Raw genomic sequence first — 115343 nt, 5'->3', positions numbered from 1 at the left:
TCATTCACTAAATGATTTCAGTTATCATTTGCTCGGCCGATCCGGCGGAGCTGTTAACGGTCAAAGCAAACATTACCAAAACGATCGGGGTTGTTCATGAGATAATTGCTTTTGACAATCGCGATGCCAGTAAGGGAATCTGTGAACGCTACAACGAGGGTGTACGCCGCGCGCAATACGACATACTGTGCCTGATGCACGAGGACATCGAAATGCAGACTATCGGCTGGGGGGAGAAGGTGATCGAGATATTTGAAAAGAATCCGGCGATGGCGCTCCTCGGAATTGCCGGGGGAGGATATAAATCCTTGACACCGTCTAGCTGGTATAATTATCATTTACAGGAGAACGGCGGTTTTTACTGTAACCTCATACAGGGCTACAAGCACACCGGGCGGGACGATATGGCGGATTATCGAAATCCACGTAATGAACTGCTTTCACGGGTCGCCTGCGTGGACGGCTGTTGGTTTTGTGTGCGCAGGAGTGCTGCTTTAAAATATCCTTTTGATGAAAAACTTCTGAAAGGATTTCATGGATATGACCTCGATTTTTCGATTGCAATTAATCAGGAATTTGAAGTTGCCGTCACATTCGAAATCCTGCTGAAACATTTTTCAGAGGGTAATTTCAACAGAAAGTGGCTGGATGAGATTTGCAAAGTCCATAAAAAATGGAGTGCGGCATTACCCCTTAATATCGATAACATTCCTGAAAACCATCTGAAAAGGATCGAACGGCACGCCTATGAAGTTTTTCTTCAGGAACAGGTAGATCACGAAAGCTATTCGAAATGGTATTTGATCAAACTCATATGGAGTACAAGACGCTCGCGGATTGCCACAATTTCATTTCCCTATAAATTGATGATCAGGTTATTTGAAATGAAAAAAACGGAAACATAGTTCTTCATTCAGTTGATCAGATCATCATCATTTTTGGAAATATTCAAGCCTGAATTGCCAGTATCTTTTCAGGGCATAACCTTACTTGATCTTCCGAAGCTCCTTATTGAATTTTCTTACTCTGTTTAAATACGAAAAATAGCTTCTACCTTCCCATTTATACTCATAGTAAAACCGCTCTCTGCTCGTCAGTTTCAGTTGTTCTGTGGTACTTTTGGTTTTTAGCGTACGGCTCTCGAGGTGGTCCACAACAGATGACGTGACAAGCGCGTGTTTGATGTGGTATTTCTGAAGGGTATTTCCATAATCGTTGTCCGCAAACCAGAACTTGAAAGCGGGATCGAGTTTGCCGGTTTTTTTTAGAATCTCTCTTTTGAAGAAAATACACCATCCTACGAGCTCTTTCCTGACTTCGTAGCCATAATGCAATCCATTATTCAGGGCGATGCCGTGTTCCGGGTGGTGAATGCTGCATGCCGGGCAGGCGCTACCCAGTTCGGGGTCTTTGTCGAAAGATCGTAATATTTCACTTGCCCAACCTTCGTGAAAAATAAGATCGTTATTACAAATGCAGATATATTTACTTCGGGTCATACCTATGCCGATATTCATATAGCGATGATAGCCGAAACTCTGCCAGGGATAAATCGTTTTTGTATGGGGGTATTGATAAGGTTTCATTTCCTTATTCGATTCAATTACCACAATATTAAATCTAATGTTTTGTGGATTTTCTGAACGAATCAGGCTATCGATGCCATCCGAGGTGATCTTTTTTAGCTCTTCACTACTCGCATAGCTCAGGATAATAATATCTATTTCAATGGGTAACATACTATCTCTTTTTTTTGAACAGAGCCTTTCTCTTAAAGTTGACCGCTTTAAAATAATAGGAAATAAAAGTCTTCCTGTCTACCAGCCCCCGAAGGATTTTTAATTGCCGGGGGCTTGCCAGGTTGGCATGATACATCATGTATTTATACAGTTTCTGCGTGCTTGCCGCATTGCGGGTCAGCAGGCTCTCTTTTTCAGTCGGGCTTAGCAATGTGGATGAACTTACCTCTTTTGCAATGCGCTTTCTGAATTGCAGTTCTCCGGCCTGCATGACCTGTATATTCTTGCTTGTATTTCTGTGATGGATCCGTATCAAAGTAATCGCCTCCCGATCGTCCAGAAAGCAGTAATGTGCGCCGTGGATCGCGCAAAGGAACCAAAACTCCCAGTCCTCGGTGTAGTTACTGGCTTCCGGAAAACCGTTAACCTGTTCGACAATACCTCTCCTCAGAACCGGGCTGCTTACAACCGCGATATTGGAGTATACCAGGATGTTAACTGCCTCGAACCCTTTGGCGTCAATTTTGGGCAACCAATTGTGATGGTTCATCTCATAGTCCGGATAGAATACGTCCGGTTTATCTGCTTCGAAATAGAGATGATCGGTATAGGCAATGTCTACATGAGGATGTTGTTCCAGAAATGCGATCTGTAACGTCAGCTTTTCCTTACTCAACAAATCATCTGCATCCAGAAACTGAATGTACTGGCCTTTTGAATCTCTAAAACCGCGATTTCGCGCAACGGAGACACCGCTGTTTTCCTGGAAAATATACCGGATGCGGCTATCGAGCGAGACATATTTTGCTACCACCTCTTTGGTATGATCCGTTGACCCGTCGTCGACCACGATGGCTTCCCATTCCTGATATGATTGTTCCAGAAGGTTCTTGAGGGTTTCCTCAATAATGAAACCGTAGTTATAGGACGGGATAATGATGCTTACCGTTGTGTTCATACCAGTTTTTTTGCCTTGCTGCCCCAGATTTTTCGGATTGTATAAAAAAATTTGCTGGTGTCTGATTTGCGCAGCAGGCTCAGCAAGGGTTCTTTATTTTGCCAGATCACCAGCCCATAGGCAAGGCTTGCAAATGAAACGTTTCTTTTAACACTAAGTCTGTGCAATCGGACAATGAGATCGCGGGATTTTTCGCTCGCTTTTTCCGCGCAGCACAGCAGCCATTCACTTTCCCTGTAAAGCTGTTGCACTGTATGATGCTGACGCCTGGGCACATTTTTCAGGGCGAGCATGTCGGTGTTATTGTTGCTGTGCTGCCTGTAAGAAACGAGCGGCTGGTCCAGATATTCGATAGAGCCCAGGTCCGTAGCAACAAAGGCGAGCCATTGGTCATAGTGAAAGTTTGGCGGAAAAGGCAGGGCTCTGGCCAGGACTTCCCTCTTCATCAGAATACTATGTCCCGATACGCAGTTCAGGTACAGAAAGGCAGTTGGATCGGCTCCGCGGTAAAACCTGAAACGATCGGATACTTTGATATTCATCGGCCTGTCGTCCTGATCAATAAACTCGGAATCATGATAGATTAACTGATTCTGGCCAATGTTCTGCATTTGCATCAGAAGCTTGTCCGGATGCCAGATGTCGTCCTGATCACAGATGGCAATATACTCACTGCTGCAAAGTCGAAGTGCCTTTTCAAAATTCAGGTTATAGCCCAGATTCCTTTCGTTCCTGTAAATCCGTATCCGCGAATCCCTGGCGGCGTAGCTTTCAAGAATATGCCAGGTTTGATCCGACGAACAATCATCGACAATGATCATTTCCCACGTGGAGACATGTTGGCCGATCACGGAATCCAGTTGCTTTCGTAGGAAAGGCGAGCCATTGTAAGTACACATGGCAATGGATATTGTCGGGTTACCTGCCATTTTATGCTTCTGTAAACGTCTGCATATCGATCAGGCGCTTGTACAGCCCGTTACGGCCGATCAGTTCCTGGTGGTTGCCTTGCTCCACAACCCTTCCTTCTTCCAGCACCAGGATTGAATCCGCGCTCTGAATGGTACTCAGCCGGTGCGCAATAACCAGCGAAGTCCTGTTTTTCATCAGGTTGTTCAACGCCTCCTGCACGAGCTTTTCTGATTCGGTATCCAGCGCCGAGGTGGCTTCATCCAAAAGCATGATAGGCGGGTTCTTCAACACGGCCCTGGCAATGCAGATCCGTTGTTTCTGCCCACCCGAAAGTTTCATTCCGCGGTCGCCGATGTTGCTGTCGTATCCATGCTCGGTATCCATGATAAATTCGTGGGCATTGGCTACGCGCGCCGCGGCCTCGACCTGCTCCATGGTAGCATCCGGGCTGCCGAATGCGATGTTGGAGAAAATAGTATCGTTGAAAAGCATAGACTCCTGGTTCACCAGTCCGAACAGCGACCAGAGCGACTCCTGTTTAACCTGCTTCACGTCGATGTTGTCGATAAGTACGCGGCCTTCTTCTGCATCGATGAACCTGGGAAGTAAATCCATGAATGTCGACTTGCCGCCTCCCGACGGACCAACCAGCGCGACGGTCTTTCCTTTCGGGATCGAGACGTTGATGTTTTTGAGCACCGGCCGGGCCGGGTAGGAGAACGATACATTTTCGAGTTTGATCGAATCTTTGAACTCTTTGAGGTCGACGGCATCCGGTGCATCCTGGATCTCCGGTTTCTCGTCAATCATTTCGAGTACGCGCTCGCCGGCCGCGATTCCCGCGTGAATGGTGCTGAAAGAGTCGGTCAGTGCCTTAGCAGGACGCATTACCTGTGAGAAAATGGCGATATAACCCACGAATTTGGAAACTGTGAGCTCCGACTGGTTGTCCAGGATAAGGGATCCGCCGTATAAAACAATGATCGCGACCATCGTGACACCCAGGAATTCCGAAACCGGAGAACTCAGTTGCTGCCGTCTGGCCATTTTGCGGCCCAGGTCCGAGTAACGTATGTTCTCCTGGTGAAATTTGTTTTTGATGTCTTCCGTAGCATTGAAAGCCTTGATGATCTTGACGCCAGTCAGCGCTTCGTCGAGGTAGCTGATCATCAGGCCGAAATAATGCTGAGCCAGCGCTGCCTGCTCTTTCAGTCTTTTGACGATTTTCGAAATCAGAAAAGCAGAAACGGGGATGACGAGGATTGCAAAGAGCGTCAGCTTAACCGATGTCGCAAACAGCATGAATACATAAGCGATCAATTGAAGCGGCTCTTTGAACACCACCTGCAATGTACCGGTAACCGAAAATTGCACGACCTGTACATCCGAAGCGATTTTTGCTATGATATCCCCCTTTCTCTGATTGTTAAAATAACCTACATGCAGGCTCATTACGCTGTCAAAAACAGTTTTACGAAGTTTTAAAAGCGTATGGATCCGGAGGTTTTCCATGATCCGTTGCGAGAAATATTTAAACACATTGGAGAGCAATACCGAAAGCACGATCACACCGCACACAATTTGTAAAGCTCCGTGAGGTCCGTAGGTTAGATTGGCCTGCTGGGCATAATAGTTGAGCTGATTGGGTATATCAAAAGCATTCTCAGGTTTTTCGATCAAAACGCCTCCTTCGCGGTTGTTGAATAATGTGCTAAGCAGCGGGACCAGAAGAGCCAGGTTCAATGTATTGAAAATTACTCCCAGGACAGTACAAATAATATAGGGAAGGGCAAATCTGGCAATCGGTTGAGCAAAAGATAATAATCTGAAGTATGTTTTCATTCTTAAAAAGTGGCACGCTAATATGCCCGAAGGTAAAATGGCCGGAAATAGGATTATTCCGGATCGATGCGCAAATTAATGCTTATCTGGCGAAACTGCTGCCCAGGAAGCCAATTAATTCCCGGCAGAGCACTAAGCCCATGACGCCCCGGTGAAGGGATTGGTTGGAAGCTGGTAGGCAGAAATATGAAAATAACGGACAGTGGCCCAGGAATTTCCGCCGCTGCCAACATAAAACAGGATATTTCAAACAAACATTGCAAAACAGCATCAAAAATCCTGATCTATACCAGTACTGCATGATTGGAAAGGCAAATTGAGGCTCGCACCCCAACTTTTTACCGCGACTCGTTGTTCAGCTTAAAGACCGGAACACGTCCAAAGATCGTTACCCGGAAAGTATCTGTATAATGTGTTAACCCATGATCGCTAATTCCGATTTATCACCCGCCGAAACGGGCGAAACAGTACCTGTAACCACCTATAAGGCAGCCCGTTCGGTCGCGGGACTGGTGGCGAGTCACTTCGAACGTCATCACGTCGCGGCGGCCAAGTTCTATGAACAGGAACTGGCACCGAAACCGGACCCTAAAATCATCGAAACAATTATCGACATTACTTTCTGGGCAAGTCTTCGCCGGGAAGAAGGGCGGTCCCCGAAAGTATCGATTGCATACCTTCCTCCCGAAGCGGCGGAACATCCGCTCGTATTTGCAGAGACGCTTGCGCTCAGCGCCAACACATTGGCCAAGTTGGCTCCTGCCGTAGAACGTTCCGGTATCCATCTGGGCGTGTGGATGGAGCATGGCGAACTACGGATCTGGGGAACGACCCGTGTAATACCTGGGCTTTGTTTTGTGCTGGAAGTGATAGAGCCTGGCATGCTGGTGATCAAGCACCGCAGACTGGAAGGCTTTGGTAAGTTTGTCAATGTAGCTGTTTTAAAGGGTGACCAGGTTAAGATTGTCAATGAAGAAAGCCGTAAAATGCGGGACTGCCCGTCGGTCATCAATTCACTGATGGGTTTCACTTCTTCGCGGCTGTGGAGCGATTATCCGAACCTGCTTGTTCAGCTGTCGGCTTCGATGAGGAGCCATGAGCGGGGAGGCATTCTGCTGGTGGTACCCAAAGGTAAGACCCGGTGGCGCGAATCGATCATTCATCCGATCACCTACGATGTTCAGCCGGCATTCTCGGAGCTGGCAGAACTGCACCGGAAGTATGTGGAGGATCCCAACCCGATTACCTGGCAAAATCAGTTCAGTTCGGCAGTGCACAATATGGCCGGGCTGACCGCCGTGGATGGTGCCACGATTATCAACGACAGCTACGAACTCCTGGCATTCGGAGCAAAAATAGGCCGGGCGCCGGGCGGGAAGCCTGTGGAAGAAATGTTCGTTACGGAGCCGGTCATCGGAAATGTGGGCATGGTAGTACACCCGGTCCAGAATGGCGGGACACGGCATTTGTCGGCGGCACAGTTTGTGCACGACCAGCGCGACGCAATTGCTCTGGTGGCATCTCAGGATGGCAGGTTTACGATATTTTCCTGGTCTGGCTGTGAGAATATGGTGCAGGCACACCGGGTGGACGCCCTCTTGCTATGACCCGAACGGAAAGAGTTCCAACTGCTCGGGATCTTTGTACTTTCGGGATTTGATTTCCGGTTCATGAAAGTTGGACAGGGAAATGCCGAGCAGCCTGACCGGTTTTTCCTGCATATCGAGCTTTACGAGAAGCTGCCTGGCGGTTTCGGTGATGGTATCCAGGTCGGCTACCGGAGCCGCGAATGAATGGTTACGGGTGATTTGTGTAAAATCGCTGTACTTCACCTTTAATGTGACCGTCCTGCCTTTTAACTGGTTCTTTTCGAGCCGGTTCGCTACGATGACCCCAATGCGGTCCAGCTCTTTGTACATTTCATCCAGCGTCGTAAGATCGTAGGTAAATGTATCCTCCGCTCCAAGCGATTTGGTTTCGCGGTGCGTTTGTACCTCCCGGTTATCGAGCCCTCTGACAATTTTATAAAAGAAATGGCCTGTTTTTCCAAAGCGGCTCACCAGCTCGTCTTCCGACAGTTTTTTAAGGTCTGAGCCCGTAAAAAGCTGCATGCTCTTCATTTTGTCGGCGGTGACTTTGCCTACGCCGTGAAATTTTTCAACCGGAAGCTCGTCCATGAACCGTTCGATCTTTGAAGGACCGATGAACGTCAGGCCATCGGGTTTGTTCAGATCCGAGGCGATTTTGGCGACAAATTTGTTGATCGATACCCCGGCGGAGGCGGTCAGATTCAGTTCCCGTTTAATGGAATCCTTGATCTGCCGGGCTATCTCCATCGCCGATCCGATACCCATTTTGTCCTCCGTCACATCCAGGTAAGCCTCATCGAGCGAAAGCGGTTCGATCAGGTTGGTGTAGCGGGAAAATATTTCCCTGATGCTACGGGAAACAGCTTTGTAAACTTCAAACCGCGGATGAACAAATATGATCTGCGGGCAAAGCTGAATAGCTTGCCGGGACGGCATAGCCGACCGGACGCCGAACTTACGGGCTTCGTAGCTGGCGGTGGCCACCACGCCCCGGCCGGTGGGGGAACCGCCTACCGCAAGCGGTTTTCCCCGGTACTCAGGGAAGTCGCGCTGCTCCACCGATGCATAGAACGCATCCATGTCGATATGGATGATTTTACGAAAAGTGTTGGAATTTTGCGCTTCTTGCATGGAAAAAACGTGTCTCGTGTTAGTACTCGCGGTTTCTGCCTATTAAAAACAAATTAAATAATATTCGATTCGCATCAGACGGCACTTTTTTTTCGTAGTAGGAGAATAAACCGGCTTCCCGTCTGTAATTAGCAAAAAAATCACTTTACCCAGTTCCCGAATCTTCCCGATGCGACATACTATACCTCTGTTCAAAGTCTTGACTTTCCTGTTTTTTACCGTTATGGTAGCGCCTGTCGATGCACAGGATCGTTGCGGTACAATGGAACTACTTCAAAAAAGGTTCACGGATCAGCCCGCCCTTAAAATCATGTTCGACCAGCGCGAGCTGCGGTTGAAACAGGTCATACGGGAGCGGGCGTTGTCCGGGAAAACACTCAAAGCGAATGCCGAGGTGACGATCCCGGTCGTTTTTCACATCGTGCTCAACCGGCAATCGATGGTGACCGACGCGCAGATCATGGCGCAGCTCGATACGATTAACAAAGATTATGCAGGCAGGAATGCTGGTGCCGAAAAGATTCCCTCCCATTTCAGATCGCTGTTCGGCCAGTCCGGCATTCAGTTCTGTCTGGCTCAGCGTACCCCGCAGGATGCGCCCTCGACCGGTATCGTTCGCTACACGACGACCCGGAATTCCTTTGATTACACTACCAATGAGGTTAAACACGCCGAGTCGGGCGGAGCCGATGCCTGGGATACCGACAAGTATCTGAACATCTGGATCTGCGACCTCTCGGGAGGTACGCTCGGTTATGCGACCTTCCCGGATGACGGTGTTAAGGATGAGCAGGGCGTGGCGGTTGATTACGCTTCGCTGCCGGGCGGAAGCGCCACGGGTTTCAACCAGGGAAAAACACTTACCCATGAAATAGGGCACTATTTTAACCTTTTTCACATCTGGGGCGATGATAACGGCGCTTGCAGTGGTACCGACGAAGTGGACGATACGCCTAATCAGAGCGACCGCACCACAACCTGCCAGACGGGAATCGTCACGGACAGATGTACACAATCTTCTCCCGGTATCATGTACCAGAATTACATGGATTACACGCCGGATGCCTGCTTGTACATGTTTACCAAATTGCAGGTAGCCCGCATGGAAGCCGCATTCACGACCTATCGCTCGCTATTGAGCCTTTCCAATGGCTGTACGCCGGTGGATGTAAAGACCAAGGATGCGTCGCTGAAGGCAATCCGCCAACCTGCCCAGCGTATCTGCGTCGGTTCTCTTACACCGCAGGTGACCCTGGTGAACAAGGGTAGTCAGACACTCACCTCGGTAACGATTCACGCCGTGATCGACAATGGGACTGTGCAGCATTATAGCTGGACGGGCTCTCTGGCGACCTTTGCCGAGACGACGGTCACTTTGCCCGTGCTGACGACGGCAGAGGGGAACCATGTTTTGAGCATATATACTTCCAATCCCAATGGAGCGGCCGACGAAGATACATCCAATGATTCGTTGAGCCTCGATTTCATTTATTACGAACCGTTCAGCGCACCGGTGAAAGAGGGTTTCGAAGGATTGTTCCCGCCACAGGGATGGGATATAGTCAATGAAGACGGCGGATCGACCTGGGAGAAAACATCCACCGCGGCGAAAACAGGTAGCTCGTCGGTCAAAATCGGTAATTTTGATAACCAGGTAGTTGGGCAGCGTGATTATCTGCGGTCGCCGACGGTGAATATAGCAGGCGTGGATTCGGCATTTGTGTCATTCCAGGTCGCTGCGGCCACTTACACCAATGCCTCGGCGATAGGGAACGTCTGGGATACATTGCAGGTGCTGATCAGTACGGATTGCGGACAAACTTATACAACCGTCTACAAAAAATGGGGCTCTTCGCTCATTACCAGAAGCGCTGCCACCAGGACCGCATTTACACCGGGCGTCAATGAATGGAGGAGCGAGGAGATCAATATCGGCAGCTTCATCGGCCAGGGCGAAATACTGGTAGCATTCCTGAATACCAACGGCAATGAGAACGACATTTACCTCGACGACATCAATATCCGGACCGTTACCGTTAATCCGAACCTGAAAGAAGCAGGGTTCCTGGTAACACCCAATCCAACCGGCGGTCTTGTTTCAGTGCAGTTTTACCCGCATCCTGAAAAACTGAAATCGGTATCGATTTATAACGTTTCCGGCCAGAAAATCATGGAGACTGTCATTACAGGGGAGGTCAGTACCAATGTTTATAATTTCGACCTGACCAGGTACGCATCGGGTTTGTATGTGGTGAAAGCTGAATTCGAGGATCGCGTATTGACGAAGAAGATTGTGAAAAACTAATCACGCTGATGGGTGAATAAAAATCCCCGCCTGATTTCAGACGGGGATTTTTGTCTTAATATATCCTTTTGACGATCACTTTACTATTGGTCTGAGAAACCGCAAACTCTTTGGCGTTCTCGTTGGGCGGCGCAATGAAAAGCTGTCTCTTCTTCTTCCCGTCGGTATTTACCCAGTTTGCAGAGTAGATTTCGGGTAGCTGTCCGGCGTAAATGGGATGGTGGTCCGAATGCATAAAAACCTCTTCCTGTTCATAAGCCGATTCCAGATCGCTTCCCTCGATGACGTCACAGATGATCTTCAACCCGCCTGAGTCATCATCGACCAAACCTTTGATCCGGGCTTTCCCGTAAAAAGGGTCCTCTTCAAAATCCCAGCGGATGTAGTATTCTATTACATTTCCGATCTGGGATTCAATGTAGTCGGCTGTTAGCAGTTGTTCTTCCTGGCGCATGGTCGAAGTTGGTTTTTTACACTCCTTTAAACTAAGCAAAATTCAATCCCGTAACGTGCGGGCATTTTGACAAATGTAATCGTAACCGGGATGTTTCCAAAAATAATAGGTTCTGTTTCTTGGATAATTGAAAAATTAGATAGAAGAGTTCGGAGACCGGGTTCGGATGCCCCGAAGGATCAGGCATATAGTTGTGGGAGTTAGCCGTGAAACGCAGGAAAGAAGCGTGAGGGGTATCCGCAGGCCACCACGCTACGAGTGTCCGTTTTATAACTTGCGGGAACATATCGGTATGGTTTTTGTCTGTGATGGCTGAATAAAGTTTTCCGGGACCTCGTCCCGTCACCTAGCCAGAAAGAACATGAGAAAAACTCAACGAGCATGCGAGCCCCCAACCAGTCCGGGCACGCTCATTTTTCTGAGAACCGGTTTTGTGCTGTTACTGTTGATACTAAGTCACATTCATCCCGTAGCCGCCCAGCAGACAGTGCCTGACTCGACGCGAAAGCCGAAACCAGACACACTCGCCACACCGGTTCCCAAACCCGCGCCACCCCGCCCAGCCCCCGATACCCTCCCCAAGACACAATCAACTTCCGACTCTGCGAATAAATCCTCGAATTCACCCCTGGTGAAACCCTCGCAGAACTTCGATCCGCTGCAAAAGCCCGCTTCTCAAAAAGATTCGTTAAGTAAAGATTCGCTCAACAAAGCAGGCGCCGCTACAACTCCGGCCGTTAAGCCCGATAGCGCTCGACCTGCCCAGCAAGGGAATGCCGCTCAGACGCAGCCAGCAGCCCAGCAGCCCGACTCGGCAGCAACCCGCGCCATGCAGGGTACTGCCGACGCCGGCCCGAATGCACGGGCGATCAAGGGTGTCGTAAAGGATGAAAAAGGTGCTGGAATGCCTGGCGTAGCCGTTTTGGTCAAAGGCACTGATATACAGGCCACCACCGAGCCGGATGGCTCTTTTCAAATGAAGGTACCTGAGAAAGGCGGCACGCTGGTGTATAGCTTCGTTGGTTTTACAACTCGTGAAGTGCCTGTGACGCAGCAAACCCAATACGATATACAGCTCGTTCCCGAAGCAAAGGCACTCAAAGAGGTGGTCGTAGTCGGGTATGGTGCGCAAAGCAAGCGTGATCTGGCCAGTTCGACGTCCCGGGTAGCTTCCCAGGAATACAAATCCGCCGTGATCAATACCATCGATCAGGCCATTCAAGGGCGTGCGACCGGCGTGCAGGTGGTGGAAAACTCGGGTGAGCCGGGTGCCGCCGCAGTAGTGCGGATCCGTGGAAACAACTCGCTGAGCGGTAACAACGAGCCTCTGTACGTGATCGACGGGTTTCCGATGCCACCCTATCGCGAAGCCGGGGCCAATTTCTATGGCGCATCCAGCCAGAATGGCCTTTACGGCATCAACCCGAATGATATCGAGAGCATGGAAATCCTTAAAGATGCGTCGGCAACCGCCATTTACGGTTCGCGTGGTGCAAACGGGGTTATTCTGATCACCACGAAGTCGGGCAGGAGAGGGGAAGGGCGTGTAGAACTGATCAATAAGACGTCATTCGGCAGTATTTCCAATCCGATCCGGATGATGAACTCCCGGCAGTATGCGGAGGTGATCAATGAGAGCTTTCGCGTATCCGACCGGAACCCGCCGTTTGAGAATCTGGACAGCACCATGACGAACACCGACTGGGTGAATGCCATTACACAGCCCAGTTTTCGGCAGGATATCACATTAAGCCTTTCGGGAGGCAGTCCGAAATCGTCCTATTATATCTCCGGTAACTATCTGAAAGACAAAGGGACTATCATTAATTCCGACAATAACCGGGCGAGTCTGCGGGTGAATCTCAACAACGAGATCAACGACTGGTATACTGTCAAAGGGCAGCTTTCATTTACCAGACAGAAAACCAACCGGGCCGTGACCGCCTCACGCGCATGGCCGAGCTCGGGCGGACTCATGGACGGGCTGCGCGCCGCGCCTACGCTGGAAATCGATTATCTGGGTAACAACAGCTTAGGTATTCCCAACTACCAGGGTTACTACTTTTCCAATCCTTACAATGAACTGATGGCGAAGACCGATGTCACCCAGAGCGATTACTCGATCCTGAACATCGAGAACTACTTCAAGATCGCGAATGGCCTGCAACTGGTGGTAAGTTTAGCCGGAAACCAGAACCTCACACGCCGGAAAGTTTTCCTGCCGCCATCCACCGGGGAAGGTAATCAGGTTAACGGAAAAGGGAGTAACACTTCGGCCAATACGTACAGCTACAACTTCAACACCTACCTGCAGTACGAAAAGACTTTCAGAAAAAACCATTACCTGAATACCACGCTGGGTGTGGAATATAACGACCAGACTGTTGAATTCCTCACCACCAATTCGTCAGGCTTCGCTGTACCTTTTTTCGGGGTCGATAACATCGGCACGGCGCAGTCGCAGGTGATCGGGTCTTTCAAGGAAAAGCGCATTCTGCAATCGGGCTTCGTACGTGCCAACTATTCGTTCAAGGGAAGGTATGTGCTCAATGCTTCAGTTCGTGCGGATGGCGCGTCCGCATTCGCGGAGAACAAAAAGTACGGCATTTTCCCCGCCGTGGCCGTTGCCTGGAACCTGGATCAGGAAGAGTTTATGAAAGGAGTGACCTTTATTTCAAACACCAAATTCCGTGCATCCTATGGTGAAACGGGAAGCCAGGCTATTTCGCCCTACTCTTCGCTATCACTTTACAGCGCCGGTTTCTATGAAATGGGACCCGGTGGAGATGGTTCGGTTATCAACACAGGTGTTTTCCCTAACACCATTGCCAATCCGAACTTATCCTGGGAACGAACCAGACAGTTCAATGCCGGAGTGGACTTCAATACGGCCAAAGACCGGATCGTGCTGAGTTTCGACTATTACAACAAGGTGACCTCCGACCTGCTGCAGCCGCGGAAAGTCCCCACACAATCCGGTGTGGGAACCATTATCGATAATTACGGCACGATGCGTAACCGCGGGGTCGAGTTAAGCATTCAGGGCAATATCATCCAGAAAAAGAATGTGACGTTCTCCACCCGGGTGAATATCTCAAGAAACCTTAATAAGTTGATCGATCTCGGTGATCGAACTCAGCCGGATTATGTCAGCATCAATGGAAACCTGCTTGGCGGCGTGTCGGGTATTCTGGTTCCCGGCCAGGAGGTAGGCCGGTTTTTTGGTTACCGGGTTGCCGGATTGAGCCAGCAGGGCGATTTTGATGCCGATGGGAATCCAAAGTTCGCAACCTTCGAGGGGCCGCGCCCACCCGGCTTTAAGGGTACACCGCTTTATGGCGCCTGGATCTATGCCGATACGAATAGCGATGGCATTATCACCGCCGATGACCGTGTAGTACTGGGTAAGTCGACCCCCGATTTTACTTTCGGATGGAGTAATGATCTCACCTGGAAAAACTTCTCCGTGAATGCATTGTTTACCGGTTCGGTTGGAAACGATGTCCTGAATTTGACGCGGTTTTATGTCAGCAATGGGGTGGTGGACTATGGTGGGGTAGGATTCAACCAGGCGGAAGAATGGTACCGCAACCGCTATACCGATGCCAATCCCCATAATAACCCCAAATATCCGGGCGTGCAGCGCGGGATTGCCTCAGGCGATATCAATTCCACCATGCTGGAAGATGGTAGTTTTGCACGTTTGAAAATGCTGACGCTATCCTACACATTCCCGAGGCTAGGCCCGGTCCAGAACCCGCGGCTGTTTGTAACGGGTACCAATCTCTGGACCTGGACCAAATATTCCGGCTTTGATCCCGAAGTGAGCTCCTATGGACAGTCGCTGCTGCAACAGGGCATTGACTACGGTGCTTATCCGGCGCAGCGCTCGTATACCATCGGGTTTTCCTGCAATTTCTAATGTTGACCAACGCATTCAACGAACATGAAGATTCATATCAAGATAACCGTAATGCTGCTGGCCATGCTGGGCATTACTTCCTGCAAAGACAATCTGGAAGAGGCACCGTACTCTTCTTTGAGCAAAGACGTGGCATTCAAAGATGAGGATGGCCTGAACCAGGCGACGATAGGCGTGTACCAGGCCTGGACCGCGCCCGACTATGGCGACATTTACAACCGTTTTATCCTGGCAGAATCGGGGCACCGCTATGCTACCGCGGGGATTCTCGGATCGGGCGCTGATCCTTATTATCGTTTTGGGCACACACCCACCTCCGGCGCATTCGAGTCGGTTTGGGCACGGTTTTACAAAATCATCTACCGGGCCAATACGGTCATCGCCAATGCAAAAATGGCAGTTCCCGGCGAGGAGGAAGAAGCCGACCCCTACATTGCAGAAGCGCGTGTGTTGCGTGCATATGCGTATTTCAACCTCGTGAGGCTGTTCGGAGGCGTCCCATTGATATTGAACGAGATCAAATCGTTTGACGACCGTGATCTGATCTTCGCTGCGCGAGCTACGGACTCGGAGGTATATGAGGCTATCCTGGCTGATCTGGCATTTGCCGAAACGATCCTGCCCGATTCCAGAGGGGGGGGCGAGCTGGGGCGCGTATCCGCAGGTACGGTGAAGGCATTGATGGGCAAGGTGTACCTGACTATGGCGGGTAAACCATTGAACAGGACAGAAAGTTATCAAAAGGCCGTGGAAAAGCTGAGTGAACTTGAAGGGGCTGTCAATGAGGAAAAGTACGACATGGAACTGCTGCCCGACTTTACCGATGTGTTTGCGTTAGCCAATGAGCGCAACCGTGAAATTGTGTTATCCTTCGGGTATTTTGTCAACTCCTCCAATCAGAATGGTAATATCCTGCCATTCAATCTGTTCCCGTCGGGGCTGGTGAATGGGGACGAGCAGACTAACTACGGGCTGACCTATGCGTTTTACAACCTGTTTGAAAAGACGGATACCCGCCGGGATTTTACACTGGTATCCAGGTATAAGTTCACGGGCGGAGCGCGGGCGGGTGCTCAGGAGGGTGATAGCATTATTTACAATCCAACCATTGCGAACTATATCAACAAGCGGACGAATGAGTCGTTTGGTCACGACGATTTCAAATATGGCATAGCGTTTGGAAAAATGGCACGCGAAGCACGTCCTGCGGGCGCACCGATACAAGGTTATAGCGCCGACCTGATTGAAATGCGGTTTTCGGATGTACTCCTGATGCTGGCTGAGGCATTGGTCGAGACCGGTAAGACGGCCGAGGCTTTGCCATTGCTTAACCGCGTACGTGCTCGGGCAAAAGCCTTGCCTTCCAAAGCCACTGCCGTGCCTGCATTGCGCGCAGCGATCAGGGCGGAACGCAGGCTCGAGTTGAGTGGAGAGTTCAATACGGTATTTGATATACGGCGATGGGGGACGTTGAAGGAGGAGATCGATGCGATGTCCGATAGTCAGATCGTGGATAATGTGCTGATTCCCTATTCACCCCGACTTGAATTATATCCCCTTCCCCAGTCACAGTTGGACGCAAACCCGAATCTTCGGCAGAATGACGGATGGTAGCAGGAAATCCGGAGTTTCGCACGTAATTTTAGGGCTCTAAAACTACGTTATGAAAACTCTTGTCAGGCCGGTTTACAGTATCTTGTTGTTTGCCGGCATCAGCCTGATGGCATCCTGCCGGAAACAACTTACGGTCACCAAAAGCGAATACAAACAGTACGGCATCGACCAGCAGGTCGGTGCCGATTCTGTTATATTGCGGTACTACGAACCGTATAAGAAGAAAATGCAGGCGGAAATGAACCGGGTGATCGGTCAGACGGACCAGGCATTGACCAAACCCGGCGATCCCGAAACGCTTATGGGCAATTTCTTCGCCGAAGCGATGCTGAAAGAAGGGTTTAAAAAAGACCCTACGATCCAGTTTACGCTCGCCACCAAAGGCGGTCTCCGCACGACTTTCCCAAAAGGAGATATTACGGTTTCACAGGTTTACGAGTTGATGCCATTCGAAAATGAAATGGTGGTGCTGAAACTGTCCGGCCCCAATGTGCAGAAGGTCATTGATTTTATAGCCAAAAAGGATGGAGAACCGGTTGCCGGTATCCGGATGAAGATCAGGAACAATGCCGCCTACGACGTCACGATTGGCGGGCAGCCTTTTGACATCAATAAAACCTACAACCTGCTGACGTACGACTACCTGGCCGATGGTGGTGACGACCTCGAATGCTTGCGGAATCCGCTCGAACGCCGGGAGATCAACCAGAAAGTGCGTGAAGCATTGCTTGAAAACATCAACGACCTGACGCGTCAGGGAAAAAAAATAACCGCTCAACTCGATGGAAGAATTGTTTCAGATAAATAGCAGAAGGGATTTCCTTAAAACCGGTGCGAAAGCCGCGGCATGGATGGGGCTGGGAGCATTTCCGCTTTCGGCGATGGCGAAAGACGCCACGGTTCAGCTCACAATCCTGCATACCAACGACGTCCATAGCCGCATTGACCCGTTCCCCATGGACGGTTCCCGCAACCAGGGGCTTGGTGGGGTAGCCCGGCGCGCGGCATTGGTCAAAAAGATACGGCAAGAACAGCCCAATGTGCTGCTGCTCGACGCGGGAGACATTTTTCAGGGAACGCCTTACTTCAATCTGTACGGCGGCGAACTGGAATTTACGATCATGAGCCAGATGGGCTATGATGCTTCGACCATGGGCAACCACGATTTCGACAACAGCATTGCAGGTTTTGTCAAACAATTGCCGCATGCCAACTTTCCGTTCCTGGTCAGCAACTATAATTTTGACAATACCGAGCTGAAAGGCAAGACGCAGCTGTACAGGATTTTCAAAAAGCAGGGGGTGAAAATCGGAGTGTTTGGAGTCTGCATTGAGCTGGAAGGTTTGGTCAATAAAAAGAACTATCTCGAAACCGTTTACCTCGATCCCATCGCCAGAGCCAATGAAACGGCATCCCTGCTTAAAAATGACCATCATTGCGATATGGTGATCTGCCTTTCGCATTTAGGGTATAAATACAAAGAAAACAAGGTTTCCGATCAGATCCTGGCCAAATCAACGCGGAACATTGACCTCATCATCGGCGGACACACGCATACATTCATGAAGGAGCCTGAAAACATCCTGAATCTCGATGGGAAGGTCACGACCATTAATCAAGTCGGGTTTGCAGGTATTAACCTCGGCCGCCTCGACTATTTCTTCAACCGGGAGACCGGCAAAAAGCAGATGGTTTCAGCGGTGCTGCCGGTGCGTGAAATGCTTTTGGGATAAAATAGTCGGGTCCGGCGGCTATTCCATATGCAGGAATTGTTGCCGGACTTTCTCTTCTTCCAGGTCCAGCTGTGCCAGATGCTGACGGATTACCTCTTCCTCGTAGGCTTCCTTTTTATTGAACTGGTGGAGAATATGCCGCTTGTGTTCCAGCAATTCCTTGGTAATAGCCTGATAGCGGGTCACAAATGGCAGCCCGGAGTCCATGGCTTCCGAATCGCGGGCGTGATCCAGAAATCCGATGTCGCTTTCCAGCTTGAATTTCAGGCTTTGCAATAATTCGTTTTCGGGTATTTCGGACGCATATTTGCTGTTGAGCATATCGAGCGAAGCTTTGGCGAGCTTCCGGCGTATCACCACATCCTGCTCATGTGAGGACACCGAATAGTCCTTTTCTTCGATGTTCATCCAGCGGACGATCAGTGGTAAGGTAAGCCCCTGGAAAACGAGCGTTACCAGTATCACTACAAAAGTGATAAACAACACCATATTCCGCTGCGGGAATGGCTGTCCGCTATCCAGCAGCAACGGAATGGACAATGCTGATGCCAGTGAAACCACGCCGCGCATCCCCGCCCAGCCAAACACAAATGGCATGCGCAACCCCGGACTGGGATCAGCGGTGGTGATGAAACGGCTGATAATAACCGTAAAATAGGACGAACCAATGGTGCTGGCAATGCGGGTTATGATCACCACGAGTGAAATGATCAGCCCGTACTTGATGGCTTCAAAAAGAGAAGCGTCGCCCAATCCCTGTACGATCACCGGCAGTTCGAGCCCGATGAGCATAAAAACCAGACCATTCAGTACAAACCCCACGGTCGACCACACATTGATACCCTGTATCCGGCTCAAATGAGTGAGAATGCTATGCTGGTTTCTCGAAAGGAAGAGCCCGCCGGTCACGACGGCAATGACACCTGAAAAATGGAATTCTTCTGCCGCGATGTACATTGCATAAGGAGCTACGAAAGTCAGAATGGTGTCGATGCTGGGTGTGGTGGGCAGCCACCGGTGAATGGCGTAGAAAATCAGCGCAACGCCCATCCCGACGGCAAATCCCATGATAATGACAATGAAAAAGCTGGAAACCGCTTCCGTAAGTACAAAGGTGCCGGATGCCACAGCCACCAGTGCAAATCTGAAGACGATCAGTGACGATGCATCGTTCAGTAAACTTTCGCCTTCGGCAATGGTGATCAGGCGCTTGGGGACTTTTATATTCTGAAGTATGGAAGTGGTCGCTACCGCATCGGGCGGTGAGATAATGCCGCCCAGCAGGAAGCCCAGTGCCAGTGTAAATCCGGGAATGACCGCCTGCGAAACATAGGCGATCACGCAGGAAGTAAAGATGACGATGATGAATGCAAAGGATCCGATGACCCGCCGCCATTTCCAGAAGTCCTTCCAGGAAGTCTGCCAGGCTGCTTCATAAAGCAATGGCGGCAGGAAAATGAGGAAGATCAGCTGCGGGTCTATTTCCACCGTCGGTAGGCCGGGGACCAGGCTGAGGGCCAATCCGCCGAGGACCAGCACAATAGGGTAAGCAATTTTGATTCGCCTCGCGAGCATGACCAGTAACATGATGATCATCACCAGCGAGAGGTACAGTATAATGGATTCGTGCATAGGGGTTCGTTCAGTATCGGCTTTTATCGCAAGTTCAATTTAATACCATTTGTGGATTTCAATACAATCTGGGGATGCATACCCACGGTAAAGCCCGGCTCGCGACCGAACGTAAACCGCTTGATCAATGCGGACAGTAACAGCTGCATTTCCATTAATGCAAACTGCTGACCGATGCATATCCGCGGTCCGGCACCGAAAGGCAGGTAGTTGAATTTGGCGCGATTCTTCACGGCTTCGGCATTGAAATGGTCGGGATTGAATGTCCCAGGATTATCCCAAAGGCTTGGATTCCGGTGCAGCTCAAAAATAGACATGAATACCGAGCTGCCTTTTGGAACCGGGTAGCCCTCAATTTCCTGATCGACGGTGCTTTCGCGCGTCATCGTCCAGGCGGGCGGGTACAGGCGCAGGCCTTCTTCCACCACCTGGCGGGTGTAGGGCATTTGAATGAGTTGTTCGAAACCGGGTACTGTTTCAAATATCTCACATTCTTTCCTGATCCGTTTCACGATCTCCGGTTGAGCCGAAAGCTCCCATAACAGCCAGCTCAGCCCTGTGGCCGAGGTTTCGTGACCGGCGGCGAACATGGTAATAGCCTCGTCACGGATCTGCTCATCGTTCATTTGCTCGCCGGTTTCCTCATCCGTGCTGTCGAGCAGCAGTTGGAGGAGGTCATTGGGCATCTCGCCGGATAATCTCCGCTTGCTGATAAAGTCGAAAACCAACCTGTTGAAATACGCCAGGTCCGATTTGAAGCGCCGATCTTCGCCATTGACGGCCATGAGCGGCAAACGGTAAGGCTTGCGTACCCGTGTCACGAGATAGGTTTGAGTTCGGCTTACCTGCCTGTAAATCTGCTCCTTATCTTCGTTATTCATGTTCCCGAAGAGGGTTTTCAATGCGATATCCGAGGTAATGCCCATCATTTTGGCATCGATATCGACGGTGCCCTTGTTCCGCAGTAGTTCCAGCTCGTCGAGGAATGCGGTGGTGAGCTCGCCCATGGTCAAAAACAGGTCGTTTAGTCGTTCGCGGTGGAAAGCGGGTTGCACCAACCTTCTTTGGCGCAGCCAGAAATCTCCATCGCTGATCACCAGTCCGTTGCCTAATACCGGCCGCAGCATTTTTACCGAATTCCCTTTTTTGAACTGCTTGTGATGCTGTTGCAGCACGTGCCTGAAAAAAGCGGGGTCACGCGTGACGATAAATTCTTTGAACAGGCGGATTTTGTAGGTATCCCCACAGGTATCGAACCCCTGCCGCAGAAAATGCAGCGGATCACGGGCAAAACGAACGGGGGCTAACAGCCGGATCGGGCCGATTTTGAACTCGGGAATGGAACGCATACCGTATAAATGATGGGAATCCATGCAAATAAACCATTCCGGCGTAATAATGGGCGTGGGGCGGTAATAAAAATATGACCGGGCAGGCATGTAAAAAGGTGCACGACGCCCGGCCACGCACCTTTTTAAAATAGCAATAACCTTATTTCTTGCCCGCAAACGACCGCAGCATCCAGGTATTTTTTTCCTTGAACTGCATGAAACGGTTCACCATGTCATTGGTACCGTCGTCGCCAGCCTGGGCCGTGGCTTCGAGGAGTTCCCTTTCCAGGCTGATCAGCTTGCTGAAATCGTCGAGTACGGCATCCACCATGTCCAGATCTTTCATACCGATCGTATTAATCTCCTTGATCGAGGATTCGCTGATGTAATCGGCAAAACGGCTGTGCGGCGGCTTGCCCAGCGTGAGTACGCGCTCGGCGATCTCGTCGATCGTCAGTTGCGCATTGGTATACAACTCCTCGAATTTGACGTGCAGCGTGAAAAAGTTCTGTCCCTTGATATTCCAGTGGCAGCCCCTCAATTTTTGGTAATGAATGTGGTAGTTGGCCAGATAGTCGTTCAGTAAATCCACAACCGGTTTGACATCGGTTTCACTCAGGCTGATTGTTTTGGCATCCATGATATTGAAGATTGGGTTGACATTGTTTCATGAAATTCTGTCATCAAAACCATACCAGAAAATCAGAAAAGGGCATTTGTTGCGTTAATTGTTCCTGACGGCCGCAAACGGGCGGTCAAATACAGGTTTCTGTTGCCGGAAAGCGGTTTTCCGTTCCGGCAGGCATGATACTTGAAGTATTCAGTTTATACCCATTAATCCCAATAAACTATGTTCCTCGAAAATTTGAAAACAATGAAAGTCAACGGGCTGCTGTGGTTGGGCCTGGCCTTTTCGGTCCCGTCTTTGGCCCAGAATAAGGAAGAAGATAAAGTGAAGGCTGCCGCGGCGGTTCTCGACGATTTCAACGGAATGCAGCAGCAGATCCCTGCGCAACTTCTCGAAGCATCGAAAGGCATTATCATCGTACCCAGGATGATCAATGCCGGATTGGTAGTGGGAGGGAAGCACGGGAAGGGTCTTGCGATGATCAAACATGAAGATGGTAAATGGAGCGATCCGGTATTTGTGACGATCACGGGTGGTAGCGTAGGCGCGCAGATCGGCGTGCAGGCTGTGGACCTGGTGTTAGTTTTTAAAAGCGAAAAGTCGTTGATGAATATTGAAAAGGGCGACTATACGCTGGGCTCCGACCTGTCGGTAGCGGCAGGGCCGGTGAGTAAAAATGCTTCTGCCACAACGGATTACAAACTCGAAGCGGAAGTTTACTCCTATTCGAGGGCCAAGGGACTGTTTGCCGGTGTGACGGTGAATGGTGCAATGCTCGCGGTCGATACCCGAGCCAATACAGGTATGTATGGCAGCAAGGCCGATGTGAAAACCATTTTTAACGAATCAAACATTTCATCCAAAGCTGTCGAGGAGCTGCGCGAGAAGCTGGATGATTTTAACTGAAAAGCAGTATGCCATCTTCGGTCGTTTCCAAAATGATTTACAACGAGGAGACGCAGACATTACGGATCGTATATGTTTCGGGGATGGTATATGACTATAAAAAAGTCCCTTCGGAGGTGTATCAGGCCATGACGGCTGCCCGCTCCAAAGGGACTTTTTTGAATAGATACATCAAAGGCAATTTCCAATTTGAAAAAGTAGGGGACTGAATATTACTCAGGCTGGTTCGCAGTTTTTTTCACTGCAGAATTTCACCTCGCCCGAAACCAGATTCCGGCATTTAATCTTTCCGGTGATCTTCGTTACCGATCCTTTCTGAATTGATTCATGGTTGAGGATCACCCACACATCGGGCTTGCCCTTCATTCTCACTTTTGCCCCGTTTGGGAATTTTTGTTCGTGCGCCATTCATTTTAATAGTAAGGTAGCAAAGATAGCATTTTAGGGGCGGATATGTCCGCCAGGCTTTTCCTGGTGTTTTTATTTTGTCGTATATTCCTGCCCCGAACGCGGCTGTGGTCCCCAATCGGGCTTTTTTTTGAATATCGATATCTCCACTTGGCTATAACGATGGGTTGGTGTTAAAAAAATGAAAAGAATTTTTACTATCCTTTTTTCCGTGGTTTCCTGCATTGCCCAGGCGCAGAATCAGACCGATACTTTAAAAGTCAGAGCGCTGGACGAGGTAGTCGTGACGGCCTCCCGCGTGACGGAAAGCATCCTGGTATCGCCGGTCAGCATACAGAAAGTAAGCAGTAAAACCATTGCATTATCTCCCGCGTTGTCGTTTTTTGATGCGCTTGAAAACGTTCAGGGCGTGCATATGATCACCCCCTCGCTGGGGTTTAAAGTCTTGAACGCTAGGGGTTTTTCGAATACGGCCAATGTTCGTTTCGCACAGTTGACAGATGGGATGGATGTACAGTCACCACATATCGGCGGCGCGATTGGGAACTCCCTCGGCCCGACCGACCTGGATATCGATAACATTGAAATCCTTCCAGGTACAGCATCCGCATTGTACGGGATGAATACCGTGAATGGGCTCGCTAATTTTTTTACCAAGAACCCATTCACCTCGGAAGGGCTTTCCATCCAGCAGAAAACCGCTATCAATCACCTGAACGACAGCCGGAGCAAAGCCAGGCCGTTTACCGAAACAACCCTTCGTTTTGCCAAAATCATTGCACCGAAATGGGCATTCAAGGTGAACGGGGAATTTACCAAAGGTTATGACTGGATCGCTTCCGACCAGACCGAGCTGAATGCGAATGCCAACAGCAGTACCCAGCTTTTCGGAAACGATAATCCTGCCAGTGATCCGGTTAACAACTATGGCAACGAGAGTTCCGACCGTAAAACGATCACTCTGGGCGGGAAGAAATATGTGGTGAGCCGTACAGGTTACCAGGAGGCCAATGTAGTCGATTATAACTTACAGAATATCAAGGGTGATGTGGGGGTCTATCATAAAATCGCCCCCGGTGCGATGCTAACCTACACCTATCATTTTGGTCTGCTCGATCATGTTTATCAGCGGGCCAACCGTTTCCGGCTTGAAAACTATTTTGTGCAACAACACGGCATTCAATATCAGTCGATATCTGTGCAGGCCAAACTATATGTCAATTCTGAAAATACCGGCAAGTCGTATAACCTGCGTTCGATGGCCGAAAACTTGGACCGCAGCTACAAGTCTGACAATGTCTGGTATACCGATTTCACCAAGGGCTTCAATCAGGCGGTCACGGGCGGTGCAACTGTCGCAGATGCCATGCGGCAGGCGAGGACGCTCGCCGATGAGGGCCGCTACCTGCCCGGCACCGAACGGTTTAATGTCCAGCTGAGTAAATTGCAGGATATCAACAACTGGGACGTGGGCGCGGCGCTGCGCGTGAAGGCAGATTTCGTCCATGCCGAAGCGCAAGTGAACCTGACAGAAAAATACCTCCACCCGCTGAAAGAAAAACATGGGCTGGATCTGCTCGTGGGAGTTGACCACCGCACTTATCTCATCGCACCCGACGGCAATTATTTCGTGAATCCCGAGGCGGGAAAGGAGAGCAAGACCATCGCATACAGCAAAACGGGTGGGTTCGTGTCCGTTAACAAGAGTTTGATCAACAACAGGTTGAAACTGGGTGTCATCCTTCGCGCCGACAAGAGCGATTACTTCGATGCTACATTCAACCCGCGCATTTCAGCAGTTTACAGCCCCGTTCACAGCCAGAACCTGAGAGCGTCGTTCCAGAGCGGTTACCGGTTTCCGAGCATTTTTGAGGCGTATAGCAATGTCAACAGCGGCGGAGTGAAGCGGGTTGGCGGCCTGCCGGTAATGTCGAGCGGGATTTTCGAGAATGCATGGCTCGCCAACTCGGGTACAAACTTCCAGCAGGTGGTTTTAAATGATATCAACACGAATGGCCTGTCTCAGGACGCTGCCATCGAAAAGAACAAGGGCTTACTGAAAAAGAACCCCTACACCTACGTCAAGCCCGAGCATACGCAGACCTGGGAGTTTGGTTACCGGGGGGTGTTTTTTGATAACAACTTGTTCGCGAATGCAGATCTGTATTTCAACCGGTACAGCAACTTCATTGCCCAGGCCAACATGAATGTCCCGGTGTCGGGCGACGCGGCTGCCATCCCGTACGACCTCTACGACAAAGCGAAACAGGCTCAATACCGGATGTACACCAATTCGCAGTCCGTTATTTACAACTACGGTTTCAGTACAGGTCTCAGCTATCAATTGAAAAAGGAGTGGATTTTTGCAGTGAACACCACTTTTGCAAAACTTAGAAATACCGAAAAGCAGGACGGACTTGAAGACGGTTTCAACACGCCGAAATGGATGTGGAACGGCTCAGTATCCAAACAGGGGCTGGCTACCAATCTCGACGCGACGATATCTTATAAATGGCAATCGGGCTACTATTCCCAGACCTTCCTCGTCAACGGCAATGTCCCCGCATACGGCAGTCTCGACGCGCAACTAACTTACCACGTCTCTGCGATCAAAACACACATCAAAGCCGGTGCCGGCAACCTGCTCAACAAGTACTATGTTTCCTTCCTGGGAGGACCGGCGGTCGGCGCGATGTACTACGTTACTTTGGTTTTTCAATGAAGTAAATTGAATCATTCGCTCGCTCAAAATTCCTTCTTCCGCATCTGCCCCACTGCATAATCCACGGCCCGTGCCGTGAGTGCCATATAGGTGAGCGATGGGTTTTGAGTGGCGGTGGAGGTCATGGAGGCACCGTCGGTGACGAAGACGTTCGGGACCTGGTGCATCTGGTTCCATTTATTGAGGATCGAGGTTTTGGGGTCTTTACCCATTCTGGCGCCCCCCATTTCGTGGTTTTCGCTGCCCGGGTTACGCTGGGTGTCGGAAGTTTTGATGTTGGTAAAACCAGCCTTGTGCAGCATTTCACTCAACTCGGTATAAAAATCCTGCACCATTTTCATGTCATTGTCATCGAATGCAACATTCATCCGTAGTTGCGGGATGCCCCAGGCGTCTTTCAGGTTGGGATCGAGGCTTATGAAGTTGGATTCTTTGGTTAACGTTTCGCCCATCATCTGCGCGCCCAGCGACCAGCCGCCTTCCTCCGGCGCGAACAGGCTTTCTTTCAGCGACTCGCCCAGGCCCGTATTGGGATTGCCGACTTTGGAAGCTGAAAAAGAGGTCGCATACCCGCGCAGGAAGTCGGTTTCCTGCTTGAAAACGTTACGGAACCTCGGGATGTAGGCCCCATTGGGCCGCCGGCCGTCGGTGGTACGGTCGTGGAAGCCGTCGAAATCTGCCGATACGCGGCCACGGTAGTTGTGGAAGCCGATGAATTTGCCCAGCATACCGCTATCGTTACCCAGTCCGTTAGGGAAGCGTGCCGACCTGGAATTAAGCAAAATCAGGTTGGAATTGATGGCCGATGCATTGATGAAAATCACTTTGGCGTAGTACTCGGTCATTTCCTTCGTGAGCGCATCCACCACACGTACACCCGTGGCACGTTTCTTCTGCTCGTCGTAGATCACCGAATGCACCACCGAATGTGGCCTCAATGTAAGATTCCCTGTTTTTTCCGCCCAGGGCAGAGTCGCCGCATTGGTGCTGAAATACCCGCCAAACGGGCACCCCCGCTGACACATGTTACGGTGCTGGCATTTGGCCCGCCCCTGCTGGGTATGAATAGGCTGAGGGGCGGTGATATGCGCCGCACGACCGATGATGACCGGGCGGGTCCCCTTGTAATTTTTGGCAGTTTGGTCGCTGAAATGCTTTTCGACACAACTCATTTCATGTGGCGGGAGAAATTCACCGTCCGGAAGCTGCGGCAAACCGTCTTTGTTACCGGAAATGCCTGCAAATTTCTCCACATAGCTGTACCAGGGCGCAATGTCCTTATAACGGATGGGCCAGTCGGTAGCGAAGCCATCGCGGGCCGGACCTTCGAAGTCGTAATCCGACCAGCGTTGCGTCTGTCTCGCCCAGAGCAGCGAGCGGCCGCCTACCTGGTAGCCGCGCATCCAGCTGAACGGTTTGTCCTGAACATAGGGATGCTCGTAGTCTTTGACCACAAAATGCATGGCATCCTCGCGGAAGATATAATGCTTGCTTGCCATCGGGCTGGCTTCACGAACTGCCAGCGGCGGTAATCCGCGGTGCTCGAATTCCCACGGCATCATGTTGGTAGTGGGGTAATCTACAATGTGCCTGACGTCGCGGCCACGTTCAAGTACCAAGGTTTTGAGGCCTTTTTCGGTCAGTTCCTTGGCTGCCCAGCCGCCGCTGATCCCGGTACCCACGACGATCGCGTCGAATGTCTGTGCGTTTACTGCGTCAATATTGAAATAGCTCATGTGAAATGTTTTGTAATGCAAAAAGGGTCAGGTGTTGTTTAGAGTCAGGTGTTGTTGGAGGGCGGATATTGTTCAGGGTATTATTTCCGAAAAAGGTTGGGTAACAACTTATCGTGCAACAGCAACCGCCAGGTGCCCCAATCGTGCGCGCCGGCTCCGCCGATGAAATAGTCATGTTTTACACCGGCTTTTTCCAGAGCGGCATGCGTGGCAGCGGATCTTTTACCTACAAAATCCTGTTCGCCGCTGCCCAGCCCGACCAGCAGGTAGCCTACTTTATCTTTGATTTTAGGATCGCTGAAAAACGCCGGGTTCAGCTTTTCCGGTTCCAGGTCGCCCGCGCTTAATATGCCAAATGAACTGAACAGGTCTATCGCGTTGAAGCCCACGGCCTCGGTGTGGCGCCCGCCCATGGAAAGTCCGGATATCGCCCGGCCTTTGCGGTCTTTGACCGTGCTGTAACGCGCATCCACGAAGGGCACGATCTGCTTCCTGATTTCTTCTTCAAACAGTTTGTAGGTCTTGTCAAGATGGTTGGGATCATTCCGGTGAATAACCTGATTATTGGGCATGGCGATGATCATCGGTACGATTTTTCCCTCCGCCAGTAGGTTATCGGCGATGAAGTTGGCCCGGCCGTCCAGTGTCCAGCCGGAGGCCAGCTCGCCGCTTCCTCCAAGCAGGTAAAGCACGGGGTATTTCTTTTTGGGATCATAGCCCGGCGGTGTATACACGAACATTTCCCGCTCGCCATCAAGTACATTGGAATGATAAATATGCCTTGCAATGCTCCCGTGCGGCACATTACGCGCGTCATAATAGGCGGGCCCGTTCCCGTGTACGACCAGGTTGCTGTACCCCGGCTGGTTGGACGTGCCGGTCAGCGTGTTGTTCGGGTCGGCAACGGCGACGCCGTCGAGCAGGAAGCGGTACACGTAAATGTTGGGTTCCACGGGTCCCACAATCAGCGTCCAGACGCCATCGCTGCCCTTCACAAATGGAACATTGTCCTTGCTTTTGAGCGCCAGCAGGATCGGTCCGCCGGTGAGCTCCACTTTTTGTGCATCAGGCGCTTTCAGGCGAAAGGTAACCGTGTGGTCGTCTTTCACTTCCGGTGAAATGACATTGCCGCCATAGGGTACCAGCTGTTGCGTGTTTTTTTGCGGAGCCCAATCGAGATTGACGTTCGCCTGCTGGGCCATGGAAAGCGACGTGGCGGCCAGCAGCGCGGGGATGGCGATGTATTTTTTTAAGGGTTTCATCAGAATATCCGTTTCACAGAGAAAGACGAGGAAACGGCAGGGATACCTGTCAGAGAGATTGAAATAAATGCACAATGTTTTACATGATCTGGCTGGATCCGCGTATCACCATCGAACTTTCCAGCACCACCCGTTCGAATGCAAAACGGGTGCTGTTAAGTTCCTTGAAAACCAGCTCCATCGCCTTCACGCCCATCTCAAAGGCTGGCTGGGACACTGAGCTGAGCGGCGGATCCAGTAGCTCATTGGTAGGTTCGTTGTAAAAGCCGATAATGGCCAGTTCCTGTGGAATGCGGATGCCGCGCTGCTTCGCGAGTACGAGGGCCCATTGCGCGATCTGGTCACTATATGCAAGAATAGCGTCGTGCTGTGCGCCGGAATCAAACAGCTCGTTGATGGCGGCGATCATCGAATCTTTCTCCTGCTCCGCGATCTTGATAATGCGCTCGTCGATGGGGATACCGTGGTCCGACAGTGCCTGGGTATAGCCTTCCAGCCGCTTCTGACTGATCTGCAACTGCTTCGGCCCGCGGAAGAATGCAATGCGCCGCCGACCCTGAGCGATCAGCAGTGCCGTTGCTTCATAGGCTGCCTGGTGATTGTCGATCAGCACCTTGGAGCAGATAATTTCCTCGCAATCACGGTTGAATAGAACCAGCGGCACATTCTTACGCTGGATTTTGTGCAAATGGTCGTAGTTGGTGGTGTTGGCGGACATCGAAAGTACTACGCCGGAAGTCCGTGAGCTGAGCAGACTCTGGATCTGCCGCACTTCCTTTTCGTAGCTGTCGTCCGTCTGGCAGATAAGTAGCTGATAGCCATGTTTTTCGGCCACCTCGGCCATGCCCGGAATGGCTTGCAGGTATAATGCATAGCTGATTTTGGGTACCACCACGCCGATCGTTTTGCTGCGCCGGTTGAGCAGCTGGAAGGCAAGCTGGTTGGGTTCATAGTCGAGCTCCTCGGCCAGTTCGTACACTGCTTTCCGTGTCGATTCCCTGATATCGGGATGATTTTTCAATGCCCTCGAAACCGTGGAAATAGAAATGCCCAGCTTCGTGGCGATGGTTTTAAGGGTAATATCTTCCATGGTCGTGTTGAGTCGTTTACTTGAAAAAATCTAAAAGCGATTCTTCCTTAAAAGAGCAGAAGAAAAGCTTCTGAACCAAAACATTACAGGCGCGATTGCTACTGAATTTTTCTGCAAAGGTTTGCGGAAAGGTTTGCGGAAATTTTTTAAGGGTTTTGTTTGCAGCGACTTAAAGAAATTTTCTTCTTACCCTTAGATAGTGTTTTTGTGACACAATTATGAAATTGTGAATCATGGTAAAATACAACTATTCCTAACCCTAACCCAGTTTCTTAAAACCGTTTCATTTCCTAACCCGGGTCTACGCTGCCGCGGAAAGCCCTATCCCGTTTAACAAGCTATGAGAAAAAACTACAAACTGACGGGCCGGCTCTGGCTTTGCCTGTTGCTCAACTGCCTGCTCTGGCATTCGTTCGCTGTCTCCGCCGCCGCTGCACCGGTCCGTGGCCGGGTTACTTCGGAAAAAAATGAACCGCTGATCGGCGTGAATGTGATCATCAAAGGCACTTCCACCGGCACCAGTACCGATGCCGAGGGCCGTTTTTCGCTCAATGCGCCCGATGGCGGCGGCACACTCATCTTTTCATTTATAGGATATGTTTCAAAGGAAATTGAAATCGGAAACCAGAGCGAAATACATGTGCAGCTCGCGGCAGATACCAAGATCCTGAACGAAGTCGTGGTAGTAGGTTATGGTACCCAGCGCAAAAGCGATGTGACCGGCTCGCTTACCTCCATTTCGGCAGACCAGTTTAAGGAACAGCCCGTGAACCGCCTCGACCAGATCCTGCAAGGCCGGGCGTCGGGCGTGCAGGTCACCAACGCATCGGGCTCACCGGGTGGAGATGTGCGTATCCGGATCAGGGGCGCTAACTCTATCAATAGCGACAATAGTCCGCTCTATGTCGTAGATGGCTTTGTGGGCGCGGATTTCAACAACATCAATCCCGAAGATATCGCTTCTCTGGAAGTGCTGAAAGATGCTTCTGCCACAGCGATTTACGGCAGCCGCGGATCCAACGGGGTCATTATCATCACCACCAAAACCGGCAAGAAAGGAGGCATGCAGGTCAACTTCGGAGCGCGGTTCTCTTCTGCCGAGGTTTTGAAGAGAATGGATCTCCTTCATGCATTCGATTATGCCGAAACTGTAAACGCACGGGCCGCAGCTACGAATTCGAACCCGGTTTTCACCCAGGCTCAGATCGACCAGTTCCGGCAGAATGGCGGCACCGACTGGCAGGACCAGATCCTGCGTCGTGCGGGGGGGCAGGAATACCAGCTCGGGATTTCGGGCGGGAACGATAAAACCACTTACCTGATATCCGCCAACTACCTCAAACAGAACGGGATCATCAATAACTCGGATTACCGTCGCTTCACGGTGCGGTCGAACATTGCTTCGCAGGTTTCGGATAAGTTCTCGGTGCGGCTGAACTTCACGGGAACGCGCCGGGAAAACCATAACACCAGCGGCACCGGCGCACGCGGCAGCGCGCTGGGGCAGGCCCTCGCATGGGCCCCTACCACGCCCGTGTATGACGCGAACGGCAACTACACCTATCGCGACCCGACGGGCTCCATTTTTGAAAATCCCCTCGCACTGACGACTGATCAGGATAGCCGCACCAACCGGAACATCGTGAACCTGATCGGCGGTTTGCGGTATGAATTCATTCCCGGTCTGTCGCTCGATGTGCAATATGGGGTGAATTATATCAACCAGCAGGATAAATCCTACGCAGGTCCGCTGCTGACAAGCTACCTGCCCCGCGCAGGCCGCAGCTCCGGCGAACAGGTTACCTTGCAAAGTACCAACTCGCTGAACTACAAACGGATTTTCGGCAAGCACAGCCTCGACGTGATCGGTGTTTTTGAAACCCAGAAGCAGATCGGGGAGTCGTTTTATGCCAATGCCACCAACCTGACCTACCCGGCGCAGTCGTACAACAACCTCGCGCTCGCAGCTTCCAACCTCATAGGCTCGGGCTATTCCAAATGGAGCCTGATGTCGTACCTGGGACGGATCAACTACGGTTTTGCCGATCGCTACCTTCTTTCTGCAACCATCCGTCGGGACGGTTCGTCCAAATTCCAGGGTAACAACAAATGGAGCGTTTTCCCGTCATTGGCATTGGGCTGGAAGGTTTCGGAGGAGGCATTCATGAAAAGCCAGAATGTGTTCAGCAGCCTGAAACTGCGCGGCAGCTGGGGACTCACCGGTAACCAGGCCATTAACCCATACGGAACGCTTTCGAGCTACATTACCAATGTCGATGACGCCGCGGTGGCATTCACTTCCGGCTATTTCACCAATGGCATTACCAATGGCATTGTGCTGGGCAACCCCGGTAATCCGAATTTAAAGTGGGAAACCACCGGACAGGTTAATGGCGGTATCGACGCCGAGATCCTGCGGGGGCGGGTTTCATTATCCGTGGACTATTTTGTCAAAAACACCCGCGACCTGCTGCTCAGCCAACCGCTTCCGGCTTACATCGGCGGTAATAACATCCTGAAAAACATCGGGGAGGTGCAAAACAAGGGCTGGGAGTTTTCCGTCGATGCAGACGTGATCGAGGGAAAGGGTTTCCGCTGGAACACCAATTTGAACTTGTCTCTGAACAAGAACAAGGTCGTGAGGCTGGCCTCGGCAAGCGATACGATTTTCGCGGCTACCGAATTTGTGCTGATCCCTGGCCAACAAATGGCGGCATTCTGGGGGTTGAACTACCTTGGTACCTGGAAGCCCAACCAGGCCGACGAAGCGGCCATCTATAAGCAGAAGCCCGGAGACGCGCGTTACCGGGACCTGAATGGTGATAAGGTCGTGGATTCCAAGGATTATCAGGTGATCGGCAACGGGATGCCGAAAACAACCCTCGGCTGGAACAACACCTTTTCTTACAAGGGCATTTCGCTGAATGTTTTCTTCCAGGGTGTATTTGGTTTTAACAAACTCAATTACAGCTATGCCAATGGTGTCGTAGGCAGTACCGACGTCCGCCAGCCTACTTTCGCGGCGATCAAAGGCCGCTATATTCCGGGTGTGAACGAAACGTCCGACATTCCCGCATTTAGCGGAGCGAAGGAGAACTTTTACGTGCAGTCGACGCGGTTCCTGGAAAAAGGGGATTTTTTAAGGATGAAAAACATCAGCCTTGGCTACGATATCCCCAGGTCGTTCCTGAAAAACATCGCCTCGGTGCGGGTATTTGTGAGCGGTACCAACCTGCTGACTTTCACGCAATACAAAGGCATCGACCCGGAATCGACCTCCAACGGCGTGGGTGACATTGTCCAGAACATCGACCATGCTTCGTATCCCAATGCCAAAACCTGGACCGCAGGCATTAATCTGACATTTTAAAAATCTGATATTCATCTAGATCATGAAAAAAATAGCCATTATCTGTCTGTTCATTATTGCCGCCGGCTGTAAAGATTTCCTGGAAGAAGATCCCAAAGGCCAGGTGGTTGGAACCAACGCCATCGCCGACATCGCGGGTCTGGAATCCGCATTGACCGGTAGCTACAAAGGCCTGCTCCGGACCTGGGGCCGTGGCTTTCTGACATCCGCTATACAAGGCTTCGGAATGGGCGCCGACGATATTTCGACCATCTCAGGCGGTAACAAAGCCGATTTTCGCGAGATCGACCAATTCAACGTGACTTCGGCCAATCCAAGACTTTCGCAGATCTGGAGCGGCTGTTACAAAACCATCCAGGGGGCCAACAACGTCATCAATAATTACCAGAATGTTCCGGGCGACCCGGCGCGGATCAATTCCATTGTGGGCGAGGCTTATTTCCTTCGTGCATTGGGTTACTACTGGCTGGTGCGGGGTTATGGCAACATTCCGCTGATCACCACGGCCGATTTCTCGGAGGATTTGCTGACGATCGGGAAAAGTGCCCCGGCGGAAGTCTACGCGCTGATCGAAGCCGATCTGAAAAAAGCGGAGGAGCTTTTGCCGGATAAAAAGCGCGAACCGGGCCGCCCCAACAGGGGCTCTGCCAAAGCCATGCTCGCCGATGTATACCTGACCGAAGGCGGATGGCCGATCAAGGACGCTTCAAAATATGCGCTGGCAGCCACGAAGGCCAAAGAGGTGATCGACAACAAGGAGCTGTATGCATTCGATCTCGTGCCGGAACTGTCGACATTATGGTCCGGTACCCCCAGTGCGGCGGGTACAAAAGAAGAGGTGTTCGCATTCCAGGCTTCCGAGAATTTCGGCGGTTCGACCAATTCATTTTATGGGTTACCGGCAGTACCCGGTGATGAAAATGGCTGGGATGATTATCTGGCGGAGATTTCCTTCTTTAATAGGTTCCCGGCCGGTAAACGCAAGGACATCACTTTCCATACCACTTTTACCAAGCCCGACGGTACCAAAATCCCCTGGCAGCAAAGTATGTCTAAGCACCCGTATTATGCTAAATTCCGGCTGGCGGACAACACGAAGTTTACCTCGTCGATGCCCGTGCATATGATCCGTTATGCGCACGTGCTGCTCGTCTACGCGGAGGCTCAGGCGCGCACGGAGGCAGGCCCGAATGCGCTGGCATATGCGTCCGTGAACGCAGTACGCAAGCGGGCGGGCCTGGCCGATCTGAGCGGTTTGTCCAGAACCGCTTTCACCGATGCCGTGGTCGACGAGCGGGCGTGGGAATTTGCCGGTGAATGGACGCGGTGGTTCGATCTTTTACGACTGGAAAAAGTCGCTGCGGCCAATGCCAGCAAAGCGCCGGACGATCTCAAACCGATCGGTGACCTGTCGAAGATCAGTTTCTGGTACCCGGCCCCGATCGGCGACGCCAATATCAATCCGAATTTATAGTTCCGACCATTTTCCATTTATGATCAGCATTTTCAAAAAATCGATATTTCAGTTTCTCTTCATTATTTTTTCCATGCATTATGCCCTGGCCGGAAAGGGTAATGCAAATGCTGATCACGCCAAAACCTGGGAATATGCCAGCGATGACCTGGTTCTGAAATGGGACCTCGACAAAGACCGGGCCGTGCTTTCCCATCGGGTGAAAAAGTCGGTCATGTGGCAGGGAAGCCTGCTGCCCTCGTTCTGGTATAAAAATGATAAAAAGGAGACACGCTTTTCGAAGGCGGTCGCCGATGCGGTAGTGACCGACGGCGACCGCTCAACGATCTCGCTGCATTGGCCCGGATTGGGTACTGGCCGGCTGCTGATTGAAAAGAAACCCACCGGCTGGCAGTTCAGTGAGCTGGCGGCGCTCTGGGACGTTTCCACGCCTCAGATCATCGAGATGTACCTGGGGGCATCCGGCCCGTCAGGCCCCACCATGAATGGCGGTGTTCATCCGACCTGGGACCGGCCCTTCATGCCCGACTGGCAATCGTTCGGGTACTGTGTGCCCGGGGCCAAGGCCGGGACGGTTCAGAGCTACTTCCGGAGCTGGGATTTCGGACACGCCACCATTGCATTGGGTAATTTTGGGCCGTCGATGGGTACACCTTACGGGGCGGCATTTCCGAGACCGGTGCTCTTTGCCGGGATGGGCTCGGACGACGGCTGGCTGACGATCGGCGTGGGAACTGTGCCGGATGCGGCATTGTCGCTCAAAATCCAGTCGACCCTGAGCTGTATGCAGTTTCTGTACCGGGAAGACCTCTGGGGGACTCCGCGAGGCAAAAACCGGAGCTGGAAGGACCTGGTCAGATTCTCAGTCGATTCTACGGCGCGTGGCAGTTTCGAAAAATACTACGCATCTTTTCCCGAGGTAAAGAAATCGGTCGGCCCGGAAGCGCTCCGGAAGCAGACGGTCTCGATCTGGAATACGTGGGGCATGTGGCGGAACAAAAAGTATCCGATCCGCCCCATTGCCGATTTTATGGAGCAAATGCGCAACGAGGTGATGGTACTCGACGATCCCTGGGAGTCATCGCAGGGATCCGGCGTCCCCGACCTCAAAAAGTTCCCCGATTTTTACAAAGACCTGGCCTATATCCGGGGCAAAGGGGTGGAAGTGGGCGTGTGGGAAACCATCGGCTGGATCAAAGATACCGCCGCCGTGGGGCTCACGAAAAAGGACCTGATCCTGGATGTGTACGGCAAACCCTGCATGGCCAACTGGAACTTCGATCCGCAAGGTGAGTCCTATTTCTGCATGGATTTTAGTTCTGAAAAGACAAAGCAGTTTCTCTGGGACCGTACAGTCCGCATTATGAAGGAGATCAAGCCAAAGCTGATCAAGCTCGACTTCGGGTATGGTCTCCCGAGCCCGAATATGGGTGCGCCGCGCGACCCTGCATTGCGGGGCGAAAAGCACACTTTCGCATTGATGCAACAAATCGCAAAGGCAGCCAAAAGCGTCGATCCTGAAGTGGTGATCATGGGTTATGGCATCAGCCCGCTTTGGGTACCGATCACAGATCTCGTTTCACTCGACGACCAGGGGGATCTCTGGTACGATCTGCACCGGGGTCACCAGGAGTGGAGCGTTTGGGCCTCGCTATTATCGGGTTATGGAGTGGCGATCAGCGGGTCGTCCTGTTATGAATGGGCTTTGGACGACGGCATTCTGCTCAATTCCGTCATTTTAGGCTCTCCGGGGGCCGTTCTGCCCAGCGAGACGGGCGACGGGCAAAAAGTGCCCGCGGAATGGATGAACCGCCGGCTGGCCGTAAACCTCTGGCATAGACGAACCGCGCAATGGGAACCCAAATGGTACAACAGCCGTACGGGAAGCATGCAGGGGCCGCCTCAACTGCGAAACTGGGGCAGGGTAGAGCAGGGCGAGCTCACCGCCCTGGTGCTGCGGGAACCCGAAAAGGATTCCTCCCAAACCGAAAATATCCGATGGACCGGGCGCTGGGCATTGATTTCACAGGACGGGCAAGGCGTTCTGAGCACGCCTGTATTGGCTGTGATTCCATTCTCGGCAGGCCGCATTGCCATTCCATTGAAGGCCAGACCGCAACAGGTCATCCGCCGGAACGTCGGGGGCGAGGCACCTTTGCATGATTGGGAATGGAACGATGGTAAACTAGTCATTCAACTCGATGCAGACACATTTAAAGATACCGCAGGCTTTTTGGTTAAAACATTATAATGGTACCCCGCACAAAATCACTCTTGAACCTTGCATTATGGCTGTTTACCGCGTGGCAGGCAGCGGCCCAGCCTTTTGACCGGAATCTCATGGCACATTTCAGCAGGGAGGATATCGCCGGCTCACTGATCCCGCAAGAATGGTGGAAGCCTTATCCCAAAACGGTGGCGGAATGGCGTACTGCGGTACCCGACGAATCCATCCGAATGCTGATCGCCGATGGGGAAAAGCATTTGAATGCGCCGTTTGCAGCCCTGCCAGCTTCCCTGATCCTGCAATACCAGCGCAGCGGAAACCGCACGGGCTACGAAGATGTGTCATTCGCCAAACGGGAGCAACTTTTTGCATTGGTTCTGGCCGAGTCGCTGGAACGGCAGGGGCGGTTTTTACCGGACATCGTCAATGGTATCTGGTCTACTTGCGAGGAGTCTTACTGGGGCATTCCCGCGCATTTGTATATGCAAAAAGCAGGCATCGGGTTGCCCGACGTCCAGGAGCCTTCCGTCGATATTTTCGCGGTGGAAGCCTCGACGGTGCTAGGCCTGGCAGATTACTTACTGGGGGAAAAACTGGACAGCATTTCACCGTTGTTGCGCAAACGCATTTATTACGAGATCGACCGGCGCGTCCTTACGCCGATGGAGAAAACCAGTTCGGATTACTGGTACATGCAAAAAGGGACCAAAACCGCGCCCGTCAACAATTGGAACCCCTGGGTGGTGAGCTGCTGGATGGCCTCGCTGCTGCTGGTCGAAAAAGATGAGGCACGTCGTATCCGGGAATTGCAGCATGCCATGCTTACGCTGGACAATTACCTCAACTGGCTTGGCGAAGACGGTGCCATCGACGAAGGGCCGAGCTACTGGTCGGGCGCCATCGGTCGTTTATTCGACGCATTGAACGTACTCGAAAGTGCGTCCGGCGGCAAGTTGGTGATTTACGACCAGCCGCTGGTGCAAATGGCCGAATCTTACATTTACAAGGTGCATATTGCCGGTAACTATTTTATCAATACGGCAGACGCCTCGCCGACGATCGATCAGGACGGGTTGCTGCTTTATCGCATCGGCCGATCGGTGAAGGACAATGTAATGGAACAGTTTGGCAGCTGGGCCTACCATCAGCTGAATCAAAGTGAGAAGAATCCCGTACCCAAGGATTTTTCCAAAACAAGACGGATCTGGAACCTGCTCGCGATCCGCGATTGTGCGGGTCGGCAAGGCGCCGCTCCCATGCTCAGCGACGTGTGGCTGCCGGGCATCCAGCTCATGGCCGCCCGCACACCGCACGGCTTTTTTACCGCTGCCCATGGCGGCCATAATGCCGAAAGCCACAACCATAATGATGTGGGTGATTTTGTGCTTTATGCAGGAGGCGAGCCTGTCGTGATCGACGTTGGGTTTGGGACCTATACCGCCAAAACATTTTCAAAGGAACGCTACACGCTTTGGTATAATAATTCGGCTTACCATAATCTGCCGGTGATCAATGGTTTCCCGCAGGAAGCCGGAGCGCAGTATGGGGCCGGAAACGTGGTTTACAACAAACCCGCGACCAGCGCAAGCCTTGAAATGGACATTGCGGCGGCTTATCCGGCGGAAGCAGGCGTGCTGCAATGGAAACGCGCAGTGGCATTAGACAAAGTCAAAAACAGCCTGACTATCCGTGACCACTTCGAACTTAAAGACATGATCAAGCCGTTGACCCAGACCTTTATGACAGTCTGCAAGACCCGCACGGACGAACCAGGCAAAGTCATTTTTGAAGTACCGGGACAGAAACCGGTGGTGATGCAGTACGATCCGGCGTTCTGGCAGGTGAGTAAGGAGCAAATGCCGACCAATGCGCCGGACGAGAAAAGACTGGCTGAGAACTGGGGCCACAGGCCGGTTTGGCGTATTCTGCTGACGACCAAAGCCCGCAAAAGATCGGGAACGATTCAATACCAATTCAAACAGTAGCATCACTCCATTGCACCATGAACCTGACTAAATTCTTCATCACCCTTATTAATTCGTGTCACATTCGCGCATTCGTGGCCTTAAAATCCTGCATCGCCGGGTTGGTGTTCCTCTTCGGTACTGCGCAATCCGCCCAGGCTCAGAAGACGACGCCCTACCGGGATCTGACGCACGAGAGCAGGGTGTTTGGCCACAAAAAATACTACCGGCTTTACCTGCCGGCGGGTTATGAAAATTCCGGCAAACGCTACCCGGTAATCTACTTTTTTCATGGCTGGGGTGGGAGGCATTTCAAAGATGAAAGTGCAAAGCTGGAATATACCATGCTCAAAGAACTCGTCGATAAGTACCAGGCGATCATGGTGATGTGGGATGGCAATATCGATGAAAGCGAACCGCGGCCGTACAATGTCGGTAACCATGAAGACGTGAAGTTTCAGATACAGATAAAGGATTACTTTCCCGAACTGGTCAGCTACATCGATCAGACTTATCGCACGCTGACGGACCGTGACAACCGGGGTATTATCGGGTTCAGTATGGGTGGGTTTATGTCGCTGTTTCTGTCAGGTAAATATCCGGATATGGTTTGTGCGGCGGTGAGCATGATGGGGAGCCCCGAGTTTTTTGTGGGTAAGCCTGAAAGTCATACGTTATATCCGGTGCGATATACTTTTGAAAACTTGCAGGATGTAAAAATGCGCATTCACACCAGTCCGACTGACATTCTGTATTTTCTGAACCAGGAAGTGAAAGCCGGCGCGGCCTGGGAAGGGAAGGAGGTCGAATTTGAAGAATTTCCCGGTGGTCATATGGTAGATGAGGCGGGAAAAACGGAGCGGTTTGAAAAGGCAATGCAGTTTGTTTCAAGCGAGTTCGGCCAGAAACACCCGGTATCAAAGCAATGGTCGCATAGTGATGTGTACGGCAATTTCGGGCTGTGGGGATATGAAATTCAAAGTTCCAAAACGCAGTCGGGTTTTATCTACCTGAAAGACGTAACCGAAAAGGGTTTTGGGATTTATACCAAAAAATGGCTGCCGCATGGGCCGGTCGCAGAAACGGGAGAGATCAGCGTGACGACCGCGCCTATATATAAAGCGAATACCAATTATCGGTCTGCGATTTATTCGGCAAAAACCGGGAAGGTTGCGGTCGGCAATGTAAAAGCAGACGAGAAAGGCCGCATTACTTTACAATTCGACGCCAACGGCACTGAAGCAGGCATCGTTGCGGCAGATGACAAGCCCGTCTGGACGTACCTGGACTATCAGATAGCCGGAAAGCAGCGTTTCAAAAATGGACGCAACAAACTGTCGGTCCGGCTCTTCAACCGGGGAGGCGATGGGGGTGGCAATCTCCGTGTCATGATCAGTGCCCCGAATAAGGATATCGAGATCGCCGATTCGGTTGGAACGATAGCAGCCAATGCGAAAGAGAGAATCAGCGATGTCCCTGCATTTGACATTATCTGTCTTAAAAAGCCTCCTATGCACGCTGAACCTGCGGATGTGAAGCTGAAAATCACCGTGCATGATGGCGGCAATGTAACCAGCTCGGTCATTTCGGTTCCGGTGGATTTTGACCTGCCGTTTTTTACCGATATTAAAATCGATGATGGCAAAATGGTACGAAACGCCGTGTTGGGCAAGGGTAATGGTGACGGGAAAGTCAATGCCGGGGAGGATATCCTGATATATGAGGGCGAGCATCGCCTGCGCATTTACGCCGAAGATCCGGGAATCGATAACAGCAAAGAACAGTTTACCGACGAAATGATCCCTGCCCGCTGGCCCGACGGTTTTACCCAGCAATCCATTATTCACATTGCGCCGGGTACGAAAGAAATGGAATGCCTCGCCAGCTATGAAACCAAAACATTCAACCCTATCGAGCGCAAAGTTACCTGGGGGCGCGTCCGGCTCAAAGTGGAGTAGGTCCTGGGAAATGCTCAGGCGAGAATGTCTTTCACGAGCTTGCCGTGTACATCCGTAAGCCGGAAGCGTCGGCCCTGGAATTTGTAGGTCAGACGTTCGTGGTCGACGCCCATCAGGTGCATGAGCGTGGCATGAAAGTCGTGTACATGCACCGGGTCTTTGATGATATTATAGCTAAAGTCGTCTGTTTCGCCGTAACTGAAACCGGATTTCACACCTGCACCCGCCATCCACATCGTAAAACACCTCGGATGGTGGTCGCGGCCATAGTCGGTGGCCGTGAGCTTGCCCTGTGAATAAACGGTACGACCGAATTCTCCACCCCAGATCACCAGGGTATCGTCGAGCAATCCCCTTCGTTTTAAATCCATGATCAATGCGCCCGTGGCCTGGTCCGTACTTTTACATTGCTGGGCGATGGCTTTGGGTAAGCCCCCGTGCTGATCCCAACCCTGATGATAGAGCTGCACATACTTCACATCCTTTTCGAGCAGCTTACGGGCAAGCAGGCAATTGGCTGCATAGGTGCCCGGGTCCCGGCTGTCGGGGCCGTAGAGTTCGAACACATCATTAGGCTCGTCGGAGGTATCCATTACCTCGGGCACGGAAGTCTGCATCCGGAAGGCCATTTCGTATTGCGCAATGCGGTTGTTGACCTCCGGATCACCATACGCGTCGTTTTGCAGTTGATTGAGCCTGGACAAATAATCGAGCATTTCCTTGCGGTCGTGGCCATCGTACCCTTCCGGATTGTTGAGATACAATACCGGATCTTTGCCCGAACGGAACTGCACACCCTGGTGCCTCGATTCGAGAAACCCGTTGCCCCACAAACGCGCATAAAGCGGTTGATCCTTCGGTGCATTTTTAGAAACCAGCACAATGAAGGTAGGCAGGTTATTGTTGTCCGTCCCCAGTCCGTAGCTCACCCAGGAACCGATGGACGGCCGACCTGGCAACTGATTGCCAGTTTGGAAAAAAGTAATGGCCGGATCGTGGTTGATGGCCTCGGAATAGATCGACTTGACAATGCAAAGGTCATCGACGACTTTGGCGGTGTACGGCAGCAGCTCGCTTACCCAGGTTTTGGTCTTCCCGTGCTGACTAAAATTGTAAATCGATGGCACCATGGGCAAGGCACTCTGGCTAGCGCTCATTCCCGTAAGGCGTTGTCCCTGCCGCACCGAGTCGGGCAGGTTTTGGCCGGCCATATTCACCAGCTTGGGTTTATAATCGAACGTCTCGAACTGCGACGGCCCGCCCGCCATAAACAGGTAAACGATCCGCTTGGCCTTGGGCGCGATATGCGGCAGTGCTTTCAGAATATCGGCTTCCAGGTCTCCGGAGGTCACGGCCGCCTGGCGAGTGGCGGAGCCATACAGGCGGTCGATGCCGAAAAGAGAACCGACGGCCAACGCACCGAGCCCCAGCGATGTTTGTGTTAAAAACCGCCGGCGGTCTAGTTTGCGGTGCAGCTCGTTGAACTCCGGCGTATGGAGCCTGAACTCGTCGTCATCGTGATGGTGCATCTTATCTTTTGGTTAAGCTTGCGTCGGAATTGAGAATAGTACTCGCTATCACGCTATTAGCGGCCAGTAATGCCGGGTCGAGCGTTTTGTCGGTCTTAAACTGTCCGGTTTGCAGCCAGCCAACAGTTTTTTTCGGGTTTTTCCTGAATTTTTCGACCTCGGTCTGCTGCATGGTGAGCAAGAGTTCTACTTCCTTCACAGGTGGTTTTCTGCCGGTGAGCTTGCGGTAGGCCGTGGTGATGGCCGCCCGGTTGTCGGTACTGCGGCACATGGATTCGCCCATTACTTTCATGGCTTCCACAAACGTCGGGTCGTTGAGTGTGACCAATGCCTGCAAGGGCGTGTTGGTCTTCTGCCTCCTGACCACGCAGAAACTCCTCGAAGTCGCGTCGAATGTCGAGAGTGTCGGGTTGGGCACCGAACGCTTGACGATCACATAGAGGCTTCTGCGGTATACGGCGTCGCCGGAATCCGGGGTGTAGCTGGTGTTGTTGATCGACCACAGCCCTTCCGGCTGGTAAGGCTTCACGCTCCCACCGCCGATTTTGGTATTGAGCAGTCCGCTGGCCATCAATGCATTATCGCGGATCATTTCGGCGGTCATCCGGTTTGCGGGGCCGTGCGCGTAGAGCCGGTTCTCAGGATCACGCTCGCGGACCTCCCTGCTCGTGCGCGAGTCCTGACGATAGGTGGCCGACATGACGATGAGCTTGTTCAGTTTTTTTACGTCCCATCCCGATTCGCGAAAGGTGACGGCCAGCCAGTCGAGCAATTCGGGATGGCTCGGCAGCTCGCCCTGGTTGCCAAAATCCTCGGTGGTTTTGACGAGCCCTGTACCGAAGAAGTTCTGCCAGTACCGGTTCACAGCCACGCGTGCGGTGAGCGGGTGGTCGGGATGGGTAAGCCATTGCGCCAGACCGTACCGGTTTTTGGGAAGGGTTTTCGGGAATGCAAGGATCGAGCTCGGCGTCGACGGGAATACCTTTTCGCCCGGTGCGTCGTAGTTGCCGCGCAGCAGTACGTGGGCCTGCTTGGGTTTGGGCATTTCCTGCATCACCATCAGCTCACGGATATGCTCCGTAGAATCGGCAAGCTGCTTGCGGGCGATCTGCAGAGCGTGCCGTGCTTTCATAACAGCCGGATCGACTGCGGATAGATAATAACTTCTGAGAATGCCTTTTTCAGCCGGTGTCAATTGGGTCGCTTTTTTGGAGGCGATCTGAGACCACACTGCGTTGCGCGTAAGGACAGCGGTTTCAAATGGTGTTAGTTCCCGGTTGTAGACTACAATATCATCCACCAACGCATTTTTCAAGCCAAAACCACGCCACCAGGCGCCGATTTGCAGGCCTGGCTGTACCGCTGATCTGAAAAGAATATCCTTCGTGAGCTGGTCCATGGTCGTTTCCATTTCTGCTTCTTTTCCATTGACATACAATTTCAGACCTGCTGCTTTCGATGAGCCGTCATATGTGATAGTGAGCTGTACCCATTGATTCTTCGGGATCGGCAGTTTACTGACTCTCGTAATGGCGTCCGAAGGTGCGGTGTGGGCCATGTTCAGTTCCAGACGGTCGTTTTTCAGGTATAAATGATAGCCTCGGAAATTGTAGAGCCGCTCTGCCTGGCTTTTGTGCAGGATTACACCTTCTTTCAACTCCTTCGGAATGTTGACCCGGATACCCACGCTGAACGGCTCGGATTTGCGAAAAACACCATTTTGACCCAGGTCCAGGAAAACGTCGCCGTCCAGTTGCAGTGCTTTGCCACCAGGGTGGGCAGCGAATACCGGTTCACCCCCTGGCTGTCCCGACTCTCTTTTCATCACACCCGATTCTTTCACGTTCGCTGTGTTGCGTAAAGAGCCGTTATCGAATGTATACCAGGCCTGTAACCCGGCTTTGGGCAGCGTTTCTCCGGCAAGGTTCTGGTAGCTATGGGTTTGCAGCCATTTTTGAAAGCCGGCTTCCGCATTGCGTTGGTCGGCTGAGAGCTGTTGTTCTTCCGTTTTTATTTTGGATTGAATAAAAAGGAGGGTTTTTTCCTGTGCTTCGCTTGGCAAAAGCATGGTCGGCGTGGGCAATGCGTCGTCCCAGGAAATCTGGCCGGCTTCCTTTACATTGTTGAAAAAACTGAATAGTTCGTAATAGTTCTTTTGCGAGATAGGGTCGTACTTATGGTCGTGGCATTTAGCACAACCCACCGAAAGGCCCATGAACGCATCGCCGAATGTATTGGTACGGTCTACCACATATTCGGTCTGAAATTCTTCCTCTATCACGCCTCCTTCCATATTCTGCTGGTGGTTGCGGTTAAAGGCCGTGGCAATACGCATTTCCTTGGTCGGATGGGGCATCAGGTCCCCTGCCAGCTGCCATTGAACAAACTGGTCATAATGCATATTCCTATTGAATGCCTGGATCACCCAGTCGCGGTAAGGCGACATGTCCCGAAGCCGGTCGACGGTATAGCCATGCGAATCCGCGAAACGTGCGAGGTCCAGCCAGTCTACTGCCATTTTTTCTCCGTAATGCGGTGAGGCAAGGAGGCGATCTACCTGTTTCTCGTAAGCATTAGCTGCATTGTCTTTCAGGAAGTTGTCGGTTTCGGCCAGGGTCGGCGGCAGGCCGGTCAGGTCCAGGGAAAGGCGACGGAGCAGCATTTCTTTGTCAGCCTGAGCGGATGGGCGCAGTTTTTCTTCTTCCAGTTTTTTAAATATGAAATGATCGATGGGATTGACAGCCAGGTCATCGTGCCCGGTGTCCGGAACTTCCGGTTGCTCTGGTTTCACGAATGCCCAGTGTGGTTTGTATTCCGCACCGTCTTCGATCCACCTGATCAGAATCGCTTTTTCACGGGCGGTTAATGACAGATGCGACTCGGGCGTAGGCATCATGTACTCGGGATCGGCGGAGATGATGCGGTGAAAAAACTCGCTGTCTGCGAGGTCGCCGGGATCAATGGCATTCCGGCCCGAGTTTTTCGAAACTTTCTGAAAGGCGGATTCAGCCATATCCAGCCGGAGACCACCTTTTTGCTTGGCCTTATCCGGGCCATGGCAGGCAAAACATTTGTCGGAAAGCACCGGTTTGACATGTTGGTTATAATCCAGCTTGTCAGGCAGCTCTTTCATAGCAACCTCCACATCTTCGGGCAGTTCGGGAGAACAGGAGATACAATACCCGGCGATCAACACCCACAGAAAGAAAACTTTAACATGTTTCATACAACCTGTAAAGTTCGCCCTGGTGAAAATATAATTTACCAAGTATTAAAAATACTATAAAAAGCCCGGAAGTAGGTCTGTGAGGAAGTTTTAAATAAGGTAGGAGGGGAATAGAATACAGCGGTATGTAATTCTACCGCTGCATGATAAGTGCTTCGTTGGCCCGAAGCGACATACGGATGTCCTCGATCTCGTGGTGGTTAAGCCAGCGAAGGAAGTCCAGTGCGTGCTCAGGTTGGAAGTGGATAATGGCACCAGTCGTTAGCATAAGCGTAAATGTGCCGTAAGTCTGCAAAAACTTACGGATTTCCGTGGGTTCATATTCGAATCCGGCGAAGTAAGATTTAGTGAAAGTCATATTGGCGTAAATTAACTTATGGCGCTTAAATTTAGTATATCGGGGATCGGGCAGAGAATTTATTGAGTGATGTTTTGGAATTACTTATTTAACGGTTTTAAAACTTATTGTAAGGTGATAATGCTTAGTAGTCTCTACAATTTGCGGAAACGTGGGAAGGAATCCGGGCACTGGCCTGCCTGCTGTAAAATTATCGCGGCGGTACAGGCCCGATAGTTGTCATTATTTCTATATTTGAGTGTGGCGATCCGGATAAACCGGTCCGCATTACATTTATTCCATTAACCTAAATACATCAACAACATGCGCTGGCAGGATTTACGCAGAAGCAGCAACGTTGAAGACCGTCGTGGAATGTCGGGCGGTGGTAAAGTTGCGCTGGGAGGCATCGGGGTGATTATCGTAGTTGCCATCGGACTGCTCACAGGGCAGGATCCGCAGGAGATACTGTCCAATATCCAGGGAGCCCAGACCGAACAGGCGGAAACGCGACCTCCGGGACCGCGTCCGGATGATAAAACCGCCGAGTTCGTTTCAGCCGTTTTGGGGAGTACCGAAGATGTCTGGTCACAGATTTATACGCAAAATGACGCCCAGTACGAAAAGCCGGTGCTGCAAATGTTCGAAAACAGCACGCAAAGTGCCTGCGGCGGCGCATCCTCGGCAATGGGCCCTTTTTACTGCCCTGCCGACCACAAAGTGTATATCGATCTTTCGTTTTGTGATGAACTCCGTGACCGCTTCAATGCGCCCGGGGAATTTGCTGTTGCATATGTGGTGGCGCATGAGGTGGGACATCATGTGCAAAATCTGATGGGCATTTCCAGGCAGGTGCAGGAGCAGCGCGGCAGACTGAGCGAGGCAGAATATAACAAGTTGTCGGTGAAGCTGGAACTGCAGGCCGACTTTCTGGCCGGTGTGTGGGCCAATCATGCCAATCAGATGAACAAAATCCTGGAACCCGGCGACCTGGAGGCGGCATTGAAGGCCGCGAATGCGATCGGGGATGATAAACTGCAAAAAGAATCGCAGGGTTATGTGGTACCCGATGCATTTACGCACGGCAGTTCCCAGCAAAGAATGTACTGGTTCAAGAAAGGTTTCGAAACCGGTGACCTGAACCAGGGCAGGTTCGACGACATTCGCTAACGCCCGGCTGGCCGCCTAGTCGCTGTTCTCGTCCTTGATGCCTTTCAATAAAGCATAAATGGCCATGGCATGTCCCTGGCCGAGGTCGAAGTCGGTTTTCAGCCATTGAACGATGTCGCCGGCTTTGGTGGTAGCGGTCAATGTGCCGTTTTGTGTAAATCCTTTCTCTTCGGCGATTTTTCGGAAGTCGTCTGGATCTTTTCCTGTTTTGGATTTGATGGTTTTGAGGTATCCCTGAAATGACATGGTTGTTTGGTTTGTGGTTTAGGATCCCAAAATAGACGGGATATTCGTCCATTCAAAATCCGCGTGAATATTTACAAGTTGAGGGCCAACGGACCGGCACCGCTTTTCTCCTTATTTGTCCCTGAAAATCAGTCTATTTTTTGCCGATTCGTCGAGGCTGTAACCGAAACCGTCGATTTTGTCATCGAATCGCAAGTAAACGGCAGTATACGTACCATTTTTTCGCCTTTAAAGAATATTTAATCTTTAAATTTTCCAAAAAATGGCGCAATCGATACGAAGTTGCTTATCGGTCTTGTTGGCCGTGCTTTTCTGTGCTTACGAGGCTGTCGGTCAGGACCGCCGGGTTAAGGGAAAAGTAGTGGACGAGTCCAATGCAGGCCTGCCGGGCGTTAGCATCCTGGTGAAGGGTACCAACAATGGTACGAATACCGACGTCGACGGAAATTTCACGCTCTCTGTGCCGGCGGGGAGCCATACGCTGACGGCGTCGTCGATCGGGCATGTGACGCAGGATGTGCAGGTGTCTGCGGGCATGACGGAAGTGAACATCAAACTCAAAGCCGATGTGAAAAGCCTGGGTGAGGTGGTGGTGACGGCGCTTGGGGTGCAGCGGAGCACGCGAAATGTGGGCTATGCGGTTCAGCAAATCGACGGGGGTGGTATACAGGAAGCACGTGAGGTAAACTATATCAATTCGCTTCAGGGAAAACTGGCAGGTGTTCAGATCGGCGGGAACAGCGGATCGATGGGCGGTTCGTCGAGGGTGACGATCCGTGGTCTGAAATCCATCTCGGGTAACAACAACGCCTTGTTTATCGTGGATGGCGTGCCCATGGCCAACATGAACCTGAACTCCTACGGCGTGACCGGCGGGCAGGGCACCGGTGGTGGCGGTTACGATTACGGTAATCCGGCGCAGCTCCTGAACCCCAATGACGTAGAAAACATATCGGTGCTGAAAGGTGCCGCGGCGACTGCACTGTACGGTAGCAGAGGACAGAACGGGGTCATTTACATTACCACTAAATCGGGCAAAGGCTCAGGTAAGCTTTCACTCAACTATGATCTGAACATCCAGGCCGACCAGGTTTCGTTGTTGCCCAAATTTCAGAATCTCTATGGCGGGGGAGGCAGTTCGAATTTTACCAAACTATACGTCAATCAGAACCCTACGGGATTTTTGCCGGGTGGAGGGACCTACGACGATAACGATGGGAAGGGGAAGTACGACCTCATTCCGGACTACGGGACCGATGAGTCGTGGGGCCCCAAGATGGAGGGCCAGCTGGTGCGGCACTACTGGTCCTGGGACCAGGACCGCAATAATCCGAATTTTGGGAAAACCGCGCCATGGAGCCCCCATCCCGACAATGCGAAGGATTTTTTCAAAACCGGTGTAACATTCTCAAATAACCTTTCGGTGGCCAGCAGCGGCGATAATGGCTCGATCCGTTTCTCGGTGGGGCAGACCAAGCAGAATTTCATTTATCCGGGAAGCAATCTCAACCGCTTTTTTATCAGCCTGAACACGGTTTACAAATTCAATGACAAGTTTACATTCAGCGGCGGGATCAATTACATCAATGACCACTCCAAAGGCCGGCCGGGGACCGGTTTCTTCGGGAACAACCCGATGCTGTTCTATGTGATGTTCGGGCAGCGGCAGATCGACGATGCTTATCTGAAAGAATACAAATATGCGGACGGTACCGAGCAATCGTGGAACCGCACGGCGTGGAATATCCAGAAACCGGCATTTACCCAGAATCCCTACTGGAACCAATACGAGAACTACAATACCGACCGGAACAACCGTTATTTCGGCAATGCAGGGCTGACTTACAAAATTACCGACTGGCTCTCGGCGGATGTACGCGTCTTTTCGGACTATCTGAACCACCTCGATGAAGTGCGCAGTGCCAAAGGGTTCTTTGTTGGGTCCTATGCGAAACGCGCAGTGATCAATAATGAGAACAATTACCAGGGAACGCTGAATATCAACAAGGCATTCGGTGATTCGAAACTCACCCTTGAAGCGGTGGCTGGTGGCAACATCCTGAGCATCAAATCGAGCATCGACGCAGGTACCACCAATGGCGGCCTTCAAAACCCGATGGTGTATGTGTTACAGAATTCTGTGACACCTGCGACGGTTTCGAATTCCTACGGAAACAAGCAGATCAACTCCGTTTTTGGATCGGTCACGCTGGGGTACAACAAATTTCTTTACCTGACCGCCACTGGCAGGAACGACTGGGCATCGACCCTGAAACAGACCGGAAACTATTCGTATTTCTACCCTTCTGTGGCAGGGTCATTCATCTTCTCGGACCTGATCGCCAAAACCAACTGGCTGACGCTGGGCAAGGCGCGGCTATCCTATGCGCGGGTGGGGAATGACGCGGACCCGTATTCGGTCTCGCGTTACTATGACTACGTGGCGCCATTTGATACCTACCCGTTGCAGAGCACCGCGGATAAGCTTTTCAATGGCAGGCTTAAACCCGAATTGTCTTCGGAAACAGAAGGGGGCGTTGATTTCAAGTTTTTCAATGACCGGCTGGGCGCAAACTTTACTTACTATAACCGCAAGACCAAAAATCAGATCTGGAATGTACAGATCCCGTCGGAAAGCGGTTTTACGACCAAAGTGGTGAATGGAGGAACAGTACAGAACAAGGGTATTGAGCTGACGCTTTCCGCGACCCCGGTCATGACGACTAATTTCAGCTGGCGGGTTGGGCTTAATTTTTCCAAAAACAAAAATAAGGTCCTGAACCTGAACACCACAGGCGACAATATCAACGGCATCGAGCGGTTTATCATCGGTACCGAACGCCGGACCAACAAGGTGTCGATGGTAGCTCAGAAAGGCATGTCGCTAGGTACGATGCTGGGCACCGATTATGTATACGATGCAAAGGGTAATAAAACAGTAGCCGACAATGGTACCTATAATGTGACCCCAACCCCTGTCATCATCGGCGATGCCAACCCGGATTTTATAGGTGGCTTGTCTAATATGCTGAGTTACAAAAATTTTTATCTGTCGGTGCTGGTGGATTTCCAGAAAGGCGGTGATTTCTTTTCTTACACCAATCTGTATGGCAACAAATCGGGTATGCTCAAAGAAACCGCCGAAAACGGTATCCGTGAAAACGGTGTGATCAATCCTGGGGTGAAGTCGGACGGGCTGCCAAACGATATCGAAGTTCCTGCGCGGACGCATTTCAATGCCGATGGCGGTAACCGGATCAGTAAGGCCAATCTGTATGATGGCAGCTTCATTTATCTGCGGGAAGTCAGGCTGGGCTGGTATCTGCCTGAAAGCTGGGCGCAGAAGATCCGCATGCAGGCGTTGCGGTTAACCCTGACCGGCCGGAATCTCTGGCTCATTAAAAGCAACGCCCCTAATGTCGATCCGGCGAACATCACAAACTCCATCAGCAACCAGATCGGCTTCGAAGGGGGAGCGCTGCCAGCGGTGCGCAGCTATGGTGTCAACCTCAATCTCACTTTCTGATCCGGCTTAAAAATCAATCCCTATGAAAAGCAAAATATGGCTTCTACTCACCATCCTGACCGTGTTTACAGGGTGTGATAATTTTGAATCGCTGAATACCGATCCGGCAAAGTCGAGCGAAACCCAGCCGGAATTCCTTTTGTCGAACGCCGAAAAGCGTGCTTGCGACCTCATGTACGATACCTATTTCAACGGTCGCATCGGTATGGAACTATCCCAGTACTGGATGGGAACCGACAAGACTTCCGACGGGCGATTCCTGTTCACCAACGATGGCCTATGGGCCGGATTGTATGCGGGCCCCTTGATGGACCTGAGGGAAATCAGCAACTATTATGATCGCCATCCGTCCGAAAAAAGCCCGCATACGCTGGCCGTGGCCGAAATTCTGAAAGCCTGGATCTTCCATGTGCTCACGGATGTGTATGTAGACATTCCCTTCACGCAGGCGCTGCGGGGTGAAAGCATTCCCCAGCCGGTGTTCGATCAGGGTAAGGATGTGTATGCCGCATTATTGAATTCGCTGAAAACGCAGATCGACGTGCTGTCGGGTACTTCCTCGGGAGTCATCCGCGGTGATATTATTGCGAAGGGCGACGTACAACAATGGATCCGGATCGCCAATGCGTTGCGCATGCGTATCGCGATGCGCATGGCGGACGCGCAGCCGGCCGAAGCCAAAGCGGTGATTGAGGACGCTGTTAAAAACACGCTGACCGGTAACGCTCAGGATGTGTTTTTTCCTTATAATGTAGCCACCACCACCAACCGTTTTCCCTATAACGACGTGGAGCGGCCGTTGGTCGAATTTGCCGTCACCTCCACACTGGTGGAATATCTGCAATCGGTAAAAGATCCCCGCCTGCCGGTTTTCGCGCGTCCGGATGAGACGAACGGCAAGTATGTGGGCAAGGTGTATGGAACCGAAGCCAATGTGCCGACGATGATCGGGCTTTCGAAACCGGGCGTGATCGCTTATAGCGGATCGGGCAAAGGCTATGTGATCACCTATGCAGAAATTGCATTCATTAAAGCCGAAGCGGCTGCGCGCGGTATGAACGTGGGCAGTGCGACGGCGGAAGCATTGTACAACGATGCCGTTACCGCTTCCATGACGCAATGGGGTATCACCGACGCCAAAGCAGTAGAGACGTATCTGAAAGGAGTCCCTTACAAAGCAGGCGACTGGAAAAACGTGATCGGTACCCAGAAATGGATCGCATTATACATGCAGGGTATTCAATCATGGCTGGAACGGCTGCGCCTGGATCCTAAGAAGCCGGATGGCAGCGTGTTATTTATCCCGCCTGCCTCAGGAAGTCTGGACCCGGACGTAACGGATGTTCCCAAACGGTTGAAATACCCCAGCAATACCCGGGCAGGCAATGCGCAGAACAGCGAGCAGGCCGCGAAACGCATCGGCGGTGACACTCAGGCGGTAAAGAATTGGTGGGACACCCATTGAGATTAAGATATTGTTAAAGCTTCTCCAAATTTATTCCGGCTCCTTACCTTTGGGGCCGGAATTATGTTTGGATTGAGATGACACACGAAAAAGTATTTATTTTAGAAACCGGTAGAGCCGTGAAAGTAATGGTGGAAGGAGTGCTGGCCAGCGACCTTTCCAAAGTGAGCATCCAGGTGGATGTTCTGATTAAGGATCCCAAAGATGAAGATTTCAGGGCACCGATCGGCCCCACGCATCCCAAATACTGGAAGTTGAAGAACCTGGATGCGGAAAAGGCTGGCCTATTGCAGATACAGTACAGCGGTGTGGCCCGAAAGCAGATCAGAAAGACGATCCGTGAGTTTGATAAAATGAATGAATTGGAAGTACAGAGTTGAACCCTTCAATGCACCTGTTATGAAATACACCACTATTTTGAAGAATGGTCTGCTTGCCCTGCTTATGGGCGGCAGTACACCCATTTGTTTCGCGCAAAATGCCGGGCAAACGTTGCCCGCCTGGAAAGAGGGTGAAATGGATATCCATCACATCAGCACAGGGAGGGGGAATGCGACCTTTCTGATTTTGCCGGACGGCACCACCATGCTGGTCGACGCAGGTGCGCTCGACCCCACGGAAGCGCGGACGATGAGCCCGCGTAACACCCCTGCGGTACCGGGCCCCGAGCGGCAACCCGGTGAATGGATCGCGCGATACATACGGAAGGTGACAAAAACGCCGGCCATCGATTATGCGCTGATCACCCATTTTCATGACGATCACATGGGGACGCCAGCTTCCATTTCTAAAAAGTCGCAAGCAGGCTATGCGCTGGCAGGAATTACCGAGGTGGCGGAGTTTGTACCGGTAAAAAAGATCATAGACCGCGGCTGGCCTGACTATGGCTACCCACGCACCGTCAGCGACACGATGATACGGAACTACCGCCGGTTTCTCGATTGGCAGGTCAAAAACAACGGCTTACGTGTAGAGAGAAGCGTTCCGGGTCGTAATGATCAGGTCGTCTTGCTGCGAAACCCTGAGAAATACCGGGATCAGTTTGAGGTCCGCAATATTTCAGCAAATGGCGAGATCTGGACCGGTGTCGGGAACACAACCCGGAAACATTTCCCCGAGCTCAAAGACCTGCGGCAGGAACAGTATCCCAGTGAAAACATGTGCAGCATTGCCACCAGGATCAGCTACGGCAAGTTTGATTACTTCACCGGCGGTGACACGCCCGGAGTGCTGCAACCCGGCGTGCCCGCGTGGCACGACGTGGAGACACCCGTTGCGAAGGCAGCCGGGCCTGTGGATGTGCATATTCTCGACCATCATGGCAACCGCGACTCGCAGAATGACTTCCTGCTCGGTGCATTGCGGCCGCGCGTGCTCGTGATCCCCGTGTGGTCGTCGGATCATCCCGGACATGACGTACTCGACCGGATTTACTCCCAGCGCATTTACCAGGGTGAGCGCGATGTATTTGCGACCGGAATGCTGGAAGCCAACAAACTCGTGATCGGCGAAATGCTTGACCGGCTGAAAAGCAACAGCGGACATGTAGTGGTGCGGGTAGAAAACGGCGGAGGCAGTTACCGGGTATTTGTGCTGGATGATTCCAATGAGGAGCTGAAAATCAAATCCGTGCACGGGCCTTATTCATCGCGCTGATAGGAAGAAAGCCGGAAGTATCCGTCCGGCTTTATGGATTATCGGGTTAGAAATTTCTGTTTAATATCGCCCAACCTGTATCCCTTCTTCCATTTCGATTCGCCGCAAGCGGTCCTGCCACCGGGAAAGTTCGGCTTCGCGCTGTTCGGGGGACAGTCTGGCTGGTCCGTACACCGTATGGGGTTCCAGTACAGTAAATCCCGTAAATTCCAGTATGCCACGGTGCAATGGCCTCAATATCCCCGCAAGTTCACCTTGTAGCCCATCTGCCTGATAATCGTCGGAATACCCGCCGGTAGTGAGCGAAAGCATCGCTTTTTTGCCTTGGAATATTCCGTTTTTATACAACTTCCCTTGCCCGTAGACACGTCCCATTGCGAAAACACGGTCAACCCAGCCTTTTAAAATGCCCGGCACACTGAACCACCATAGCGGAAATTGCCAGATCATCACATCGCACCATTCGAGTTTGGTTTGTTCGATGGCGATGTCGCCTACGAAATACCCGTTTTCGGTGGCGTGCAGCTCCTCTTGCTGTTGCTTGAAAAAGTCTGGATTGCGAAGTTGGCTGAAATTGTTGACGCCCGAGACTGCATGAAAATTCATCTCGTAAAGATCCGAGCAGAGTACCTCATGCCCGGATGACAAAAGGGTATCCTGCGCTTTCCGGAACATGGCTCCATTGAAACTTTTTGGTTCGGGGTGGGCGTAAATAAGCAGTACTTTCATGTGAAAAAAGCCTTTTTTGAAATTAAGAATGGACAAAATTAGTTTTGTGCAGAGGGAAACCTGAAATGAACAACCCATTGTGGGTAACGAACAAAAAAGTATGTCAGCGAGAAAGGAAACATCGACCAACAATATTAATCGGCACGTTTTGAATGATTTTTGCGGAATGGTGTACGCGCTCGACGTTCTGGGCGGTCGCTGGAAAATGCTTATTCTTTACAAGCTCAATCTCCGCAGGAAGCGTTTCAGCGAACTGCGCGACGAGCTTCCCAATATCAGCGAACGCATGCTCACCCTGCAATTGAAAGAGTTGAGTAATGCCGGGTTAATCAAACGGACTGTTCATGCAGAGGTGCCGGTGCGTGTAGAATACGAGTTGACCGAGTGGGCACAACGGCTAAGTCCGGTGTGGTATGCGATGGAGGCTTGGGGTGACGCGCACAAGGAAGCGTTTGAGGAGGTTATTAATTAATTGTAGTACTTACAGAGATTAAATTTCTTACATTAATAGTTATATTTCGAATCGCTAGTGCAATAGACTGGGCAATAACACGGATTGTATTGCAACATGCATTGCAATATCGCGGTTTTGAAGAAAGAAATAGGAGAGTTTTCACTGATTCCAGCATCAAGCCCTGTGACCGTGAGTGGCGTTTCTACAAATCGCCTCGTAAAATGGTCAAACGGTTCACTCCCTGGTGACTTACAAGACTCATTCTTGGACGACAGCGGCAACTCGATTTACTTTCTTAACCCAGCCAGGATGTTAAACGTCAGCCGGACAGAAAGACTTGCATTGATCCCCGAAACGGGGATGTTAGTTTATCAGACAGCAACTGTCGGGGCCTCGCTCGGAGGTATAAAGCTCTACCTGGTCAATCAATGGGTGCACATTCCTTGGAATGTAACAGATGCATAATCAACAACTAATCAAATATGGACGGGAATTAAAAGGGGGCTTATGGCCCCTGATTTATGCATCTTAACTTTGGGATAGCCTATTCAGTTTAGAAATGGATAACTCGCTCCAAGGAATTTAAATGATTTTTTGCGACAATTCGGATATTCTCAATAAATTAAACGGCATGAAGGACCTGATTCAAAGGCTAAAGGAAGAATGGGCTATTCCAAAGCATGGAATTCATGAGGGAGAGCAAACCATGTTTAAATTCAAATGTCAATTTAATGGAGCCGGTGTGGTGAGTGGTATGCACCTGCCCCACGATGTTAGTGAATTTCTGACGATAGCGAATGGCGCTGAATTGTTTAAAGATTCCGAGTATGGACAATGGGGTTTAAGAATTTTTTCAATTGAAGAAATTGAGCAGGAAAATCTCGATGCCCGAGAGTGGCAAAGTTATTTAATAGGAACAGACTTAGTGATTGGGAATTTTTTGGGAGACCTGGACTTGCTTGTCGTGTCAACGGATGATAAGTCGTTCGGTGAAATAATTATCGCAACGCCAATCGATTATCGGATTGATTGGTACTTTCTAAAAATGAATTTTGCTGAATTCATAGAGAAATACGCCGACGCAGATGGTGATAAATTTTGGGAGGCCTTAAATTATAGGTAGCCTTAGTCGTCACATGTGAATACGACCCAGCAGCCAAACAGCACCCGACCGCATGAGGGATTAGGACTCTCTCTTTCTCTCTCTTTTGTCTGGCCTTGGAGTTTCCTTATTCTGCTGGACACATCCATTACGATCGGGCTACTAAGTGTTGTTGGAAAACTTGCCGATCATCGTCGTCGCTATTTAAGCACATCTTTCCGGACCAGAACAAAATAAACCAATACAAATGCGGCTCCTCCGATCAGAGCAAATGCGAAAATGGGGATGGTCTTAGTGCCAGAGCTACTTGACTCATTCAGTACATATTTTGGCAATGTAGGTAAAGGTAAAGTGTCAATATTGGATGCGATCCATTTATCACGTTGGAATATTCTCGCCTTGCTAAGGTCTAAATCCTTCGATAGAATTGAGTCGATTCGGTTGACTGTGGTATTAAAATCGTCTTCATTGATCTTTGAAGTTAAGGAATGATCAATAAGGTCAAGCAATAAAACCTTGTTCTTGACGAAAGGTTCCTGGCGCAAATCTAGAACCATGACCAGCAATTCCTCATTGCCAAAAGTTGGTCTCTTAGGGAATTTATTCTCTACATCTTGGATTTCTTGTGAAACGCTATTGATATACGCAATAGCACCGAAACCTATGAAAAAAGCACCAATTCCTTTCACCAATCTCGACTTTACCGCATTTGTGACATTTTTCGAATACTTTTCTACGTATTTTGGAGTAAACCCCACATTGTCAGCCAAAATTTTCTTAACGAAATCTTCCGAAAGCAAGCTGGAAGCAGTGTAAAGTGCGCCGCCAGAGGCAACAATCTGCTTTGAATTGGACATTAGAGAGCTGTCTGAAAAGTATTTTGATATGATATTAAATCTGAGCCGTCTCAGCTTGATACCTATGCCTTATAAATGCACGAGCTCCGTATGCTCTCCTGCTATACCCGTCCTCAACGATTAAGGTGTCATCCTTGAGGATACCCTTCAACATATGTCTCCTTAATATCGCCGACGAGTCTGCAATCTGGCCGACCGAAGGTATCGCCAGTAGTAAAAAGAATAATATCCTTAAAATTGTTACTTGTTGCGCGAATGAGGGTGGTAGATACTTCGTCATGTTATTTATTTGTCATTTGGTTTCATACTCGCTTACATGCCGCTTCACTGCTGATAGCACCGCTTAAGAAGATATTCCCACTGACTCGTCTTTCCGCCCACTTTGCCGGTTTTGCCATACAACCCACGGGTGTCTCTATATAGAAACTGCAAATCGAGCGTTTCGTTAAGCCTACGATAGAAATTTTCCTTAGGAATGCGATCTGAAAGTTGGAAGCTGACGAAGAGCTTTTCCGAGTAATTTTTCCTTCCTTGCATTCCTGAAGTTACAAAAATGCACGTTGATAATGAAGTTTTTAATGGATCTATTCAACCAAATACTAAGAAAGGAGGTGCGTAACTTAATTTCGAAGTGCGAATCACTTGGCTTACCTGAAAAGGATTGCATTGATGCAAATTCGTTTCTTGAATACAATGAACTCGGTTTGGCATTCGAAACAATCCTAACACAAATGTATGAATACGACATGTTAATCGATTCGGAATTGTACCGCCAAATAGAAGCCATCGCTGGCAGAATGTCATTGAAGAGCCAAGAATACGAATTTATGTCAGAATTGATACGACCTGCAAAGTAGCCATTGTCATTTCAAACAAAACTGCGAACTCCGCAGAGTTGTGCAACACTCACCTGGGGAAAATGTGACAGCATCCTTTCAAATGCTGAAAACCAGTTGATAGGTGAACCGTCGACCAGTACTACTTCATCTTAGAGGTACGGTTGTCCCGTCAACGGTTGGATTATTTGAGCCCGTCTTCCTAATATGTGCCCTCGCTCGCAATATGTAATTTGGGAATGCTTACACCTCCACGGTTTTAGAGCAGAGTAGTCGGCGAAGTATGTGGGATTAATTTCTACGCTTTTTGCGGTCTTTACATATGATCACAATACCGCCATTGTTATAGCAGCCTCTCGGCAGGCTTTGAATAAAGTAGTCCCACTTCTCCCTTGTAGCTAAGGTTGTTGTCAAAAATTTATCAAAATTGTTAATAGTGGTTGCCTCTGGTATTTTCACCTGAAAATCGGGACCCCAATAGTATCTCATTGAATACCTCTGAGGTGTAGCATGCTCAATGGAAATGCTATATCCATCAGTTCCTTGCTTCCATTCTTTAATGTGCATTTGATCTGGAATGTCAAAAAGCGATAAGCTAGTAGCTCGCTCGTATATTAATTTTGATGTCGCAGAATCTATGTTGATATGCTTACTATAAATTTTTTTCCTCCTTTCGGGTTTTTTATATCGATCTCGGTCGTACCGAGCTGTGTAACTTATTAACTTCCCGTGAAAGCTTATCATATCCTTTGTCCATATTTCAACAACCTGATCTCTGGTCCAGAAGCGAAAAAAGAGCCCATCTGTGCTTTGAGTTAAATCATTGATTGATAATTTTTTAACTTCATTTTTTAACTTCATTTTTTAACCACGTAAAGGTCCTCGATGTGTCAATTTCTTTTTCAAATGGCGCTGGAATGTACAAGTGCTGCGCTACAGACAGTTGGCAGACAAGAAAAAATGAGATGCTTAGAAGAGAAAGTCTAAATATCATTCGACATATTTTAAAAATTGCACTCATAAATGTAAGAAATGTTCGCATTGTGGCTTTTCTAACAGGAAATTATGGTCTCCTCAAAAGTCCGTTTTCTGATACATTTATTGCCGTCCGTGTTCAATTAAAGTTGGTATGTCCTTTCGAAGGAGTTGCGCCAAAACGTCTGCATCGGAATTGTAGATAAATTCTGCACTTGCGCTCTTCAATAAAATTTGTAGTAACCGAGTTTCCGCAAATTTGTGTACTTTTTTCCTAATCTATGTTGCAATAGAAGGGCCGAACGTTGTTCAGGCCCGTACGTTTGAACCAGAGGTGTGGTTCGCTGTTAAAGGTTACGACAAAGAGAAAAGGAAGCACATTTTGGCAGATCCGGAAGAGAAGTTGACCATTATTGAGGCTTTGGCTCGGCACAAGGAACTTAACCCAACAGGACAGTCCGCTCTATATCGGCTGTACAAATGGCATCCACCAGGACAAACGGCATAGAAGAAAGCCAGGGTTTACGAATCCTGGCTTTACCGCTTTCTGATAAGTGTTGTGGTTTCTGATTTTGGCTCGGACTGACTGTTCCCGGTTGTCAATACATGGTTCCTCTTGAACGAGTATAGATATGTGTTGCTGGCCTTTAATAGAAAGGTGAAGGGTATTAAAAGGCAGGAGACTTCATTGTTAGTTTCATTGTTAGTTTGAACAATATAGTCCAGTTTTTTAAGTTATGTGTATATTTAACTAGCTCACATTTAATCCTTTGACTCCGTAGCTCAGTTGGTAGAGCAACAGACTCTTAATCTGTGGGTCGTGAGTTCGAGACTCACCGGGGTCACCTGAAGAAGTAACAAAGAGCGCCAAAAACTTGCCTCATTTGATTTGCAAGCTTTTGGCGCTCTTTGTTCTGTGGGAGTATAAAGTTCTCAATGCAGATGTGGCCGGGCATATGTTCATGACGATTACCCCGCCGAACTATCTCGTTTCTAACGGTTTCCAAATGCCTTTCTTGAAAAACATATTGCTGAATTTTTGCGAGTTAAAAACCAGGTAGAAACTCCAGATGCTACGATAGGTGGTAGGATTATCCGCCACTATATGATGAGTAGGCGTAACCATCTTGTTTTTTAGTCTCTTGGATTGGTAAGGGCCATTCATGTCGACAGTACCGCGGTATGTCTGTATGACCTTTTCTTCATCAGTTACATAAAAGTAAATTGAGTCATTGCTTTTTATCTCGAATCGGAATGTGTTGTATTGCCAATCGGCCTGTTTTCCGGGAAAATAATCTCGGTTAACGACATAGTTTCCGTAGTAATCTTCTTTCGCCAAAACCGTTTTCGAAGTCAATGACTGAATAAGTACCGCAAGCAATATAAGTACTGTTATTCCCAGCCAGATGATTGCACTGGCAATGGTAAAAGGAAGAAGAATGAATACAAAAAATAGGTTAAAGCCAAATCCCATTTGAATCGTGATTGTTTCTAAAGAATAGCAATATCCGATAGCCTAGCACGAACTCAACAGCACTTCACGGTGCCACATTTTTTATTGTCCATTCCAGGGGCTTTAAAAATGAGAATAGTGATCACCAGAACAGCCTGATGAAAGCTATAAAAGAATACCCCCGGTATGAGTAGCCACCCGGGGGATACGCCTACAATGTTGCCATATCGATCACGAACCGATACCGTACATCGCCGCGCAGCATTCTTTCGTAAGAGGCGGTGATGTCTTTGATGTCGATGAGTTCGATATCCGAAACGATGTTGTGTTCAGCGCAGAAATCCAGCATTTCCTGGGTTTCTGGGATGCCTCCGATTCCTGATCCTGCCACGCTCTTGCGTCCGCCGAGGAGAGAGAACGGCTGGATGGAGTAGGGCTTCGACGGGGCACCCACGCCAATGAGCGTGCCGTTCGTGCGCAAGAGCGAGAGGTAGAGATCCATATCGTGCTCGGCAGACACGGTGTCGAGGATGAAGTCGAACTTGCCTTTTACGCTTTCTACCTGCGCCGGATCGGAAGTTACCACGAAATGGTGCGCGCCTAATGCGCGGGGAGCTTCTTCCTTGGAAGCGGACGTGCTCAGAACGGTCACTTCGGCACCGAATGCAACACCGAACTTTACTCCCATGTGCCCAAGACCACCGAGCCCCAGCACCGCCAGCTGATGGCCTTTGCCCACTTTCCAATGGCGTAATGGCGAGTAGGTGGTAATTCCGGCACACAATAAGGGAGCGGTCGCGGCCAGGGAAAGCTTGTCGGATACGCGAAGAACAAATTCTTCACGAACAACGATGGTGTTGGAGTAACCTCCGTAGGTAGGTATCCCGCTGCGGTCCAGATTGTTGTAGGTTTGCGTGTTACCGTCGAGGCAGTACTGTTCCAGGCCGTCCTGGCAATTTTCGCAAACCTGGCAGGAGTCAACCATACAACCCACACCGGCGAGATCGCCTACCTTGAATTTCTTTACATGCCCACCGGTACCGGTCACTTTTCCAACGATCTCATGACCGGGGACCATCGGGAAAACGCCCGGGAACCAGTCGTTCTTGATTTGATGGAGGTCGGAATGGCAAACGCCACAATACAGTATTTCGAGCTGGACATCGTGAGGGCCTACTTCCCTTCTTTCAAAATCCCAGGGGGCCAGATCCGATTCCGGGGTTTGGGCAGCGTACGCTTTGGCTTGTATCATATCAGAAAATGGGGATTAAACTATCAAACAAAAATAGTGCGGATGATCCTGACGGCAATTAATACAATCAAACCATTAATTATAGTTTTCAAATAGGTTTGAGTGCAAAAAAAAGTCAATCCACGTATCTGATCAGGGATGAAATTCGTTTAATATACCGTGATGTTCAACGTATACCCTCAATGCGTTCTATTTCAGGAATATTGTTCCGGAACTTAAATAATGCGGTATCGTGTTACGGCCTCACAGCTAATATTTTATTGCAGGTTCGAACGATTCAACCATTTACAAGCCAAGTATGCAGTTTCGCAAGCCGGAGGCGTTTGTAGTTTTCTTATCCTTGTGGGGTATGACCATGGTTTGTTGTGCCCAAAAGCCCGGTTTGCCCGGTATGGCACCATCCAAATGGATCACTTTCCGGACCACGCATGCGCCGGGGAAAGTGTATCGCTTTCCGAATAGCGGAACGAAGACTTTTACCAACGAAGAAGTATTTGTGCGTGCATGGCTCCCGGTAGTCAATAAAAAGAACGTGGCTGTTGTGCTCGGTCCCAATTACCGGGCCGAACAGCTCGAATTCAAGAGCAGCGGCGAAAACCCGGCCAGCAAATTCGAGGGTTGGAATCTGCGGACTTTTGCATTGGACCTGAACTCATTCGTCAGACTCGATAGCACTTCATGGCTGGTCGTGACGTCCCATATCAATAAAACCGGGAATTTTGCGATGTTGTCGGCAAAGGAAATTCCGCTGAACTACACAATTTCTGCGTCTTATCTCAAACGCAAATCCCCTAACAAGGAGATCGGAGCAGGTATTATCTTCAATAAAAGCTATAAACTGACCTTCCTGCCGGTATTCCTCTTCAACTACAACCTCTCGGAAAGAGAAGGTGTGGAAATTATGCTGCCCAAAAAAGTGGCCTGGCGGCATAACCTTTCACCGGCCGATATATTGTATTTCAAAGCGGAAGCAGTTACACGGACGTATTATCTCAATCGGGTCGCGGAAGGCACGCCCGATGTATGCCGTCGCATCGACGTCGATATGGGGATCTCCTATAACCGGAAAATCGGGAAATTTGCCGGAGTGGAGGTATTTGGTGGATACCGGAAGAACCTGTCCAATAAGATGGTCCATGACGCTATACCGGTGCGCACGTCGGGGCTGGCCGCTACTGTTGAGTTTTATGTGCAGCCACCTCGTTTTAAAAGCAAAGGCCGGAGATAGATCGTTAACATAATCTTGATCTATGGCGTTGTGAATTAACTTTCGGGTAAAATCTGCGGGTGTAGTTTTGGACGAACTAACCTCAAAGGCAGATGAAACCTTTTATACTTTCCTTCATGGCAACAGCGGGCGGACTAGCTGTGCTCAGCGGCTGCACCGACCACCATGTCCCCTCAGAAACTTATCCGGAAAGAGCAGAAGCCCAGAACCCGACAGTCATTACCCAGGTCGGAAATGTCAAAGTATACAATGGCGGTTTCGGGTCGGCGATGGTGCAGGACCCGAACGATCACGGGGCATTCTACCTCCTGACCGACCGCGGTTCGAACATCGACGGCACCATTGCCGACTCCAAAGTGTTTGCGGATCCGAGTTTTGCTCCGCAGATCGGCAAATTCCGCCTGATCGGCGATCAGCTGGTTCTTGAAAAGATAATCGAGCTCAAAAACGAAAGCGGTGTTAAGCTGAATGGGTTGCCCAATCCGGCAGGTTTTGGTTTCAGCGGCGAGCTGGCGCTGGATGTGGTGGGTAATACCCTGCCTAACAGCATCGACGGCCTCGACTCCGAAGGACTTGCCATGGCACCGGACGGCACATTCTGGGTGAGTGACGAATACGGCCCGCACCTGGCCCATTTCGATGCGAACGGCAAGACGATCGAACGCATTAACCCGTTTGGCAATGGCGCCGGCGGTCGCAAAATTCCTTTGGTTTTTGCAAAGCGCAGACCCAACCGCGGTATGGAGGGCCTTACGATCACGCCGGATGGCAAGACGCTTGTGGGGATCATGCAGTTTCCGCTGTACAACCCGTCTTCCACTGCTGTTTCAGGCTCCCTCGTGACGCGGATCCTCGCCTATGATATCGCGAGCGGGCTTAGCAAACAGTATGTGTACCTGATCGATAAGGCTAATTTACAGGCCAATAGTGAGATCGTGGCGATTACGAACACCACTTTCCTCGTGCTGGAAAGAGATGGTGAATATGCAACCAATGCGAATCGGGCAACGGTGATCAAGAAGGTATATAAGATCGATATTTCCGGCGCAACCGATATTTCGGACCCTGCCAATAATGAAAACGGCAAGTTGTATGGCGGGCTTACTGCCGAGCAGCTGAAAACAGCCGCCAACCTCGCAGCCAACGGCATTGTACCCGTAACGAAAACCCTTGCGGCGGACCTGATGACGGATATCACGTCGCTGTATCCGCACGACAAGGCGGAAGGGATCGCTATAATCGATGCGCATACCATTGCAATTTCAAACGACGACGACTTCGGTGTCGTAGGTTCAGGTGGAATTTATGCGCAGAAGTTACTGCCCGCAACTGGCGCGGTGGATCGTAACACCATCTATTTTGTCAAATTGAAGCACCCGCTCTGGTAAGATTCCGACCAGCGTTGCGGGTGCGGAGCAGACCTCCGCACCCGCATTTTTTAACCAAATCATGAAATCACTGGTAAAATTACTGGCCGTGGCTGCCATTCCTGCATTCATCCAGCCGGACAGACCGGATATTTCGCTCGTTTCGTCTCACACTGTCGATTCGCTCGGCGCATGGCAGGGAGCATCTTTTATGGATGGCAAAGTGTATCTCTATGGCGACCGCGAAGTGGGGATGATACGGGAGTACAACCTGGGTGCTGATTCTCTGCATTATCAGGGGAAAGAAATCCGGCTGACGTTGGAAGGGAAAGATCTGATTAACCACCCGACAGGCATCGCGCGCCATGGTGACCTGCCGGTTTTTATTGGCAACAGCATTCGCCTCAATGCCGAAGGGACTTTGTGGAAGGCGGAGATCTACCAGGTAAACTGGAAGAATATGCTGAAATCCGGCAGTCTCGACGGTAATCTGATCCATACAATCGAGGATGATGCGTGCGTTCAGGGTACCAGGCCGGAATACGTGGAGTACGATGGTAAATGGTATGTGGCTACGGCCGATTATGGCGACAAGGGTAATGAAGTACGCCTGTATGATCCCGAGGCATTACAAAAAGCAGGAAAGACGAGTGAGCCGGGTGTACTGGTGAAGAAATTCAGCTGCGGGCCCTGGGTCCAGAACCTGCATTGGGTAGCCGGGAAAGGGGTATTGGTGCTCATTCAAAACCAAATCGAAGGGAGAAAGTGGCGGTTCACATTTGTCGATCTTAAAAAGTCATCGGAAAAAGGGGAGCAGGTGATCCTTCGGTCGGTGGATATCGACAAGGCGGATGAACTGGAAGGTTTTACGTTGACAGGTAATTCCCGAGGTATCGCAGTCAATTCTTCCCGCAAAAACAACGTGCACCAGATGGCCATGCATTGGTAGGGTGTCGAATCGGTGGTTCTTTAAAATTTTACATTTTCATAATAGACACATTCCATTGGCTTAATAGTCAAAAAGTACTTTCGTGCTCGATTTTTCTGGCACTATGCGCAGAGAGTTGAAAGCGAAATGTGTGGTATTTTCTTGTTTTTGTTAAATTTTTTAGAGCTATTATGAAGAAACTGATACTGCCAATTGTTCCGTTGGTCATGACAGGTATCCTGGTTTTCAGTCCGGGCAGGCATGCAGTGGCTTCCGGTAATAAAGGCCGGATGATGTTTGAAAGGCCTACCCGCGCTTTGACCGTGACGGGTAAGGTGGTGGATGAGACAGGTCAGCCGTTGCTGGGTGTGACGGTTTTGGAAAAAGGGACCAACAAAGGTACGGTAACCGATGCCGCAGGGAGTTTCTCGCTCGAAACGGGCTCGGGTGCAACGATTGTATTTTCATTTGTCGGCTTTATCGCTCAGGAGGAGGTCGTTTCGGGCAATGCGCCGTTAGCCATTACTCTGAAGCAGGACGCTATGATGCTGAACGAGTTCGTAGCGGTGGGTTATCAGACCATGCGCAAAAGCGATCTTACTGGGGCGATTTCAAGTGTGAAGGCCAAAGAGCTTAACCTGAGTACACCGACCGTCGGCCAGGCATTGGTTGGTAAGGTTGCAGGTGTGCAGATCTCGCAGGTGAGCGGGGCGCCTTACGTGGGCACGAAGATCCGGGTGCGGGGTGTGGGCTCCGTGAATGCGAGTTCCGATCCTTTGTATGTAGTCGATGGATACCCGGCGGGTAACGACGTTTTTATTAATCCCAATGATATCGAATCGATCGATATCCTGAAAGATGCGGCTTCGGCGGCTATTTATGGTTCGCGGGCAGCCGGGGGCGTGGTGCTGATCACGACAAAAAGAGGTAAGGAAGGAAAAGGCAGGCTGGAATATGAGTATCAGTTTGGTATCCACCAGCTGAGCAAGAAGGTAGACCTGCTGAACGCGTCCGAATTCGGGCAGCTGATGATCGATGGCCGTAACGCGAGCTACCGCGACCTGATGGTGAATGCGGGAAAGACCTGGACCGCTGCCATGTACTCCGACGACAATGCGACCCGTATCAAAAACGTGGGTAACGCGGGCTCTGTCAGTATTCCAACAGATCTTTACGACTTCGCCGGACAGAAGCTGATCACTCCCAAATACAATACCGATTGGCAGAATGAATTGTATCGCAATGCGCCGGTGCATCGGCATAATGTTTCATTCTCAGGCGGTAAGAACGGCCTGCGCTACGCGATCAGCGGAGGGCAGCTCAACCAGCAAGGGATCATTCTCAGCACGGGGCAGCAGCGTACCAACTTCCGTACCAACGTCGACGCCGATATGAACAAAAAACTGAAAGTGGGTGCCAACCTGGCATTTACCTATAATACCAACCGTGAAGTGCAGGAAGGCCGCTTCAACCAGGGGCCTATTCTGGGTGCCTTGATTTATATGCCCATTTTCAAGGCTTACAATGCAGACGGATCGCTGGCCAAGAACGAAGCAGCTGCATTGAGCTCCGGCTACGGTTACCAGTCGATTGAAAACCCGGTTGCATTAGCCACTGAAACGCACATTAACCGCAAAGGACAACGTGGCACATTCAGCGGCTTCGCGGATTACGAGGTCATTCCTGATCTGCATTTTAAAGTAAACCTGGGTTTGCAGACCTACAATGAGAAATACGAATATTATTCTCCCACAAGCCTAAGCAGCGGCGCCAATCCTCCCGGATCGCCCCAGGCCATCGCGGCGGCGAATGCATTGTCGATGATGACAACCCAGATGGATAAGCTGGCCGAGTTTACATTGAACTACAAAAAGCAGTTTGGCAAGCATAATATCGACGGGTTGATCGGTTACACCGCGCAGGAAAACAACCGGGACATCATTTCCGTAACCGCACGCGGATTCTCCAATGACCGTATCGAGGAAATCACCGGTAAGGGTGCCGATGCCACCAATTTGTCGCTGAATACAGGGACCGACGCGACCGGTAAGGTTAACTGGACATTGCTCTCTTACCTCGCCCGCGCCGTGTACAGCTATGACAGCAAGTATTACCTGACCGCCACATTCAGAACGGATGGATCTTCGCGGTTCGGCCCGAATAATCGCTGGGGTAACTTCCCGTCGGTGTCGGCTGGGTGGAATATCTCCAATGAACCATTTTACAAGGATGCATTGGGTAATAGTTCGACGCTGAAACTGCGCGCAAGCTGGGGATTGAGCGGTAACAACAACATCGGTAACTACAATTTCCTGCAAACCATGGCTGCTCCCGGCGGAGTGGTGTTTGGAAATGGCTCGGTGAATACGGCCATGTGGGCGACAGGTATCAAAGACCTGAACCTGGGCTGGGAATCGACCTCACAGTACAACCTCGGGTTTGACCTCGGCTTGTTCGATGATCGTTTGTCGGTCATGGGTAACTACTATTTGAGCCGTTCTTTCAACCTGCTGTTCAACCAGCCACTGTCGGCGATCTCGGGTGCGTCTTCCATTCTTACGAACCTGAGCAATTCCAAGGTTCAGAACAAGGGGATCGACCTGCAAATCGATGCCCGGGTGGTTTCGACCCAGGATTTCGACCTGAACGTAAGCGGAAACATCTCTGTAAACCGCAACAAGGTCCTTGATATGGGGGGGGCGAGCACCATCTATTCAAGCGGTGCCGAGCGGTCCTATCTCACCCACATTACCCAGGAGGGCCAGCCGATCGGTATGTTTTATGGCTTTAAAGTAAAAGGAATGGTGCGCGAATCGGATATGGAGAACCTTGCTGCCGACAATGCGGCTTACAATGCATCCACACAATCGTACCCGGCTGGCTACCAGCTCAAAGGGCCTGCGCGTTCGACGGCTTCCACTAACCCGTTACGTCCGGGAGACCTTTACTTTGAAGACGTTAACAATGACGGCGTCGTGAATGATGCCGACAAGCGGGTGATCGGCAGTCCGCATGCCAAGTTTACCTATGGCTTCGCGATCACGGCGAGCTACAAAAATTTCGATTTCAGTTCTTCATTTAACGGAACATACGGCAACAAGGTGCTGGACGGACAGGATTACTACCTGTTCAATATGGAAGGGTCGGGTAACCAGTACAAAAAAGTGGTGAACCGTTACCGTTCGGAAGCACAGCCGGGGAACGGGCAGGTTTATCGCGCGTCCCGTGGCGGAACACAAAGCAACAGCACGCGTCTGTCGACTTTCTACTTGCAGAACGGCTCATTCCTGAGATGCACCAACCTGACATTGGGCTACAACATGCCGCAGATCGGCAAGCTGACCAACAATGCGGTGAGCGCGTTGCGGTTGTACGTCGGCGTTGACAATGCATTCACATTGACCAAATACCTCGGCTACAACCCCGAGGTAGACTATAACAACGGGGCAAACCTGACACCGGGCGTTGATTACGGAAAGTATCCGCTCGCACGTGCATACAACATCGGAGCACGCATTACATTTTAAGCAGTAGAGAGAGATGATCAAGCGTAAACATATTATCCAAACAGTATTTTCTGCCTGTGGGCTGGTGTTCCTGGCAAGCTGCTCGACAGATTTCATCGACCAGGAAAATCCCAACGCGGTTTCGGCGCCCACTTATTACAGAACGGAGAGCGATGTGCTCCTGGCCGTGAACGGTATCTACAACTCGCTTCGCGATGGCAACGGTATTGGTGAAAACAGCGGACTGTTCAGCGAGGAGCGGTCGGACAACACCGGGCGGAACGATAACCAGTCTAATGCGGGTGAGCCATTTCAGTTCAATGACTTTTCCTTGCTGCCGAGTAATACCTACCTGAAATCGCACTGGCTGGTGCTGTTCCAGATGGTAACACGTTGTAACCAGGTGCTTGCTGGGATAGAAAAAGTGACTTTCACCAACAACGACCTGAAAGAACAGTATAAGGCAGAAGCGAAGTTTATCCGTGCATTGACCTACTTCCACCTCGTGCGCAAATGGGGGGATGTGCCTTTGGTAACCACCGAGCTGCTGAGTACCGAAGAAGTGGCGGCAGCCACTTTCCGTGCCAGGCAGGATGTGGTGTATGCGCAAATTGTGGCCGATCTGAAAGATGCCGTGGGGTCGACATTGCCTGACAACCAGACGGCCAATACCAAAGGACGTGTGACCAAAAATGCAGTCAATGCATTGCTGGGGCAAGTGTACCTGACGATGGCAACCACGCTGGATGCAGCCAACCGTACTGCCAACCTCACCGAGGCTAAAAAGTACCTGACGGCTTCCTATAACCTGCGTTCATTCGGAACTCTGAAAGATGTTCCTTATGCCGATGTGTTTGATGTGGCAAAAAAATCGACCAATGCGGAGATCATCTTCCAGGTGGTGAACAAACAGGGCGATATCAACTATTCATCCTCCATTGCCCGTAACAACCAGGCAAAGGGGGAGACGATCAACTCGCTGTTTGCTTCGGCCGGATCGGGAGGCAATGTAACCCCGGATCTGGTGCTCGATTATGAAGAAGGGGATCTGAGAAAGGATTTCTCCATTAAATACGCCAACGATCCGATCGTGAAAGATTACTTCATTACCAAATACCGCGACGCGAGTTCGGCTGCAACTACGAACGGTTACGGCGGGAACGACTGGATCCTGATCCGGTACGCGGATGTGATCCTGATGCTGGCCGAGGTCAATATGCAGCTCGGGGATGAAACGGCGGCAATCGGCTTCCTGGATCAGGTACGTGAGCGTGCGGGTATGCCCAGGTATGCTGTCGCGAAAACGGATGCGGCTTATGCGGCGAAGTATCCTACATTGAAACTGGCGATCCTGCACGAGCGCCGCGTGGAGCTTGCTTTTGAAAATCATCGTTGGTTCGATCTGCTGCGGGCTTTCACTACCGACGAGCTTGTAGCCTATTTTAAAAGTAAAAAACAGGAGAATTTCGGCATCGCGAAGCTGAACAGTTTCGGCAAGAAGGACCGCTATTACCCCATTCCGTTTGACGAATACAAATTGAATCCGGAGAAAATGTACCAAAACGAAGGATACTAACTATTCAACTCGCTGTAACAATGCCCTGTGTCGACGAACGATGCAGGGCATTTTGTTTTGAAATGTGATCATCTATATTTGGATGATTTATCAGTCTTCATTGCGATGCCGCACCGACTCATCTCGTTCCTGCAATTGACCCATGCGATCCTGTCCCCGGACCAGGAACTGATCCGGAGTGCATTTACTGTGAAGGATTTTCGGGAAGGGGATGTTTTGTTCGGTGGCGGAAAGATTTGCCAGGAGCTGTTTTTTGTCCTGAATGGCGTCCTGCGCATTATGGTGACGAATGAAAAGGGAAATGAAGTGACGCATTATTTTTTAAAGGAGAACCAGTTTTGCACCATTCTCAACAGCTTCAATAACCAGGTTGCGGCCCATGAAAGCATTTGTGCAGCCTGCCCTGCGCAGGTATTGGTCATAGGCAGGGCCGAGCTGCTTACGCTTTACACGCGCGTGCCGTACCTGAAGAGCGTGATCGATACGGTCACCAATCGCGGCCTGCTGGAAAAGATCCAGACCCGGAACGCTTATCTGGGGCAGGATTCAGCCACGCGTTACCAGCAATTTCTGATGCGCCAGTCGGACATTGCCACGCGCGTCCCGTTGGCCGACATTGCTTCGTATCTCGGCATTACTCCTCAATCGCTCAGTCGGATACGGCGAAATTTACGTTGAAATCGCTTTTTACCATTTGTTAAGTGGAACGGCAGCCTGCTGAGGGAAATTTGTGCTGTCAAAACATTTACCATAATGGAAACAGCAAATCAAACCCCATCACTTACGGGTAAAAAAGTAGTGATCCTGGGTGGGAGCTCGGGAATGGGACTGGCCACTGCCAGAGCGACCGCCGCCGAAGGTGCACACGTCGTGATCGTATCGAGTAACGCAGCCCGCATTCAGAAGGCTGTGGCGGAGCTGCCGGGGACCGGCTTGGGAATGCAGGCCGATTTGTCCGATGAAGCGGCCATCCAGCGGCTTTTTGATGAAATCGGGATATTGGATCACCTGGTTTTTACAGCAGGGGAAAGCCTGCTGCTCGGTAACCTGAGCGAAACGGAGCTCGCCGCCGCGCGTTCGTTTTTCAATCTCCGGTATTGGGGTGCGTTCATGGCGGTGAAGCATGCGGCCCCGCGTATCAATGCGGGTGGTTCTATCGTGCTCACCGGCGGGATCGCAAGCCCGCGCCCGAATGCGGGTTGGTCGGTAGGGGCGAGTATTTGCGCGGCTATGGAAGGTTTTACCCGCGCCATGGCGGTTGAACTGGCCCCATTGCGCGTAAATCTTGTTTCACCCGGTGTGATCCGCACTAATTTGTGGTCGGGAATGGCCGATGCCGAGCGCGATGCATTCTACGGCCAGATCGCCGGGGCGCTTCCCGTGCGTCACGTGGGTGAAGCAAGCCAGCTTGCGCAAACCTATCTTTACCTCATGAAGCAACCCTTTGTCACCGGACAGATCCTGGTGACCGACGGAGGTGCCGTACTGGTTTGATCACCGGGCCTCCACTACCTGCAGGCCTTGTTGCCGCAGCGCCTTTACGCCCGGTGCTTCATCGCCGGCATCGGTGATAAGGGTATGGATCTCCGCCAGTCCCGCAAATTTGATATAGCTGTCTTTTCCTATTTTCGAAGCATCACAAAGCAGGACCGTCTGCCCCGCATTGCGGATAAACGCTGTTGTGATGCTGGACTCGTGCTCACTATGCGCTGTCAGGCCGTTTTCGGCAGAAATGCCGTCGACACCAATGAAAGCCTTGTGCGCGTGGTAGCTATGGATATGCTGAACGGCCTTGTCGCCGTGTATCGCTTTGCGAGCCTTGTTGAGCTCACCGCCGATCAGGTTAATGTGGATCGAAGGCACGTCGATGAGCTCGGAAAGGATCGGTAGTGAATTGGTGATGACCCGGATGTTTTTCTTTTTGAGGAAACGGCACATTCCGAACACCGTACTGCCACAGTCGAGGAAGATCGTATCACCATCCATTACATAAGATGCGGCTTTTTCGGCGATCCGTGTTTTCCCCGCGTTGTTTACACCCGATTTCTCTGAAAACCCGGTCAGTACCGGGTTTTCCATTTTCATGGCGCCTCCATGCGTCCGCACGAGCAGGCCTTCGTCCGCAATATCGGCCAGGTCGCGGCGGATAGTGGCGGGTGAGGCTTCCAGGATTTCTGCCAGCTCAAACACGCTCAGGCTCTCCGAGCCGTTGAGTGCGGCGAGAATTTTCTTTTTACGTTCTTGGAAGTTCATCGTAATTGTTTACTTTTGATCAAAAATAATCAAAATTGATTAAAAATAATCAAACCTATTAGCTTTGAATGGCCTGATGCCTGCCAAAAGTAGCATATTTGATCAGTTTTGTAAAATCGGTTAATTTTAAATCAAATTTTATGAGTGGATTAATGATTCTCGTAGCCGGGCCGTACCGGTCAGGTACTGGTGACGATGCTGTTCTGATGCGTCAAAACCTGGACAAGCTCGAATCGGTGACATTGTCTCTGTTTCGCGCCGGACATTTGCCGGTGATCGGGGAATGGGTGGCACTGCCATTGCTGAAACTGGCGGGCTCGAAAGTGCCGGGTGATGGACCCTATGAAGAAATCCTGTATCCGGTTGCGGGCAGGCTGTTACAAAAATGCGATGCGATCCTCCGTCTCGAAGGAGATTCGAAAGGGGCCGATGAGGATGTCAGGATAGGGAAGGAGCGGGGATTACAGATTTTCTATCACCTCGCCGAGGTTCCCGGCTGCGCCTGATTACAGCAGATTGGGCTGGTGAGCCATATTCTTGTTATACATCGGGATCGAGATGTAAAAACAGGTGCCCTGTCCGGGTTCGCTTTCCAGCCAGATCTTTCCATTTTGCGCTTTGATGAACTCCATGCAAAGCATCAGCCCCAATCCGGCACCTTTTTCGTTGTTGGTTCCGAAGGTAGACTCCACATGGAGGGAGAATATCGATTTCTGTTTCTCGGGTGACATGCCAATACCGTTATCGCAGACCGAGATCAGGCAATGGCTGTCCTGCATCTCACCTTTGACGGTGATCCGCCCGCCCATCGGCGTGAACTTGATTGCATTGCCCACGATGTTACGCAAGATCAGCTGCATCATGTCGCTGTCGGCATAAATCCTGGCCGATGGGTCGAAGTAGGATTCGAGGTTGATGCTTTTGCGTGCGGCGATGTTCCGTTCCAGATTGAGCGTAGACTCGAAAAGGGTATCCAGGTTGAGGAATTCCAAATGCGTGGACACCCCGTGAAGCTGTGATTTCGACCAGTCCAGGAGCTTGGAAAGCATGGCCATCGTATTTTTTGTCGAATTGAGCAAGTCGTTCTCGATGTCAAGTTTTTGCTCCTCGTTCAGGTCGTGCTGGGTAAGCAGTTCGAGAAAGTTCTGAATGCTGCCCAGCGGTGAGCGCAGGTCGTGTGCAACGATGGACATCAGCTTGTTCTTTTCGGCATTCAGTTTTTCCAGCTCTTCATTCTGTTTGACGATCTGCTCATTTTGTTTCTCGATCGCCCGCGATTTCTCGAGCGTTGAAGCTCGTTCCTGTTCGTAGCTGTTCCGGATGTAGTCGATACAAAAATAGGTGATGGCAGCGACCACGGCATAGGCCGACATATGATCAACAAATCGGTTGGAGCGGCTGGTATAAGTATCCGGTACCAGGTAGGGGTAATAGTACTCCATGAGATTGAGGATCAACAGGATCGTCACATTGATCGGGATCCAGATCTTATACTGATCCGAAGGGCTGATCGCGATGCTGAGCAGCAGGAAAAGCAAAAAAAACAAGTCGGTAGGGCCCTGCAGGCCCGAATTCAGGAAATAGTTGACCACAAACAGGCTGATCCCGACAATGTTGGCAAGCAGAATGCTGATACTCACGTAATTGCGGAATCGTGAAGCATAATACAATGCGATGGCGATCAACAATACGATCAGACTGGCCAGCGCAATTTTGGGCAGGCCGATCGCATAGTTGAAAGGGACATTATAGCTCAGCGCAAAGATCGAGATGAGGCAGACCGAGTGGAAGATCCGTGCATTCAGTGGAAATTCCAACGGGTCACCGGACAGTTTAGACCATAGCTGATAGAGTGAAGATCTGGAAGGCAAGACGTGTAGGGTTTCTTTCCTGCAAATATAAGCCTCCCGTTTTCATTATGCATTGGTAGAATTAATATTAATTGATTTGTGGAGATTGATCATCCTTTTATGCGGTTGAGTTCATCCTCAGATCCCGATCTCCGGTTACGGGCCGCCTTGATTTCCTTGCTTCCGAAGCGATAATTGAAGTTAACCCGCAGCATCCTGCCCTCGAAACGGAATCGCAGGCGTGTTTCGATGCCCGCGTATGCCGACGTGTAGCCGCCACGTGCGGTATGGAAAATGTCGCTGAATGAAACTTTCAGGCTCGCGTTTTCCTTCCAGAACTTTTTCTGCACCCCGGCGTCCATCATGCCCATTTGCCAGTTGTAGTCAATGCGACGGTAAGGCGAATTGTACCAGCCGCTCAGTTCTAGCGTCCAGTTGTTTTTAAGCTTAAAAGTATTCTGCGCATTGAAATTGAATGCGGTGGTGCGGTTGTTGACGATGATGCCGTTGTCCAGTGCGGCCCGCCACAGGTTGTGATAACCGCTGAAATTGAAGTAGATCTCCCACCATTTCGTAATGGGCGTAGTAATGCTGACGTCCAGGCTGAAGCCCTGCGAATAATCCAGGTTTTGAGTGATGAAATAGGTCCTGCTGCTGTCATAGGGAATGCGCAGGCCCACCACGGGGAATTTAGTCCGGCGGTACCCGAATGAAGTGGTCAGTTTGGCTTTGTAAACGTGCGTCAGTTTGAAGCTATTGGCATATTCCGGTTTGAGAAAAGGATTTCCCTTCGAATAAACAAGCTCGTCGATACGGTACTCGAACGGGTTTAGGTTCTGGTAGCTGGGCCGGTTGATCCTGCGGCTGTAATTCAGGTTCCAGGTGTGATTCTTTGATGCTTTGAAGGACAATGCGCCACTGGGGAAGAAATTCAGATACGTCGTATCCACTTTATCCAGGTCGTTATGCTTGTAGCTCGTCAGGTCACCCAGCGATTTGGTGTGTTCGGCACGGAGGCCGGCCTGCAGGTCCCATTTTTTACCCAGCGAAACATTGTAATTAATATACCCCGCGTAAACTCTTTCAAGGTATTTAAACCGGTTGCTGCGGTTGGTATCGATCACTTCCGTGTTTTGCAGCACATTGTAAAAGTTAAATGTGTTATCAGACTTGACGTCGGACAGTTTCATCCCATAGCCGAGCTTGCCTTTTTTGAATGGCTGTTCATAATCGACCTTGAACGATTTGATCGTGATATCCACGGGCGTTTTGCTTACGTAATTCCGTTCGAGCGGCTTATCGCTGGTGGTTTTGAAAAAGTATTTATTGGGCTGATAGCTAATGCCGCGGGAAGAGAACCGGCCATAATCCGCATCGATGTTGAGCTCGTGACCGGTGGTATCGGCATACCGGTAATTGAGGTTCGCGTTCAGGTTTTTGTTTTTCTCCGGGTTGGACGTTTGGGACGAAAGCAGCAGAGAGTCGGCTGTAAGGTTCATCCGCTTGCTGATAAATGTCTCGCTTTCACCACCGCCATTGTGATTGCTGATCCGCCCGTTTACATGGAAGCCCAATGTATTTTTGGAGTCGATAAAGTAATCGGCGCCGATCTTGGCATTGTGGCTGGTGTCGCGCCACACACCGTGCCATACCTTGTTGTAAGCCACATGGTTCAAAATCTGATCGTCGTAGGTCGTATTATGCCAGGCGCCCTGGTTGAAGCCGTAGTTCCCGAAGATATTGACCTTCTTGTCGCGGTGGTTCAGGTTCAGCGAAGCATTGTATTTGGGCGAGATTCCAAACATCCCGCCCAGGCTGAGATTACCGTTTGTACCCAGCTTCGCATTCTTTCTCAGCCGGATATTGATGATCCCGAGATCTCCTGCCGCATCGAACTTGGCGGAGGGGTTTGTAATGATTTCGATCGCCTCGATATCCGCGGAATTCATGCTTTTTAATGTCGAGGCCAGATCCTTTCCGCTCAATGGCGATGGGCGCCCGTCGATGTAAATGCGGACGCCGGTTTTACCCCTTACCAGAATGTTTTCGTCCCGGTCTACCTGCACACCGGGTGAGCGTTGCAGCAATTCCAGCGCATTGGAGCCTGTGGCGTTAATGCTCGCTTCGACATTGAAAACCATCCTGTCATTTTTTACTTCGATAAGGGGTTTGGTGCCGGTGACCTTTACCTCGTTCAGTTGCCGCGTTTCCGGAGCCATGCGGATTTCCGGTATTCTCACATCGTGACCGGCCACCTGAAATGCATCCGAGTGATACATTTGCTGGCCCACAGCCGAAATGCGCAGGAAGTATTTGCCGTCGGGAATGTTTGCGATCTTGAACGAACCGTGTTCGTCGGCTACGTCGGCCTTTACGAGTGAGGAATCTTTTGCCTGATTGATCGAAATGGCGGCGAAGCCGATCGCTTCGTTTTGGTGATTTCTGACGATCCCGCTGACGGTAAAAGTCTGTGCGAAGCCGGTAAGGGAGAATCCATGAATTAGCAGGTAGAGTAGTGTTTTTTTCATAAATGGCTAATATTCGTATACGGCAAAGAGTAAGAAAGACTTTTAATGTTGCATTGGCTGTTTATTTTTCTATTTTTAGTCAACGTTTCTATGTCGAATTGAATTGAAGTACCCATGAAAGCTATCGGCTACGGGGTCATTGTGCTACACCTCTTATGCTTTCAAATTTGTTGTGCGCAGGAGTTCGCGCGCAGGTTCAGGCGACTTACCACCGACCAGGGATTATCGCAAAGTCATGTCAGTGCGATCCTGAAAGACCGGCGTGGGTTTATGTGGTTTGCGACGGAAGACGGGCTCAACCGGTTTGACGGTTATAAATACACGCACTACAAGCACGACCCCGATACCCCGGGATCCATTCATGACAGTTTCATATTATCACTGCTCGAAGATGAAGCGGGTGAGATGTGGGTGGGCACATCGACCGGGCTCGACCATTACGATCGCGCCAGCGACCAGTTCGTCCATTACCCGCATCCAGGCAAGAATCTCGCAGTGCATACCATATTCAGGGATAGCCGTAGCCGTATCTGGCTCGGTACCGACCATGGATTGTACCTGTTTGACCGGACACGCCGTTCCTACCAGCTGTTCAGATATCTGGGTCCGGATGCAGTTGCCGGTAGTGAATTCGTGACGAGCATTGCCGAGGGGGACGGATATGTGTTGTGGGTAGGAACTGAGAAAGGTCTATTTCAGCTGGATATTGCATCTGGCGGATACAGTTCCTTTCGGGATGTATTGCGCGAAGGCAATAGCAGGAAGTCAGACTGGGTAAAAGTACTGCACCGCGACCGGAAGGGTAACCTGTGGGTAGGCACGCATGGCGGCGGAGTGGTGGTGCTGGGGCCGTCCGGCAAAGTGGAGCGAAATTTTGTCTACGATCTTGCCAACCCGTCGGGGGTGAGCCATGACGATATCCTGTCGATGATGGAAGACAAGCTGGGCAGACTGTGGATTGGCACGGAAAATGGCGGCGTGAGTATCTATGACCCCGCAACGGGAAAGTTTACCATTTTAAAGAACGATCCGGATGATCGCAATTCGCTGAGCAACAACTCAGTTTATGCTATTTATAGGGATAATGCCGAGAATATCTGGATCGGAACCTATGCCGGAGGTGTGAATTTCCTGCCTAAGTTCGGGCCCAAGTTTACCTCTTACCGGAGCAAAGTAGCGAATCCAAACAGCCTTAGCAACAATACGGTGCTGGCTATTTGTGGGGACAGTACGGGCAATGATATCTGGATCGGGACAGACGGGGGAGGCCTTAACCGGTTTGATCGCAAAACAAAATCGTTCAGTTTTTACAGGCATAGGGAAGGCGATCCGCGTTCGATCAGCAATGACTATGTGATCGCAGTCACCTGGGTGGCCAGGGATATATTGGGTTTGGGTTTTCATAATGGGGGATTCGACCTTTTGAATGTAAAAACGGGCGAGATAGAGCACCATATGCCGCATGAGAACAACCAGAACAGCCTCTCTATTTCCGATGTGAATAATATGACACGGGACCGGGATGGTAGTCTGTGGCTTGGAACCTGGAAGGGCGGTTTAAACCATTATGATATCAAAACGAAGAAGTTTCGTCACTATCGTCATGACAACTTTGATGCAGGGAGCATCAGTGGCGACATCGTTACCACGGTATTTCAGGACAAAAAGGGGGATATCTGGGTAGGCACATTGAATGGTCTCGATCTGTTGCTGCCCGATCGCAATGGTTTCAGGCATTACCGCAACGATCCGGGAGACCCCGGCAGCATTTCGCACAACAAGATCCAGTCGATTCTGGAAGCGACCAATGGTGATCTCTGGATCGGTACGATCGGCGGCGGACTTTGCTATTTTGACCGCAGAAAAGGGAAATTTCGGTCCTATACCGAAAAAGACGGCCTGGCCAGCAATGTCGTTTTCGCTATTCAGCAAGACCACAAAGGGAATTTGTGGGTCAGTACAAACAAGGGCATTTCCAGGTTCAACCCGACGACCAGGACTTTCCGGAATTTCGGGATCTCCGATGGCCTGCCGGGCAATGAGTTTCGGGATAATTCCCGGTTTCAGACTAGTGACGGACAGATGTACTTCGGAGGAGTAAACGGCTTCATCAGCTTCTATCCCGATAGCATGCGATATAATGACTTCGTGCCGCCGGTGTACCTGACCGACCTCCTGATTTTCAACAGGCCGGTCACAGCTGGTCGGGGAGATAGCGTTCTGAAACAGCAGGTCAGCGAGGCAAAACAAGTGATGCTGCATTACGACCAGTCGGTCGTTACCTTCGAGTTTGCGTCATTGAGCTATACTTTTCCTCAAATGAACCAGTATGCGTATAAGCTGGAAGGTTTCGACGATAATTGGAATTACATTGGCAACAAGCGTACCGCAACCTACACGAATTTGGACCCTGGTACGTACATTTTCAAAGTAAAAGCTTCCAACAATGATGGTGTATGGAACGAAAAAGGAATCGCCGTTAAACTGATCATTACACCACCTTTCTGGCTGACGTGGTGGTTCAGGCTTTTGTGTCTGGTGCTGCTGGCAGGCCTGGTCACCGCGGTGTATCAGATCAGAACGTACACGATCCGAAAACAGAAAAGGGTGCTCGAACGCCAGATCCAGGAGCGGACGACCCAGCTTGAACGCGCCATTGAAGAACAGCAACAGGCGGTTCAAAAGGCCGAACTGGCCAATCGTGCAAAAAGCTCGTTTCTTGCCACGATGAGCCATGAAATCCGGACACCGATGAACGGGGTTATCGGCCTGGCTTCGCTGCTCGCTGAAACGGATCTGACCGAAGAGCAGCGGGCTTTCACAAAATCGATCCAGCTTTCGGGAGAGGGCCTGCTTAATGTGATCAATGATATTCTGGATGTATCGAAGATCGAGTCCGGCAACATGGAGCTCGAAGAAAAGGAGTTTGGACTGAGAACTTATGTCAGTGATGTAATAGAGGTGTTCAGGGCTAAGGCGGCATCAACGCATTTGGATGTTGTGTTGAAGATCGACGAGGAAGTGCCCGCATGGATTATTGGAGACCGTCTGAGGCTTGGGCAGGTGCTTACCAATCTGGTGGGCAATGCTGTGAAATTTACACCGGAGGGCGAAGTGAATGTGCACGTATATGTGATCGCACGCAGGGGAGAGTCGGTCACCCTCGGTTTCGATGTGGCCGACACCGGGATTGGCATTGCCGAAGACAAACTCGACAGGTTGTTCAAACCGTTTTCGCAGGTGGATTCTTCCACCACCCGCCAGTACGGTGGGACGGGGCTTGGATTAGTGATTTGTGAACAGCTGACAACGCTCATGGGAGGATATATAGAGGTGCAAAGCCGGCTGAACCACGGAAGTATCTTTCGTTTCTCGATCTCCGCCGGAGTAGCGGCCAGGGCGCCGGAAGAAAAGGCGGTGATGGTCCAGGCAGATGCTTCGCAGAAAAAATTGCATTCTGACTTCGCGCTCCAATACCCGATGTCCATTCTGGTTGCGGAGGACAATAAAGTCAATCAGATCGTGATCATGAACACGCTGGCGAAACTGGGTTACCGAGCCGATCTGGTACAAAACGGCCTGGAAGTACTCGAGAGGGTTGAAGAGGTACAGTACGATGTCATTCTGATGGATATGCAGATGCCACAAATGGACGGACTGGAGGCAACGCGGCAGATCAAGGCGAGAAGCCCTGTTCAGCCATTTATCATCGCGATGACTGCCAATGCATTGCAGCAGGACAAGGACAAATGTTTTGAGGCTGGAATGGATGATTATTTCAGTAAACCGGTCATCCTGGAAGAGCTCGTCGTCATCCTCAGTAAGTGGGCAAGCCGCCTCGAAGCCCCTGCTCAGAGGATGAAGTAAGCGCGGGCCGTTATTGTTTTTTGGATTAGGTTGATACGGTATTTACACAAAAAGAGCAGCCAGGAAGCTGCTCTTTTGCGTTTGTAGATGATGAAGTGTTAATAAGTTTCCTGTATCAGTGTGTGCTATTACTTTAAAAATTCCGTTCCAGCACCGATTGCAGTACTGCTCTCAAAAGCTTTTTTTGCTTCTTCCCGTTTGACAAAGGCTGCTGCATCATCCGCTAGCAGTTCTTTGAGGTGCTTGTTTCCGAGATCGTCATAGTACCAAATCCATACCATTTTCTCAGAAACTATCGAATAATGCAGGCCTGCCATGGTGTTTGTCTGTTGATGGTTCAAATATAATGGAATATATCCATTCCGATGGAAATAATCCATTATATTTTTTTGCGAAACATTTTCAGACTGCCGAGGACGTCCGCAGAATTCTGCTGTAAATCAGTTTAATGAAGCCAGCGAGTCGCGTAGTGATACGTCCTCGTGCGATGCGTCGTAAATGCATTCGCCGTTCTTCACGACGAGGATTTGTGGAGATTCATGCTCAACCTGGAAAGCATTGGCAATAGCCATCGACTCTCTCCGGTTTTGTACGACATCCACAATGTAAATGGGAATCAGAAGGTCAGATGCAGCGTTCACCTCCGATTTGAGTTGCCTGTAAGCCATCAGGCTAGTCATGCACCGTGGGCTGTGTTTATAGATAATGGAATACTCCGGTGACTTGTGAATTGTATCGACTTCCTCTTCGCTATTGATCGTAATCCAGTTCATATCTTTTTTATTTCCGAAATCTGTTATTGCTCTCCTGACAACAATCAAATAGTCTTTTTTCATTCCAATTGATTTTGAAAAAGTATTAACATGTTCATAGACAGGTATTATTTAAATGATAAATAAGATTTTTTAAGTATAATGAGTGTGGTGTGCTTTTTCCTCCTCCCCAGGCTTTGGGCGAAGATTCTGATTGACTATATTTAGAATATGGCTGTTCATTGAAGCATGCGCAGCCAATCCCGCCGCATACAAAATCCCGGTAGCCGCACTGCCACGAAATGCAATTCAGGGTTTGCACCCCCGGATTGTGAGAAGTCCTGTATCCATTTTCCTATTACTTCAAATACTAAACTTGTTTTGTATGGTACAGAAAATCAACCGTCGCAGTTTGTTAAAATCAGGTTTCGCGTCCATCGGTGCATTAGCCGCAGCACCTTTCGTGGCGGAAGGCGCATTCGCCGGTACGCCTCTCAGGCTCGACAAGTCCAACCGGATCTTTTACAGTCCCATGGTAAGAGGGCACTTTCTGGACACTGAACCGGACCTCGCCAAAATGGTCGCCCGCATCGGCTCCAACGAAAATCCATACGGCCCGCCTCCGCTGGCCCGAAAAGCGATCGCCGAATCGATTGAAAAAGGTAATCGCTACGGACGACAAGAGCTGAAAATGCTGACCGATAAAATCGCTGGAAAGGAAGGCGTCACAGCAGAGTATATCATGATGGGTAACGGCTCGGGTGATTTGCTTGAAAAAACAGCGCTGGCGCTATTTAAGGACGGTGGCAACATCGTGTCCGCCGATCCTACTTATATGTCGCTCATTCGCGTGGCGGAGTCGATCGGGGCGACCTGGAAGCCCGTACCCTGTAAATCAGACTGGTCGCACGACCTGGATGCCATGGAGAAAGCGATCGACAACGATACCAGGCTCATCTATATCTGTAATCCCAACAATCCTGTCGGAGCAGTCACCTCCACAAAGGCATTGACCGACTTTTGCAGCCGGGTTTCGGAAAAGGTGCCGATTTTTATCGATGAGGCCTATATCGAACTCGTGGAAGGTGCCGATAACAAGAGTATGGTAAGTCTATTGAAGGAAAATAAGAATGTGATCATTGCGCGCACATTCTCGAAGATCATGGGTATGGCGGGCCTGCGGGTGGGGTATATCGCTGCTATGCCCGGTACATTGGAGGCCATCAGGAAGACGGCCAAAGGAGGTGGATCAGGAATAGCCTGCACGTCGGTGTATGCGGCTACGGCCGCTATGGACGATGTCGAATTCCAGAATTCCACCCGGAAAATGAACACCGAGGCGAAAGCTTACCTCTATGACAGCCTGAAAGCGATGGGATATAAATATGTGCCTTCCTATACCAATTTCGTCATTTTTCCGATCAACATGCCGGGAAAGGAATTTTTGAAAAAGATGGTTGACAAAGGCATTATCGTCAAGGCCATGGACATACGGGACAAGCCATGGTGTCGCGTGAGCATAGGGACTAAAGATGAAATGAAGTTGTTTGTCAGTGCATTGCAGGAAATCAGTTAGCCGGGTAATCCGGAAAGCGGGATTATGCCCCGCTTTCCTTTACCTAGTTTTTCTTTTCCACGGGTACAATGATGAAATTGAGCAGCTCTGTGTGCCGGATGACCGAAATGTCGGTAATCGTGAGGATCTCCCGGTTGGTAAGTGCTTTGAACAATTCATTGGAGTTGCGGACAGGCTTCCCGTTGAATGACACGATAATATCCCCTTCGATCAGTTGTGACCGGGAGGCAGGCGTTCCGGGCTCGATGTGCGTAATGAAAATTCCCTGGTGATTGGGAAGCTTGTGATGTTGCCGGATGCGCTCGTTCAGCGGTACGTCCTGCAATTGCAGACCGAGGTAAGCTTTGAATACTTTCCCGTCACGGATCAGCTGGCGCGCAATTTCTTTGGCCGTATTGATGTCTACCGAAAAGCTCAAACCCTGTGCCCCCTGAATGACAGCAGTGTTTACGCCAATGACTTCACCATCGGTGTTGATCATCGGCCCTCCCGAATTCCCCGGGTTCAATGCGGCATCGGACTGGATCACATTATCCACGAACCGCCCGGATTGCGTCTGCAGCGTGCGCCCTAATGCACTCACCACACCCGTAGTGACCGTATGCTGGTAGCCGTACGGGTTTCCGATCGCGATCACGAATTGGCCGATCTGCAACGCACTCGCGTCTCCCAACCTGGCTACCGAATAACCTTGCGTATATATTTTCAGGATCGCCAGGTCCGTGTCCGGATCTTTTCCGACGAGTGTTGCTTCAATTTCGTTTTCGTTCAAAAGGCTGACCATTATTTTTTCGGAGCCTTCCACGACGTGACTGTTGGTGAATATCAGCCCGTCGGAGGAGAAGATGAAGCCTGATCCGGACCCCGCAGGCCGGAACTTCCCATTGACTGATTTATATATATCGATCTTAACGACCGCATTTTTGATCTGATCAACCGCACCGATGATCATGCTTGAAAAGGTATCCATATCGCTTGGGTATTATTTGTATGGAAACATGCCAACAAAAAGTCATCCAGCTGAATACGAGTGCCAAACTGGCGTGCCCGGGCGGTTGTGACACGCCAAAAGGACATGGTTTTACGAAGGGATGGTCACCACAATTTTTCCGGCCGTACTACCCTTTTCAATAGCTGCATGTGCTGTTCTCATCTCGTCGAAATGATAACTGGCGGCAATGTACGACCGGAGGTTTCCGGCTTCCAGTAACGCCGCGATCTGTTTCATGTCTTCTCCGCTTGATATCACGTTGAGCCGGTGCGCATAAACTTCCTTCTCTTTGACCTTTTGGACCAGCTTTTCATCCGTGAAAAATGTCAGAAGTGTGATCACCCGACCACCTTCCCTGACCGCATCCACCGACCGGAAAACGTGATCCCCGAAGAGTGAGTCCAGAACCAGGTCGGCGTCCCGGACGATCTCTTCGAACCGGACTGTCGTATGATCGATGAATGCATCGGCACCCAGTCCGAGGATGAAATCCTTTTTTCCGGCAGAACCGGTGCCTGTGACGTGCGCACCAAGGTACTTCGCGATCTGAATGGCATAATGCCCGACCCCGCCGCCGGCTGCGTGTATCAGTACTTTTTCGCCCGCTTTGAGTTTGCCGTGTGTGACGAGCGCTTGCCAGGCGGTGAGCGCGGCCAGCGTGGCGGCGGCAGCTCCTTCGTGGGAGATGTTAACCGGTTTTAATGTGAGCTGGTCTGCGGGGGCCGCTACATATTCGGCATAAGCCTTACCCTGGCCCGGAAAGTTGACCATACCAAAAACCTCGTCACCGGGTTTCCAGGTTGTCACCCGGCTTCCTGTCTCCTCGACGATCCCCGAAACGTCCCAGCCGATGATTACCTGTTCATCCGGTTTTGCTCCGACAATGAAGGACATTGCGTCGGCGTGTTGTCGCACAAAAGCGTCGACGGGATTGATACCTATTGCTTTGACCCGGATGAGAACTTCGTGATCCTGGATCTGTGGTTTGGAGATTTCCGTGAAAATCAGTTTTTCAGTTCCTCCGTTTTCGTTCAATGTGATGGCTTTCATGAATTTGCATTGGTTTAAATGACTGATGCAAATGTCAGCGGCCTCGCAGAGTTTTTGGCTGTAAAAGTTTGGGTTAATTCTGTAATTTTGCCGGTATGATTGTCCATCACATCCACCAGCCTTTTGACGTCCTCTTTGTAAAAGTGGATGAATGTCCGATCAAGGAGCATAAGAATACTTTTATCGAACTGGTGTATATAGTTGACGGAGAGGGAGTTTATCATATCAATCAGAACGAGTTCCGTTACGGCAAGGAAAACCTGTTCCTGGCGATGCCCATGGATCTGCATTACACGAAGGTAAAGACGACTACTTCGTTCATGTTTATCCGTTTTAATAATATCTATCTGAATGCGCAGAAGGCAAAAGAAGAGCATTCGAACCTGGGAGACTGGATTCATAAACTCGAATACATTTTTCAGAATAACAATCACCTGCAAGGGTGTATACTGCGAAATGCGCACGACAAACCGCTTGTGCGTGCGCTGATGGATGCCATCGCACAGGAATATGTCAATCAGCAGACACTTCATAAGGAGCTGGTGCAGCAGCTTCTGAACACGCTCTTAACCGTGGTCGCCCGGAACATTACGATTCACATCCCCGAGAAAACACAGCTGACCCAAAACACCTCGCTGGATATCATCCACTACATTCACCAAAATATTTACAACCCGGAGCGGCTGCGCGCGGAACGCATTGCTGCGCATTTTAATATATCTCTCAATTATCTGAGCGAATATTTCAAAAAGCACACGCATGAAACGTTGCAGCAATATATGATCAACTACAAAATTTCACTGGTCGAGATTCGGTTGAAACACAGTGATATGCGTGTCAATGAGATTGCTGCGGAACTGGGCTTTACCGACGACAGTCACCTTATCAAGACCTTTAAGAAGCACCGTGGAGTAAGTCCGGCGGAATTCAGGAAGGAAGCGTCGTTATTACTCTTCTGATTCCAATTTTTCTTTTTTCAACGCTATGACGGTATCCAACGATTCTACAATCAGTTCCTCAAAGGTCTGTATGGCCAGGCTTTGAGTCATCAATGGCGTTAGGTAACACGTAAGCAGGTCATCAAAATCGTCCTGATGATAAGGAATCGATCCAAAATGTCCCTTTTTGTCAAAGTAGAGATAAGTTGCGGATTCGAGATTATCGTCAGTTCTGAACCAACCGAAGGAAGTGTATTGACTGTTTAGATATTCGATCATTTCGTTATCTAGTTCCAGGATTTCGTACCGGTCATTTCCCCAGCTAAATAAAATCATGTCAAGAATACCCAGGCTCCTGATTTTTGACCAACTCTCGGTAGCGTCCAATTTATCCAGTAAATAGTTGACTGGAAATATGTCAATGCAGTTATTTTCGTTGAGACTATCGCTTTTGACGCCTCCAATTATCTGGTAAAAGTCTTTAAGATCTTTCGGTATGATGGCATGCGTCCGTGCCTCTAATTGACAGATGTCTTCTGAGGTACTTATTTGACCCGTCGCCAGCGTAAACAGCGATGCAAATGGTTCCCCTGCTTCAATTGACAGGCCATTGTATTCTCTTACTTTTTCTGAAATTTTGTTGAACACTTTGTTTGCTTTTTAGATGAATATCTCTTCTTGATAGCGTGATTTTTGTGGTGGGCCTCTTAGCGAATTGTCTTTGTAGTTTCGACAAGCGGGGTTAACAGATAGTGGCTTTCCGACCGCTTCTCATCCTTCTTAAGAAAATACCGGATGCTGAGTCTGTAAATAATCTGAATGGGAGGTTCGAGGATGATTGGATTCATGACAATATCGAATGTGTTATAATCCAGCGCATTGTAATATTGCGAAATAGCCTTTTCATTTTCATTGGTGTGCAGGAAGCTCTTCTTGCCTGAGGGCGCGACGGGGCGGGAAAATGCTATGTATTGAGAATACCGGTTCTGCGGATAGATCTGGTTAAACTCTTCTGTAATCGTCTTTTTCAATGTGTCGAGCCGTATATCGAGTTTTTTGTAGAGTTTTATTTTTTCGTGTATCTCGTTCACGCATTGTGTTTTCAGCGAATCTTTGTAAGATTGGAGGTTTTGAATAAAACAATCCACTTTTACCAGATCGTAGATTTCCGACTTAGTCGCCACACTGATCAATTTGTCCAGGGCTAATGGTTCTTTGTATCTGATCGAGACATTTTTCTTGAGCTCGAAACCGGAGGGTACTTCGTTGTATGTCTTGCTGAATATTTTTTGTTCAAGTTCATATTGATACTTAGGGATGAAGGATATCATATCTATATAAATATCGGCATCCTTTACACCGGTCGCTTTAATGCCCTGTTTGAATGCCTCAATTCTCGTATTCATCACCATGTCCGTCAGCTCGGCGGATTCACCGGCCTGAATCAGGCTGAATGTCGCGACATACTCGTCGGGCCGAGCGTTGTAAATACCACTTACTGAAATAACTACTTCGTTTTCTTGCGGTGCCGGCGGCAGCTCTAACTCGCCCGTGCTGACAAAGTTTTTAGTGTTGTTGTTATTCGCATAAATATAGCTGCCCGCACTCCTTGCAGGAGCATTATCCGGCACCGAACCGGGATACCGGCTGTTTCCCATGACTTGGGCTTTCGCGGGGGATGCGATCGGTGCCGATAGCATTGCCATGAGAATTATAAGCTTCCAGTATTTCATAACTTAATTTTGGTTTAAGTCGAAATATTGGAAGATTGACGGTTAGCAACGACTGACAACTATCAGAAGGTAAATATGTGTTAGCGTTGGGCGGTTATTTCGCAATTTTCAAATCGCGCCCGTCTACAACAATGACGTACAGCCCTTTGGGTAAACCTGAAATGTTGAGTTGCACAGATTGCTGTGCGGGTTCAACGGTCCGGAGTAATGTTCCTGTGCTGCTGAAAATCTGAATTTTACTCATTTTTTGAGCCGATTCGACCGTAATGACGTCGGTCGCGGGATTAGGATAGACACGCACGGTCTCGGTACCCTCCACCCGCACGCTCGTGATGCGGGTTAAATCGTATTTGCCGTCCACATCCACTTCTTTCACGCGGTAGTAATAAGTCCCTTTCGGCAGCATTTCCTCTTCGTACCGGTATGTGGTGCTGATTTTGGATTTACTCGCCGCTTTTAAGGTTCCGATTGTTGAGAAAGTGACGGCATCGGTGCTCCGCTGGATTTCGAAATGAGAAGCATTAAGTTCTGTGGAAGTGGCCCAGTCCACCTGAATACGCCCGCTTGTCCCAACGCGTGCGCTGAACGACTGCCAGGTGACAGGCAAAGCGATGGTCGATACACTCACCATCGGCGAGAAAATGGCGTTGGAGTTCGGATCGATTATTTTCAATTTATAGGAGCCCGGTGCGGTTGTCCATTGCCGGGAAGTGCTTTGAACCTGATTGCAGTCATCGCTTCCGAGCCAGTTGAACTGATAGCCTCCGGGCAACGAAGGCCCTGAGAACGTGATTTGAGAGCCAATGGTCGAAATTGCGACCGCAGGCGGAGGGGTAGCAGCATAGGGGTTCGATTGGCTTAAGAATTCGGGGGTTATTTTGTCGGCCCAGAAACCTGCAAGAGAGATTAATCCGGAATATACAGAGCCATCCGGCGAAGGGGTGACACCGTCGCCCCGGAAATGGACCTGGTCGCTGCGGTATTCGATGCTGTAATAGGGATCTGTTTCAGGGCCTTGAAACACATAAGGATACTGGATGTCATTATTGATCAGTTCATTTTGCGCATGGACGACATTGTCGGACACCCGGTTCACACCATTGACCGTAAACCGCGACGCCCGTGCTACTACCCAGGCCAGGTTGGGTTTGCCACTGTAATTCCGGCTCGCACCGATTACGTCCCAGAGTTCGGACAGGTACCGGTTAAAGGTGTTGTCACCGGGTTGTTCAAGAAAATTATCGGTTTCGCCCTGGTGCCATATCACCGCCCTGACCCCGAGCTGCCCAATGTAGTTGTTGAGGGCCAGGCGTAAATGACCAAAAGGAAGGCCGGCGGGGAAGGTGTAGCCAAAGGCGCTCGTCGTAATGCCACCAGGGTCGATGCTCTGCTTCCAATTGCTGACACCGGTGCTGGACCAGCCTCCATTGAATAGCATTACGGGAACCCGGAGTTTTTCATACAGTTTATCGCCAAATGCGCCCCAGCACCAGGCGTAGTTGCCGAAAGGCGCGGTTTTGACTTGAGCGTCCAGATGTACAAATTCCGGGCAGGGGAGTTGCACATTGGCATAAGGGGCGATTGTAAGTGTGGAAGGGTCAAGATTCTGGAAGTTCACGCTGTTTACCTGGTCGTGGGCCGCTCCGGGGCCATTGGGGTTGGAATCCCCGCCTGTTGCATTGGATTGACCGGCTACTACAAAAACTTCCCCTGCACCCACCCGGGACACATACGCTACGGGCGAGGTTCCACTCGAGTTGATGCCCCGGACTTCCAGTTGGTACCAGCCGCCTTTTACGCGGATAGAGCCCAGAAATTGTGCCCCGTTCAGATCATTATCGATGACCGACCAGCCGCCGCCTTCGGGTGCCGGCTGACCCTCTCCGGCTACCCTTGGTACGAACCTCGCTTCAATTTTTTGATAAGGCTGTGTCACATACCCTCCTATATATACGTCGACTTCGTTCAAGTTATTTCTCTGGAAAACTGCGCGTTCTGAGGGAAATGTTACTACAATTTGTGAATAGGTTCTTGATGAATTCAGTAGAACAAATAAGCATGTGAGAAGTAATAAATTTGGGTTCATAGCACACGATTTAGATAGAGGATGGAACAGTTAAATGCCAGGTTGTTTGACAATGTCAGAAACAGGGCAGCCTATCCGTCGGAGCGGATAATGTGCCTGGGGCGGAACGATGTGAAAGGATATAATTTGAATAGGAAGATAGCGAATATGCGCATAAAAACCTGTATTCGGGCCATTATTTATTGGTGACCAGTTAGCCCGACGGGCGGATTATAGATGGTGCTCCGGATAAAAATTATAATTTTGCCCTATGTCAAAAATGATACCTCAAAACCTGATCGAAATCATGGTCCACAATGCGCAGGAAGTCCAGAACCAGCTTGCGAAGGACCATGCACCTGTGGTAAAATTACATTCGCGCTATGGAAAGGCTATCTGGCTGCTTTCTGAGCTGGACCCTGTGAACAACATCGCCTTTGGCCTTTGTGACCTTGGGCAGGGTAATCCGGAGCTTAGCTATGTATCGCTCTCCGATCTGGCGAGCATCAAGCACGCCCGCCTGAAAGTCCCGATGGTGGAGGCTGATCTCGCCTTTGACGGGAAGTTCCCGATGAGTGTTTATCTGAACGCGGCGAAAGAGGCTAAGCGAGTCGTGGAAGATGATGCGATTTTAAGTCGGATCGCAGCTGCTCAATAATAATCGGTATCACGTACTTTCTTGTCCTAGTTCAATGCTCTGCCCCTGCCCGGGGTATACCTTTGTATCATCAAAACGCAAAGAACATCTTAACTGAACAAGACAATGGAAAATACGATCAACGGCATCCACCACATTACAGCTATCGCTGGTGACGCTAAAACCAACTACGATTTTTATACAAGGGTGCTGGGCCTGAGAATGGTGAAAAAAACCGTCAATTTTGACGATCCCAACACCTATCATTTTTACTACGGGGACAAAAACGGAACGCCCGGGTCTATTCTGACTTTCTTTCCATGGGGCAACCAGATTCCCGCCGGACGCAGAGGAACGCGCCAGGCCACGGAGATTGGTTATTCAGTACCCGAGGGAAGTCTTGATTTTTGGTTGAAAAGATTAGAGGCCAATAAAATAACCTATAACAAACCAGCCGAAAAATTCGGAGAACAATATCTTACTTTTCTGGATCCCGATGGTTTGAAATTCGAGTTGACCGTACCCAAAATCGCCGATAACAGAATTCCCTGGGAAACAGCTGAGGTGACAGCCGAACACGCGACGCGTGGTTTCCACAACATAACCATCACCGCCAACAAGATTGAGGAAACCGCCAAAGTGCTCACAGACATTTTTGGATACCGGCTTACTGAACAGCACGTAAACCGCTTCCGGTTTGTGACCGACGCGGTCGAGAATGCCAACATCGTCGATCTGGTAGAAGCTCCGGGTGAAAGAGCGGGACATGTGGCGGGTGGTTCGGTACACCATGTCGCCTTCCGGGTGGCTAATGACGATATCCTGATGGAATTCCGTAAAAAAGTGTTGGACGCCGGTTTGCAGATTACGGATAAAATAGACAGAAACTACTTCTATTCATTGTACTTCCGTGAGCCAGGTGGCGTGCTGTTCGAGATCGCCAGCGATAACCCCGGTTTTGCAACTGATGAAACGGTGGAACAACTGGGTTCCGGTTTAATGCTGCCTCCTCAGTACGAACCACGCCGTGAGCAGATCGTGAAGGTACTGCCGGTGTTAAATTAATGATTGAATGACTGAATGATTGAATGAGTGAATGTAAGCATCTGTAGAGTATAGACGGTGACAAGTTATTCATTCATTCGACTTCCAATAAGGACTCATTCAGTCATTCAAAATTACTCCACTTACTTATTCAAAATTAAAAATGCCTAGCAATCAAATCATCACAAGCGGGGTGCCGGTCCGGCAGGCCAAAAAGGCGATTGTCATGCTGCATGGCCGGGGCGCTTCGGCGGCGGATATTATATCGTTACAGCGGGTACTCCATTTGGAAGGAATGGCCATTTATGCACCGCAAGCCAGCAATCACAGTTGGTACCCATATAGTTTCATGGCTCCTGCCCAGCAAAATCAGCCGGCTCTGGATGCTGCATTAGGCCTGGTAGGCGAGGTTGTCAGCGAAATTCAGTCCGAAGGTATTCCGGCAGATCAGATCTATTTTGCGGGCTTTTCACAGGGAGCCTGTCTCACGCTGGAATATACTTCACGTAATGCGCAGAGATACGGCGGGATTATTGCTTTTACTGGAGGATTGATCGGGCAGGAACTGGTTACGGACAACTACCAGGGCGACTTCGTCCAGACGCCCGTATTCATTTCGACCGGCGATCCCGATCCGCATGTGCCGGTTTCAAGAGTGAGAGAAACCATCCATGTTCTGGAGAGCATGAATGCTTCGGTCTATCAGGCCATTTATCCAGACCGGCCACACACCATATCGGGGGAGGAGATCAAATTGGTGAACAACACGATTTTGAAGTAGTTATGAAAAATTCAATATTCCATCCCGCGGCGTCGCGGTTTTCCGCAGACCACGGGTGGCTGAAAAGCGCCCAGACATTCAGTTTTCATGGTAATTATGACCCGGCACGCATTCAGTTTGGCGCGTTACGTGTCCTGAACGATGATACTGTAAGCGGCGGAAAAGGTTTTGGCCGGCATCCGCACGACAATATGGAAATTATCTCCATTCCGCTGGAAGGAACGTTGGAACATCAGGATAGCATGGGTAATATAGCCGTGATCCGGCCTGGAGAAATACAGGCCATGAGTGCCGGAACCGGCATTTATCATACCGAATTCAACAAGGATCCCGAGCAGCCGGTTACTTTTCTTCAGATATGGTTGTATCCCAATCAATTGAATGTCGCGCCGCGGTATGACCAGCTTGACTACTCGGCAGCTGACAAACATAATCGTTTCCAGCAAATTCTTTCACCGGATCGGGATGATGAAGGAGTCTGGATACATCAGGACGCATGGTTTCATCTGGCTGACCTCGATCGGGATTTTGAGATTACTTACCAGCTGAAAAAGGAAGGAAATGGGGTTTACATCTTTGTGATCAAAGGGGCGATAGCGGTCAACGGGCAGGTATTGTCCACGCGGGATGGATACGGGTTCTGGCCGGAATCCCCTGTTGCAATCAAAGCCACAGCGGATTCGTCATTGCTGGTTATTGAAGTTCCCGGGAAGTGGTAGGCGGTGCCGGTTACCGCCTTTTTCTTGTCAGTCTTTAAACTGGCCGGTGGCTGGCAATTGCACCGGCATAATAGTCTGTATGATGTCAAAAACTAACATTCTGGTCATAGCCAATCATCCGGAGATCCTGGAAACGATCATCCGGCTGATCAACCAGCAGGAGGCCTGGAACGGGATACCGGCAGGTTCTTTGCAGGAAGCGGAAGCCGTACTTCGGATAAATTCGGTTGATTTAGTACTTTTGGGCGTTGGTGTGGACGATGAAACGGAGCAGCAGATAGTGTCGCTCTGTGAAAGCATCAACCCGCGCATTGTCTGCCAGCGCCACTTTGGGGGCGGTAGCGGACTGCTTTATTCCGAAATCCGGCACGCATTCGCCGGTAGATGATACCTGACCGGACTATGTTTGAAAAGATTAACAACTATGCACTGAGATGCCTGCCATTCACTCCTCAGGACCTCGGCTATTTCGATTCCTTACTTCAATTTAAAACCTATCCGAAAAAGGCTTTTATGTTGCAGCAGGGGGAAGTGTGCCAGTTTGAGGCGTACATTCTCAAAGGCTGCATTCGTACCTATTACATTGATAGCGCGGGGGCGGAGGTTACTTTGCAATTTGCGGTTGAGGACTGGTGGGTGAGTGATATCACCAGCTTTCACAACCAGACACCCAGCCACGTATATATCGAGACGCTCGAAGATTGTGAGGTATTGATCCTCACACCGGAAAACAAGGAAAAACTGCTGTCGCATGTGCCCGGATTTGAGCGGATGTTCCGGTTGATGGTCCAACGCAACCTTGCGCAAACGCAGGAGCGCCTGTTCCGCACCATATCCACCAGCGCAGTAGAGAAGTATCTCGATTTCCTGAACCGCTATCCTGCCATTCCCCAGCGTGTAGCCCAGCATTACATTGCTTCATATCTCGGTTTTTCCCCCGAATTCCTCAGTAAGGTCAGAAAGAAGCTCAGTGCGAAGTAGTGAACATTGCCAGTCGAAGCGCTGGCGACTATACGGTGCAAAATCCTCCACAAATTTTCCCCTTCGAATGGTCGATCAGGGCGTTTTACTGCATTGGAACAGAAATTTTTCAAAACCGCGGCATCACCAAAAGATCTAAGATCATGGCACGAAATACGGAAATTATAGAAGTACTGAATGACCTGATACTGATTAACAATGACCGCATTGCCGGTTATGAAAAAGCCTATGACGAAACAGAGGCCAGTGATACGGATCTGCGATCACTGTACAACAGCCTCGCAAATCATAGCCGCGACAATGTGTTGGAACTGAGCGGAGAAGTCACGGCATTGGATGGCGAACCGGCAACCGGTACAATGGTTTCAGGCAAATTATATCGGGTGTGGATGGATGTGCGCGCGGCATTCAGCAGTGATGGGCGCAAGACTTCGCTGGATAACTCCGAGTTTGGCGAGGACGCTGCTCAGAAAGCCTACGAGTCAGCTCTGAAGTCCGAAGAGCTGACCCCGGAACTGAGGGCGCTCATCACGCGCCAGAAAGCAACGATTCGAAATGGGCATGACACCATTAAAAGGCTCCGCGATTCGGAAAAAGCATATCATTAATGGGGTATTTCATCGGTAAACTAAAACGGGCGAGATCACTCGCCTGTTTTTTTGTTGTTTGGCAGCGGCCGTCAGGTCCTGCAATCACGCCCGTTATCGGCTGCCTGCGACCACCGGTATCTCGTTCAGAATGAGCGCAGCGGTGCGATCGATGCATTGCAATACGATTTTTTCAGGTGAACCCGCGAAAACTTCCCGGACGGCAACGGATTTTCCCTTCATAAATAAATGGATGAACATCGTGCCGACGGGCTTTTCGGATGTCTCGCTCCCGCCGGGGCAGGTAAGGCCTGTTATGGCAATATGGAGGTCGGCGGGGATAAATCGTTGAAGGCGCTCGGCGAGCTCCCGGGTTACTTCTGCACTTTCCGGGGTGAATTTACGCAGCATGTCTTTGGGAACATGAAGAATACTTTCCTTGAGCGCAGCATCGTAGCAAACCAGGCTTCCCTTGAGTGTGCGCCCGGATTCGGGACACATCGAAAACTCGGCCGATAGCCTGCCGGCAGTGGCGCTTTCGGCAAATGCAACCGTCAGCTGGCGGTCAGCCAGTGCTTCGCTACACTTCATGATGATTTGTGAAGGCATAATAATCTTTTTACGAATGTCTCCGCAAAAACTCTGCCAGTGATCACATCCATTATTTATAGGTCGTGATCAAAATCTCAGAATCGGTCAAAGCCTGGATGGAATGTGCCAGTCCGGAATGGAACGTCATCATCTGGCCATTTGTGGTGTAAAATACCCGGCCTTCTGTTTCAACCTTAAGTTCCCCCGACAATACCTGAAATGTGAGACATTCATCGATCGAATGGTCATTGACGATAGCTCCGGATTTCAGGACCGATATCACGATTGTGATCTTTTCAGATTTATAGACCGTAATGGCATTGCGATCGTTTTTTACCCATGATTTTTCGGATTTAAGCTGTTCCAGATACATCGGGATATCGGTGAAAACATAGGGCGCATCGAGAATGCGGTCACCTTCCGGGCGATTGCCGGTAGACTGATTCGATTTGATTTCCATTGTCATCGGGTTTAATTAGGATTGATCGAAAAATTCCACGGCCAGGAAAATCATGCCATAGCCTGATCGGGCATTATTTGAAGATAATTTAGTAAAAATACCTGTAAAAACTGTGCTGCGGAATATTTAAACGAATAGGGGGACCGTTACCCCGAATTTGCGCTTTCCGGAGAAAAACTTGTCTTCTATAAATGACTTTTGCCATTTGCTAACAAGATCGACCGTTTGATAACTGAAATGGTACTTTTTTTAGAGTTATTCCATTATTTTTGGACCACTTACTCTTAACTAAAATTTAGCTGTGGAAATCAATACAAGAGAAATAGGCGTTACACTGATGCTGATCTGCATGATCGCATTTTGGACTTTGTCGTCCGTTCGCAAGCGGATCGCTGCCGAGAGAAAGAAAAAAATCCGGAAGGAAGGGGTTGAAGCCAACGCAACGGTTCTGACCATTCGTCCAACAGGAGAGTACCTGAATAACTTACCAGAGTTTCAGGTACAGGTTAAAGTCAAACCGAATGCGGGCGCTGATTTTGTAGCCGAAATGAAAGAGGTACTTCCTTATGGAAAATACGACGCTATCCGGAGAGGGACGCAGGTCCTGGTCAAGTATGACCCGGAATACTATAAAAGGGCCATCTTTCTTCAAATGGCCGAGACGCTGATCTAGATAGAAGTCGTCAGTAAATGATACACCCGGGCCTTACGGCCCTTTTTTATTGAAACGAGGCGCAGGTCATAAATTCCTTCTTTCATTTTGTTCTTAAAGATCTGACAGCGAAACCCCGGCGAGGCAGGCCTTTTGAATGTGGTCAAAAAACTTCTCACCGCATTCGGGTAGTCATTTTCAACCTTGAAAAGATACTTCGGGCTGTCCTTTTCCAATGCGGCTACAAAGAGCTGATCATATCCTTCGCGCTCATGAAAAGTTTCGTTTTTCAGATTAATGACAGCAGGATCATCCGATTGATATACGTTGAGCGAAGCTGCGGTGTTTTTCCAGTTAATATGCAGAAGGGGGGCGTCTGGCGACGGGATAGTGTTTCGCAAAGTGTTTTTTTGGGCTTCAAGAAGATATTGTTTTGAAAGACTATCCTGGTAAATCAGCGGGTAGTAAATCCTTTTGCTCCACAGGAAATTATATTGGTTTGCCTCGATGGCGCTTCGATAATAGCGGATGTCGCCGTAATAAAGATAGTAAGTGGAGGCGCAAAACACTACCGTTCCGGCTGTAACAAAATGCCGTAACCAAACGCCCGTTTTGAAACGGTCGGCGTAGCCGTCATAGAAACCGATGGCAAGAACCCCGAACAGCGCTGCGTATATCTTGTACCGACCCATCTGATAACCAGTATGATCCGGTTCCTCACCTCTTGCAAAAACAATGAGGAAACCCACGAAAAGCAATGCGGCAATCCCGGCTGCGCACAGCCACTGCAGATGGCTGATCGTCCGCTGCTTCCGGCGGACCATCTGTGTGAACAAAATAATCAACGGCAAGGTGGTGCAAACACCCAGCAGTATACTGGATGTTTTCCCGAACAGTTGAGGATCGGCAAGCTGACCACTAAAAGAAAAGAGCAGGAGGGATTTCGGCAACACATTACTGAATGAATTGCGGACCAGAGAGCCGGAATGGATCGTAAGTGTGGCAAGGTGAACCGCTGTAATCCCCACCAATAGTACGGTTGGCCAGACAACGCTCTTTCTTTGCGGGAAAACCAGCCAGGTAATAACGAGCCAGATCACAATGGCGGCCAGTCCGTTGGCGCTGCTGAAAAGGGCAAGAAGCGCCAGTGTGGCGCTCGCATATGGGCGCTCGCGTTTAAATGCCAGATGAAACGACGCCAGGGAAAAGAAAATACAAGGCGCGTGCTGCAAGCTGCATGTAGCCCAGGAAATCGTATCTTCATAGTGCTGAACCTGGAACAGCAGGCAACAAATAGCAAGCAATGCAGGAAGGGAAAGTTTCTGTTCCCGGTAGAAAATATAGAACAGTGCCGCAATACCCAGCAGGCTAATGTTGCCCAGGACGATCAGCCAACGGATATTGACCTGGCCGGTCAAGGCGTATTGTAAAAGCGTAATGAGCTTCGAAAAAAGTACGCGGTGCTCAAAATTCTGTTCAAAGAGCAGCACCAGCTTGTCCCGCACGCCGTTGCTTTCCCGGAAACGGAGAATGAATTGGACGATATTCTCGAAATCGTCGTAGAAGGGGAAATTAAAGGACAGGGTGAAAACAGAAGACCAGAAAACGGTGATAACCGCAAATAGTATGATCCAGATAACACTTTTGTATAATTTGTAATAAGCAGTCATTCGGAAAGTGAATTGAAACAGCTGCCGATTCCCTGCCCGTGGTGGCTCAGGAGGAGTGTTGCCGCAAAATATGAAAAGTTTGGCTGATCAGCGCACACAGACTCGCGTGCAAATGATTTTGCGGTTTCCAGAGCCGAAAAAAGGCAAAAAAAAAGTCCGCTGGGCGGACTGAAGATGGATTATTAAATATGTGGAGGAAAATGAGTGTGTGTATAGGTGGAACGCATAGTGTGTGTTTCCGTTTCATTAAGCAATACAAACAAAAGAGTAAAATTCGGGCTAGACAAAGTTGTTGAATGACAGGCATGGTACAGTTAGCGATCGGCAAAATTCATTTTAAATGCCGGTTTTTTTGTACTTTATATTATTGTTAAGATGGCGTTGACGATCCCGATCATCCCTATTTTTATCCGACTAACGCAGCAAATATGAAACAAACTCTTCACACACTCTTTTATCTGGTGTGGGCGCTGGCGCAGCCGGGCGTTTACGCGCAGGATGTCGTAAAACTCATCGCACATCGGGGAGGTGTGGCCGACAGTACTTTCACGGAGAATGGTCTGCCGGCCTTGCACGAAGCTGCCAGGCTCGGTTACGGGATGATTGAAACCGATATGCGCGTCACAGCCGACGGTAGGCTCGTTACCAACCACGATGCCGACTTCGTGCGGTTTTACGGCGTAAACCGAAAGGTAACGGATATGAGGTGGGAGGATATTCAACTGCTCCGGAGCAAGCTGGATGGCAATACACCTTTATTGCTGGAAGATGTCCTGAAATTCTGCCGGGAAAAAGGAATGAGTGTAATGCTCGACAACAAAATTGCCGGGCTCGATACGACGCTGTTCGGGCAGGTGGTCGCGTTGCTGGACCGGTATCAGCTCAGGGAGCAGGCACTGATGATCGGGACGGACGAGTCGACCGCGTTTTTTACGGGTAAGATAAGACTGAGTTGTTCACGGAAGCAGCTGGAAGCGAATATGCGGCTGCCGCATTATAAAGCCAGCGACTATTATCTTTTTGAACGACCCGTGAATTTATCTCCGGAAGACCTGGAATGGGCGGCGAAGAACGGCATCCGGGTGGTTGCCGCTATAAATAAATTCCATTACCGTAAATCGGCGGACGTGATGGCCGATGCGCAGCGGGACTGCGTCCGCATGCTGAAATATGGCGTTCGCGAATTTCAGATCGATTCCGAGTTCAGAAAATTTCTCCCGGAATAAGATTTCTTAAAAAAAATTAGAAATCGTTTTAGGGGTTGACTGGAGTTGTTTGACTATACATGTAAATCCGGTAATGGAGCACCCTCATGACTAAATTTCTAACCGATGAACAGCTGGTATCGCAGCTCCGGGAAGGCAACAAGCGTGCCTTCGAGGAGATTTACGATCGTTACTGGTATAAGCTGTTTTGCATATCCTATCATCAGGTGGGGTCCAGGGAGGAGTCAGAAGAACTGGTCCATGACATTTTCGAGAGTCTTTGGAAAAAACGCATCGATACCGAAATCCGGAATCTCGGAACCTACCTGGTGATCGCGATGAAATACCGGGTAACCAATTTTATCAAATCGCAGATCACCTGGCGCAGATACCAGGAATATCTGATCCTGAACAAGATCCAGGAAACCTATTCGACCGACGAAATCGTGCAGTTTTCGGACTTGTCGAGTGCTGTGGACGAGGTAATGCGGAAACTTCCCGAAAAAACAAGCCGTGTTTTTCATCTGAGCCGGTTTGAAAACCAGTCGGTCCGCGACATCGCGGAGGCGTTGAATATGACGGAAAAAGCCGTGGAGTACCACATCACGAAATCATTGAAAGCATTGAAGGAGAATCTCCGAACCTATTATTCCAACAACTAAACCTATACACGCCAGCGCTGATGACACCATACAATTACGACAGGCTGATCGAAAAATATGTGGCCGGAGAGGCTACCCCGGAAGAGGGAGAATGCGTGGAAAAGTTTCTGGAAGAGAATCCGGTAGAAGACTCGGCCGTACTGTTATCCGAAAAAGACGAGATAGGGGAGCGCATCCGCAGGAAATTACTCTCCAATACCACCAGGAGGCCAATCAAAACAGGATGGTGGTGGATGGCAGCGGCGGCATCGGTCGCGTTGATTGCCGGCGTATTATGGCTCGCTCCGGTGCAACACCAGCTATATTTCCCCGCCTTTGCATCAGTTTGGGATGATGATAATGAAGGGTTTGCGGTAAAAAATACGTCAAAGAAATCACAGCGACTGACCTTGGAGGATGGAAGCATCGTAATCTTGCAACCCAACAGCCGTATCAGCTACCCTGACCACTTTGGAGAGCGTAAAAGAATGGTTTACCTGCATGGGGAGGCATTCTTTCAGGTGAAGCGTGATGTAACCAAGCCGTTCATTGTTTCGACTGAAAACCTGGCGACACAGGTGCTGGGTACCTCGTTTCGGGTAAAATCCTATGATGGAGCGGGGTCCATCGAGGTACAGGTGGTGACGGGAAGGGTCTCTGTTTATGAAAATACAGATAACAAGGTGACAAGCCGTAACGGTTTCATTCTGACACCCAATCAGAAGGTGATTTTTGACAAGGAATCCAGAAAAATGGAGTTGGGGATCGTCCGTAATCCCGCGGTGGTAAAGCCGCTGGAATCCGGGTTGAAATTTGAGTTTTCAGAGATTCCTGCGGCTGATGTGTTAGCCGCGCTGGAACAGACTTACGGAATAGATATCGTGGTAGAAGGTGATGTTTTGAAAAACTGCCTGTTTACCGGTGACCTCAACGACTTGCCGATGTTCGATCAGCTTGACCTGATCTGCAAGGCGGTCAATGTGGAATATGAGCGTAGGGGTGCATCGCTGTTTGTTTCGGGCGAAGGTTGTACCCATTAGGATAAGATGAATTTTAATAAAAATGCCGGCCATGCGCTAACATGTCCGGCCCTTTGAATACCCTTCCTGGCAGAAGGGCACCGTTTGTTTTTGAGTTGTTCAGTTCACAAAAACCTTTAAAATTATGCATAAAAAAATACCCTACAAAAGGGTTGTTTACAAAGTCATGAGTGCTACGGCTAAACAACTTTTGCTTGCTTTGATATGCTGTGGAATCTCCATGGCACACGACGTATATAGCCAGGAATTACTGAACAAGGAGATCTCGCTGAAAACGGAATCCCTCGAAATCAGGCAGGTGCTGCGGCAGATCGAAAAGCAGGCCGATGTCAAGTTTGTATACAGTACCAACAGCATCCACGGAAGGAGCACGGTATCGGCACGACAGCTTCAGGGATCTTTGAACCAGGTCCTCGACCAGCTGCTGACGCCATTGAATGTGTCTTATGAAGTAGTCGGCAACTCCCGCATCCTGCTCAGAAAAAAGAGCGACCCACAAAGTGCCAGCCCTTTTCGTTCCGCGACGACGGACATTATAGCCGACCGCACCATCACAGGAAAAGTGGCAGATGAAAAAGGGGACGGGCTGCCTGGCGTTAATATCCTGATCGTAGGCAGCCAGCAAGGGACCACGACAGACCAGAATGGTCAGTTTCAACTCAATGTACCGGAGGGTAATGTGACATTGCGCTTTTCCTTCATCGGGTATGTCAGCCAGGATGCCGTCGTGGGCAATAGTTCTTTGATTAACATCAGCATGGCCCCCGACGTGAACGCATTGAAAGAAGTGGTGGTGGTGGGTTACGGAACACAGGAGAAAAAGGACGTCACCGGCGCGGTTTCCTCGGTGAAAGGGTCTGATTTTCAGAATCTTCCCTCGGGCGGGGCGCAGCAGGCATTACAGGGACGTGCTGCGGGCGTGAACATTATCCGCAATGGTGGTGCGCCTGGTGACGCCGGGACGATCCAGATCCGGGGTTTCGGAACGGTCAACAATGCAGATCCGCTGGTGGTGATCGACGGGGTACCGGCGGGTTCCATGAACGACGTGAATCCCAACGATATCGAATCCATTGAGATACTGAAAGATGCGTCTGCGTCTGCGATATACGGAACGCGTGCAGCGAACGGGGTGGTCATTATCACCACGAAGCGGGGAACATTCGACAACCCGATTGCTGTGACGCTCAACGGCTATGCCGGGGTAACCAACCGCATTAAAATTCTGGACATGCTCGATGCTCCCTCGCTGGCCGCATTGAAACAGGAAGCGTATAAAAATGACGGATTGCCTGTCCCGCCGATCTGGGAAGACAAACAGTACCAGAAGCAGCAAACCAACTGGCAGGAAGCGCTGCTGCAACGGGGTGTGACCCAGAACTACGATGCGGCGATCCGCGGCGGAGGTAAATATTCCTCATTCTCGATCTCGGGAGGCTATTATAATGAAAAGGGGATCATCGGGAAGTCGTACTACAAACGTTACACTTTACGCGTTAATTCGGATCATAAAATCGGGTCAAAGCTGAAAATCGGTCAGAACCTGCAATTTACCAATACACACAATACTGCCCCGAATACGACGTCGTCACAGACTGGCCTTTTGTGGAGCGCGATCCGTTTCCACCCGGGCCTGCCTATTCACAATGCGGACGGATCTTATAGCACCACCAAGGGGATCGGCGCATTCGGGGATATCAATAATCCTATTTTCACGGTCGACACACAGGATCAGAACAATATCCGCAACCGTTTTCTCGGAAGCCTTACAGGCGAACTGGAAATTCTGAAAGGACTGAAATTGCGGGCGAACCTGGCGATGGATGCTACTTTTTCAGAGAATACCAATTTTGAAGTCAAGATCAATGACCAGTTTCGTACCAACTCCTACAACCAGCTGGACCTTACACACGGCAAATACTGGTCGTTTCTTCAGGAATATTTTCTTTCTTATGACAAAAAATTCGGGGCTCACAGCCTGAGCCTGGTAGGAGGGTATACCTCTCAAACATTCAACAGCATTTCGGCCCGCCAGCGCGGCCGTGATTTCGCCAGTGAAGACCCATCGCTCCGCTATCTGCAATATGCCGGTACAATCGTATCCGTGGCCGGTGAAAATGGCAACCGTAGCTATGATGCACTGGCATCCTGGTTTGGTAGGGCTAATTACTCACTCCTGGACCGTTATCTGTTGACTGCCACTTTCCGTTCCGACGGTTCCTCCAAATTTGCTCCCGGCAATCGCTGGGGTTATTTTCCGGCATTTTCTTTGGGATGGAGACTTTCGGAAGAAGCGTTCTTCAAGAATGCATTACCGGTTTTCAGCAACTTCAAACTTACCGGCGGCTGGGGACAGCTGGGTAACCAGAACGTCAACTCGCTGCAATACCTGGCATTGATCAACTCCTCCTACCGGTATGCGCTGGGAGCAGGCGGCACCCAGAGTGAAATCTCGGGCGCGGCGCAAAGCCGGCTGGCTAATTTGCAGATTGGCTGGGAAACGGCCGAAATGACCAACTTTGGCGTAGAAGCCGGATTGTGGAAAAATGCCCTTTATCTGTCGGTCAATTACTTTATCAAGGACACTAAGAAGATGTTGCTGGCGCCCCCATCTGTGGGAACGATCGGTACGTCCATTATTCCTGATCAGAACATCGGTCAGCTCCGTAACAAGGGCGTTGAAATCGAAGCATCCTACCGTCATTCGTTCGGAGATCTCACTTTTAATGTAAGCGGTAATGCGACCTTGATCAGCAACCGGATCACCAAGCTGGCGACACCGGGCGGTTTTCTGGCCTCGCAGCTCTATGGGCGCGGGCAGCAGGAAATCGTAAGGACCTACGAGGGCAACCCATATGGCACATTTTACGGGTATAAAGCCAATGGGTTATATCAAAATCAAGGTGAAATCGATGCGGACCCCAACATTGCCAACGACGACCGTAAAACCAACGGTCAGATCCACCCGGGCGATGTGCGGTTTCTGGACCTGAATGGCGATGGCATTGTCGACGACAAGGACCGGACCATCCTGGGGAGTCCGCAGCCCAAAATCAACTATGGTTTGAACGCGGGCCTCAATTACAAAGGTTTTGATTTCAACCTGTTCTTCGTAGGAGTGGGCGGCGTTTCTATCTTCAACGCGGACAGAATGCAGGGACTGGACGCCAGCTATTCGTTTAATCTCTACCAGGAAACCAGTAATCGCTGGCATGGTGAAGGAACGAGCACGACGGTTCCCAGGCTGAGCATCGACAACCCGAACCGTAATTTCCGCCCGTCGGATTTGTTCATTGAAAAAGGAGATTTTTTCCGTCTCAAAAACTTCACGTTGGGTTATTCAGTACCTAAAACCGTGATCGAGAAAATAAAGCTGTCAGCGGCGAGAATTTACGTGACGGGACAGAACGTGTTCACTTTCACCAAGTATACCGGGCTGAATCCGGAGCTGGGTTATGTCGGAGGCGACGCAAATGCGAGGGCGGCAGGGCAATACAGTCAGCTGAATGTCGACTATGCGCAGTATCCGCTCGCACGCACGTGGACCATCGGAGCAACTTTATCATTTTAATCCAAAAACAGAAAGGGCATAGTTTCGCCCCTACCAGATAACCGACATGAAAAAGATATATATACTGGCCGGATGGATTTTTCTGATGGCCGCAACAAGTTGTAACGACGACCTGCTCGACAGCACACCATACGGGCAGGTCACATCACAGCAGTTCTGGCGTAATGGCGATGACGTCGTGGCTGCCACCAATGCGATTTATGCACCGCTTTTGAACGAGGATGGCTTTGCGCACACGGAATACACATTCGACAATTGTTCCGATGATATGAACCGTGCGGGCGATCACTCGGATGAAACTTCACTCGAAATGTTCACGTTCGACGCGGCAAACTCGCACATCCTGGCTACCTGGTCCACCAAGTATGAAGTCATCTCGCGCGCCAACGCGGTGCTCATCAATGCGCCCAAGGTGACGATGGATGAAACGTTGCGGAACCGCAGCATGGGAGAGGCATATTTCCTGAGAGGATTCATTTACTGGCGGCTGTCGCTGATCTATGGCGAAGTACCGATTATCCTGGAAGCGGATGCTTTGGAAAATAACTACAATAAACCGAAGTCTACGCTGGCCGAAGTACGTGCGCAGGCGGAGGCCGATTTTCAAAAAGCGGCGGCGCTGCTTCCTGTCAGTTACGCAGATGCCGAGTCGGGGCGCGTTACCCAGGGCTCTGCGAATGGTTTCCTGACCAAACTGTATGCTTACCAGGAAAACTGGGCCAAGGCAATCGAATCGGGCCAGAAGATTATCGGAAATGCCGCTTACAAAATGGCTGACAAGTACGACCAAAACTTCCAGCTCGTGACCGAGAACAATCCGGAAATCCTTTTTTCACTGCAATATGAAACCGGCTGGACGACCGACAACTCGCCTACCTTCTACCATACGCCGCAGGTTTTCGGAGGATGGGGTTTCCACGAGCCGATCGACGATCTGGTGAAGGAATTTGAGAAAGGAGACCCGCGCCGGGCCTATTCGATTTACAGTCCGGGCGACAAAGTGGAGCGCGGCTCAGCCGGTACAACCACTTTTACGGCCGATATGACGCGGGTTACCGGCCACTCATTCCGTAAATACACCAGCTTTACCGAAGGAGGAGACATGAGCCAGAGCCTGAATGCGCCTTTCCTGCGTTCTGCTGATGTGTACCTGCTGGTGTCGGAGGCCAAGATCCGTTCGGGACAGAATGGCGACGCCGAACTGAACGCGGTCCGTAAACGTGCCGGTCTGCCTGCTAAAACAGGCGCCAAGATCGCCGATGTCATGCATGAACGCCGTGTGGAACTGGCGGGTGAAAACGAGCGCCACCAGGATCTGATGCGCTGGGACAAAGCGGGGCTGATCGATATCGCAGCACATTACAAAATTGCCAGAGGGCCATTCAAACCGAGCCGTAACTTCATCAAACCCAAACATTATTACTTCCCGCTACCGCAACGCGAAGTGGATTTGAGTAATGGGGTTTTGAAACAGAATGAGAATTATTGAATGAGTGCATGACAATTAGTGACTAAATAACCAGACTGGCGGTACTGTCATTCTGAGCGCAGTCGAAGGATATTGGCGATGCCGTATGTGCTTCGACTGCGTTCAACGTGACAGTACCGGCGCACCCAATGCCCTGCTAACGCAATGACCCTTTTTCGAAAACTTCCATTGATGCTCATCGCAGTGACAATTTGCAGCTGCAACGTCCCCATACGCATGCAGGAGCGCGACCTTGCCGGTGTGTGGCGGACAGACTCGATCAGTAACTTTGTGAATGGGTTCAGCTTTACCAACAACACTTTTGATGAGCATTGGTCGACATTCGAGTACGGAAGCGACGGGCTACTCGCGGAGCGTAAAAAGGAAAAGTCGAAAACCTATCATTATCTGCTTCCTGCTGCGGATTCATTGGTTTATACAGACTCTACCGGTCATCGGCTGAGCGGTTTCGAAATTCTTAAATTGACTGATAACCGGTTGATATTGAAGAAGAAACAGAAGCCCTATCTTCCGGGGAAGAATCAGGAACTGTATGAAGTCCGTTTTTTTTCCAAAATCAATGCAGCCCATTAACTGCGAACCCGGATGACCCGTCTCTCCCTATTACTGTTTTGGATGACCCTGCTAATCGGGTGTACGACGAAAGACAAACCCCGCAGACTTTTTGAGCTGCTCCCTTCCGGCGAGAGCGGCGTGCGTTTTGCTAATAACCTGAAAGAGAGTGACGAGCTCAACATCCTCACATACGAATACTTCTACAATGGCGGCGGTGTAGGAGCCGGCGATATCAACAATGACGGAAAGCCCGATTTGTTTTTCACCGGCAATATGACCGAGAGCAAACTGTATCTCAACCAAACGGACACAGCGGGTAGTGCGATGCGGTTTAAAGACATTTCCCAAGAATCCGGTATCCATATTCCCGGCGGGTGGGCAAGGGGGGTATCTATGGTCGATATCAATGCGGATGGCTACCTCGATATTTATGTGTGCCGGGCAGGCCCGGCACAGGCTGGACTGCTAGATAATCTGTTGTTTGTCAATCAGAAGAACAACACATTTAAAGAAGAAGCTAAAACCTACGGTCTCGATTACGCAGGAAATACCACCCAGGCCGCCTTCTTCGACTACGATCACGATGGCGATCTCGATGCCTACCTCGTTACCAACGTAATGAATATGCGGGGGCCGAACAACATCCGCCAAAAAGTAAGCGACGGTTCCTCTCCCAATGCGGACAGGCTGCTGCGAAACAACGGGAACGGCACATTCACAGATGTTTCGAAGGAATCCGGGATTTTGGAAGAAGGCTACGGACTGGGTATCGCGGTGGTGGATGTGAACAACGACGGATGGCAGGACGTGTACATTTCCAATGACTATGTTTCCAACGATCTGCTGTATATCAATCAGCACGACGGCACGTTTCAAAATCGCATCACCGACTATTTCAAGCATCAGAGCTATTCGGCCATGGGCAACGATGCAGCCGATATTGATAACGACGGCCTGGTCGACTTCATTACGGTGGATATGCTGCCCGAGGACAATGTCCGTCGCAAGAATATGTTCGGGCTGATGAACTACGACCGCCACTTGTCGGAGCTCCGGATGGGCTACGAGCCGCAATTTATGCGGAATACCCTGCAACACAACAACGGAGAGCGGCCAGGCAGCGGGGATACTTTTTTCAGCGAAGTAGGGCGCTATGCGGGTGTAGAAGCAACTGATTGGAGTTGGGGCGCTTTATTTGCCGATTATGACAACGATGGTTTCCGCGACCTGATGATCACCAACGGCTACCCCAAAGACATTACCAACCGCGACTTCGTAATGTACCGGATGGCCGAGCACGAGCAGCAAATGCGGTCCGGTAGCGGTGATAGCCGTAAACTAGCCGAAGCATTGAAACAGGTTGAAGGGGCGCATTTGCCGAATTACCTCTTTGCCAATAACCGCGATCTCACGTTCGCAAACAAATCCGCGGATTGGGGATTCGACATTCCATCGTTCTCGAACGGCGCCGTTTATGCCGACCTGGACAGTGACGGTGACCTGGATCTGGTGACGAACAACATCGATCAGGAGGCATTTATCTACCAAAACCATTCGGAAGAAATGGCTGATCGCCGTCAACTGACCGTTCGACTGAAAGGCCCTGCGATGAATCCCAATGCGTTGGGCGTTAAAGTCTGGGTCTATAATGCCGGCAGTAAACAGTTCCTGGAACATTCTCCCTACCGGGGGTATCAGTCGTCCACGGAGAGCAACCGGGTTTATTTTGGTGTAGGTAAAACTCAAAAGCTGGACAGCGTTGTCGTTCTCTGGCCCGATTCCCGGTCACAGGTATTAAAAAATGTTGCGACGGGCCAGCCTTTGGAACTCGACTATGCGAGGTCATCATCGCAAAAAGGAAGCCCGGCGAACACAAAAACAGCATTCGCTGCCAGCCTTTTCACAGAGACTACCAGCCTGGGCACTACGTTCCGGCATCGGGACGACCTTTATATTGACTTTAAAATTCAACCGCTTCTTCCGCATTTACTGTCTCAGAATGGGCCGGGCATTGCGGTAGGAGATATTAATGGTGATGGCTTGGAGGATTTTTACGTCGGCGGAGCATTCAACCAGTCGGGAAACATTTTTATGCAAAATAAGCAGGGCCGGTTTTCTGCCCGTCCGCTGGTGAATGGTCAGAAATATGAAGAAGATATGGGGGCGCTCTTGTTTGACGCGGATGGTGACCGCGATCAGGATCTTTATGTAGTGAGCGGGAGTAATGAGTTTGAGCCCGGTTCGAAATACTACCAGGACCGGCTGTATAAAAATGATGGTAAGGGAAATCTCAGCATTGATACGAGCGCCCTGCCACCACTTACCGGCAGCGGTTCCACCGTCAATGCGGCTGATTTTGACCGCGACGGCGATCTCGACCTCTTTGTCGGCGGCAGATTATCGCCCGGCATGTACCCGCTGCCCGGCGATAGCTACCTGCTGCGAAACGACGGTGGCAGGTTTACCGAAGTGACCAGTAGTCTCGCACCCGCGCTGAAAGACATCGGCATGGTAACCATCGCATTGTGGACGGATTTCAATCAGGATGGCTGGGTCGACCTGATTGTGGCAGGTGAATGGATGCCCATTACTTTTTATAAAAATAACCACGGAAAATTCACCAATACGACTGCAACAACCGGTCTTGCACACACCACGGGCTGGTGGAACAGCATTGCTTCCGGTGATTTCGACGAAGATGGGGATACGGATTATGTGCTGGGCAATGTAGGGCTCAATAGTGAGGGAAAATCTTCCAACGACAGGCCGGTGACAATGCTCGCTAAGGATTTCGACCAGAGTGGTACCATGGACCCGGTGATGGCCCGCTACATCGGCAACGATCTCTACCCGGTTCACCCTCGCGACGAAATGAACAGTCAGATGAATTTTCTCAAAAAGCGTTTCATTTACTATGCGGATTATTCCAAAGCGAAGATCACCGATATCTTTAAACCGGAAGAGTTGAAAGACGCAAAGAGACTTGTTTGCGAAACAATGCAGTCCGTTATGTTGGAAAATAAGGGTAATGGGCGGTTTGCTAGGCACGACTTACCCGGAGCTGCGCAACTGGGCGCCGTGTACGGGATTGTCTCAGGAGACTTTGACGAAGACGGACACCTTGATCTGCTGCTTTCGGGCAACAGCCACGCTACCGAATCGATCAGCGGGCGTTTGGACGGCCTGGACGGGTTGCTGCTGACCGGCAATGGGAAGGGACGATTTACGCCGGTAACTGCCGCAAGGAGCGGCATTCTGATTCCTGGCGACGCCAAAGGAATGGCGCAGTTGACGCTTGGTAATGGAAGCAGTCTGGTACTTGCTGCGCAAAACAATGGGCCACTACTGGCATTCCGCACCGTTGAAAATGACGAGGACATTTACATCAGGCCAATGTCTCAGGACGCATTGCTTGAAGCGAGCTATGCCAACGGCCGGACAATACGCATAGAGCTGAACTATGGTTCGGGGTATTTATCGCAATCGGGCAGGGGAGTGGCACTTCCGCGAAAGGGGTTGCAAAAAGTAATGCTTACCGACTTTCGCGGGCAAGTCACGGAACAGAAATTTTTGCCGCTACCAGACAAACGTCCCCACTGAACCTGCCTTCAAAACGGCCACCGTCACATTTGCGCCGTCCTGAATGGTGAACTTCTTCTCGGCATCGGAATCGTTCAACACGATCAAAACCGTTTTGCCTTCCGGCGTCAGGAAGGTTACATGCAGGAGTTTTTCATCTGCCGGGCGCCCGATTGTCACGTTTGTGCCCGACGCAATCCGCACAGAGCCGGGCCGCACAAACCTCGAAGCGTGGGCCACCACATAGTAAGCCGCATTCCGGGTAACCTTGTCTCCATCGATTGTAACGCCACCCAGGCAGCGGTCGCAGCCGCCACGATCCGTAAATGGCCGATTTTGCGGATTGCTGGTCAGATTCCATTCCAGCACCGTACGTGCCCAGTTTTGCGTAGCCCCTATCGTAAGGTTTTTGATATGGTTCGGGAGATCTTTCGCGAAATCGCCCGGCGCGCCCATCCATTGTTCTGTAAAATAGAGGCTTTTTTCCGGATGGGCATCGTGTACTTTCGACAATGCATCGATGGTGCCACCATAGAGGTGGAATGCGGAGCCGTCCACATATTTTTTCGCCGCCGGGTCGTCAAGGATCGAAATTGCATATTCCGGTTTGTCGGCATTGTGATCGTAAATGATGATTTTAGTGTCGATTTTGGCCTTTTCAAACGCGGGGCCGAGATGGCTCTTAACAAAAATAGCCTGATCCTTCGCCAACATCAGCAGGCTAGGGTTGTTGCCGGGATGCAATGGCTCGTTCTGTACCGTAATAGCGTCGATGCGGATGCCTTCTTTTTTCATATCCTGGATATACCGCACAAAATAGCTGGCGTAGGCGTCATACCATTCCGGTTTCAGGCTGCCGCCCCGGGTATCGCCATTATCCTTCATCCAAACCGGTGGCGACCAGGGTGAGCCAAGGATTTTAAGCTTTGGATAAATCGTCAGGATCTCTTTCAGAATCGGTATGACGTCGTTACGATCGGGACCGAGGTCAAAATGCTTCATTTCCGGGTCGGTTTGACCCTGCGGGAGGTCATTGTATGAAAAAATCTTTTCGTTCAGATCGGATGCACCTATGCTCACACGCAGGTAAGCCATCCCGATGCCGTTTTCTTCGGTCGAGAAAAGCTCTTTCAGCAATGCAGTACGTGCCGTTTGGCTCATTCCCATCAGGTGCGATGCGCTGCCGCCGGTAAGCGTAAAGCCAAAACCGTCGATCTCCTGGTATTTATGCTTCGGGTTCATATGAACAACCGGTGTTTCAATGAGACGGGCATTCTTGCTCATTTTCCAGAAAGTGAGCTGGGGCTGTCGTTGGAAAAGCGCGGATTTGTCCAAATTGGTAAGCCAGAAGTCGACTTTGCCTTTCCCGGATTGTCCGGCGGCTACATGGGAGGCGAGCAAGAAGAAACACAGGAATAATGCAGGTTTAGGGAATGAAAAGTTCATTTGGATCGCAGTGATTGAAATGATGTTATTAAACAATGCAGTGTAATCGATTATGTTGAAAAACACTGAAAATAATGTAATATATTGCGAGTTCAAATGTAAGGGAACCTGCACGGGAATGTGCATGACGGACTACTACATTACTACAACAATCAGACGAAATTGCGAAATAAATGCCCTGGCGTGGTTTCCAACTACGTCAACCTCCCGACCAGTGTACTGCAAATGCTGAATAAGATTGTGATCGCATTTCTGCTGGCGTTAGCCTTCTTCTCCGGCCTCGCTCGCGCCCAGAATACCATCGGTCTGCCCGAAGTAGTCAACTATACCAAACAAACCTATCACGCCGGTACCCAGAATTGGGCGATCCGCCAGGACCGTAACGGTGTTATGTACTTCGCCAACAATGAGGGCTTGCTCACTTTCGACGGCGTATACTGGCGCACCTATCCGTTACCTAACAAAACCAAGGTGCGCTCGATGGAAATCGGGACGGATCACCGCATTTACATCGGGGGAGAAAACGAGTTTGGTTATTTCACCCCCGACCAGCGCGGGGTATTGCATTATGTTTCGCTGCGCGATCTCGTGCAAGAAAAGGACCGCGGTTTTGCCGACATCTGGAATGTGGCGGTGCTTAACGGAAGCGTATTTTTCAGAGCCAGCAACCGGATTTTTATATATGAGGATAAAGCCGTGACGGTCTTCAAGGGAGGCTCGCACTGGCGCTTTATGGGCGTATCCAATGGTGTGGCCGTCGCCCAGGACGCTGCCAGCGGACTTTTACGCTATGACAATGGCCGCTGGATGCCTTGGATCACATCTGGAGACCTGCCGGACGAGTATTTGTCCACGGCGCTGCTGCCGTTAGGCAAAGATACTTCGCTGCTGGTGACGATGGACGCCGGTTTGTTCCGGCTGGCGGGCGATCAGGCCCAAAGGCTTCCATCTGCATTTATCGATCAGATCAGGAATGAGCGCATTTACGCCGCAACCCGTGTCAATGACAAGCTTATCGCATTGGCAACCAGCCTGGGCGGTTGTTACATCGTGACCAACGAGGGGGTATTTGTTCACCGTTTCGCCCGCGCCGATGGATTGCAGAATAACAATGTACTCAGCGTTTTCAGGGATCACGATAAAAACCTCTGGCTGGGCCTCGACAACGGCATCGATTTCATTGCTTACGACAACGCGATCAAGAGTATGTACCCGGCGGCTGCGAAAGACGAATCGGGCTATGCGTCCATTATTTTCAGGAACCGCCTTTATGTGGGGACTTCTAACGGGCTGTATGTGGCAACGGTAGGGAAATTCGGGGACCTGAGCTATGTGAAAGGCGCGTTCTCATTTGTGGAGCAATCGAGGGGGCAGGTATGGGGCCTTTCCGAGATCAACGGAAAACTGCTGATGGCGCACCATGAAGGCATTTTTGAGATTGAAAACAATGTGGCCCGGCCCATTGAAAAGCGGAACGGCTTCTGGGGCTTTTTGCCGGTATCCCGGATTTATCCTGTCAAAACCGTGGCCGTGGGGACATATAACGGAATTAATTTCCTGCAACACGATGGTCAGGCATTCCATCCTGCCGGCAATGTACCGGGCTTCGACGTGGCTTCCCGCTTCCTGAGTTCGGATGCACGTGAGGAGAATGTGATCTGGACATCACACCCTTATCGTGGTGTGTTCAAGGTAGCGTTGTCAGACAACGGGCAATCGGCTGCGCGGCAATACACGCACAAGGAGGGCCTGCCGCTTTCGCTCAACCATAATTATGTGTATAAAATCAAAAACAAGATTCTGGTAGCGACCGAAAAAGGCATTTATGAATACGATGCGGCAAAGGACCGGTTCATCGCTTCGGCCTATTACAACAGTATTTTCAAAGGCCCGGGCGTGCGTTATCTTAAAGAAGATCAGGCGGGTAATGTATGGTTTGTACGCGGAAAAGAGCTTGGCGTACTGGATGTAGGCAACGGTACCCCCAAAATGATATTCCTACCGGAACTGAACCACAAAATGGTTTCCGGTTTCGAGTACATTCACCCGCTGAACGAGCAAAATATTTTGGTGGGGGGCGAAAAAGGCATTTTCCACATCAATTATCGGCGGTACAAGCAAAACAAAAGCCATATCAACGTTCAGATCAGCGCAATGCGGTCGTTTGGAAAGTCGGATTCGCTGCTGTTTGGCGGTTATTTCGGGGAGGTAAACGAAGTCAGAAAGCAGCCCGAAAAAAACATCCTCCATATTGCGAACCGACTCAATTCCGTTGGTTTTGAATTTTCTTCAACCCTGTTCAGTCAGCAGTCGAGCATCGAGTATTCGTATTTTCTGGAAGGCTTTGATAACAACTGGTCCAGCTGGTCATCGAGAAGCACGAAGGAGTATACGCACTTGCCGCCGGGACATTACAAATTCCTGGTGAAAGCACGAAATAACTTCGGAAGTGAGTCGGCGGCTGCGGGCTATGCATTCGTGATCCTGCCGCCATGGTACCAGACGATCTGGGCGTACCTGGGCTATGGGGTGCTCCTGTTAGGGCTGGCGTTTTTGTTTTACAAATGGCAGGAAAAGCGCTTTTTACACCAGCAGCGCCAACATTTGGAAGAACAGAAAAGGCTGCAATACCTTCACCAGCTCGAACTTGAAAAGAGTGAAAAGGAGATCATCAAACTGAAAAATGAAAAGCTGGAAGCGGAAATCCTGCATAAGAACACAGATCTCGCGACTTCCGCAATGCATTTAGTCCAGAAAGCCGAACTTTTGTCCAAACTAAAAACAGACCTCGTTAAAATCACCAGGAATGCGGAGGACGAAAAGATCAACGATGATCTCAAAAAAATGATCAAAGTGGTGGCCGATGAAAACAAGGTCGACAAGGATTGGGGCCAGTTTTCGCGGCATTTCGATAATGTTCACAGCAACTTCCTCATCGCTTTGAAGGAAAAATATCCCCACCTGACAGCCAATGAACTGAAAATGAGCGCTTATTTGCGCATGAACCTTTCCAGCAAGGAAATTGCCCAGCTGATGAATATTTCACTCCGGGGGGTGGAGGTAGGCCGGTACAGGCTTCGCAAGAAGTTGCAGTTGCCTACGGAGGTCAATATGTTCAATTTTTTCCTCGGCTTCCACTTCGACGAGTCAAAAGAAAAGGCTTAGAGCAATGCTCCAAGCCTTTCTGATCAATGGTGCGGAACTACTACTTTGTCCCGCCCCATTCTTTACTCTGCTCGATTTTCGTATTTTCCATTTCCAGCAAAGGAATCGGAAGAATTTCGTTTTTACCGGCTACAAAGCCTTTGGAGGCCAATGCGGTAGGAGCATCTCCCCAGCGCACGAGGTCCATCCAGCGGTGGCCTTCGCCCGCCAGTTCAAGGCGTCTCTCTTTCTTGATGTTTTCAAATGTGGCGGCCACCGGTTTCAGTCCTACCCGTGCACGTACCGCGTTCAGCAGTGCAGCCGCCCGGGTGAGGTCGCCGGATCCGCGCACCAGTGCTTCGGCTTCCAGCAGGTAGGTGTCTGCAAGACGGGTATCGTACATGTTCTGTGGGAAGTTCAGTTCAGGAACACCGGCACCCGACCAGCGGTTTGACTGCCGTCCCGCGAATTTTTCGAGGAAGTAGCCGGTATTCATGTACCCTTTTTCATAAGACACCAGTCCCGCTTTTTCAAGGCTGTCGAGGTTGGCAACCGTGGATTTGTTGCGGGGATCGAAGTGAATCGCCTCAAACAGCGAGGGCGTTACCGGTAGGAAGCTCCAT

Annotated in this window: 88 protein-coding genes and 1 tRNA gene (1 of these 89 cut by a window edge); 52 read left to right on the top strand and 37 right to left on the bottom strand. The window is 50.3% G+C overall.

Annotated elements, in window-relative coordinates; translation table 11 throughout:
- Positions 1-11 precede the first annotated feature (11 nt).
- Entirely contained in the window at positions 12-905 is an 894-nt protein-coding gene (locus tag BP71_RS19945) for a glycosyltransferase (RefSeq protein ID WP_496382418.1), read from the top strand.
- Positions 906-986: 81 nt separating this feature from the next.
- On the opposite strand, the gene BP71_RS19940 is transcribed toward BP71_RS19945, so the two are convergent.
- The 4 genes from BP71_RS19940 to BP71_RS19925 are packed head-to-tail and all read right to left on the bottom strand — an operon-like array spanning position 987 to position 5451.
- Positions 987-1739, bottom strand: coding sequence for a glycosyltransferase family 2 protein (locus tag BP71_RS19940; protein ID WP_496382416.1), 753 nt, complete (start codon positions 1737-1739; stop codon positions 987-989).
- Position 1740: 1 nt separating this feature from the next.
- Complete coding sequence (locus BP71_RS19935; RefSeq protein WP_496382414.1) at positions 1741-2697, bottom strand: glycosyltransferase family 2 protein; 957 nt, start codon at positions 2695-2697, stop codon at positions 1741-1743.
- Positions 2694-3626 (bottom strand): glycosyltransferase family 2 protein, encoded by a 933-nt coding sequence (locus BP71_RS19930; RefSeq protein WP_496382412.1) that lies wholly within the window; start codon positions 3624-3626, stop codon positions 2694-2696. Before BP71_RS19930 ends, BP71_RS19935 begins: the two co-directional genes overlap by 4 nt.
- A 1-nt stretch (position 3627) precedes the next feature.
- Entirely contained in the window at positions 3628-5451 is a 1824-nt protein-coding gene (locus BP71_RS19925; protein ID WP_496382410.1) for an ABC transporter ATP-binding protein, read from the bottom strand.
- Positions 5452-5873: 422 nt separating this feature from the next.
- On the opposite strand from BP71_RS19925, the gene BP71_RS19920 reads away from it, so the two are divergent.
- A complete protein-coding gene (locus tag BP71_RS19920) occupies positions 5874-7058 on the top strand; it encodes a putative sensor domain DACNV-containing protein (RefSeq protein ID WP_496382408.1) in 1185 nt (394 codons plus the stop codon).
- On the opposite strand, the gene dinB is transcribed toward BP71_RS19920, so the two are convergent.
- Positions 7053-8171: a DNA polymerase IV gene (dinB, locus tag BP71_RS19915; RefSeq protein WP_496382406.1), complete on the bottom strand. Its 1119-nt coding sequence runs from the start codon at positions 8169-8171 to the stop codon at positions 7053-7055. The two genes, BP71_RS19920 and dinB, sit on opposite strands and share 6 nt — an antisense overlap.
- 169 nt (positions 8172-8340) lie before the next feature.
- Between dinB and BP71_RS19910 the strand changes: the two genes are divergently transcribed.
- A complete protein-coding gene (locus BP71_RS19910) occupies positions 8341-10476 on the top strand; it encodes a M43 family zinc metalloprotease (RefSeq protein WP_496382404.1) in 2136 nt (711 codons plus the stop codon).
- 55 nt (positions 10477-10531) lie between these two features.
- On the opposite strand, the gene BP71_RS19905 is transcribed toward BP71_RS19910, so the two are convergent.
- Positions 10532-10930: a hypothetical protein gene (locus BP71_RS19905; RefSeq protein ID WP_496382403.1), complete on the bottom strand. Its 399-nt coding sequence runs from the start codon at positions 10928-10930 to the stop codon at positions 10532-10534.
- Between the two features lie 361 nt (positions 10931-11291).
- On the opposite strand from BP71_RS19905, the gene BP71_RS19900 reads away from it, so the two are divergent.
- From BP71_RS19900 to BP71_RS19885, 4 genes are read left to right on the top strand one after another with little or no spacing between them, the layout of a single operon-like run.
- Positions 11292-14852: a SusC/RagA family TonB-linked outer membrane protein gene (locus BP71_RS19900; RefSeq protein WP_496382401.1), complete on the top strand. Its 3561-nt coding sequence runs from the start codon at positions 11292-11294 to the stop codon at positions 14850-14852.
- A 24-nt stretch (positions 14853-14876) separates the two neighbouring features.
- Positions 14877-16466 (top strand): RagB/SusD family nutrient uptake outer membrane protein, encoded by a 1590-nt coding sequence (locus tag BP71_RS19895; RefSeq protein WP_496382399.1) that lies wholly within the window; start codon positions 14877-14879, stop codon positions 16464-16466.
- Between the two features lie 49 nt (positions 16467-16515).
- Entirely contained in the window at positions 16516-17274 is a 759-nt protein-coding gene (locus BP71_RS19890; RefSeq protein WP_496382397.1) for a 5'-nucleotidase C-terminal domain-containing protein, read from the top strand.
- Positions 17249-18199, top strand: coding sequence for a metallophosphoesterase (locus BP71_RS19885; protein WP_496382395.1), 951 nt, complete (start codon positions 17249-17251; stop codon positions 18197-18199). Before BP71_RS19890 ends, BP71_RS19885 begins: the two co-directional genes overlap by 26 nt.
- Before the next feature lie 18 nt (positions 18200-18217).
- Here BP71_RS19885 and BP71_RS19880 read toward each other — a convergent pair whose 3' ends face one another.
- The 3 genes from BP71_RS19880 to BP71_RS19870 all read right to left on the bottom strand — a co-directional run bounded on the left by BP71_RS19880 (position 18218) and on the right by BP71_RS19870 (position 21802).
- A complete protein-coding gene (locus tag BP71_RS19880) occupies positions 18218-19831 on the bottom strand; it encodes a Na+/H+ antiporter (RefSeq protein WP_496382393.1) in 1614 nt (537 codons plus the stop codon).
- A 23-nt stretch (positions 19832-19854) separates the two neighbouring features.
- On the bottom strand, positions 19855-21180 hold the full coding sequence (locus tag BP71_RS19875) for a cytochrome P450 (RefSeq protein WP_496382391.1): 1326 nt from the start codon (positions 21178-21180) through the stop codon (positions 19855-19857).
- Positions 21181-21322: 142 nt separating this feature from the next.
- Positions 21323-21802 carry a Dps family protein gene (locus BP71_RS19870; protein ID WP_496382389.1) on the bottom strand — a complete coding sequence of 160 codons (480 nt, stop codon included), beginning with the start codon at positions 21800-21802 and terminating at the stop codon, positions 21323-21325.
- A 210-nt stretch (positions 21803-22012) separates the two neighbouring features.
- On the opposite strand from BP71_RS19870, the gene BP71_RS19865 reads away from it, so the two are divergent.
- Together BP71_RS19865 and BP71_RS19860 are read left to right on the top strand one after the other, a co-directional pair.
- Positions 22013-22696 carry a lipid-binding SYLF domain-containing protein gene (locus tag BP71_RS19865; protein WP_496382387.1) on the top strand — a complete coding sequence of 228 codons (684 nt, stop codon included), beginning with the start codon at positions 22013-22015 and terminating at the stop codon, positions 22694-22696.
- Between the two features lie 8 nt (positions 22697-22704).
- Positions 22705-22905: a KTSC domain-containing protein gene (locus tag BP71_RS19860; RefSeq protein ID WP_496382385.1), complete on the top strand. Its 201-nt coding sequence runs from the start codon at positions 22705-22707 to the stop codon at positions 22903-22905.
- 7 nt (positions 22906-22912) lie between these two features.
- On the opposite strand, the gene BP71_RS19855 is transcribed toward BP71_RS19860, so the two are convergent.
- The gene (locus tag BP71_RS19855; RefSeq protein ID WP_496382383.1) at positions 22913-23104 is read right to left on the bottom strand and encodes a hypothetical protein; all 192 of its coding nucleotides are present in this window, start codon (positions 23102-23104) and stop codon (positions 22913-22915) included.
- Between the two features lie 181 nt (positions 23105-23285).
- On the opposite strand from BP71_RS19855, the gene BP71_RS19850 reads away from it, so the two are divergent.
- Positions 23286-25826, top strand: coding sequence for a TonB-dependent receptor (locus tag BP71_RS19850; RefSeq protein ID WP_496382381.1), 2541 nt, complete (start codon positions 23286-23288; stop codon positions 25824-25826).
- 23 nt (positions 25827-25849) lie between these two features.
- On the opposite strand, the gene BP71_RS19845 is transcribed toward BP71_RS19850, so the two are convergent.
- The 3 genes from BP71_RS19845 to BP71_RS19835 form a co-directional block, all read right to left on the bottom strand.
- Positions 25850-27562, bottom strand: a complete 1713-nt coding sequence (locus BP71_RS19845; RefSeq protein ID WP_496382379.1) for a GMC oxidoreductase — start codon at positions 27560-27562, stop codon at positions 25850-25852.
- An 80-nt stretch (positions 27563-27642) separates the two neighbouring features.
- The gene (locus tag BP71_RS19840) at positions 27643-28824 is read right to left on the bottom strand and encodes an alpha/beta hydrolase-fold protein (protein ID WP_496382377.1); all 1182 of its coding nucleotides are present in this window, start codon (positions 28822-28824) and stop codon (positions 27643-27645) included.
- Positions 28825-28903: 79 nt separating this feature from the next.
- On the bottom strand, positions 28904-29914 hold the full coding sequence (locus BP71_RS19835) for a LacI family DNA-binding transcriptional regulator (RefSeq protein ID WP_496382375.1): 1011 nt from the start codon (positions 29912-29914) through the stop codon (positions 28904-28906).
- A 340-nt stretch (positions 29915-30254) separates the two neighbouring features.
- On the opposite strand from BP71_RS19835, the gene BP71_RS19830 reads away from it, so the two are divergent.
- The 5 genes from BP71_RS19830 to BP71_RS19810 are packed head-to-tail and all read left to right on the top strand — an operon-like array spanning position 30255 to position 40907.
- Positions 30255-33284: a SusC/RagA family TonB-linked outer membrane protein gene (locus BP71_RS19830; protein WP_496382373.1), complete on the top strand. Its 3030-nt coding sequence runs from the start codon at positions 30255-30257 to the stop codon at positions 33282-33284.
- Positions 33285-33306: 22 nt separating this feature from the next.
- Complete coding sequence (locus tag BP71_RS19825; RefSeq protein ID WP_496382371.1) at positions 33307-34758, top strand: RagB/SusD family nutrient uptake outer membrane protein; 1452 nt, start codon at positions 33307-33309, stop codon at positions 34756-34758.
- A 19-nt stretch (positions 34759-34777) separates the two neighbouring features.
- Positions 34778-37009, top strand: a complete 2232-nt coding sequence (locus tag BP71_RS19820; protein WP_496382369.1) for an alpha-amylase family protein — start codon at positions 34778-34780, stop codon at positions 37007-37009.
- Positions 37009-38970 (top strand): heparinase II/III domain-containing protein, encoded by a 1962-nt coding sequence (locus BP71_RS19815; RefSeq protein ID WP_496382367.1) that lies wholly within the window; start codon positions 37009-37011, stop codon positions 38968-38970. Before BP71_RS19820 ends, BP71_RS19815 begins: the two co-directional genes overlap by 1 nt.
- 17 nt (positions 38971-38987) lie before the next feature.
- Positions 38988-40907 carry an alpha/beta hydrolase gene (locus BP71_RS19810; RefSeq protein WP_496382365.1) on the top strand — a complete coding sequence of 640 codons (1920 nt, stop codon included), beginning with the start codon at positions 38988-38990 and terminating at the stop codon, positions 40905-40907.
- Positions 40908-40921: 14 nt separating this feature from the next.
- Here BP71_RS19810 and BP71_RS19805 read toward each other — a convergent pair whose 3' ends face one another.
- From BP71_RS19805 to BP71_RS19795, 3 genes are all read right to left on the bottom strand, one after another.
- Positions 40922-42436: a DUF1501 domain-containing protein gene (locus BP71_RS19805; RefSeq protein ID WP_496382363.1), complete on the bottom strand. Its 1515-nt coding sequence runs from the start codon at positions 42434-42436 to the stop codon at positions 40922-40924.
- A gap of 1 nt (position 42437) precedes the next feature.
- Complete coding sequence (locus tag BP71_RS19800; protein WP_496382361.1) at positions 42438-45662, bottom strand: DUF1553 domain-containing protein; 3225 nt, start codon at positions 45660-45662, stop codon at positions 42438-42440.
- 133 nt (positions 45663-45795) lie between these two features.
- A complete protein-coding gene (locus BP71_RS19795) occupies positions 45796-46020 on the bottom strand; it encodes a hypothetical protein (RefSeq protein ID WP_496382359.1) in 225 nt (74 codons plus the stop codon).
- A 303-nt stretch (positions 46021-46323) separates the two neighbouring features.
- Here BP71_RS19795 and ypfJ point away from each other — a divergent pair, with 303 nt between their 5' ends.
- Positions 46324-47169 (top strand): KPN_02809 family neutral zinc metallopeptidase, encoded by an 846-nt coding sequence (ypfJ, locus tag BP71_RS19790; RefSeq protein ID WP_496382357.1) that lies wholly within the window; start codon positions 46324-46326, stop codon positions 47167-47169.
- Positions 47170-47184: 15 nt separating this feature from the next.
- Here the strand turns inward: ypfJ and BP71_RS19785 are convergent, their stop codons facing one another.
- Positions 47185-47415 carry a DUF4287 domain-containing protein gene (locus BP71_RS19785; protein ID WP_496382355.1) on the bottom strand — a complete coding sequence of 77 codons (231 nt, stop codon included), beginning with the start codon at positions 47413-47415 and terminating at the stop codon, positions 47185-47187.
- Between the two features lie 262 nt (positions 47416-47677).
- Between BP71_RS19785 and BP71_RS19780 the strand changes: the two genes are divergently transcribed.
- The 4 genes from BP71_RS19780 to BP71_RS19765 all read left to right on the top strand — a co-directional run bounded on the left by BP71_RS19780 (position 47678) and on the right by BP71_RS19765 (position 54062).
- The gene (locus BP71_RS19780) at positions 47678-50941 is read left to right on the top strand and encodes a SusC/RagA family TonB-linked outer membrane protein (protein WP_496382353.1); all 3264 of its coding nucleotides are present in this window, start codon (positions 47678-47680) and stop codon (positions 50939-50941) included.
- 22 nt (positions 50942-50963) lie between these two features.
- Positions 50964-52406, top strand: a complete 1443-nt coding sequence (locus tag BP71_RS19775) for a SusD/RagB family nutrient-binding outer membrane lipoprotein (RefSeq protein WP_496382350.1) — start codon at positions 50964-50966, stop codon at positions 52404-52406.
- Positions 52407-52483: 77 nt separating this feature from the next.
- Positions 52484-52786 (top strand): hypothetical protein, encoded by a 303-nt coding sequence (locus BP71_RS19770; RefSeq protein ID WP_496382348.1) that lies wholly within the window; start codon positions 52484-52486, stop codon positions 52784-52786.
- 19 nt (positions 52787-52805) lie between these two features.
- A complete protein-coding gene (locus tag BP71_RS19765) occupies positions 52806-54062 on the top strand; it encodes a ComEC/Rec2 family competence protein (RefSeq protein ID WP_496382347.1) in 1257 nt (418 codons plus the stop codon).
- A gap of 60 nt (positions 54063-54122) precedes the next feature.
- On the opposite strand, the gene BP71_RS19760 is transcribed toward BP71_RS19765, so the two are convergent.
- A complete protein-coding gene (locus BP71_RS19760) occupies positions 54123-54791 on the bottom strand; it encodes an NAD(P)H-dependent oxidoreductase (protein WP_496382345.1) in 669 nt (222 codons plus the stop codon).
- 100 nt (positions 54792-54891) lie between these two features.
- Here BP71_RS19760 and BP71_RS19755 point away from each other — a divergent pair, with 100 nt between their 5' ends.
- From BP71_RS19755 to BP71_RS19745, 3 genes are all read left to right on the top strand, one after another.
- Positions 54892-55263, top strand: a complete 372-nt coding sequence (locus BP71_RS19755) for a winged helix-turn-helix transcriptional regulator (protein WP_496382343.1) — start codon at positions 54892-54894, stop codon at positions 55261-55263.
- Positions 55264-55380: 117 nt separating this feature from the next.
- Positions 55381-55710, top strand: coding sequence for a hypothetical protein (locus tag BP71_RS19750; RefSeq protein ID WP_496382342.1), 330 nt, complete (start codon positions 55381-55383; stop codon positions 55708-55710).
- 166 nt (positions 55711-55876) lie between these two features.
- A complete protein-coding gene (locus BP71_RS19745) occupies positions 55877-56368 on the top strand; it encodes an SMI1/KNR4 family protein (RefSeq protein ID WP_496382341.1) in 492 nt (163 codons plus the stop codon).
- Between the two features lie 179 nt (positions 56369-56547).
- Here the strand turns inward: BP71_RS19745 and BP71_RS19740 are convergent, their stop codons facing one another.
- Entirely contained in the window at positions 56548-57204 is a 657-nt protein-coding gene (locus BP71_RS19740) for a hypothetical protein (protein WP_496382339.1), read from the bottom strand.
- Positions 57205-57770: 566 nt separating this feature from the next.
- Between BP71_RS19740 and BP71_RS19735 the strand changes: the two genes are divergently transcribed.
- On the top strand, positions 57771-58061 hold the full coding sequence (locus BP71_RS19735) for a MafI family immunity protein (protein WP_496382337.1): 291 nt from the start codon (positions 57771-57773) through the stop codon (positions 58059-58061).
- A 270-nt stretch (positions 58062-58331) separates the two neighbouring features.
- Here the strand turns inward: BP71_RS19735 and BP71_RS19730 are convergent, their stop codons facing one another.
- Positions 58332-58901: a hypothetical protein gene (locus tag BP71_RS19730; protein WP_496382335.1), complete on the bottom strand. Its 570-nt coding sequence runs from the start codon at positions 58899-58901 to the stop codon at positions 58332-58334.
- Positions 58902-59787: 886 nt separating this feature from the next.
- On the opposite strand from BP71_RS19730, the gene BP71_RS19725 reads away from it, so the two are divergent.
- Positions 59788-59860, top strand: a tRNA-Lys gene (locus BP71_RS19725).
- A gap of 137 nt (positions 59861-59997) precedes the next feature.
- Here BP71_RS19725 and BP71_RS19720 read toward each other — a convergent pair.
- Together BP71_RS19720 and BP71_RS19715 are read right to left on the bottom strand one after the other, a co-directional pair.
- Positions 59998-60489: a hypothetical protein gene (locus BP71_RS19720; RefSeq protein WP_496382333.1), complete on the bottom strand. Its 492-nt coding sequence runs from the start codon at positions 60487-60489 to the stop codon at positions 59998-60000.
- Between the two features lie 190 nt (positions 60490-60679).
- On the bottom strand, positions 60680-61720 hold the full coding sequence (locus BP71_RS19715) for an NAD(P)-dependent alcohol dehydrogenase (RefSeq protein ID WP_496382331.1): 1041 nt from the start codon (positions 61718-61720) through the stop codon (positions 60680-60682).
- Between the two features lie 391 nt (positions 61721-62111).
- Between BP71_RS19715 and BP71_RS19710 the strand changes: the two genes are divergently transcribed.
- The 7 genes from BP71_RS19710 (at position 62112) to BP71_RS19680 (ending at position 71819) form a co-directional block, all read left to right on the top strand.
- Complete coding sequence (locus BP71_RS19710; RefSeq protein ID WP_496382329.1) at positions 62112-62948, top strand: DUF6268 family outer membrane beta-barrel protein; 837 nt, start codon at positions 62112-62114, stop codon at positions 62946-62948.
- A 92-nt stretch (positions 62949-63040) separates the two neighbouring features.
- The gene (locus BP71_RS19705; protein WP_496382327.1) at positions 63041-64336 is read left to right on the top strand and encodes an esterase-like activity of phytase family protein; all 1296 of its coding nucleotides are present in this window, start codon (positions 63041-63043) and stop codon (positions 64334-64336) included.
- 61 nt (positions 64337-64397) lie between these two features.
- Positions 64398-65264 (top strand): hypothetical protein, encoded by an 867-nt coding sequence (locus BP71_RS19700; protein WP_496382325.1) that lies wholly within the window; start codon positions 64398-64400, stop codon positions 65262-65264.
- A gap of 170 nt (positions 65265-65434) precedes the next feature.
- A complete protein-coding gene (locus BP71_RS19695) occupies positions 65435-68770 on the top strand; it encodes a SusC/RagA family TonB-linked outer membrane protein (protein ID WP_496382323.1) in 3336 nt (1111 codons plus the stop codon).
- Positions 68771-68783: 13 nt separating this feature from the next.
- Positions 68784-70325 (top strand): RagB/SusD family nutrient uptake outer membrane protein, encoded by a 1542-nt coding sequence (locus BP71_RS19690; RefSeq protein ID WP_496382321.1) that lies wholly within the window; start codon positions 68784-68786, stop codon positions 70323-70325.
- A gap of 105 nt (positions 70326-70430) precedes the next feature.
- On the top strand, positions 70431-71003 hold the full coding sequence (locus BP71_RS19685) for a Crp/Fnr family transcriptional regulator (RefSeq protein ID WP_496382319.1): 573 nt from the start codon (positions 70431-70433) through the stop codon (positions 71001-71003).
- A gap of 75 nt (positions 71004-71078) precedes the next feature.
- Positions 71079-71819 carry an SDR family oxidoreductase gene (locus tag BP71_RS19680; RefSeq protein ID WP_496382317.1) on the top strand — a complete coding sequence of 247 codons (741 nt, stop codon included), beginning with the start codon at positions 71079-71081 and terminating at the stop codon, positions 71817-71819.
- Here BP71_RS19680 and BP71_RS19675 read toward each other — a convergent pair whose 3' ends face one another.
- Positions 71820-72578 carry a DeoR/GlpR family DNA-binding transcription regulator gene (locus tag BP71_RS19675; protein WP_496382315.1) on the bottom strand — a complete coding sequence of 253 codons (759 nt, stop codon included), beginning with the start codon at positions 72576-72578 and terminating at the stop codon, positions 71820-71822.
- 140 nt (positions 72579-72718) lie between these two features.
- On the opposite strand from BP71_RS19675, the gene BP71_RS19670 reads away from it, so the two are divergent.
- Entirely contained in the window at positions 72719-73084 is a 366-nt protein-coding gene (locus BP71_RS19670; protein ID WP_496382314.1) for a DUF4406 domain-containing protein, read from the top strand.
- Here BP71_RS19670 and BP71_RS19665 read toward each other — a convergent pair whose 3' ends face one another.
- Positions 73085-74449, bottom strand: a complete 1365-nt coding sequence (locus BP71_RS19665) for a sensor histidine kinase (protein ID WP_496382312.1) — start codon at positions 74447-74449, stop codon at positions 73085-73087.
- An 89-nt stretch (positions 74450-74538) separates the two neighbouring features.
- Positions 74539-76956, bottom strand: a complete 2418-nt coding sequence (locus BP71_RS19660) for a TonB-dependent receptor (protein WP_496382310.1) — start codon at positions 76954-76956, stop codon at positions 74539-74541.
- Positions 76957-77070: 114 nt separating this feature from the next.
- Between BP71_RS19660 and BP71_RS19655 the strand changes: the two genes are divergently transcribed.
- On the top strand, positions 77071-80823 hold the full coding sequence (locus BP71_RS19655; protein WP_496382308.1) for a two-component regulator propeller domain-containing protein: 3753 nt from the start codon (positions 77071-77073) through the stop codon (positions 80821-80823).
- 128 nt (positions 80824-80951) lie between these two features.
- On the opposite strand, the gene BP71_RS19650 is transcribed toward BP71_RS19655, so the two are convergent.
- Both BP71_RS19650 and ytxJ read right to left on the bottom strand, forming a co-directional pair.
- Complete coding sequence (locus BP71_RS19650; RefSeq protein WP_496382306.1) at positions 80952-81140, bottom strand: hypothetical protein; 189 nt, start codon at positions 81138-81140, stop codon at positions 80952-80954.
- Between the two features lie 123 nt (positions 81141-81263).
- Positions 81264-81659, bottom strand: a complete 396-nt coding sequence (ytxJ, locus tag BP71_RS19645) for a bacillithiol system redox-active protein YtxJ (protein WP_496382304.1) — start codon at positions 81657-81659, stop codon at positions 81264-81266.
- A 301-nt stretch (positions 81660-81960) separates the two neighbouring features.
- On the opposite strand from ytxJ, the gene BP71_RS19640 reads away from it, so the two are divergent.
- Positions 81961-83151 (top strand): pyridoxal phosphate-dependent aminotransferase, encoded by a 1191-nt coding sequence (locus tag BP71_RS19640; RefSeq protein ID WP_496382302.1) that lies wholly within the window; start codon positions 81961-81963, stop codon positions 83149-83151.
- 43 nt (positions 83152-83194) lie between these two features.
- On the opposite strand, the gene BP71_RS19635 is transcribed toward BP71_RS19640, so the two are convergent.
- Both BP71_RS19635 and BP71_RS19630 read right to left on the bottom strand, forming a co-directional pair.
- The gene (locus BP71_RS19635; RefSeq protein WP_496382300.1) at positions 83195-84121 is read right to left on the bottom strand and encodes a S1C family serine protease; all 927 of its coding nucleotides are present in this window, start codon (positions 84119-84121) and stop codon (positions 83195-83197) included.
- A 111-nt stretch (positions 84122-84232) separates the two neighbouring features.
- Positions 84233-85192 (bottom strand): NADP-dependent oxidoreductase, encoded by a 960-nt coding sequence (locus BP71_RS19630; RefSeq protein WP_496382298.1) that lies wholly within the window; start codon positions 85190-85192, stop codon positions 84233-84235.
- 95 nt (positions 85193-85287) lie between these two features.
- On the opposite strand from BP71_RS19630, the gene BP71_RS19625 reads away from it, so the two are divergent.
- Complete coding sequence (locus BP71_RS19625; protein WP_496382296.1) at positions 85288-86151, top strand: AraC family transcriptional regulator; 864 nt, start codon at positions 85288-85290, stop codon at positions 86149-86151.
- Here the strand turns inward: BP71_RS19625 and BP71_RS19620 are convergent.
- The 3 genes from BP71_RS19620 to BP71_RS19610 form a co-directional block, all read right to left on the bottom strand.
- The gene (locus BP71_RS19620; protein ID WP_496382294.1) at positions 86140-86778 is read right to left on the bottom strand and encodes a hypothetical protein; all 639 of its coding nucleotides are present in this window, start codon (positions 86776-86778) and stop codon (positions 86140-86142) included. The genes BP71_RS19625 and BP71_RS19620 overlap by 12 nt on opposite strands.
- A gap of 59 nt (positions 86779-86837) precedes the next feature.
- A complete protein-coding gene (locus BP71_RS19615) occupies positions 86838-87863 on the bottom strand; it encodes an SIMPL domain-containing protein (protein WP_496382292.1) in 1026 nt (341 codons plus the stop codon).
- Positions 87864-87957: 94 nt separating this feature from the next.
- The gene (locus BP71_RS19610; RefSeq protein ID WP_496382290.1) at positions 87958-89832 is read right to left on the bottom strand and encodes a T9SS type A sorting domain-containing protein; all 1875 of its coding nucleotides are present in this window, start codon (positions 89830-89832) and stop codon (positions 87958-87960) included.
- 367 nt (positions 89833-90199) lie between these two features.
- On the opposite strand from BP71_RS19610, the gene BP71_RS19605 reads away from it, so the two are divergent.
- From BP71_RS19605 to BP71_RS19575, 7 genes are all read left to right on the top strand, one after another.
- The gene (locus BP71_RS19605; RefSeq protein WP_496382288.1) at positions 90200-90586 is read left to right on the top strand and encodes a DUF2958 domain-containing protein; all 387 of its coding nucleotides are present in this window, start codon (positions 90200-90202) and stop codon (positions 90584-90586) included.
- Between the two features lie 105 nt (positions 90587-90691).
- A complete protein-coding gene (locus BP71_RS19600; RefSeq protein WP_496382286.1) occupies positions 90692-91630 on the top strand; it encodes a ring-cleaving dioxygenase in 939 nt (312 codons plus the stop codon).
- Positions 91631-91772: 142 nt separating this feature from the next.
- On the top strand, positions 91773-92390 hold the full coding sequence (locus tag BP71_RS19595) for an alpha/beta hydrolase (protein ID WP_496382285.1): 618 nt from the start codon (positions 91773-91775) through the stop codon (positions 92388-92390).
- Positions 92391-92392: 2 nt separating this feature from the next.
- Positions 92393-93109 carry a pirin family protein gene (locus BP71_RS19590; protein ID WP_496382283.1) on the top strand — a complete coding sequence of 239 codons (717 nt, stop codon included), beginning with the start codon at positions 92393-92395 and terminating at the stop codon, positions 93107-93109.
- Between the two features lie 79 nt (positions 93110-93188).
- Positions 93189-93497 carry a response regulator gene (locus tag BP71_RS19585; RefSeq protein ID WP_496382281.1) on the top strand — a complete coding sequence of 103 codons (309 nt, stop codon included), beginning with the start codon at positions 93189-93191 and terminating at the stop codon, positions 93495-93497.
- A 14-nt stretch (positions 93498-93511) separates the two neighbouring features.
- Positions 93512-94090, top strand: coding sequence for a Crp/Fnr family transcriptional regulator (locus BP71_RS19580; RefSeq protein ID WP_496382279.1), 579 nt, complete (start codon positions 93512-93514; stop codon positions 94088-94090).
- Between the two features lie 143 nt (positions 94091-94233).
- The gene (locus BP71_RS19575; protein WP_496382278.1) at positions 94234-94698 is read left to right on the top strand and encodes a PA2169 family four-helix-bundle protein; all 465 of its coding nucleotides are present in this window, start codon (positions 94234-94236) and stop codon (positions 94696-94698) included.
- A gap of 93 nt (positions 94699-94791) precedes the next feature.
- Here the strand turns inward: BP71_RS19575 and BP71_RS19570 are convergent, their stop codons facing one another.
- Together BP71_RS19570 and BP71_RS19565 are read right to left on the bottom strand one after the other, a co-directional pair.
- On the bottom strand, positions 94792-95286 hold the full coding sequence (locus BP71_RS19570; protein ID WP_496382276.1) for a CinA family protein: 495 nt from the start codon (positions 95284-95286) through the stop codon (positions 94792-94794).
- Positions 95287-95338: 52 nt separating this feature from the next.
- A complete protein-coding gene (locus BP71_RS19565) occupies positions 95339-95728 on the bottom strand; it encodes a cupin domain-containing protein (protein WP_496382274.1) in 390 nt (129 codons plus the stop codon).
- Between the two features lie 301 nt (positions 95729-96029).
- Here BP71_RS19565 and BP71_RS19560 point away from each other — a divergent pair, with 301 nt between their 5' ends.
- Entirely contained in the window at positions 96030-96401 is a 372-nt protein-coding gene (locus BP71_RS19560) for a hypothetical protein (protein ID WP_496382272.1), read from the top strand.
- On the opposite strand, the gene BP71_RS19555 is transcribed toward BP71_RS19560, so the two are convergent.
- Positions 96398-98050, bottom strand: a complete 1653-nt coding sequence (locus tag BP71_RS19555) for a hypothetical protein (RefSeq protein ID WP_496382270.1) — start codon at positions 98048-98050, stop codon at positions 96398-96400. The genes BP71_RS19560 and BP71_RS19555 overlap by 4 nt on opposite strands.
- 428 nt (positions 98051-98478) lie before the next feature.
- On the opposite strand from BP71_RS19555, the gene BP71_RS19550 reads away from it, so the two are divergent.
- The 7 genes from BP71_RS19550 to BP71_RS19520 all read left to right on the top strand — a co-directional run bounded on the left by BP71_RS19550 (position 98479) and on the right by BP71_RS19520 (position 110151).
- A complete protein-coding gene (locus tag BP71_RS19550) occupies positions 98479-99276 on the top strand; it encodes a glycerophosphodiester phosphodiesterase (RefSeq protein ID WP_496382268.1) in 798 nt (265 codons plus the stop codon).
- 86 nt (positions 99277-99362) lie between these two features.
- Positions 99363-99917: an RNA polymerase sigma factor gene (locus BP71_RS19545; RefSeq protein WP_496382266.1), complete on the top strand. Its 555-nt coding sequence runs from the start codon at positions 99363-99365 to the stop codon at positions 99915-99917.
- Positions 99918-99937: 20 nt separating this feature from the next.
- Positions 99938-100936, top strand: coding sequence for a FecR family protein (locus BP71_RS19540; RefSeq protein WP_496382264.1), 999 nt, complete (start codon positions 99938-99940; stop codon positions 100934-100936).
- A gap of 124 nt (positions 100937-101060) precedes the next feature.
- On the top strand, positions 101061-104507 hold the full coding sequence (locus BP71_RS19535; RefSeq protein ID WP_496382262.1) for a TonB-dependent receptor: 3447 nt from the start codon (positions 101061-101063) through the stop codon (positions 104505-104507).
- A gap of 46 nt (positions 104508-104553) precedes the next feature.
- A complete protein-coding gene (locus BP71_RS19530; protein ID WP_496382260.1) occupies positions 104554-105996 on the top strand; it encodes a RagB/SusD family nutrient uptake outer membrane protein in 1443 nt (480 codons plus the stop codon).
- A gap of 144 nt (positions 105997-106140) precedes the next feature.
- A complete protein-coding gene (locus tag BP71_RS19525; RefSeq protein ID WP_496382258.1) occupies positions 106141-106569 on the top strand; it encodes a hypothetical protein in 429 nt (142 codons plus the stop codon).
- Between the two features lie 12 nt (positions 106570-106581).
- Positions 106582-110151 (top strand): VCBS repeat-containing protein, encoded by a 3570-nt coding sequence (locus BP71_RS19520; RefSeq protein WP_496382256.1) that lies wholly within the window; start codon positions 106582-106584, stop codon positions 110149-110151.
- Here the strand turns inward: BP71_RS19520 and BP71_RS19515 are convergent.
- Positions 110128-111576, bottom strand: coding sequence for a glycoside hydrolase family 30 protein (locus BP71_RS19515; RefSeq protein ID WP_496382254.1), 1449 nt, complete (start codon positions 111574-111576; stop codon positions 110128-110130). The two genes, BP71_RS19520 and BP71_RS19515, sit on opposite strands and share 24 nt — an antisense overlap.
- Before the next feature lie 162 nt (positions 111577-111738).
- Between BP71_RS19515 and BP71_RS19510 the strand changes: the two genes are divergently transcribed.
- A complete protein-coding gene (locus BP71_RS19510) occupies positions 111739-114741 on the top strand; it encodes a ligand-binding sensor domain-containing protein (RefSeq protein WP_496382252.1) in 3003 nt (1000 codons plus the stop codon).
- Positions 114742-114781: 40 nt separating this feature from the next.
- On the opposite strand, the gene BP71_RS19505 is transcribed toward BP71_RS19510, so the two are convergent.
- Positions 114782-115343, bottom strand: partial view of a RagB/SusD family nutrient uptake outer membrane protein gene (locus tag BP71_RS19505; RefSeq protein WP_496382250.1) — the 3' end only. Its footprint extends 968 nt past the window's final position; 562 of the gene's 1530 nt are visible here — the last part of the coding sequence; its start codon lies off the right edge, out of view; the stop codon is at positions 114782-114784.

The organism is Dyadobacter ginsengisoli DSM 21015 (genome assembly GCF_059568735.1).
This window is presented reverse-complemented; position numbering and strand designations above follow the sequence as displayed.

Bases quoted from the DNA above. Each gene is read 5' to 3' on its own strand.
- BP71_RS19945 (WP_496382418.1), top strand. From the start codon at position 12: ATGATTTCAGTTATCATTTGCTCGGCCGATCCGGCGGAGCTGTTAACG.
- BP71_RS19940 (WP_496382416.1), bottom strand. From the start codon at position 1,739: ATGTTACCCATTGAAATAGATATTATTATCCTGAGCTATGCGAGTAGT.
- BP71_RS19935 (WP_496382414.1), bottom strand. From the start codon at position 2,697: ATGAACACAACGGTAAGCATCATTATCCCGTCCTATAACTACGGTTTC.
- BP71_RS19930 (WP_496382412.1), bottom strand. From the start codon at position 3,626: ATGGCAGGTAACCCGACAATATCCATTGCCATGTGTACTTACAATGGC.
- BP71_RS19925 (WP_496382410.1), bottom strand. From the start codon at position 5,451: ATGAAAACATACTTCAGATTATTATCTTTTGCTCAACCGATTGCCAGA.
- BP71_RS19920 (WP_496382408.1), top strand. From the start codon at position 5,874: ATGATCGCTAATTCCGATTTATCACCCGCCGAAACGGGCGAAACAGTA.
- dinB (WP_496382406.1), bottom strand. From the start codon at position 8,171: ATGCAAGAAGCGCAAAATTCCAACACTTTTCGTAAAATCATCCATATC.
- BP71_RS19910 (WP_496382404.1), top strand. From the start codon at position 8,341: ATGCGACATACTATACCTCTGTTCAAAGTCTTGACTTTCCTGTTTTTT.
- BP71_RS19905 (WP_496382403.1), bottom strand. From the start codon at position 10,930: ATGCGCCAGGAAGAACAACTGCTAACAGCCGACTACATTGAATCCCAG.
- BP71_RS19900 (WP_496382401.1), top strand. From the start codon at position 11,292: ATGAGAAAAACTCAACGAGCATGCGAGCCCCCAACCAGTCCGGGCACG.
- BP71_RS19895 (WP_496382399.1), top strand. From the start codon at position 14,877: ATGAAGATTCATATCAAGATAACCGTAATGCTGCTGGCCATGCTGGGC.
- BP71_RS19890 (WP_496382397.1), top strand. From the start codon at position 16,516: ATGAAAACTCTTGTCAGGCCGGTTTACAGTATCTTGTTGTTTGCCGGC.
- BP71_RS19885 (WP_496382395.1), top strand. From the start codon at position 17,249: ATGGAAGAATTGTTTCAGATAAATAGCAGAAGGGATTTCCTTAAAACC.
- BP71_RS19880 (WP_496382393.1), bottom strand. From the start codon at position 19,831: ATGCACGAATCCATTATACTGTACCTCTCGCTGGTGATGATCATCATG.
- BP71_RS19875 (WP_496382391.1), bottom strand. From the start codon at position 21,180: ATGCGTTCCATTCCCGAGTTCAAAATCGGCCCGATCCGGCTGTTAGCC.
- BP71_RS19870 (WP_496382389.1), bottom strand. From the start codon at position 21,802: ATGGATGCCAAAACAATCAGCCTGAGTGAAACCGATGTCAAACCGGTT.
- BP71_RS19865 (WP_496382387.1), top strand. From the start codon at position 22,013: ATGTTCCTCGAAAATTTGAAAACAATGAAAGTCAACGGGCTGCTGTGG.
- BP71_RS19860 (WP_496382385.1), top strand. From the start codon at position 22,705: ATGCCATCTTCGGTCGTTTCCAAAATGATTTACAACGAGGAGACGCAG.
- BP71_RS19855 (WP_496382383.1), bottom strand. From the start codon at position 23,104: ATGGCGCACGAACAAAAATTCCCAAACGGGGCAAAAGTGAGAATGAAG.
- BP71_RS19850 (WP_496382381.1), top strand. From the start codon at position 23,286: ATGAAAAGAATTTTTACTATCCTTTTTTCCGTGGTTTCCTGCATTGCC.
- BP71_RS19845 (WP_496382379.1), bottom strand. From the start codon at position 27,562: ATGAGCTATTTCAATATTGACGCAGTAAACGCACAGACATTCGACGCG.
- BP71_RS19840 (WP_496382377.1), bottom strand. From the start codon at position 28,824: ATGAAACCCTTAAAAAAATACATCGCCATCCCCGCGCTGCTGGCCGCC.
- BP71_RS19835 (WP_496382375.1), bottom strand. From the start codon at position 29,914: ATGGAAGATATTACCCTTAAAACCATCGCCACGAAGCTGGGCATTTCT.
- BP71_RS19830 (WP_496382373.1), top strand. From the start codon at position 30,255: ATGAGAAAAAACTACAAACTGACGGGCCGGCTCTGGCTTTGCCTGTTG.
- BP71_RS19825 (WP_496382371.1), top strand. From the start codon at position 33,307: ATGAAAAAAATAGCCATTATCTGTCTGTTCATTATTGCCGCCGGCTGT.
- BP71_RS19820 (WP_496382369.1), top strand. From the start codon at position 34,778: ATGATCAGCATTTTCAAAAAATCGATATTTCAGTTTCTCTTCATTATT.
- BP71_RS19815 (WP_496382367.1), top strand. From the start codon at position 37,009: ATGGTACCCCGCACAAAATCACTCTTGAACCTTGCATTATGGCTGTTT.
- BP71_RS19810 (WP_496382365.1), top strand. From the start codon at position 38,988: ATGAACCTGACTAAATTCTTCATCACCCTTATTAATTCGTGTCACATT.
- BP71_RS19805 (WP_496382363.1), bottom strand. From the start codon at position 42,436: ATGCACCATCACGATGACGACGAGTTCAGGCTCCATACGCCGGAGTTC.
- BP71_RS19800 (WP_496382361.1), bottom strand. From the start codon at position 45,662: ATGAAACATGTTAAAGTTTTCTTTCTGTGGGTGTTGATCGCCGGGTAT.
- BP71_RS19795 (WP_496382359.1), bottom strand. From the start codon at position 46,020: ATGACTTTCACTAAATCTTACTTCGCCGGATTCGAATATGAACCCACG.
- ypfJ (WP_496382357.1), top strand. From the start codon at position 46,324: ATGCGCTGGCAGGATTTACGCAGAAGCAGCAACGTTGAAGACCGTCGT.
- BP71_RS19785 (WP_496382355.1), bottom strand. From the start codon at position 47,415: ATGTCATTTCAGGGATACCTCAAAACCATCAAATCCAAAACAGGAAAA.
- BP71_RS19780 (WP_496382353.1), top strand. From the start codon at position 47,678: ATGGCGCAATCGATACGAAGTTGCTTATCGGTCTTGTTGGCCGTGCTT.
- BP71_RS19775 (WP_496382350.1), top strand. From the start codon at position 50,964: ATGAAAAGCAAAATATGGCTTCTACTCACCATCCTGACCGTGTTTACA.
- BP71_RS19770 (WP_496382348.1), top strand. From the start codon at position 52,484: ATGACACACGAAAAAGTATTTATTTTAGAAACCGGTAGAGCCGTGAAA.
- BP71_RS19765 (WP_496382347.1), top strand. From the start codon at position 52,806: ATGAAATACACCACTATTTTGAAGAATGGTCTGCTTGCCCTGCTTATG.
- BP71_RS19760 (WP_496382345.1), bottom strand. From the start codon at position 54,791: ATGAAAGTACTGCTTATTTACGCCCACCCCGAACCAAAAAGTTTCAAT.
- BP71_RS19755 (WP_496382343.1), top strand. From the start codon at position 54,892: ATGTCAGCGAGAAAGGAAACATCGACCAACAATATTAATCGGCACGTT.
- BP71_RS19745 (WP_496382341.1), top strand. From the start codon at position 55,877: ATGAAGGACCTGATTCAAAGGCTAAAGGAAGAATGGGCTATTCCAAAG.
- BP71_RS19740 (WP_496382339.1), bottom strand. From the start codon at position 57,204: ATGTCCAATTCAAAGCAGATTGTTGCCTCTGGCGGCGCACTTTACACT.
- BP71_RS19735 (WP_496382337.1), top strand. From the start codon at position 57,771: ATGAAGTTTTTAATGGATCTATTCAACCAAATACTAAGAAAGGAGGTG.
- BP71_RS19730 (WP_496382335.1), bottom strand. From the start codon at position 58,901: ATGAAGTTAAAAAATGAAGTTAAAAAATTATCAATCAATGATTTAACT.
- BP71_RS19720 (WP_496382333.1), bottom strand. From the start codon at position 60,489: ATGGGATTTGGCTTTAACCTATTTTTTGTATTCATTCTTCTTCCTTTT.
- BP71_RS19715 (WP_496382331.1), bottom strand. From the start codon at position 61,720: ATGATACAAGCCAAAGCGTACGCTGCCCAAACCCCGGAATCGGATCTG.
- BP71_RS19710 (WP_496382329.1), top strand. From the start codon at position 62,112: ATGGCACCATCCAAATGGATCACTTTCCGGACCACGCATGCGCCGGGG.
- BP71_RS19705 (WP_496382327.1), top strand. From the start codon at position 63,041: ATGAAACCTTTTATACTTTCCTTCATGGCAACAGCGGGCGGACTAGCT.
- BP71_RS19700 (WP_496382325.1), top strand. From the start codon at position 64,398: ATGAAATCACTGGTAAAATTACTGGCCGTGGCTGCCATTCCTGCATTC.
- BP71_RS19695 (WP_496382323.1), top strand. From the start codon at position 65,435: ATGAAGAAACTGATACTGCCAATTGTTCCGTTGGTCATGACAGGTATC.
- BP71_RS19690 (WP_496382321.1), top strand. From the start codon at position 68,784: ATGATCAAGCGTAAACATATTATCCAAACAGTATTTTCTGCCTGTGGG.
- BP71_RS19685 (WP_496382319.1), top strand. From the start codon at position 70,431: ATGCCGCACCGACTCATCTCGTTCCTGCAATTGACCCATGCGATCCTG.
- BP71_RS19680 (WP_496382317.1), top strand. From the start codon at position 71,079: ATGGAAACAGCAAATCAAACCCCATCACTTACGGGTAAAAAAGTAGTG.
- BP71_RS19675 (WP_496382315.1), bottom strand. From the start codon at position 72,578: ATGAACTTCCAAGAACGTAAAAAGAAAATTCTCGCCGCACTCAACGGC.
- BP71_RS19670 (WP_496382314.1), top strand. From the start codon at position 72,719: ATGAGTGGATTAATGATTCTCGTAGCCGGGCCGTACCGGTCAGGTACT.
- BP71_RS19660 (WP_496382310.1), bottom strand. From the start codon at position 76,956: ATGAAAAAAACACTACTCTACCTGCTAATTCATGGATTCTCCCTTACC.
- BP71_RS19655 (WP_496382308.1), top strand. From the start codon at position 77,071: ATGAAAGCTATCGGCTACGGGGTCATTGTGCTACACCTCTTATGCTTT.
- BP71_RS19650 (WP_496382306.1), bottom strand. From the start codon at position 81,140: ATGGCAGGCCTGCATTATTCGATAGTTTCTGAGAAAATGGTATGGATT.
- ytxJ (WP_496382304.1), bottom strand. From the start codon at position 81,659: ATGAAAAAAGACTATTTGATTGTTGTCAGGAGAGCAATAACAGATTTC.
- BP71_RS19640 (WP_496382302.1), top strand. From the start codon at position 81,961: ATGGTACAGAAAATCAACCGTCGCAGTTTGTTAAAATCAGGTTTCGCG.
- BP71_RS19635 (WP_496382300.1), bottom strand. From the start codon at position 84,121: ATGGATACCTTTTCAAGCATGATCATCGGTGCGGTTGATCAGATCAAA.
- BP71_RS19630 (WP_496382298.1), bottom strand. From the start codon at position 85,192: ATGAAAGCCATCACATTGAACGAAAACGGAGGAACTGAAAAACTGATT.
- BP71_RS19625 (WP_496382296.1), top strand. From the start codon at position 85,288: ATGATTGTCCATCACATCCACCAGCCTTTTGACGTCCTCTTTGTAAAA.
- BP71_RS19615 (WP_496382292.1), bottom strand. From the start codon at position 87,863: ATGAAATACTGGAAGCTTATAATTCTCATGGCAATGCTATCGGCACCG.
- BP71_RS19605 (WP_496382288.1), top strand. From the start codon at position 90,200: ATGTCAAAAATGATACCTCAAAACCTGATCGAAATCATGGTCCACAAT.
- BP71_RS19600 (WP_496382286.1), top strand. From the start codon at position 90,692: ATGGAAAATACGATCAACGGCATCCACCACATTACAGCTATCGCTGGT.
- BP71_RS19595 (WP_496382285.1), top strand. From the start codon at position 91,773: ATGCCTAGCAATCAAATCATCACAAGCGGGGTGCCGGTCCGGCAGGCC.
- BP71_RS19590 (WP_496382283.1), top strand. From the start codon at position 92,393: ATGAAAAATTCAATATTCCATCCCGCGGCGTCGCGGTTTTCCGCAGAC.
- BP71_RS19585 (WP_496382281.1), top strand. From the start codon at position 93,189: ATGATGTCAAAAACTAACATTCTGGTCATAGCCAATCATCCGGAGATC.
- BP71_RS19580 (WP_496382279.1), top strand. From the start codon at position 93,512: ATGTTTGAAAAGATTAACAACTATGCACTGAGATGCCTGCCATTCACT.
- BP71_RS19575 (WP_496382278.1), top strand. From the start codon at position 94,234: ATGGCACGAAATACGGAAATTATAGAAGTACTGAATGACCTGATACTG.
- BP71_RS19570 (WP_496382276.1), bottom strand. From the start codon at position 95,286: ATGCCTTCACAAATCATCATGAAGTGTAGCGAAGCACTGGCTGACCGC.
- BP71_RS19565 (WP_496382274.1), bottom strand. From the start codon at position 95,728: ATGGAAATCAAATCGAATCAGTCTACCGGCAATCGCCCGGAAGGTGAC.
- BP71_RS19555 (WP_496382270.1), bottom strand. From the start codon at position 98,050: ATGACTGCTTATTACAAATTATACAAAAGTGTTATCTGGATCATACTA.
- BP71_RS19550 (WP_496382268.1), top strand. From the start codon at position 98,479: ATGAAACAAACTCTTCACACACTCTTTTATCTGGTGTGGGCGCTGGCG.
- BP71_RS19545 (WP_496382266.1), top strand. From the start codon at position 99,363: ATGACTAAATTTCTAACCGATGAACAGCTGGTATCGCAGCTCCGGGAA.
- BP71_RS19540 (WP_496382264.1), top strand. From the start codon at position 99,938: ATGACACCATACAATTACGACAGGCTGATCGAAAAATATGTGGCCGGA.
- BP71_RS19535 (WP_496382262.1), top strand. From the start codon at position 101,061: ATGCATAAAAAAATACCCTACAAAAGGGTTGTTTACAAAGTCATGAGT.
- BP71_RS19530 (WP_496382260.1), top strand. From the start codon at position 104,554: ATGAAAAAGATATATATACTGGCCGGATGGATTTTTCTGATGGCCGCA.
- BP71_RS19525 (WP_496382258.1), top strand. From the start codon at position 106,141: ATGACCCTTTTTCGAAAACTTCCATTGATGCTCATCGCAGTGACAATT.
- BP71_RS19520 (WP_496382256.1), top strand. From the start codon at position 106,582: ATGACCCGTCTCTCCCTATTACTGTTTTGGATGACCCTGCTAATCGGG.
- BP71_RS19515 (WP_496382254.1), bottom strand. From the start codon at position 111,576: ATGAACTTTTCATTCCCTAAACCTGCATTATTCCTGTGTTTCTTCTTG.